The sequence below is a fragment of the Flavobacterium panici genome, assembly GCF_903819335.1.
GTDB lineage: Bacteria > Bacteroidota > Bacteroidia > Flavobacteriales > Flavobacteriaceae > Flavobacterium > Flavobacterium panici.
The window spans coordinates 288,356-401,396 of the sequence record NZ_CAIJDE010000017.1; the positions used below are offsets into that span (position 1 = coordinate 288,356).

Sequence of the window (113,041 nt, forward strand, 5' to 3'; positions counted from 1 at the left end):
TCTAAACAATGCCTTTATAAAAGGCAATTTTGGACATTTTAAAATGACTTGAAGGTCTTCAAATAAATTGGTTTCTTCATCTAAGAATTTAAAAATCAATTGTGGATTTCCTTTTTTGAATAAAGAAGAAAAAATAGACCTTCCTAATTCATTATGGCGATACAGAATATCTAAAAGCAATAAATCATAAAACCAGAATCGGCTTTTTTTATGAAACGCTTTCATACTGAACGATTCCGGGATTTTTGGAGAACTATTATCACTAAGAAACTTTATTAATTCTGAGGATTTTTTATCTGAATTTTTGAAAGTATAACCCGTACTTGCTTTTGTCCATCCGCCGGCAGTTCCAATGTTTAAAACACGTTTAGTGTTTTTCTTCCAAAAAGGATAAGAAGTCATTGGGATGCTTCCCTGCTCCTTTTCGATAATTTCAAATTGGTGTGTTCCGAGTTTCTGCAAATAGATTTGAATTTCATTTTCGTATTCTTCCGTAGGAAGCAGTTTCTCCGAAAACAAAGTATATTCAACCAAAGCTTCAGTTTTAGAAGTTGGCAAGACATACATAAATCTTGTATTTCCTTTTTGTTCTACCGAAAAATCCATGAAAATAACTTCTTCAGGATTGAAAACTTCTGATTCTGATTTTACAAACCAACCCACAAAATGCTGCTGTAAAACCGGATATTTCGTTTGACTTTCGGCGAAAGCCTTTGTATAAATGCTGTTGAATAAATAATTACAGGTATATCTGTTTTGTTCTGTACCAACAAAAACATGCGTTTCGAGTTCGTTGATGTCGGTTACTTTTTCATTTAGAAAAGTAATATTCGGTTGATTTGAAATAGCATCGAAAACGAAATTATAAAAATCTAATCCGTTGATTTTATTATAGGTATAGGGTTTTAATTGAAGATCTCGTTTAAAGTTTTTATTGGCAAATAAAGCCAAATCCCATTTTTTAGAGATAATTGGATTCCAAATTGAATCTTCTTTTTCCCAAAAACACCAGGTTCTGTCATTTGTTTTCTTCGAATCCTGATCTAAAAGCAAAATTGATTTATCAGAGAATTTTCCAGATAAAACCATTTTATAAACTGTCATTAAAGACGCCAGTCCGGTTCCTGTAAAAATGTAATCGAAGTGTTTAATTTGCGAAGAATTCATTCTCAAAAATAAGAAAATTTATTCTTTCAGTTTTTCTAAAAAAAGGTTAAAATCCTTTGGACTCAAATAATTGCTGTACTGCAGTATAATCTCGTTTTTCTCATTCAAGACACATAAAACTGGATATAGAATTTGATTATTAATTGTTCCGAGCTGTAAAGCCAGTTCGTGAATACCCACATTATTTCCCAAAGGTTTGTATTTAAATGTCTGATTATTAAATGCAATATCTCGCTTTTCTTCGGCATTCAAATCAATGAAATAGAAATCTGAGTTCAGTTTTTCGATAATTTTCTGGTTTTTAAATGTCGTTGCTTTCATTCGCTGGCAAAACTGGCACCAATCGGTATGGATGAAAACGATGATTTTTCGTTTTTGAATTTGCTGTAAACTATCTACTTCTTCAAAAGTGTTGCTTTTTAACTGGCAGAATCCTGTTGAGGTTATTCCGAAGAAGAAGATTAGGAAAAATAGCTTTTTCATTTTGTTGTTTTTTAGCCCACAGATTTTACAGATTATTATGTCTTTTCGTACCATTAAACTGGACTGAAGTCCAGCCCTACAACATAGTTCGTTCCGTTGGAACTTCAAGAGCCATAGGCTCGATTCATATTGTAGAGCTGGACTTCAGTCCAGTTTAATTATGAATTGCATTATTGTCGCCCATAAATTTACCTCAAAGTATATCGCAACCCAAAAAAACCACGAATAGTCTGATTTTGCCCATAAACATAAGTTGTATCAAAAGTCAATCCGTATGGGTTATCTGGAGTTCTCAGTACTTTTCCAGCTGCATCGTATTGCACATTTTTATCAAAAGGATCATTTGTTCTCGAAATCAAAAACGGATTATTCTGCTTTGGAGTAAAGTTCAGCAAATTTTTGATACCTCCGTAAAGTTCGAAATTTTTCCAGCCTGTGTATGTAAACTGAATATTCTGAATGCTGTACCAAGGCGAATTTGGATTTCTCGGATCATATTCATTTAACAAAGGCAGTTTCATCGGACTGTAAACATTTCCGGTATAATCCAGCAATAAATTCCATGGCTCAATTTTATAAGACACACTCCATGTTGCTGTAAATTTTTCGGTTAGAAAAGGTCTTTCTGAAATTCCGTTCTGAACATTTTTGTTGTCTAAAACCGTTGCGCCCAGAATAAACTTTAAACCATTGGTAAAATTGACATCGACATTGGTACTGATTCCCTGACTGATAGCATAACCATCAATATTATCATAAATGATTTTATTCGGATCGGTTTCATAATCTGAAATGATTTTATTACTGAAACGGGTATAAAAAGCCGTCGTTTCAATTCCAATAAAAGTTCCGTTATTAAAGTTTATTTTCTGAATATAATTCAAATTTACGTTTACAGATTGTTCCGGTTTTAAATCATTTTTAATTACAACTTCTCTTGAACCTGTAAGTGCCGCATGATCTTCGGTAAATAAATTCACAACCCGAAATCCCGTTCCGGCATTTAATCTGAAAATCGTATTATCATTTGCTTTAAAGCGATACGCAAATCTTGGTGTAAAAATAGAACCGTGAATCGAGTTATAATCATAACGCGCTCCCAATAAAACCTGGCTTTTTGGCGAAAATGTAATTTCATCCTGAACAAAAATCCCCGGTAACCAGGTACTTTCAGCATCTTTTGTTGCCGGAGTATTGTCGTCATAATACGAATATCGATTTGCAATTCCGGCAAGTAAATCATTACGGCCAATCTTTTTATCCCAAGTCAATTGCAGAAAACCAATTTTTTGATTCGCAATGAATGATGTTGTTCCGTAACGACTGTCCTGATAATGCACGTTTCCAGAGAAGGAAAGCATTAGTTTTTCTTCAAACGGCAATTGATAACTTCCAATTAATTCTGCTCTTTTAGTATAAATGCTTTCACCATAAATTTCGTCTCCTCCTCGGTATTTTTTCTCCCAGCGAACATCGCCGCCCCATCGGTCTTCGTACATTCCGCGCGCTGCAATCGTAAAAAGGCGATTATTATTTCTCTGAAAGTTCCATTTATTAAAAACCGAAATTCGATCAGAAAGCGTTACATCTGTAAAATTATCCTTGTCTTTATCAATAACCTGATTATAGCTAAAATAATTAATCCCTAAAAGAGAAGTTGCTTTTTTCCCTACATTAAACTTCATTCCCAAATCAAGATTGTTTTCAAAATAAGAAGTTGTAAAATAATCCGCAGAAAACATTGGAGTATTTATTGGGTTTTTAGTGATAATGTTGATCAAACCTCCAACAGCCTCACTTCCATACAGAGACGAAGCTGGACCTTTTACTATTTCTATTCGTTCCACCAAAGAATTCGGAATTCCGGATAAACCATAAACTGTGGAAAGGCTGCTTACAATTGGCATTCCGTCAATTAAAACCAACGTATACGGACCTTCGAGGCCGTTAATATGAATATCTCCCGTGTTACAAACGCCGCAATTCAACTGCGGCCGAACGCCGTTTATGTTTTGAAGCGCATCATAAATACTTGGCGTTGGATTTTTTTTGAAGAAAACCGGTGAATAAACCTCAACCGGAACGGCACTTTCTAAACGTTTCACTGGTTTTAAGGTTCCCGAAACTACTACTTCGTTAAGCTGGTTTTCATTATCTTCTAAATCAATATCAAGATTGAGGTTTTGTCCTTTTACAATTGAAAATCTTTGAGTCACGGGTTTAAATCCAGTCGAAGTTGCCTGGATTTTTCCTTCTTCAATACTAACATTTTCAAAAACATAATAACCTAAACTATCTGAAACTGTTTTTTGTTTTGTTCCTAATAACTGAACATTCGCGGCTTGTAATTTTTGTCCGTTGCCAGTTATAAAACCAGAGATTTTAGAAGTTTCCTGAGCAAAAGAAAAGTGTAAGTTAAATAATATCAATATCCAAATTGAATTTTTCATCGTGGTAAAATTAATTTTAGACAAAACTAAAAATTAAATTTGACAAATAATCATTTTAAATTTAGAAATTTATAACTTTAGTTATGTCAATATGTTATATTTCTATTTGCTTTAAAATCTAGAGAGAAATAAAACAAGTTCAATAGCGTCCAGCTTTAGCTGGATGAAAATATAAACGAAACCAATAGGCTTTAGCCAAACCGATACGATTTGGCTAAAGCCTGTTTCGATTCAAATCTAATTCCCCTAGCTGAAGCTAGGGGCTATTAAACTTTATAAACTTCAAAATCCTCGTCAATAAGATCTTTATTAATTACAGCTCCGGCGAAAGATCCTATAGAAACCGCAATGGCCACAGATCGCATTTGAGTGGTGCAATCTCCGCTCGCATAAATGCCGGCAACGTTTGTTTTCTGCATAAAATCAACTTTTAGCAAACCTTGTTCGTTTATATCGCAGCCTAAATCCGCCGGCAACGGACAATGCTGTTCAAATGGCGGTCTAGCATAAATGGCTTTTACAGCAACTTTTTCCTGATTTTTGAAAATGATATTTTTGACATATCCTTCTTCGTGTTCGAAGGAATCTATTTCTTCCTCAAAAATTTGAACACCATGTTTCTTAAGTATTTCGGTTTGTTCTAAAGTCAAAGTTGATTTTCCGTTCGTACATAATCTCAAATCTTTTGTCCAGTTCGAAATCAGTTTTGCAAAATCAAATGCCATTTCACCATTGGCAATAATAGCTGTTTTTTCATTTTTAACTTCATAACCATGACAATACGGACAATGTAAAACCGAAATTCCCCAACAGTCAGCAAAACCATTAATTTCGGGAAACAGATCTTTAATTCCGGTTGCAAACAGGATTTTCCTTGAATTGAAAGTTTCACCAGAGTCTGTTGAAACTTCAAATCCGTTTTCTTTCCCGATCGCTTTTACAGCTAGTCCGTTATAAAAATGAACCGTTTTATAGAGATCCACTTGTAATTTGGCTTTCGCCGAAATCACAGCAGGCTTTTCACCATCTTGTGTAATAAAATTATGCGAATGCGGCGTTTGTCTGTTACAAGGCAAACCGCTGTCAATAATCAAAACCTGACGCAGAGAACGTCCTAAACTCATTGCAGCAGATAATCCGCTGTAGCTTCCGCCAATGATAATCACATCAAAATTCTTCTGTTCCATAACTAATACTTTTAATGATTTTGTTTTTTGTGTAATTTGTAATTAATCAAATGCCCGATGATCATCCCGATTCCGCCAAAATAAATGAGATCCAAATGAATCTCTAAGAAGATTTCAGCCAAAATACTAATCCAGATTAAACTCAATGAAACAATCAAAATCGACGAAACCAAAAGACTTGATTTTTTCGTAATTTTGAGAATTGCAAATAAGCCTATCGAAGCAAATACTAAATCGATAATTGGATTGTGACTTATGCCCAAAGGAAGTATTGTTAAAAGTGGAAAAATCAAACAATGAACCAGGCAGATTGTCGCGCTCGAAATTCCTAAAATATCGTAAAAGGATGAGGTAGTTTTCTTCATTTCTTGTACATTTGCTTATTGCAATTTTGTTGCAAATATACACATAAAAATCAATTGCAACATTGTTGCGTTAAATTTTTTAATTCAAAATAAAATGAAATCTACACGTAACACTACAGCAAAGACAGCCGTTTTAGAGGTTTTTGAGAAATCTAAAACAGCATTGTCACACACCGAAATTCAAAAACAATTGAATGATGTCTGCGATCGCGTTACTATTTATAGAATTTTAGATCGTTTGGTTAACGACGATATCATTCATAAAATCTCCAATCTTGACGGCACGGTAAAATATGCAAAATGCAATCATTCACATCAAAGAGTACACATTCATAATCATGCTCATTTTAGCTGTGAGAACTGTCATGAAATTACTTGTCTCGAAACTGTAAAGCCAAGTTATATTATGCCTCATAATTATAAAGTAAACGAAATAAACTTCACACTTTCTGGATTATGTCCAAAATGTTTGAATTCTAACATTTAAGTTTTAGACAAGTCTAAAAATATTGTTGAGCGAATATAATTTTTCTATATATTTGGTAAATCAATATATTAGAAATGACCAAATCATTAGAAGAAGTTAACCAATCGGTTGCTACAGAACATAAAAAAACAGGTTTCAGGAAAATATTAGCCTTTTTAGGCCCGGCATATTTAGTAAGCGTTGGTTACATGGACCCCGGAAACTGGGCCACAGATATTGCCGGCGGAAGCCAGTTTGGCTACACTTTAGTCTGGGTTTTATTAATGAGTAACTTAATGGCTTTGCTTTTGCAGAGTTTAAGTGCAAGACTTGGAATTGTAACGCAGCGCGATTTAGCGCAGGCTTCCAGAGAAACCTATTCAAAATACATCAACTACATTTTATACTTTCTCGCCGAAATTGCGATTGCGGCCTGTGATTTAGCAGAAGTTCTCGGAATGGCGATTGGAATTAATCTTTTATTCGGAATTCCGCTTTTTGAAGGAGTTTTGATTACCGTTTTAGATACTTTCCTTTTACTCTTCTTAATCAATAAAGGAATCCGAAAAATGGAAGCTTTTATTATTGTTTTGGTCGCCATTATTGGATTTTCTTTCATTTTCGAAATGATCTTTGCAGAACCTGAAGTTCCAAAAATCCTTGCCGGGCTTATTCCTTCTATTCCAAATTCGGCTGCTTTATATATCGCAATCGGAATTATTGGGGCAACTGTAATGCCTCACAATCTTTACTTACACTCTTCTTTGGTGCAAACCAGAAAATTTGACAGAAGTCCTGCCGGAATCAAACAGGCTTTAAAATACAATTTTATAGATTCGACAATTGCTTTGAATTTGGCTTTCTTCGTAAATGCTGCCATTTTAATTCTTGCCGCCGCAACTTTCCACAAAAACGGAATGTTTGAAGTTGCCGAAATTCAGGATGCGCATAAATTTCTGGAACCATTATTAGGAACGAAATGGGCTCCAATATTGTTTGCAGTTGCTTTAATCGCCGCGGGACAAAGCTCAACTGTAACCGGAACGCTTGCCGGACAAATTGTGATGGAAGGTTATTTACACTTACGTATCCAACCTTGGGTTCGCCGAATCATAACACGTTTAATTGCGATTGTGCCTGCTTTAATCGTTATTTGGGTTTATGGTGAAAGTGTAACAGGAAAGCTTTTAATTCTAAGTCAGGTGATTTTGAGTTTACAATTAGGTTTTGCGATTATTCCGCTGATTCATTTTGTCAGTGATAAATCAAAAATGAATGGTTTTCATATTTCGAGAACTACTCAGGTTGTTTCCTGGATTATTGCAGCCATTATTGTTTCATTGAATGCAAAGTTGGTTTATGATGAAATTACATCGTGGCTTGCAAGTTCAAGTCATCCAATAATTTTATGGCTTACGGTTGTGCCGCTTGCTTTTGCTTTTTTAGGCTTACTTCTTTACATTGTTTTTAAACCTTTTATTGCTAAAGCCAAATCAAAAACTATAAATCATTCGCCTCATAACCTGAAACTGCATTTCTCTCAAAAGAAAACTCAGGAAGTAAAAAACATCGCTGTTTCTGTCGATTTTTCTCATGCCGATGAAGCTGCACTTAATCATGCTTTCGAATTAGGCGGAATGGATGCAAAATACACTCTTATACATGTTGTCGAAACAGTTGGCGCGTTAATGTATGGAATCCACATTCATGATCACGAAACTACAATTGATGAAAAACTATTATTAGAGTATAAAAAAATGCTTTCAGAAAAAGGATTTAACATTGAAACAGAGCTTGGTTTTGGAAAACCAAACAAAATAATTCCGGAAATCATCAACAGCGGTATTTTCGATATTTTGGTAATGGGAACCCACGGCCACACTGGATTAAAAGATATTCTTTTTGGCACAACGGTAGATAAATTGAGACATAAAATTTCAATACCTTTGCTGATTGTTAAATAAAATAGTTCTTTTTAGAGGGACAAAGGTGCAGAGGTGCAAAGCGACAAAGGTTTCCTCTCAATCCAAAATCTAAAATTAACACTCTAAAATCTAAAATCGAATGACCTTCTCAGAAGAAAATTATCTAAAATCTATATATCACTTAACGGCGGCTTTAGAAACTGAAGTGAGCACGAATGCCATTGCAGAAATCATGGAAACAAAAGCTTCTTCTGTAACGGATATGCTTAAAAAACTGGCTGATAAAGATTTAGTAAATTATAAAAAATACCAGGGTGTTTCGTTAACCGAAAACGGAAAGCTGGCAGCCAAAATGATTGTTAGAAAACATCGTTTGTGGGAAGTTTTTTTGGTAGAGAAATTAAACTTCAGCTGGGATGAAGTTCATGATATTGCAGAACAGTTAGAACACATCAAATCTGAGCAATTAATTAACCGTTTAGATGATTTTCTGGGGAATCCTACTGAAGATCCGCATGGTGATCCGATTCCGGATGCTAATGGCCGAATTATTAAAATTGAGAAACAACTGCTTTCTGAATTATCAGAAAATCAAACCGGAGTTTGTGTCGGCGTAAAAGATACTTCTTCAGAGTTCTTAAAATATCTGGATAAACAAGGAATCGCTTTGGGTTCTAAAATTGAATTTCTTTCTAAAGAATCTTTCGATTTATCAGTAAAAATTAAGGTTGATGGAAAGGAATTATCTATTTCTAATAAAATTGCTTCTAATTTGTTTGTGAAACTGGTTTAGCGAGTTATTTCGCAGAGATTCGCGAAGAAGTTTCGCAGAGATACACTAAGATTTTATCTTTTGTCAGGCTGAGCGAAGTCGAAGCCCGCAAAGTGATTCAGCAAACGAGGCTTCGACTTCGCTCAGCCTGACAACTCAGATATATATTTCTAAAAATTATTATTTAAACAATCCCCTTTTCAATCATCTCCAGCATAACCGGAGAAGCATTTTTAAATGTAGGAGGCTGCTCGATAATACTTCCTGCATTCTTTTTATTTACTTTGAAAGTTACATCGTTATCTGTTGTAAACAAAAGTGCCGTTAGAAATGGTTTTTTGATATAAGAGCCTAAAACCAATAAAGCTTCATCTAAAGTGTGAATGCTTTCGATTTCTTCTGTTTTATAACGTGAAGTTAAGGAAATCGAGAACGTATTATCTTCATTCAAAACCAATCTGAAATAAATATTTTTAATCTCGGTGTCCCCCATCGTTTTAGCCAAAGTCAGTTTTGCGAAAGTTCCGGCTTGAATACTTTCTTTAACTCGTTCACAAAAAAGGGCAAATATCGGTTCGTACATTTTTTTTAAGTTGCTAAGGTTCTGAGATCCTGAGATTCTAAGTTTTTATAATCTTGTCTATTATTTTACGCAAAGTTGCGCAAAGATTTCGCAAAGTTACACAAAGATTATATAAATTTTCTTTGTGTCCCGATAGCTATCGGGACTGTCTTATCTCCGCGCAACTTTGTGGAATAACTTATTTTCCTGTAAATTCAGCTTTACGTTTTTCTAAAAATGCTGAAGTTCCTTCTTTAAAATCCTCCGTTCCAAAACATTTTCCGAACGATTTTATTTCAGTATCGAATCCGTTTTTGCCATCTTCAAAATTAGCATTGATTGCCTTAATTGCCTTAGCAATCGCAAACGGAGCATTTTTAATGATTTTTTGAGCAATTACGTTCGTAAAAGATAAAAGTTCTTCTTGCGGCACTACGTGATTTACTAAACCGTATCGTTTTGCTTCTTCTGCAGAAATCATCGCTGCGGTCATAATCATTTCCATCGCACGGCCTTTCCCCACTAATTGCGGCAAACGCTGTGTTCCTCCGTAGCCCGGAATCAATCCTAAAGTTACTTCTGGCAATCCCATTTTTGCATTGTCTGAAGCTATTCTAAAATGACACGCCATTGCCAGCTCTAATCCTCCGCCTAAAGCGAAACCATTAACAGCTGCAATAACTGGTTTTTTAAGATTTTCGATATAATCAAATAATAATTCCTGACCTTCGGCTGCTAATTGTGCGCCTTCAACAACGGTATAGTTTGCAAATTCCGAAATATCTGCTCCGGCTACAAAAGCTTTTTCTCCGCTTCCGGTTAAAATAATAACGCGGACATCGTCACTTTTCCCTAAAAGCTTAATAGCATTGCTCAAATCGCTAATTGTCGATTTGTTTAAAGCATTCAGTTTTGTAGGTCTGTTTATGGTAATTGTAGCAACTTTTTCCTCAATAGAAATTAATAAATTTTCGTAGTTCATGACGATGAATTTAAGAGTTTGTAATAGGTAAAGAAACCCTAAATGTGGTTCCTTTTCCGTAAGTTGATTCAAAGGTAATTGTTCCTTTGTAATTTTCTATAATGTTTTTGATAATTCCGAGTCCGAGTCCCATACCGCTGGTTTTGGTAGTAAATTTTGGTTCGAAGATTCGGCCGATATCTTGTTTCTGAATTCCTATTCCGTTGTCTTTTACGGCAATTTCGACATTGTTATTTCGTCTTTTTACCGTAACGACTATTGATTTTTGAAACTGACTTTCGGGAATGGCCTGCGTCGCATTTTTAACCAAATTGGTAATCACACGAATCAGTTGCGTACGATCCATTTTGGAAATAATTTCTTCTTCATCGCTTTCAAAAGAAATATATTCTTCGTTGAAAATATCCAAAGCCAATTCGACAACCTCAACCACATTCAAGGTTTCGTTTTGCTGTGCCGGCATAGAAGCAAAGTTTGAAAATGCTGAAGCCACCGCCGTCATTGTATCAATCTGCTGAATTAAGGTTTCAGAGTAATCATTCATTTTCTGCTTTACGTCAGGATCATTCGGATCAAACTTTCTTTGGAAACTCTGAACCGTTAATCGCATTGGCGTAAGCGGATTTTTAATTTCGTGTGCAACCTGTTTCGCCATTTCGCGCCACGCTTCTTCACGTTCGCTTTGTGCTAATTTAATCGCACTGGTTTCCAGTTTATCAACCATTCCGTTATACGCTTTTATCAGAAAGTTGACTTCTTTGCTGTTGGCTTCTAAAACAATTTTTTCGTTTTTCTGATCCAAATTGGTTTCTTCCAAACGATCTGAAATGGTTTTTAATGATTTTGTGATATAGGTCGAAAGGAAATACGCCAAGGCAAAAGCTACAATCAACATAAAAGAATAAACCTGACTTAAGCGAATCAGGAAAGTATTCAATTCATTATCGTAATAACCGTCGTCTTCTAAATACGGAAGATTCAGGATTCCGAGTGGTTTGAATTTTTCGTCTTTTATTAAACTGTATGATGATCTGTTTTTGACTCCGTCGATAGTTTTAATGTCTACAAAACGTTTTTCGATGGAAGAACGAACCAGTTTTAAAATATATTCCGGAATTGGCGGCGCAATTTTATCAACGGCGAAAGATTCTTTGGAAGATTTTAAAAGCTTTCCGTCAAGACTGTAAATGTTGATTTCAATTTTGTGAATCTGTGCTAATTCGTGAATTTTATCTTTAAAGATTAAATCTAAGTTTTGAGTTTTAAGCGGATAAGTCGTTGTAGAAAGCACATAATTGATGTGTTCTTTTACCGCATTTTCTTTTCGTTCTAAACGTTCCTGGTGATATTCTTTAGCCTCGGTTTTAAACTGAATAATAGAAATCGAAGCCAATAAAAAAGATGCCACAACAATCAATACAATCATCGACAGGAAAATCCTGGTACGAAGTGAGAGCATTGTCATTTTGATGTTTAGCATGTTCTTTTTGTTTTTTCACCACGAATTTCACGAATTTACACTAATTCTTTTTTTGCCACAGATTAAAAGGATTAAAAAAAATCATTTAAATCCTTTTAATCTGTGGCAAAAAATTACAAAAATAAATTCGTGCTAATTAGTGGAATTAGTGGCAAACTCTTTTTATTTTTTTTCTCGAATTCGTTTATAGAAACGAAATCCCAGCATTATTAAAACCGAGAATAAAATAATCCCGATTACGCCGAAAATCCAGTTGATGGCACTTTTTAAAACTACTAAAAAGACAACGGCAAATAAAATAATTGTTGCGCCTTCATTCCATAAACGCATAAAATTATTGGAATATTTTACCTCATCGTTTTGCAATTGTTTGAAAATCTGATGGCATTTTCCGTGATATAAATATAGAAGGAAAACGAAACATAATTTTACATGCATCCAAGGTTGTGTGAGCCAAATGTGTCCTGCATCTGTAAAAAACAGCATCCAAAAAGCAAAAATACTCGCCAAAACCGCCGACGGCCATGTAATAATGTACCACAAACGGTAGGCCATTATTTTGTATTGCGCCTGCAGAATTTCTTTTTCGGGAGATGGTTTTTCATTGGCTTCAATTTGATAAACAAACAAACGCACAATATAAAACAAACCTGCAAACCAAGTAATTACAAATATTAAATGCAGGGATTTTAGATAGTTATAATATTCCATTATTATTTGTTTAAAGTTTCAGGTTTAAAGTTTCAAGTTATCAACTTTGAGAAAAACTTTAAACTTTAAACGTGAAACAAATATTATTTAGCCCAATCATTAATCCAGTTACTTACTGTTTCACACCATTCATCATCATCATTTAAACATGGAATTGCAAGGAACTCTTCTCCTCCATTTTTCTCAAAATCTTCTTTGGCGCGCATGGCGATTTCCTCTAAAGTTTCTAAACAATCCGAAACGAAAGCTGGTGTTACAACCGCTAATTTCTTGATTCCTTTTGCCGGCATGTTATCAATTTCAACATCAGTATAAGGTTCTAACCATTTGTCTCCCGCTAAACGCGATTGAAATGTTAGACTATATTTATCTGCGGGAAGTCCTAATAACTTAACGACCTGTCTTGTTGTTTCGTAACATTGATGACGATAACAGAAATCATGCGCCGGAGATGGCGTGTTGCAGCAAGAACCGTCAATTTTACAATGTGATTTTGTAACATCGGTTTTGCGAATGTGACGTTCAGGAATTCCATGATAAGAAAACAATAAGTGATCATATTCAAAACCAACTAAATGTTTTTGAATCGAATCTGCTAAATTCTTGATGTAATCCGGTTTATTGTAAAATGCCGGAACATCTGTAAAAGTCATGTGTGGAAACTTCTTCTTGCGAATTTCCTCTGCTTTCACTAAAATAGTCAAAGTCGAAGCCATTGCATATTGTGGATATAAAGGAAAAAGCATTACATCTGTAACTCCTTTATCGCTTAATTCCTGAAGCCCTTTTTCGATGGTCATACTTCCGTAACGCATTGCTAAAGAAACTGGAACGTTTACAAGAGGCTGCACTTTTTTTTGCATTCTTTCTGAAAGAACAACTAATGGTGAACCTTCTTCCCACCAAATTTTCGCATAAGCATGCGCTGATTCTTCTGGTCTTTTTCTTAAAATAATACCACGAACTAATAATGCTCGCAATAAATACGGAACGTCGATCACGTATTTATCCATTAAAAATTCATCTAAATAAGGTTTTACGTCTTTTGTTGTTGGACTATCCGGAGATCCTAGATTTACTAATAATACGCCTTTCATTATTTTTTTGCTTTAGGCTTTAAGCATTAGGCTTTAAGCTTTTATTTGTTTTTAAAAATTTCGTCAAAAGTAGAACTTGCTGCTTTTTAGGAATATGATAATTATTACTTTTTATTTATTGTTGAATATCGAAAATCAATTTGCTAGATATTGGCACACCGATTTAACGGGTTTAACAGATTTTTGCAGATCATTAATTCGTGTTGATTCGTGAAATTCGTGGCGAAAACTTAAACATTCGCATTAATCGACATTAAATATTTTTTTGGAGTTGTGGCAAACTTTTTCTTGAATGCCGCGATAAAATGACTTCCGGTGCTGTAACCAATTTTAAGTCCAACTTCATTTACATTATAAGAACCGCTGTCCAAAAGTTTTCGGGCGAAATCCATTTTGTAATCAAAAAGGAAACCGTAAACCGTGTCGCCGTAAATTTGTTTGAAACCCATTTTGAGTTTCTTTAAATTTAAACCAATTTCATCTGCCAGTTCTTGCAATCCCGGAGGTTCTGCCATATTGGCGATTATAATTTCTTTGGCTTTTCTGATTTTTAGAACGTTATCTTCATCAATTAAAAACGGACATTGTTCTGCGTTTGGATCTTCGGTTCTGTTAAAATACAAACTCAATAATTCATATCCCTTTCCTTTATAATAAAGGTTTTTTATGGATGGATGAAGGTTGTAATGAAAGAGCTGACTTAACACAATAGCCATAGAAGGACTAATATTTCCTTCATTATAATACTTTTTGTCCTTATTATCAGGACTTAAAAAAGTAATATAATCGGCTTCGGCAGAAAACAACGCGTGAAATTTTTTGATGGAAACAATTACGGAAATCACCCACGAGTTAGGTGCCAATTCTAAATTAAGAGGCAATTCTTTCTGCGGGTTGTATAAAAGCAGCGATTTTTCTTCTTTCAGTTCTAAAGCATAATTGCCCTGATTGAACAAAAATTTAGCATTACCTTTTATCCCGAAGTGAAACTGTATCAGACCTGTACCTATTTCGTGCTGTGCATAAAAAGGCTCCGGACCATCGTTTTGAAAACGGATCAGCGTAAAGTCGTCTTCAATTTTTATAACTTCTTGAGAACTCATAGCGATATTTTTTTGAAACTAAAATCAAAAGAAAAGCAAAATGTTATTTAGAATGACTCTAAACAAATTATTTCAAACAAGTTGATTTTACTACAAAAGTACTTCTTTTTGAATAAAATGAGACGTTTAGAATCAAAAAAACATGCAGCGATACAAAAAGTACTTTCAGCGTTACTTTTATAAACAGTATAGTAATAATTTTGTTGCACTTTATGAAAGTGAATTTATGGAAAACAATAATGTACCGAAACACCTTTATTTTTATTCAGTTGGTCTGAGTTATAAAAAAGCTGATGCAGAGGTCAGAGGTCAATTTAGTTTGGATGCCGTTGCGAAGACTCGCTTATTGGAACAAGCTAAAAACGATGGAATAGAAAGTTTACTAGTTACTTCAACCTGCAACAGAACCGAGATCTACGGTTTTGCAGAACATCCATTTCAATTAATCAAACTTATCTGCGACAACAGCAATGGTTCTGTTGATGCGTTTCAAAAAGTAGGTTTCGTTTACAAAAATCAAGAAGCAATTAATCATTTATTTCGCGTAGGAACTGGTTTAGACAGTCAGATTCTGGGCGATTTCGAAATTATATCTCAAATTAAAACCAGTTTTGCTCATTCAAAATCAATGGGATTGGCCAATACTTTTATGGAAAGATTGGTGAATGCAGTAATTCAGGCAAGTAAAAGAATTAAAAACGAAACGGAGATCAGCTCTGGCGCTACTTCGGTTTCTTTTGCATCGGTACAATACATTCTTAAAAATGTTGAAGACATCAGTAACAAAAACATTTTGCTTTTTGGAACTGGAAAAATTGGAAGAAACACTTGTGAGAATTTAGTAAAACATACTAAAAACGAACACATTACTTTAATCAACAGAACTAAAGATAAAGCTGAGAAACTGGCTGGAAAATTAAATCTGATTGTTAAAGATTATTCTGAATTACACTTAGAACTTCAAAATGCCGATGTTGTGGTTGTAGCAACCGGTGCGCAAAACCCAACGGTTGACAAAGCAATTTTAAATCTTAAAAAACCTTTGTTGATTTTGGATTTGTCGATTCCGAAAAATGTTCATGAAAATGTAGAAGAAATAGAAGGTGTAACTTTAATTCACATGGATTATTTGTCTCAGTTGACAGATGAAACTTTGGAAAACAGAAAATTACACATTCCGGCAGCTGAAGCAATTATTGAAGAAATCAAAGAAGAATTCGTTATCTGGATGAAAGGGCGAAAATTTGCGCCAACAATTAATGCTTTAAAAGAAAAACTAAACGCCATTAAAGTTTCGGAATTAGATTTTCAAAGCAAAAAAATCGCTGATTTTAATGAAGCACAAGCAGAAATCATCAGCAACAGAATCATTCAAAAAATTACTACTCATTTCGCAAATCATTTAAAAGACGACGATACCATGGTTGATGAAAGCATCGAATGGATCGAGAAAGTCTTCAAAATAAAAGCATCTTAAATTTAATTTTACCATTAAGATATTAAGGTAATTAAGATTAAATGCAGAAATAGAAACCATTAAATTTTTAAGATAGATTAAGCTTTGCGTATGTACAAAGCAAAACTTAACTTTCTTAATATATTAGGTCAAAAATAAAAAAGTTCTATGACAAAAAAAGAGGTTACTCAATTAGCTTATGAAATTACAGGTTTTGCTATAAAAGTGCATAAAGCTTTGGGACCTGGACTTTTAGAAAGCATTTATGAACAATGCCTCAAATACGAATTAGAACAAAACGGATATGATGTTAAACAACAATTAGTTGTTAAAATAGATTATTACGACCTTGAATTAGAGTCTGATTTAAGAATTGATTTACTTGTAAATGATTGTGTTGTTGTAGAATTAAAAGCAATAGAAAATTTATTGCCCATTCACGAAGCACAATTATTAACATACATGAAATTATTACAAAGACCTCAAGGACTATTGATAAATTTCAACACAACAAACATTACAAAATCAATGAAACCACTTGTGAATGATCATTTCGCAAGACTAATGGATTAAATAAATTTGACCATTAAGATATTAAAAAAGTTAAGTTTAATGTTCTTTGACAAAGAAAGGCTTAATTACCTTAATATCTTAATGGTAAAAAAATAAAAAATGGCTGAAAAAACAATCAGAATTGGAACGCGCGATAGCGAATTAGCACTTTGGCAGGCACATACTGTCGAGAAAAAACTAAATGATTTAGGTTATAAAACTTCAATTGTTGCCGTTAAATCTCAAGGTGATATTATTTTGGATAAACCGCTTTACGAACTCGGTATTACCGGAATTTTCACTAAAACGCTGGACATTGCTATGATCAATGGTGATATTGATATTGCGGTACATTCTATGAAAGATGTTCCAACGGCTTTGCCTAAAGGAATTGTTCAGGCGGCTGTTTTACCAAGAGCAAATGTTCTGGATATTTTGGTTCATAAAGGAAATCCTGATTTTGACAATAAACCAAGTACAATTGCAACTGGAAGTTTACGTCGTCAGGCGCAATGGTTTAACAAATACCCAAATCATACTGTAGTTGATTTACGTGGAAACGTGAATACGCGCATGCAAAAACTAAAAGACAATGATTGGGATGGAGCTGTTTTTGCCGCTGCAGGTTTAGAGCGAATTAACTTAAAACCAGAAAACTACATTAATTTAGACTGGATGATTCCTGCGCCGGCACAAGGAGCAATGCTTGTTGTAGCAATGGAAAATGACAATTATACGCTTGATGCGCTTTCGCAGTTAAATGATATTGAAACTGAAATCTGCACTTATATCGAACGTCAGTTTTTAAGAACGCTGGAAGGCGGATGTACTGCCCCAATTGGAGCTTTGGTAACATATAATGAAGACGAAGATACTTTACATTTTCAAGGTGTTTTGCTTTCGATTGACGGAAAGCAAAAATTGGAAATTAATAAAACCGTTGATATTTCAGAATGGAAAAAACTAGGTTTTCACTCTGCACAGGAGATTTTAAACAATGGAGGAACAGAATTAATGCAGAAGATTAAAGAATCCCTGAAAAAATAATGGCAAAAGCAACTCAGATATTATCTACAAAAATATTATCTCCTCTTCAAAAACAAGAGTTGACTAAAGCTGGCATCGAAGTAATCGAAGCCGATTTTATCAAAACCGAAAACAAACCTTTCGAACTTAAAAACCTCAACGAAAGTTTAATTTTTACAAGCCAAAATGCTGTTCACAGTGTTTTATCGAATCCAAAATCGGAAGAACTTAAAAGTAAAAATGTTTATTGCGTTGGTTTAAAAACAAAAATCCTTTTATCTGAAAACGGGTTTAATGTTGTGGCTTACACCGGTTATGCTTCGGATTTAGCAGAAATTATCACTTTGATTTACCGTAATGAAAGCTATACTTTTTTCAGTGGAAACCTGAGAAGAGATACTTTGCCAAACGCTTTAAAAGAAGCCGGAATAAAATTGAACGAAATTCAGGTTTACGAAACGTCATTACAGCCTCAAAAAATAAAATCTCCAGTTGACGCCATTTTATTTTTTAGTCCGTCTGGTGTTGAGAGTTATTTAAAGGATAATTCAATTAAAAAAGAAACTTGTTTCTGCATTGGCGAAACCACCGCAGAAGCTTTACATAAAATTACCAAAAACATCATTATTGCAGATCAGCCAACGGTTGAAGATGTTTTAGAAGATGTTTTATCTGAATATAAGTAACAAACGAGATTTCCTGCAAGGTTTCCAAAACCTTGTAGGTATATATTAATCAACAACAATACCTACAAGGTTTTGGAAACCTTGCAGGATAAACAAATAAGAGATGTTAAAAAACGACCTATTTTTAAAAGCATTAAAAGGAGAAACTGTTCAACGTCCGCCAGTATGGATGATGCGTCAAGCCGGAAGATATTTACCGGAATTTATCGAATTGCGTGATAAATATGATTTCTTCACACGTTGTCAAACTCCGGAATTAGCTGCGGAAATCACCGTTCAGCCAATTCGCAGAATTGCTCCGGATGCGGCTATTTTATTCTCGGATATTTTAGTTGTGCCGCAAGCAATGGGAATTGAAGTTTTAATGAAAGAAAATATTGGTCCGTTTGTTCCAAATCCAATTCGTTCTATGGCAGATGTCCATAGAGTTTACGTTCCGGATATTCAGGAAAGTCTTGGTTATGTAATGGATGCCATTAAATTGACTAAAGAAATGCTGAATGACGAAGTACCATTAATTGGTTTCGCTGGTTCGCCTTGGACAATTTTATGTTATGCTGTTGAAGGAAGAGGTTCTAAAAGTTTTGATATGGCAAAAGGATTCTGCTTTTCAAATCCGGCTGCTGCGCATACATTACTACAAAAAATTACAGACACCACGATTTTATACTTAAAAGAAAAAGTAAAAGCTGGAGTTAATGCCGTTCAAATTTTTGATTCTTGGGGAGGAATGCTTTCTCCGGTTGATTATCAGGAATTTTCATGGAAATATATCAACCAAATCGTTGAAGCTTTAGCAGATGTTGCACCGGTTATTGTTTTCGGAAAAGGATGCTGGTTCGCTCTTGGCGAAATGGGAAAAAGCCGTGCTTCTGCTTTAGGAGTTGACTGGACTTGTTCGGCTAGAAATGCTCGTTATTTGTCTGGTGGAAACATTACTTTACAAGGAAATTTTGATCCGTCAAGATTGCTTTCTCCAATTCCGACAATTAAAAAAATGGTTCATGAAATGATCGATGAGTTTGGAAAAGATAAATATATCGTAAATTTAGGTCACGGAATTTTACCAAATATCCCTGTAGATCACGCAAAAGCGTTTATTGACGCGGTTAAGGAATACGGACAATAGTTTTTAGTCACAATTGGCTTTCCTGCAAGGTTTTCAAAACCTTGTAGGTATAAAATAAGAAACTATTGAAATAAGAAAGAACACCTACAAGGTTTTGAAAACCTTGCAGGAGATGAAAATGAGAAAGAATGAAATTGGAAGTTCTGGAAAAAGATCGTTATTATCATATTTATAATCGTGGCATTAACGGAAATAACATTTTTGAAAACGATGCTAACAAGCATTATTTTTTAAAGCAATTAGGTAAATACTCTGAAGATAAAATATCGATTTTCGCTTATTGTTTAATGAATAATCATTTTCATTTAGTAATTCGCCTCAATGTTGAAGAAAAAGAGGTAACTCAGGCTTTTTCAAATTTATTCAATTCTTATGCTAAAGCTTTTAATAAACAAACTCAAAGAACAGGAAGTTTATTCGAAAAGCATTTTAAAAGAATAATGCTAAAAGACGAAAATTATCTAAAACAGCTGATTATTTATGTTCATTTAAATCCGAAACATCATTTTGATTTAGATTTTAAAGATTTCAAATTTTCATCATATCAGGCTTTCTTATCTGATAAGGAAACAAAAATAGAGCGAGACGAAGTTTTAACCTTATTTGGTGATTTAGAAAATTTCATTTTTTGCCATAATCAAAAGAATAATCTTTTAAATGAAACTTATACTTTTGAATGATTCAGGTCTGTCCTGCAAGGTTTCCAAAACCTTGTAGGTCTATTTAGATAATTTTTACATATCATATGTCCAATTAATACCTACAAGGTTTTGGAAACCTTGCAGGAAACGTACAAATAATGCTAAACAAAGGTTTAAGAGACGAAGAAAGTATCAGAATTGACAATGTCCTAAAAACATTGCGTTCTCTAGACTTTGTGCCTAAAACTTTAAATGATACCGAAAAATTCGAAGTTGAAAATCAGTTAAAAGAATTTGGACTAAACCTTCAAACTTTAGTTGATTATAAAAATGAAGCACTGATAACCTTATTAATTCGCTGTCATTTAGATTTTAATCAATTAGAACAATTTGCTGATTTTTTAATTGATTTTTCGAAAGTTGAAAACTATGATTTTAAAGGTAAAGCTTTGTCTCTTTATCAATATATTCAACAGGAAAGCAAGGTTTTTTCATTTGGAATAAATGCTAAAATTGCTTCGTTAAAAAATAGATAAAGATGAGTTTTACAGATTGGAAAATAGACCGAATTGAAAACATTCTTCCTGAAGAGTTCTATAAACTAATTGACAAGAATAAAAATCACATTGGACAAACTTTTCCTGTAACTCTAATTAATTCTGATTCTCTAGAAAAAGCAGAAAATTTTATATCTGTTAGTAAAGACAAAGAAAAAAATAACGAAGGATATTATTTCTACGCGCGGGATATAAAAACTAATAAACTAATTGGTTATTTATGTGTAAAAACAATTGATTACCGCATTTTAAAATGTGAATTGGGTTATTTTATTGATGAAGATTTTCAAGGAAAAGGAATCACATCCAAAATGGTTTCTGATGCACTTGCCTTTTGTTTCAATGAATTGAAAATCAATAAAGTTTTTATCTGTACATCAGAAATCAATCTGGCGAGTCAGCGAATTGCATTAAAACATAATTTTAAACAAGAAGGAATTTTAAGGGACGAGTTTAGAAACGGAGATGGCGAATTGCAAAACACCGTTTATTTCGGATTACTTAAAGCAGAATACAATCAAACATGAAAGATAAATTTTACGCATACATACAAAAATTACAAGATCAAATCTGCGCCGGATTAGAAGCTGTTGACGGAACTGCAAAATTCCGTGAAGATCTTTGGAAGCGTCCTGAAGGCGGAGGCGGAAGAACGCGTGTTATTGAAAACGGTGCTGTTTTTGAAAAAGGCGGTGTAAACATTTCAGCCGTTCACGGAAAACTTCCTGAAACCATGCAAAAGATGTTTGGCGTAGGCGAAGCCGATTTTTTTGCCTGCGGATTGAGTTTAGTTATTCATCCCCAAAACCCGATGACGCCAACCGTACATGCTAATTGGCGTTATTTTGAAATGTACGATGAATCAGGAAATGTAATTGAACAATGGTTTGGCGGCGGACAGGATTTAACTCCTTATTATTTGTTTGAAGAAGATGCAAAACACTTTCATCAAACTTGTAAAACGGCTTGTGACAAACATAATCCGGAGTTTTATCCGAAATATAAAAAACAATGCGATTCTTATTTCTGGAATGCACACCGAAATGAAGCCCGCGGAATTGGCGGTTTATTCTTTGATTATTGCAAAGCAAATGAACAAATGTCGATGGAAAACTGGTACAACTTTGTAACCGAAGTCGGAAATAGTTTTCTTGAAGCTTATGTGCCAATTGTAGAAAGAAGAAAGAATTTAGAATATACTCCAGAAAACAAAACCTGGCAGGAAATACGCCGAGGCCGTTATGTCGAGTTCAATTTGGTTCATGATAAAGGAACTTTATTCGGCTTAAAAACAAACGGAAGAATTGAAAGTATTTTGATGAGTCTTCCTCCTCATGTACAATGGGTTTATGATCATCATGCAGAAGCCGGAAGCGAAGAAGAGAAATTGGTAAATGTTTTAGAAAATCAGCGAGAATGGATCTAAAAATGATTTATATAACGTTTTTTGTCAGCATTTTTGGGTGCTTTGCTCAGAATGATTCGCTGCGAAATCCGTATTTTAAATCATATAATGATAAAATTACCACCAGTATTTATTATTTAGATACTTCTAATAGTTTTCAAATTGCTTCAGATGCTCAGGAGCCTAAAACCTATCTTAATCTTATTCCGAATCGAAGAGAACAAATTGGTTTAAGTTTAAATTATAAGATCATTGATATTTCAGTTGGTTTTGCGCCCAAATTTCTTTCTGGCAATAAAGGCGATTCTCATTCCAAGCATTTTAATTTTAATACCCGTTTTTACTATAAAAAATGGATGCAGTCGTTTACTTTCATTAATCAAAAAGGATTTTATGTTAGTGATGATAATGTAACGGCACAACTCCCAAGAATGCGTACTACGAAAATTGGCGGGACGACATCTTATGTTTTTAATGATAAATTCTCTTTTAAAACATTAATAAGCCAAAATGAATGGCAGACTAAAAGTTCCGGAAGTTTTATCCCGACTTTCTCATTTTATTACACCAACATTGACTTAAATACTCCCGACACAACTCCGGGTGACATTTATGTCTTTACACTGGCACCATCCTATTTTTATAATTTTGTAATTAGTGATCGTATTTTGATTGGTGCAGGAGTCGCTTTGGGGGCGGGAATTAATGATGTTGACGGAGATACCTCAGCTTTATATCAGGCAGATTTAAATTTAAAACTGGCTTATAATAATGACCGTTTCTTTGGTTATGCAACCCTTAATTCGGTAAGTTTTTCTCAGGATGATAAAGTCGATCCGCGACTGAACGATAATATTGCCACTTTAAAACTTTCTTTGGGTTATCGATTTGATCCTCCAAAAGAAGTGAAAAAGGTTTATGATAAAGTAAATGATAAAATAGGTTTGTAATGTTTAATCTAAAATAAGAAATTATGGAAAAGGTAAACGTAGAACAGTTAAACCGCATGAATTCCGGAAAGGGATTTATTGCAGCACTAGATCAAAGCGGTGGCAGCACACCAAAGGCATTATCGCAATATGGTGTTGAAGAAAGCAGTTACACAAATGATGAAGAAATGTACACGCTTGTACATGAAATGAGAACCAGAATTATTAAAAGTCCGGCTTTTGACAGCCAATATATTCTGGGTGCCATTTTGTTTGAAAACACAATGGATCGCAAAATAGACGGAGAATGGACTTCGGATTATTTGTGGAAGACAAAAAACATAGTTCCGTTTTTAAAAGTCGATAAAGGACTTGCTGATCTTGCAAACGGAGTTCAGTTAATGAAACCAATTTCAAATCTGGATGAATTATTGGATCGAGCTGTAGAAAGAAATGTTTTTGGTACTAAAATGCGTTCTGTTATTAAAGAAGCAAACGCCGTTGGAATCCGCGAAATCGTGGAACAGCAATTTGAAGTAGGGAAACAAATTTTTGCAAAAGGACTTATCCCAATTATTGAACCTGAAGTCGATATTTACAGTACAGACAAAGAAAAGTCAGAACAGATTCTTAAAGAAGAAATTCAAAAACAACTTAATGCATTAGACAAAGATGCAAAAGTGATGCTGAAATTATCTATTCCAACTGTGAATGACTTTTACAAAGAACTAATATCTGATTCGCATGTAGTGCGAGTTGTCGCTCTTTCTGGAGGATATGGTCAGGAAGAAGCCAATGAAAAGCTTTCACAAAACCACGGATTAATTGCAAGTTTCTCCCGCGCATTGTCTGAAGGGCTTTTTGCCAATCAATCTGATGATGTTTTTAATACCAAATTAGAGAAGACCATTAAAGGAATTTATGAAGCTTCGATAACATAAATTAAGTCAAAAGTTTAAAGTCATAAAGTCAAAAGTATTGACATCAATTAATAAAAATCAAAAAATAAGATTGCAGAAAAATCTAAAATCTGCATTCTAAAATCTAAAATTCAAAAACAATGTTCCCATTACAAAGAAACCGTCGTTTAAGAACCAACGAATCAATTCGTTCTTTAGTTCGTGAAACCAGCTTAAGTCCACAGGATTTTATGCTTCCAATGTTTGTTGCCGAAGGAAAAGACATCAAATCTGCTATTCCTTCAATGCCAGGAATTTATCGCCATTCATTAGACAATACGATTAAAGAAGTAAAAGAGGCTTGGGATTTAGGAATTAAAGCGGTAAACATCTACGTAAAAGTAAGCGATAACTTAAAAGACAACAAAGGTACAGAAGCTTGGAATAAAGACGGTTTAATGCAGCAAACTATCCGCGCGATAAAAGATGCTGTTCCTGAAATGATTGTAATGCCAGATGTAGCTTTAGATCCATATTCTATTTATGGTCATGACGGAATTATCGAAAATGGTCAATTAATTAACGATGCAACAGTTGATGCTTTAACTCGTATGAGTTTAAGTCATGCAGATGCTGGTGCAGATTTCGTGGCGCCAAGTGACATGATGGATGGACGTGTTTTGGCGATAAGAAAAGCATTGGAACAAAACGGACATCATAATGTTGGAATCATGAGTTACAGTGCTAAATATGCTTCGGCATTTTACGGTCCATTTCGTGATGCTTTAGATTCTGCTCCGGTTGATTCGCAAAATATTCCAAAAGATAAAAAGACCTATCAAATGGATTATGCTAACCGAATTGAAGGAATTCGTGAAGCTTTATTGGATGTTGAAGAAGGTGCAGATATCGTAATGGTAAAACCGGGAATTGCGTATTTGGACATTGTTCGTGAGGTAAAAAATGCCGTTCATGTGCCCGTTGCAGTTTACCAAGTATCTGGTGAGTACGCGATGGTAAAGGCCGCAGCGGAAAGAGGATGGTTAGATCACGACAAAATTATGATAGAGCAACTTTATTGCATTAAGCGTGCGGGTGCGAGTATTATCTCGACTTATTTTGCAAAAGAAGCTTCAATACTTTTAAATAAATAAAATGAAAAAAGTATTATTCTTATCTGCCGTTTTAGCATTTGCTTCATGTAAAAAAGAAGTTTCAGAAAGTACAGATCAAGCTACAGAAGCATATTCTGAAGGAGAATCGGCGAAAGCCACAACACCTGAAGCTTTAGGAAAAGAAATTTTTGAAGGAAGAGGAAATTGTACTTCATGTCATCAGCTGGATCAAAAAGTCATTGGGCCGAGTATTAAGGAAATTGCCAAAATCTATAAAGACAAAAAAGGTGATATTCCAACTTTCTTGAAAGGAAATGCAGATCCAATTGTTGATCCAAGTCAGTTTTCGGTAATGCAGACTAATTTTGGAGTAACCAAAGCAATGTCTGACGAAGAGTTAAAAGCGATTGAAACTTACATTTACAGTCATTTGCAATAATTGACTTATTATAAAACAAAAAAACGGCGCTGAAATCAGCGCCGTTTTCTATTTATGAGATTACCAGATTTTTACTCGTTTCTCTGGGCTTACAAACATTTTGTCTCCATTTTTAATACCGAAAGCTTCATAAAAAGCATCAACATTTTGAATTGGAACATAAGCTCTGTACATTCCCGGCGAATGCGGATCTGTTTTTACTTGATTTTTAATCGCTTCGTCTCTAGACTTGGTTCTCCAAACGGTTGCCCAGGAAATAAAGAAACGCTGCTCTGGAGTAAATCCGTCAATTAATCCTGGATTTCCGTGCGCTTTCAAATACAATTGCAAACCATCGTAAGCTGCGTTGATTCCACCTAAATCTCCAATATTTTCACCTAAAGTAAATTTACCGTCCACATGAATTCCCGGTAACGGCTCTAAAGCACTGTATTGATCTGCCAATTCAGAACCTAATTTTGTAAATTGCTCTAAATCCTGAGGCGTCCACCAGTCAACAAGATTTCCTTCTGCATTGTAACGTGCACCAGAATCATCAAAACCATGAGAAATTTCATGACCAATTACCGCTCCAATTCCACCATAATTTACAGCTTCATCAGCTTGGTAATTGTAAAATGGCGGCTGTAAGATCGCAGCTGGAAATACAATTTCATTATAAGATGGATTGTAATAAGCATTTACCGTTTGCGGAGACATTCCCCACTCAGTTTTATCAACCGGTTTGTTCAATTTTGCAATACCTTTCTTGAAATTCCAAATGGCTAAACTTTTTGAATTCTCAAAATAACTTCCGCCATCAACAACATTTTTAATTTGAAGTGCCGAATAATCTTTCCACTTATCAGGATAACCAACTTTTATGGTTATTTTGTTTAGTTTTTCAATAGCTTTTGCCTTTGTGTCTTTAGACATCCAGCTTAAGTTGTTAATACGGTTTTGGTAAGCCGTAATAACATTATGAATCATATCGACCGCTTTGGCTTTTGCTTCAGCAGGAAATACTTTTTCTACATACAATTTACCAAGTGCTTCACCAATTCCGCGGTTTACAACTTGTAACGCTTTTTCTTCTCTCGGTAATTGTTTTACAGCTCCTCTTAACGTTTTACTGTAAAAATCAAAGTTAGCCGTTTCAATATCCGTTGATAATTTTGTAGAAGAAGAATTTAATAAATCCCATTTCAGGTACTCTTTCCACTGTGCTACTTTATTTTCAGTAAATACAGTTTGCAACGCTTTCATATACTTTGGCTCAATAACAACAACAGTATCTAATTTCGCCAAACCAATTCCTGCAAAATAAGCATCCCATTTTATAGCCGGAGTTAATTTTTGAAGTTCAGCAACCGTCATCGGGTTGTACTGCAAACGACTGTCTCTGCTTTCAACGCGATTTAATCTTGGTTTTGACAATTCAGTTTCAAAAGCCAGAATTTCTTTAGCGCTTTGTTTTGCTTTTTCCGGAGTTTCTCCAATAAACTGAAGCATTCTCGCTACGTGAAGTTCGTATTTAGCACGTTTTTCTTTAGAATCTTTATCTTCAGAAGTGTAATAATCTTTATCAGGAAGTCCTAATTGACTTACTGCAAGACTTACTGAATTTTTAGAACTGTTTTTTTCATCGGCTCCAATATAAATTCCGAAGAATCCAGAACCTCCTTCAGGTTCCATTTCAACCAAAAACTTTTGAAGATCGGCTACATTTTTAATGGCATCAATCTTTTTCAAATACGGTTTCAAAGGATTAATTCCTGCTTTGTTTCTTCCAACAGTATCTAAAACGGTCAGGAATAAGTTAACAGCTTTTCCCTGATCAGTATCTGATTTATACTTTGGATTTTTTGATGCATCTTTTAAAATAGACATTACATCTTTGTCTGTCTTTTTAATCAATTCATTAAAACTTCCCCAAGTGGTACGATCGCTTGGAATTTCTGTCTGGCTTAACCAAGTTCCGTTTACATATTGGAAAAAATCCTGGCTCGGACTAATTTTGGTATTCATGTATGATACATTGATACCAGGTTCTTTTGCTGCAGTGGTTTGCGCTTCGATCGCTGTAAAAGAAAGCATTGCAGAAAAAGCACAAAACAAAGGTTTAGTAAGTTGTTTTTTCATTTATAAATGTGTTTCGAGTGTATACACAAACATATCGTTAAAATTTGTAACTCTATGTTAAAATTTATGCAATAATAATGTGTAAGTATTCTTCCATAACATTTTAATGGAAACCATCGATTATTTTCATGAATTAAAACCTTGTTTTTCACGGATTATTGAAATTGTTTTTGGAATATTTGTTTAAAGATTTAAAGTCAAAATGAGAGCAAAAATTCAGAATGCCGTTTCAGGAAAAATTGAAGCAATTGGTTTACCAATTATGGCTTTATGCTGGGTAAGTTTTTTTTGGGGAACAACGTGGTTAGCTTCAAAAGAAGGTGTTAAGCATATGCCGGCATTGCAATTGGCAACAATTCGCCAGTTTTTAGGAGGACTAATTTATGTGGGCTATTTTTTGTTGAAAAAACAGCCTTGGCCAAAAGGAAAGCAATGGCGTACAATTCTTGTTTTGAGTTTTTTAAATTTTGTTTGCAGCAACGGTTTAAGTACTTGGGGCGTGAAATATATGACAAGCGGATTGGGTGCGATCATTAGTGCTCTTTTCCCAATTTGGATTATTATCATTAATTTTTTTAATGGGGAACGAATTGCAAAAATGGCTTTGTTTGGAATTCTAATCAGCTTTGGGGGAATCTGTATTATTTTCATCGATTATATTGCGGATTTCTTAAGACCTGATTTTCAATTCGGAATTATTTTAATGACGGCTTCAACAATTACGTGGGCTTTTGGAATTTTACAAACCAAGAAAAAAGCATCCAGTTTTAATCCGTATTTTAGTTTGGGACTGCAGATGTTGATTTCAAGTGTGTTTCTTTTTGGAATTACAGAAGCAACGGGAGTTAATATTCCGCTGAGCGAAATTCCTTCAGAGTCCTGGTGGGCAATTGGATATCTGGTGATTATTGGTTCTGTTTTAACTTTCATTGCTTTTATTTATACGCTGCAGCATCTTCCAACAGAAATCAGCAGTATTTATGTTTACATCAATCCAATTGTTGCGATGATTTTGGGATCGATTATTTTTGGCGAAACGCTTACACAGGCTATTGCCATTGGTTCGGCCGTAACTTTAACGGGATTGTATATGGTGAATAAATCTATTCGAAAGCCAAAAATTTAATCTCGCAAAGTCGCAGAGTCGCAAAGTTTTTGTTTAAGTTTAAAGATCGTTGATCTTTAATACTTTTGATAAACTTAAAACGCAAAGCTTAGAAAATTTAGACTCTGCGACTCTGCGCCTTTGCGAGATTAAAAAAACCTGTTAAAAAGCGTCATAATTCTCCCTTTTAAAATGCTCTTTTCGTATTTTTGCGCCAAATTATTTTTATGAAATCGCTTCTTTATAAATACCGCAAATTCTTCATTGTATTAATTGTATTTTCTGTAGTCACTATATCTTTATTTTATTCGGCTTTAAAGCCACAAAAAACACTTCCAATTTATAATCCTGCCGATGTAAATCCGGAATTGGTAGACAGTACGATTCAATACAAAAGTAAATACCACACGATTGCCGATTTTTCATTCATAAACCAAAACGGAGATACAATTACCCAAAAAAATTACGAAGGAAAAATTTATGTTGCCGATTTCTTCTTTACAACCTGCGGATCAATCTGCCCAAAAATGTCAACCAATCTTGTTGAAGTTCAAAAAGCGGTTTTGAATAATCCAAAAGTAATGCTGCTTTCTCACACTGTTTTCCCGGAAGTTGACAGTGTTTCGGTTTTAAAAGCTTATGCAGTAAAATACGGAGTTGTAGACAGCAAGTGGAATTTGGTGACTGGAGATAAAAAAGAGATTTACACTATGGCCAGAAAATCTTACCTCGCTGTAAAACTGGGTCGCCCAGATCAGTTGTATGATATGGTTCATACCGAGAATTTTGTTTTGGTGGATCAAAAAAGACGCGTTCGCGGATTTTATGACGGAACAAAAAAGGAAGATATCACAAGATTACTGGAAGACATAGATTTCTTATCAAAAGAGTAAAATTCCTTATTTTTAGAAAGATTTAGCATTTTCAAACCTTATTATTACCATGGGGTAAAGATTTATTGCCTATTTTTGCAATCTAAATTCAATCTAAATAAGCTTTGCAAAATACTATCCATACCTTGAAAAAAGGCGATAAAGCCATTATCAAAGATTTTGATATCGATTTGATTCCTTTAAAATTACTAGAGATGGGTTGTTTGCCGGGCAGCATGGTCGAATTACTTCAAATTGCTCCTTTTGGAGATCCTTTATATTTAGATATTAATGGTTCGCATGTTGCTATTCGTGTTGAAACTGCTCGTGAAATTGAAGTTGAACTTTTACAAAACAATTTATAATGAGCGTTCAGAATATCAATGTTGCCCTTATTGGAAATCCTAACGTAGGTAAAACTTCTGTTTTTAATCAGCTTACGGGTTTAAATCAACAAGTTGGGAATTATCCCGGAATCACGGTTGAGAAAAAAATCGGATTTTGTAAATTACCTCATAACGTAAAAGCCAACATTTTGGATTTACCCGGAACGTATAGTCTGAACGCAAGTTCGATGGACGAGAGCGTGGTAATTGAACTTTTGCTAAACAAAAACGACAAATTATATCCTGATGTTGCTGTTGTAGTAACCGATGTTGAAAATCTGAAAAGAAACTTACTGATTTTTACGCAGATAAAAGATCTTGAAATTCCAACTATCTTGGTTATCAATATGTCTGACCGTATGGCAAGCAAAGGAATTTCTTTGGATATTCCGCTTTTAGAAGAAAAACTAAAAACCAAAATTGCTTTAGTCAGTTCCCGTAAAGGTTTAGGAATTGAGGAATTAAAAGAATTAATTGTTTCTTATAAAACCGTTCCGCATGAACCTTGTTTAAATGCATCAGTAATTGATCCTGACTATTTTCAAAAACTGCAGCATGCATTTCCGAATCAATTGATGTACAAATTGTGGCTTGTAATTACACAGGATGTCAATTTTTCGAATTTAGACCGAAATGAAATCCGAAATACCTTTACCAAATCGCATTCAGAATTAAAACGCTTGCAGCAAAAAGAAACCATCAAAAGATATCAGTTTATAAATGATGTTTTAAAAGAAGGTTTAAAAATTGATACTGAAGCGGCGACAGATTTCAGGGCCAGACTTGATCGTGTTTTAACGCACAAGTTTTGGGGTTATGCAATTTTCCTTGGAATTTTATTTATCATTTTCCAGTCTATTTTCAGCTGGTCAACCATTCCTATGGATTTTATTGATGCGACTTTTGCTTCGTTTAGCAGCTGGACGGCAAAAGAATTACCAAGCGGTATTTTAACCGATTTACTTTCGCAGGGAATTATTCCGGGAATTGGCGGTGTTATTATTTTTATTCCGCAGATTGCTTTCTTGTTTTTGTTCATTTCTATTCTTGAAGAAAGCGGTTATATGAGCCGTGTTGTTTTCCTGATGGATAAAATCATGCGCAAATTCGGGCTTTCGGGAAAAAGCGTTGTGCCTTTAATTTCAGGAACTGCGTGCGCGATTCCGGCGATTATGGCGACGCGAAATATCGAAAACTGGAAAGAACGCCTTATTACGATCTTGGTAACGCCATTCACGACTTGTTCTGCAAGATTACCAGTTTATGCGATTATGATTTCGTTAGTGATTCCGAATAAACGAGTTCTGGGATTTTTAAATCTGCAAGGACTTTCGTTGATGTTATTGTATTTACTGGGATTTGTAACGGCAATAATCTCGGCCTATATTTTAAATAAAGTTTTAAAACTGGATTCAAAAACGTATTTCGTTGTTGAAATGCCAAGTTATAAATTACCGCTTTTCAAGAATGTTGGAATCAACGTTGTCGAAAAAACCAAAGCTTTTGTTTTGGGCGCGGGTAAAATCATCTTAGCGATATCGGTTATTTTATGGTTTTTGGCTTCTTTCGGACCTGGAAAAGAATTTAACGATGCAGAAAACATCGTAAAAGAAAGATTTGCCAATACAACTTTAAATCAAGTTCAGTTTGAAAATGAAGTGGCTTCTCAAAAAATAGAGAATTCTTATATCGGGATTATGGGTAAAACTATTGAGCCTATAATTTCTCCACTTGGTTACGATTGGAAAATCGGGATTGCGATTATCAGTTCGTTTGCCGCCCGTGAAGTTTTAGTGGGAACACTGGCTACTATTTACAGTGTTGGGGACAGCGATAACGAATCGACAATTAAGAGTAAAATGCAGAAAGAGGTAAATCCAGAAACGGGAGAAAAAATCTTTAATTTTGCTTCTGGAATTTCATTGTTATTGTTTTATGCTTTTGCAATGCAGTGTGCCAGTACATTAGCGATTACAAAAAAAGAAACAAATTCATGGAAGTGGCCCGTAATGCAGCTTTTCTTTATGACCGGGCTTGCTTATATTACCGCGCTTTTAGCGTATCAATTTTTAAAGTAAAATGTTATGATCCAAGAAATTATAGCTTTTGTCATATTATTTATCGCCGTTGGCTTTTTGATTAGAAAATTCTTTTGGAAATCTAAAAAGAAAAAAGACTGTGGTGATGGCAATTGCGGATGTTCGTGATTTAAGTTACTAAGGTGCTGAGATTCTAAGATGCTAAGTTTTTTAGGCTCTAAGTTACTGAGATACTAAGCTTCTAAGTTTTCTTATTTTTTCCTCAGAGTTCACCTAAATAAATACAAGCTTCACAGAGATTTAAAATTCTTTGTGAAGCTTTTTTTATGCTCTACAAGTCTTCTGACAAGGAAAATACCCTTTTTTGATGTTTAAAAAACTTTTATGGCTTAGCTAACGATACAGCACAAATTAATTTTGCACAATAAAATTCAAATAAAATGACAAAGTTCGAAAAAAATGAAATCGTAAGAGATAATAGAGTTACCAGATTATTATGGTTTTCTTTTGGATTCCTGTGTGCTTTCGGAATAATGTGCCTTTTAAAATCTAAAATCTAAAACAGTATAAAGTTTTCAGTATTCAGTCACAGTTTTCAGTTTATATGAATGTAAACTGCGACTGAGAACTGTAAACTCACTTAATCCCCTCCCATTCTGCATAAAACTGCGACAGGAATAATTCCATGAAGCGATGTCTTTCGGCAGCGATTTGTTTTCCTTTTTCGGTATTCATTTTGTCTTTTAAGAGCAAAAGCTTTTCGTAAAAGTGATTGATCGTTGGCGCATTGTTCTTTTTATATTCTTCTTTTGTCATGTTCGTTACCGGAGCAATTTCAGGATCATATAAGGCTCTGTTTTTAAATCCGCCATAATTGAACGCTCTTGCTACTCCAATTGCGCCAATTGCATCTAACCTATCTGCATCCTGAACGATATCTAATTCTATAGAGGAAAACTTCTTTTCAAAATTTCCGCCTTTATAAGAGATGTTTTCGATGATGTTTACCACATGCTGAATAATATCCTCTGAAACGTTATGTGATTCTAAAAACAAACGGGCTGTTTTTGGTCCAATTGTTTCGTCTCCGTCATGAAATTTACTATCGGCAATATCATGAAGCAGTGCTCCTAATTCTACAATTGTTTTATCACAGTCGGTATCTTTTGCAATTAAAAGTGCATTTTTATAAACTCGTTCGATGTGAAACCAGTCGTGTCCGCCTTCGGCATCGTTTAGTTTCTCTTTTACAAATGCGATGGTTTTATTTATAAGTTCAGGATTACTCATGTTGTATTTTGGTTTGTGGTGAAATGGCCCGCGGATTTTACTGATTCAACGGATTTGCGCTGGTGTTTTTTATAGTTTAAATAAAAAATGTTGATTGTTAAAGGTTTTAAACTCTAACAATCAACAATATATTTTAAATGTCAATGTCAAAAATCAATTGCAATTACAATATCAATCTAAAATCTACATTCTTAAATCTAAAATTTTTTACAATCTCGCTGGTTCAACCCATTTAAAGATATGTGATTCTTGTGGAATTACTATTCTTTCAGAGATTCTAGCCATACGAGCTGGTAATTTCATTAAGTAATCACGTGCTTTTTCAGCTTCGTCTGTTAAGTTCGTGATTTTATCGATTTCCCATTTGTTGATTAACTTCTGCATAATATCAACATAGTCATTTGCTGTGTAAACTCCAATACGTTGTGCAGAATCAGAAAACTGTTCGAAAGCAGTACTAATCTTTTGCCCCGATTCTCTAAGGAAATGAGCCGGCATAACGATTTTTTGTTTCATCATGTATTGAAACGCCAACATCATTTCGCTTGGATCAACCTGAAAAATTCTGGTTACAAATTCGCTGTATGCATGGTGATGACGCATTTCGTCACCCGCAATCATTTTACACATTTTAGACAATTTATTATCACCAAATTTTTTCGCAATCTGTGCTACTCTATTGTGAGAAACATAAGTTGCTAATTCCTGAAAACTAGTGTATACAAAGTTTTTGTACGGATCAGTTCCAGTTCCAATATCAAAACCGTCGTTGATTAAATGCTGTGTTGTCATTTCTATTTCACGCATATTAACACGACCAGACAAATACAAGTATTTATTTAAAAGATCTCCGTGACGGTTTTCTTCTCCGGTCCATTGTCTGATCCATTTTGACCAGCCATTACCGCCATTCTCAACCTGATCTACTCCTTCTACATCCATTAACCAGGACTCATATGTTGGAAGCGCCTCTTCGGTAATAGTATCACCAACAAGCGTTACCCAAAAATCGTATGGTAATTCTTTAGCAATTTCACGTAGTTCCTTTACCTCCTCAAAGAAATTTTCTCCTTCAGAATTAGGCAGGAAATCTGACGGCTGCCAAATTTTTTCCACCGGAATTAAATACTGTTCAACGAAGCTGTCAACGTTTTTTTCCAAAAACTGCATCACTTCTAATCTAATGTTTTTTATAGACATTACTTATTTTAAATTTGGGATTTATATTTTAGCTCGGACTAAAACTTAATCCTGTTTATACTCGTTTACTCCTTCAACAACCGCTTTTTCTGTTAATGCCATTAATTCGGCAAAATCATAATCTTTTACTGCCATCGCTTTGTGTGCCGTAAAAGTTAAGTGGTTTCCTAAACCAACCGGAAACATACCGTAACGAACCATCTTCCATGAATTATTAATACTTACCGGAACAACGTATGCAGATGGTGCATATTTGCATAGAATTTTTAAACCGCTTTGGGCAAATTCTTTAGGTTTTCCCGTTTTACTGCGGGTTCCTTCCGGGAAGATTACAGCAGATCTAGTGTTTTTTTCTATATATTCAGACAAGCCTTTGATTACTGGAATCGCTTGTTTAGGGTCTTTACGGTCAATTAAAACAGAACCTCCGTGTCGTAAATTAAAAGACACACTCGGAATTCCACTTCCTAACTCCTTCTTACTTACAAATTTACAATGAAAACGTCTAAAGTACCAAATCATTGTCACGATATCGTACATACTTTGGTGATTCGCCACAAAAATGATTGGAACTCCTTTCGGAATTGTATCAACGCCTGTAACTTTATAAGTTGTACCCACTAAACGTGTACAGCTTAAAAGACAAAAATTTAAATAATCAACACTTTTTTTGTGAGCCTGATAACCAAAAAGATTAAGGCAGATCCATTGTATTGGGTGAAAAACAGCCAAACACAATCCAAAACATAAATAAAAAATTACGGAGATTGGATATGAGATTATCTTTTGCATGCTTGAAAAAATTTGAGGTCAAAAGTAGTAAATATATTTTTAGCGTTAGAAAATTTGAAAACAATAACCGATTTTATGGTTTAATTGTACCTTTGCCCATAAAATTGCAAATTTTTTCTGAATTAAATGAACTTTACAGTCATCAAATGAATGTATCAAATCAGATAAAATCGTAAATTTGGCAATATATTCTTTATAAGAAAGTCATGAAAAATAAGATCGCACGTTTTATTATAAAACAACATAAAGAAAAATTAAGTGCTAATGAAACAGATATTTTAATTAAATCTGCTTCAAGGAGTTCTAATTATGCCATTAGAGAATCTAAAGCTTTAGGGCTGACTATAAAATCTATATCAGGAAAAAAATTAATTGAAAAACATCCAAACGGAGAAATTATAGTACTTCGAAATCTGCAAGATAAATCCATTTCAGAGAATGGTTTGAAAAAAGGAATGATACTATGCAGGAAATAAAAAAGAGACTCCGAGTATTTGCCGGACCAAACGGTTCGGGAAAAAGCACTCTTTTTGAAGAATTCTCTAAAAATTACAATACCGGATATTTTATAAATGCAGATTATCTAGAAAAGATTTTAAAAACTAAAGGTTTAATCGATTTAGATTTTTACGATATTAAAGCTTCAAAAGAAGAATTAGAAAATTTCTTTAAAAAACCCAATACAAAAACTTTAATAGAAACTGCCCAAGAAAAAGGATTTCAAATATCTTTAGAGATAAAAGAAAACTTTATAATATCACTTTCAAAAAACCCTAACAGTTACGAAGGATCTTTAATTTCCTCATTTTTAAGAGAAAAACTCATCAAGGAAAACAAAAGCTTTTGTTTTGAAACCGTTATGAGCCATATCTCAAAATTAGAAGATATTAAAGAAGCAAATTCTTTAGGCTATACTTCGTATCTATATTTTGTTTGTATAGATGATCCTGAAATTAATATTTCACGGGTTGAAAACAGAGTGCAGAAAGGCGGACATTATGTTGACAGCGAAATTATAAAAAACAGATACAATCGAACTTTAAATAATTTATTTCCTGCAATAGAAATTTCAAACAAGGCCTATCTTTTTGATAATTCTACTGAGAAACTTACTTTAATAGCTGAAATAAATGAGGGTAAATCATTAAAACTTCATATCAATGAAGAGGATTTCCCAAATTGGTTTAGAGAATTTGTATTAAATCACTTCATATAAAAATGAACTTTACATACCCTAAAAATGAACGCTTAAAGAGCAAAACCACGATTGGATTACTTTTTTCTGAAGGGAAATCAGTTTCAAAATATCCGCTTCGTTTGGTTTACCGTCAAGCGGAAGCTGCATATCAGGGTAATACAAAAGTGGGTGTTTCGGTTTCTAAGAAATACTTTAAAAAAGCCGTTGACAGAAATTATTTCAAAAGAGTGTTGAGAGAAACTTACAGACTCAACAAACATTTGCTGCTGGATCATTTAAATCAGCCGTATTCTTTCATGCTTTTTTACCAGACAAAAGACAGATTATCTTACGAAGAAATCAATTCCAAAACGATTCAGTTGTTTGAGAAATTTGTACAGCAGTTAAACAAAACTCCCGAATCTGAAATCAAAAAGGATTTATAAAGCTTCAAAGTCAACTTTGTACTCTAAATCAGATAAAAAATTATAAAAAAATTGTAGTTTTAGCACTAAATTGAAATTTTATGCGATACATTTTCTTTTTATCTGTAATTTTTTGTGTTCTTTCGGGATGCAGCAAAAGTGAAGTTGCTAATGAAGAACAAGTAGCTTCGATTAGTGCTATAAAATTAGCTCCAAAAAAATATGAATCAGGCGGTGCAGATAAAAATCTAGATGGTTCTTCAACTCAAATTGAACAAAAAATCATCAAACAAGCATCGCTTCGATTTGAAACCAATGATTTAGAAGAAACGTACAAACAGATTCAAACAGCGGTTAAACAAAGTCAGGGAAAAGTTCAAAGTGATTCTGAAGGTAAAGACTACGGCACGCTTTATCGAAATATAACGATTAGAGTTCCAAGTCAGAATTTTGACAATCTTATCAATACAATTTCAAAAGGCGTTGCTTATTTTGAGAGAAAAGAGATTACTGCCGAAGATGTTACCGAACAATATATCGACTTAACGACAAGATTAAAAAATAAAAGAAAACTCGAAGAACGTTATCTTGAAATATTACAGAAAGCCACAAAAATTAGTGAAATTTTAGAAATCGAAAAACAGATTTCGATTATCCGCGAAGAAATTGAAGCGAAAGAAGGCCAGTTAAAATATTTAGAAAGCAGAGTTTCTGAAAGTACGGTTACAATTGAGTTTTTTAAAAACCTGCCGGAACAAGAAGCTGTGCAATTATCATACGGATCAAAAGTCTGGACCGCTATCAAATCAGGATTTTTTAGTTTGTCAAGTTTCTTTATATCAATTATCAGCATTTGGCCGTTTATAATTATAATTTGTGTATTAGCCTATTTTATTAGAAAGAGAATTAAAAGAAAAAAACCATAGTCATGTATCCTTATTTCAAGAAGAGATTTATTATACCAACTGTTGCGGCAGGATTATTATTTATTGGAACCAGTTTTAAAGAGGACTTTTTTGAAATTGCCAAACAAATTGAAATCTTCACAACGTTGTTTAAAGCCGTAAACACAAATTATGTAGACGAAACAAATCCGGGTGATTTAATGGATAAGGCCATTAAAAGCATGTTGGGAAGTTTAGATCCTTACACAGTTTACTTTAACGAGCAGGATGTAGTTAATTTCAAAATCAACAATACGGGAGAATATACCGGAATTGGTGCTATGATTGCACGCAAAAAAGACCGTTTGATTGTGCGCGAACCGTATAAAAATTATCCTGCAGATAAAGCGGGACTAAAAGCGGGTGACGAAATTATCCAGATTGGCGACGTTTTGATTGCTGATTTTAAAGATGATGCTTCGCAATTATTGAAAGGAACTAAAAACACTAAAATTGCTATAAAATATCTTCGTCAGGGAAAAACTTTTACAACTGAATTGGTTTTGGATGAAGTGGATATTAAATCGGTTCCGTTTTATGGAAAAATCGATGAGAAAACGGGTTATATCGTTTTGGCGCATTTTAGCAGAAAGGCTTCCGCCGAAGTTAAAGATGCTTTGGAAAAATTAAAAGCTGACGGTGTAAAGCAGATTGTTTTAGATTTAAGAGGAAATCCCGGCGGACTTTTGAATGAGGCAATTGATATCTGTAATTTATTTGTTCCAAAGAATGAAGTTATTGTAACGACTAAATCAAGAATCGAAAAACACAACAATACGTATAAAACGACTAAAGAACCGATTGATACAGAGATTCCGCTTGCTATTTTGGTTAACGGAAGAAGTGCTTCGGCATCTGAAATTGTTTCCGGAGCTTTGCAGGATTTAGATCGCGCTGTGATTTTAGGAAGCCGTAGTTTTGGAAAAGGTTTGGTGCAGCGTTCTGTTGACCTGACTTACGGAACGCAGTTAAAAGTTACCATTTCGCGTTACTACACGCCATCAGGACGTTGTATACAAGCGCTTGATTATGCACATAAAGATAAAAATGGTGTTGCCCAAAAAACAGATTCTAAAAATTTCAATGCTTTTAAAACCCGAAAAGGAAGAACAGTTTATGATGGCGGCGGGGTTTTACCAGACATTGAATTAGAAGAAGCCAAAATGAGCCCTATTACAAGCGCTCTTTTGAAAAATGATGGAATATTTGATTACGCCACTACTTACTATTATAAAAACCCAAATTTGGGCGATAAAATCCCTGTCGTTTCAGATACTGATTATAGTGCTTTCAAACAATATTTGAAAACAAACAAAATTAGTTTTGATACGGAAACAGAGGTTGCCCTGAAAAATACTTTGGCTGCAGCCAAAACTGAAAAAATTGACGAAACGATTGCTCCGGAATATCAACAATTATTAGCCGCATTAGAAAGAAGTGAAAATACTTTACTTGATAAAAACCAAAAAGAAATTAGAGGTTTGATTCAGGAAGAGCTTATCAAAAGATACCAATATCAAGAAGGTTTGTATCAGTTTTATATTAAGAACAATTCAGAGATTAAAAGAGCAGTAAACGTATTAAATAATCAGACTGAATATAAAACGATTTTAAAAATGTAGAAAATGAAACTTTCCCGGGTCCTGTTTTTGTTTATTATTTACAATCTATCGGCACAGCAGAAACCAATCGAAACAGTTTATTTTGATTTCGACAAGTATGATCTTACTGAACCGCAAAGCAGAGTTGTAAATAATTTTATCAAATCAATAGACACCGCGAAAGTTGAATCGATACAAATCTACGGTTACTGCGACGATCGCGGCACAGACGACTACAATTTTAAACTGTCTCACGACAGGGTTAATACTATTCAAAACTTATTGCTTTCTTTTGGTTTTAAAGAAAGTAAAATTGTTATTCTTGAAGGAAAAGGCCGTGTTGTAGTTCGGCCTGATACTGTTGAGAATTTATACGAAACACGTTTACGCAATCGGCGGGTTGATTTGATTGTGGTAAAACGAAACAGTTTTAATAAAGAAGGTTATTCTTCTTTTAAAGACAAATTAAAGGTTGGCGATAAAATATATCTTGAAAATATATTGTTTGATATGGGAAGTGCCAGACTGACTAATAATTCAAAAAAGGAATTGGATAAGATTTCTGTTATACTTCAAAAACAAAAAAACATACAGTTCGAAATTAGAGGTCACGTTTGCTGTACACCACAAATTTATAGTGACGCAATTGACAAAGACACTAAAGAAAGAAAACTTTCCTGGAACCGGGCCAAAACAGTTTTTTACTATTTAAGTTCTAAGAAAGTTTCAAAAAACAGAATGCGTTATCAAGGCTGTGGCAACAAATTTCCTTTAAAAAGAGGCGATATTTATGATCGCCGCGTTGAATTTTTGATTACTAAAATTTAAGTTTTTTTGCCACGAAGGTGCTAAGGCGCAAAGTTTTTTACTTAAAGTTTTACTCTAAAATATGTTGTTAATTATTTCTTTTAAAGACAATTATAAATTCATTAAAACATTAAAAACTAATATTGCAACATTGTAGCGTTATTCTTTTATGCTTATCCACGAATCATTTCGATATGTTCAATGTCATCTTCAAGATACATTTCACTTGACTGAACAAAACCATGACTTTCGTAAAATTTCTTTAAGTATAATTGTGCACCGATTGTAATTTGGTGTTTTCCAAAATTAGATTTTATTGCAGCAATTGCTTCACGCATTAAATCGTGTCCCCACTTTTTATCACGATAATTGGCATCAACAATTACTCTTCCTATTGAGGCATTGTCGAAACTAATTCCGGCATCGAATAAACGAGAATAGGCTACAACTTTACCATCATATTCTCCAATTAGGTGCAACGCTTTCTTGTCTTTGCCGTCAATGTCTAAATAAACGCAGTTTTGCTCTACTACAAAGATTTCACTTCTTAGTTTAAGTAAATCGTATAGTTCATTTACAGTTAATGCCTCAAATGGCTTAATTTTCCATTTTAATTCCATTTTGTATCTCTCTTTTAATTTTAATAATCCTAAAAACAAAATTACGTCAAATATTATCAAATAGAAATCCCGATTATAAAACTATAATCGGGATTTACTAAAAAGATACTTTGCTATTCCTGCAAGGTTTCCAAAACCTTGTAGGTATTTGATCTTTGTTATCTATTTTATTGCTTTGTCAATTACACCTATAAGGTTTTGGAAACCTTGCAGGAGTGCAAACTGCTTTACTTTATTTTTTCTTCATGACAATTTCCATGCTTTTGTATTCAGCACCGTCTTTGACATCAAACATTTCCATTTTACGGGTTGTAGCATCTACAATAGTATAAATTTCTCTGTAAGGTGCTTTCTTTCCTGTTACCGGATTTACTACTTCCCCTTTAAATTCCATACTTTTTTTCCCTTCATCATATTTTCCCGTGGCAACCATCATTCCGGTTCCCATATTGTCGATAAAAGTTGTGGTGTATTCTTTACTAGCGTTGTTATAGGCTAATGTACTTTTTCCTTCAAATGGTGCGCCCATAATTTTTCCGACATAGTTACCTTCCTGATAACGTCCGCCCAGAATCATTTTGATAGTGGCAACTGAAGTTGATTTTTCTGGTTTTCCGTTTGGTTCGTGCCAAAAAGTCATTTCACAATTCCACGTTCCAACTTCGTCTGTCATTAATTTGTGCGGTGCGCCCGGAGTTGCATACGCCTGCCAGGCTTTCATTTGTGCCGCAGAATCAACTGGTGCTTCGGCTGCTGGTTCTTCAGTTTTAATACTGTCCAAATCTTTTGGTGTATCAACTTCGGTTTTTACTTCTTTTTTACAAGAGATAAAACATAATGCAATAATTACTAATGTTGTGGTTACCTTTTTCATAAGTATTTGTTTTTATGTTTGTTATAAAACAAAAGTAAGAAAAATAATAACTAGAGTTGTTTCAGGTTTGAAGTTTCAGGTTTCAGGTTATGCTGGGCGTATTTAACCGCAAAGTTCGCAAAGGTTACGCAAAGAAACGCAAAGTTATTTTTCAAGCGCTTGACTTAAATTATCTTATATAACTTATATGGTTTAATATTCGTTTAGAAAACTTGAAACCTGAAACTTAAAACTTGAAACAAACTTTTTAACGTTTATCTATTTTTACAGATTTAATTATGGCTTCGAGATCGAACATTAAGTCGCGTTCTTGGTTTGAGGGTGAATAGCAAAATCCTTCGATAACCAGGATTCGGTTATAAACAGGATCTACGATTGCGTAGTTAATAAAAGGTCCAGCCATGAAGTCATTTTTCAGTTCCCATGTTCCTTTGGTTTCAAAAGCTTCTTTTCCGTCTAATGAAGTATTCGAAAAATACGGTGCATACGCTTCTCCGGTAATCATTCGGGTTTTTGGTTCTCTTCCTTTGATGTAGTAACCAATTGAGTCGCGCATTTTAATGATATTTCCCACTACATTTCCACGGCTTTTGAAGTTGTGCAGCGGAATTTGATATATTAATAAACTGGTGTTTCCACTAATAATATCTTTTTTGAGCCAGATAAAATTCTTTTTGTGAAGCATATATTCATATCCGGTTGGAATCTGGATATCTATATGGAATTTGTTTTTGATAACAGCCGGATTTAAAAGTGAAGCACTGTTGTCTTCCTGAATTTTCTCGATTTCGGCATCGCGAATCATTTTGATGATTTGTGCCGAATTTAATTCGATACTGCAAATAATGTCATCAACAGATTTTCCGTAAATACGAAAAGTGTTGTGCGGCAGTGATTTATTGTGGGTTATTTCAAACTTATCTACAGCTGATTTTTTAACAACGATAATGCTTCGGCTGTCGGTTACAAATCCTTCGAGAAGTTTGGCAGGATATTGATTGATTGTAAACAGAGGTTCTTCCTGAGTTAAGCCCAGAACTGGCGATGCAAATTTATTTCGGATACTGTCGCCAACTTCTCCATACCACAACTGATCGTCGATGATGATGGAAATTGTATTTGTTTTTCCGGAAACAGGTTCTTCTTGTTTATCTGTTTTTAAACAAGAAATCAATAGAAACGGAAGTATTATAAATAAAAAATGGGTTTTATTCATTTTCTTAATTTATGAAATAAAACCCAAATTTAAATAAGATTTTTTATTATCCGTTTATTTTAAGTTTCATTCCGGGTTTTATATCTTCATCTTTAATACCATTCCATTTTTTAATATCTGAAATTGTTACTCCAGGATATTTTTTAGAAATACTGTATAAAGAATCACCTTTTTTAACGTAATAATCTTCCGCTGCAGTTTTTGTTGAAGGCGCTTTCTTTTTGAAAGAGTCAACAGAAGTAGAAGCAATAGCAGTAGAAACCGGTTCGTGGATCTCTGTAACTATTTTAGAAACTACTAATGTTTTTCCTAAACCAATATTATTAGAGCTAAGATCATTTAACTCTTTTAAGTCCGCAATAGTCGTACCGAATTTTTTAGCAATGCTTCCTAAATTGTCTCCGGCCAATACAACGTACTCTACAGTTTGTATTGAAATTTTATCATTATCTTCTGCAGAAGCAACTGCTTCTTCTGTATTTTTCTCTACAGCAGGTAATACTTTAGGCTCTTTAATAACTTTGGCAGAAGTATCAATATCTGATTTAATTTTTAAAGATTTACCTAACGCAATTGCATTTGATTTAAGGTTATTCCATTTTTTTAGATCTGAAATATTCACATTATACTTATCTGCAATACTGCCTAAGTTATCTCCTTTTTGAACTTTATAGAACTGAATATCTTTAATCTCTTTATCTTTAGATACTTCCAGAGATTTAGTATCTCTAACCGGTTTTCCTTTTGGAGCAATTTTCATTGCTAAACGAGTTGGAATAGTTCTGTTTTCTGATTCGTGTTTTACGTAAGCGTAAATCTTGTCTTCATTTGAAACAAAGGTTGCGATTTTATCTTTTGGTAACCGAAGGAAATTTTGTTCCCCTTGATAAGCCGGTACAACATTTAATTTATAAGATGGATTTAAAAGCTGTAACTGTGATTGCGGCATATCTAACAAATCAGCAATTTGTTTAAAAGACATTTGATTTTTAACCGCTACAGTATCTGTTTCAAAGTTTTTAATAACCGCTCTTTCAGGGTTGATTCCGTGTTCTTTGTGATATTCAAAAAGATACATTGTAGCATAAAATGCCGGAACATAACCTTGAGTTTCTTTTGGAAGGTAATTACGAATATCCCAGTAACCTGTTTTTCCGCCAGAACGACGAATTGCTTTTGTTACATTTCCAGGACCTGAATTATAAGAAGCTAAAACAAGTTCCCAGTCATTAAAGACATTGAACATTTTTGTCATGTAGTTTGAACAAGCAGCTGTAGCTTTAAGAGGGTCACTTCTTTCATCGATATAAGAATCGATTTTTAAAGCGTATTGTTTTCCGGTTCCGTACATAAACTGCCAAAGTCCGGTAGCGCCCATTTGAGAAACTGCTTTAGGGTTTAAAGCAGATTCTACAACGGCCAAATATTTTATTTCCAACGGGATTTTTTCTTTAGCGAAAGTTTCCTCGAATATTGGAAAGTAGTATTCTGATAAAGCCATTAATCGAGAAAACGATTTTTTTCGATTCTTAAGAAATGACTTTATTATATTTTCTAATCCTTGATTGTATTCAATTTCAAAAGGCGATTTTGCATTCATTGCTGCCAAACGCTGCTTAAGCAGTTCTGTTGGCAATTCTTCATCAACCGTAACATCCTTGTTAATGGTTTGAATATCTTTTGTCAAATCATCGTAGATGTCTAAACTTACTAACTCATTCATCCAAAGGCTGTCAACTTTTGTTGCCAGATCATCTTTCTTGAATGTGCTTTTGATAGAATCTAAATAAGACAGCTTTACTTCGGGCTTAATTTCTCTTGATACTTCTGCAGTTTCCTGCGAGAACATCGATAGAGAAAACAATACGGTTACCGCTAATGATATTTTCTTTACAATCATATAACATTTTTTTAAAATTCTATAAATCAACTCATTATAGAATCATTATTTTTGCAAACTTAAAAAGTTTAAGGCTTAAATATACGCAAAAAAATGTTAATTGTGATTTTTTAGTCTAAAATTGCAGCAATTCCAGGTAAAACTTTGCCTTCTAACATTTCTAACATTGCGCCTCCACCAGTAGAAACATAGCTCATTTTCTCTTCAAAACCGAATTGTTTTACTGCTGCAACAGAATCCCCTCCTCCAACTAAAGAAAATGCTCCTTTTTCAGTTGCTTCTGCAATATAATCTCCTAATGCAATTGTTCCTTTAGAGAATGTTTCCATTTCAAAAACTCCTAATGGACCGTTCCATAAAATAGTTTTTGATTCTAAAATTACTTTTTTGAAGTTCTCTAATGATTTTGGACCTGCGTCAAGACCTTGCCATCCATCAGGAATTGCTGTTACGTCTACAACTTGTGTATTTGCTGAATTTGAGAAATCATCTGCAGCAATTACATCAACAGGAATATGAATTTGAACATTTTTTTCTTTTGCTAATCTTAAGATTTCAAGTGCTAAATCTAGTTTATCATCTTCGCAGATTGAATCTCCTACTTTTCCGCCTTGAGCTTTAACAAATGTAAAAGTCATACCGCCGCCAATAATCATGTGGTCAACCTTATCCAAGATATTTTCGATAACGGTAATTTTAGAAGAAACTTTAGAACCTCCTAAAACTGCTGTTACTGGCTTTTCGCTATTTTTAAGTACTTTATTTAAACTGTCTATTTCTTTTGCCAATAAAGTTCCGAATGTTTTATCGTTTGGAAAAAACTGTGCAATAATTGTTGTTGAAGCGTGCGCTCTGTGTGCAGTTCCAAAAGCGTCGTTTACATAAATATCACCAAGTGAAGCTAATTCTTTTGCGAAAGCAACATCTCCAGCTTCTTCTTCTGCGTGAAAACGTAAATTTTCAAGTAATAAAACTTCTCCAGGCTGTAAGTTTTTAGCAGCTGTTTGAGCTGGTTCCCCAACGCAGTTTTCAGCAAACTTAACTTGTACTCCTAAAATTTCTGAAGCTGTTTTTAAAATATGTTTTAAAGAGTATTTTTCTTCAGCTCCTTTTGGTCTTCCTAAATGCGACATTAAGATTACACTTCCGCCTTGAGCTAAAATAGTATCGATAGTTGGTTTTGCAGCTTCAATACGTGTCGTATCAGTTACATTAAAATTCTCATCCAAAGGCACGTTAAAGTCTACACGGATAATTGCTTTTTTATTTTTAAAGTCGAAATCGTTTAAAGTTTTCATTTGATATTTTTTTTAGTTTTTTTAGAAAGAAAAACAAATATAGGACTTTTAAAGTACTAATAAATTCGGATAAACTAAAAAAGAGACAACAAAAAGAACGAAAACGTTATAAATTCACAAATAAATTGGTTTATTAAGGATTAAAAACAATTATCGATAGTAATTTGATACCTGATGAAATGAAAAAAACCTTTTCTGTTAACAGAAAAGGTTAATCTATTTGGATTAAAAAGTCGCTTATTTCTAAATCGTTTTTAAAGTCGGAGAGATAAGGTTTATTTAATTAATTTTTCAAGCCTCAACATCATTTCATCTTTCTCTTTCAACATACGCTCATATAACGCAATTTTTTCTTCATGAAGTGAAATCAATTTTTCAATTGGATGAATATTAATTGTTCCGTAATTAAATGAATTACTAAAAGCGTGCTCTCCAAAAGTATTAGAAATAATATTCACCGCTTGCTCTTCATCAAAATTTTTAAAAGCCTCAACAGGAATATTCAGAACTGCAGAAATCTGTTTAAGCAGGTTGTCTTCAATTACATCTTTTTGTTCTAACAAAGAAATCTTCTTTTGATTCCAGTCTTCTCCCAGATCATAAGCTAATCCTTCCTGTTTTATATTAAGCATTTCTCTGAAACGTTTTACATTTCTTCCCTGATGAATTTTCTGTTCCATAATGAGTGTCATTTTTCTGAAGGCTCAAATATAAAGCCATTTGGATTAAAAGCCCGAATTTCAAAGATAAAAAATATCCTGCAAAAATCCATTTTATAAAAAAACCTTTTCTGTTAACAGAAAAACAGAAAAGGTAAAAAATGAATTAGATTATTTTTTTGTTTTTGGATCTTGAATTAGTCTTCTGTTTGAATGTAACAAATAGACAAATTATGCTGAACGGGAAACATAATAGTTTCATATTCGTTTGAGTTTTCGGTATTTTTTGAAATGAGATAATTGCCTTCAATGATTCCGAAGTAATTTAATAAAGGCGAATAAAATGTGATTCCGATTTTATGTTTTGATGGATCTGTAATGTCTGTATTGATAATATCTAACTGATAATTGATAAAGGGAAAATAGTTGTTTCCCAAAACATCTGTTACACGATGGAAATTTCCTTTTAACTGCTCAACATAACCGCTGGCAGCGATTCCGGTTAAGAAATGCAGTTGATTTGCTTTTTCGTTTTCACTTAATAATTCTCTAAATGTGTTTTTTGGATTTGATTCTGAATTAAACTGCTGAGACTGCATTTGGTATTCTTTGAAAGTATCTTCAAAAACATATTTATCCCAAAGTAAAGCCGATGAATTGTCAATTACTATACGATAGGCTAGTTTTATTTTCGTAATTTTCATTTAATTTGAATTTAGAGGAATTTCAATTACAAGCAATGTGGCATTTTGCGACAACGATTCCCATTTTATCGTTTCAGTTTTGGAGATTGCTAAACCATCTTTTGCTTCCAGAAGTCGGTTTTCGATTTCAAAAGCTCCGTTAATTACGAAGACAAAAAAACCGTTATTAGTATTCTTTAAAGTAAAGGTTCCTTCTTTTCTTCCGTCATAAATGCCAATAAATCCAAAAGCATTTTCAATTTCAAATAATGAATTCAATTTGTTGTGTGAACTTAAATCGAATTTATATTGCTGAAAATCGTTTTTAAAATGCTGTTTTTCCATTTGAAATTCGAATTCTAAATAACTCACATTTTCCTTTTCGTATGGATTATGGATTTCAATAGTTAATTCTTCAAATGCTTTCAGAATCCCAATTTGCTCTACATGCAAAAATTCCTCATTACCAATATTATCTTTATATTCAATTCCGCCAAATATGGGCAGAATGATCACATTTGTGTTTAGGTTTATAAATCGAGTGATACTTTGTTGGGGTGCTAATATTACTTCATTTAAAACTTTTAAGGTTCCAAATGCATTTCGGGATAAATCTTGGTAATGTTCAAAATTAAAAGTTGAGAAGCAGTTGTGTTTTCTGAATTAGAAAACCCTCTGGAATCTGACTTGTAAATTTGTGCCGGAATTTGAGCTATCATAAATTATTATTTGAAATTAACCAGCAACGTTTATAGTGTGAGTTAAAACAAAACCTTCACTAACACTTCCTGTTATTGTTCCTAATTCATTTGTAACAGAATCTGAAAAGACATTATCTGACGAATTATAGGTGTAACCGGACATTCCTTTTGTATAACCGTTGGCACTTGAAGCGTTAACTAATGCAACGGCGCTGTTTGTTCCTTCGGGAAAAGCAATTTGTGTTACGAGTAATGAAGTTCCGCTGGCGTTATAAATATGAACGTGAATGTGAGTTGCTCTTCCTGAATACCAGCCTGGAAATATTGAGGTAAAAGTTACCAAACCATTTGCATCTGTAGTTTGTCTTCCTCTTAAAAAGTGAACGGTTGTATAGTTTACAGACTGCATTGAAGTTCCTCCATATTCTGAATAATAACCGTCTTTGTCGCAGTGACAAATATCGACAATGGCATCTTTTAATACGGCACAGCTTGCGTTTGTATTTTTTATGGTGATTTTTATGCTGAAAGCTACGCCTGTTCTATCCATTGTAATGTCTGATTTTACTAAAGAAGATGGTGTAATGGTTGGAAATGGCCCTGCAGTTTCTGATGCTGTTACCGAACAATCGCCTGAAGATGAACCAGAACCAGAAGGTGAATCTGTATTCGTTGAAGAATTTGATGATCCATCATCATTATCCTGACTACATGAGTTTATAATTGGAATTGCTAATGAACCAATTCCTATTAAACCCAAACCTCTTAAAAACTCTTTTCTTTTCATTGCTTTTTCGTTTAAATGTTATTTTAATTGAATGAATAACAGTTGTTTTCAAGTAAAATTATTCGAAATTAAAGCGTTGTAAAAAGTTTGAGGTAAAGTTTATAATTTATGAGGTGAACGAATGAATATTTATTTTTTGTAGTAAAAATCTTTAGCGCAGAAGTGTATTACTTTTGGTCAAAAAGTTTAGAAAAAGCTTCTTCGTAACTGACACTGATTGGAATTTCGGCTTGACCGATGAAAATTATCTTATTTCTTATTTTAGAGATTTTAGAAATAGGAATAATAAAGGAACGATGAACTCTTATGAATTCGGTTTCAGGCAATTTTTGGAGAATTGCTTTTAAGGTCATTCGCGCAACAACTGTTTTCTGGTTTTGGATGTGGATTTTTAAATAATCGTCTAAACCTTCGATATATAAAATATCCGAAAACAGAATTTTAATCAAACTATAATCGGCACGAATAAAAACATACTGCTGTTCGATGTTTTGGTTTTGCTGTTTCCATTTTGAAAAAGCTTTTTCGGCCGCTTGTTGAAATCGGGAAAGGGAAATTGGTTTTAACAGATAATCGGTTGCGCTGAGCGTAAAGCCTTCAACGGCAAATTCAGAATATGCTGTTGTAAAGATTACCATTGTTTTGTGTGGAAGTTTTTTGTAGAATTCTAAACCTGAAATGGACGGCATATTGATATCAAGAAACAATAAATCGACTGGATATTTTTTAAGATATTTGAATGCTTCATCAGATTTCGTGAAAGTCTTGTTCAGTTCTATGTAATCAATTGTATCACATAAACTCTGAAGAATTTCTAATGCCAATGGCTCGTCATCTAATGCTATTGCTTTTATCATCGTATTTTAACGCTCAAGTTTACAATGTATTTTTCTGCTGAATCTTCGATTTTTAATTGGTGCTTATTAGGATATACTAACTTCAATCTTTCGATTGTATTGTGAAGTCCAATTCCTGAATCTGATTGTATCGAAAATGTCTTTTTATTAGAAACGTATAAAGTTAGTGTTTCATCATCGATATCGATTTTGATACAAATCTCGGAAGTCTGATCTGGATTTACTCCATATTTGAAGGCATTTTCAATAAATGAAATCAAGATGAGCGGTGTTATTACTTTTCCAAAAGTGTTTCCGGTTACCTTATAATCTACGTTTACAGTGTTTCCTAAACGTGTTTTTTGAAGGGAAATGAAATTATTGATGTAATTGATTTCCTTGTTTAATTCAATAACCTCATCGTTTGAATTGGTCATGATATATCGCATTAACTCCGATAGTTGGACTACAGCGTCTGCCGTTTTATCGTCTTTTTTTAAAGCCAAAGCGTAAATGCTGTTTAGTGTATTGAATAAAAAATGCGGGTTTATCTGGGCTTTCAAAAATGCCAGTTCTGATTTTACTTTTTCTTTTTCGACACTTTGTAATCTTCCGGAAATGGCAAAAAGCAAACTTGAAACTACTCCAATTAAATAAACAAGTGTTGTGTGTCCGTATTGTGTTGGCGGACCTCCAGTGAATCCAAAAGACATTGGTTCGTTTCTATGCGGCGGCGGGAATCTCCCTTCAAATGGTTTGGGATGATTTAATAGATTTTCGGAATGATCTCTAAAATCTAAAAAGTTTCGGCTTGGATGATCTAAAACGGTAGATATCCAAAGAAAGAATAAAAGGAAAATGACTATTATGAAATAGTATAGCAATTTTTTCTCTGAAAAATATAATCTTGGAATTAGATAATAGTAGTTGAAGTAAAAAAAACAAAGAAGTGTAAAATAGATAAACAGGTAAATGCGATCATGAGGATTTGTGTACAAATGTGGTAATGAGAAAACGGTATTTGTAGACGTAAACGCATACGGGATAAATAAAAAAGCGAGGCACAGAACTACATGTTTCGCATAAAGTGAAAATTTTGCTTTCATGAATCAAATTTGATTTATACCGTTTTGACAACCAAAATGATATATTCAAATTTAATGTTATTGCATGTTTATTTCAAATTATTGCGGTAAAAACACATAATGTTGCGACTCGCTTTATAATTTTTGGCTTTTCAGCCTATTTTAAAATAATCGTCTTTTGGCGATTAATCGTGTACCGGACTTTGTGTACAAGGACAGTTACTGATAGCTTGTAAGAAATCGAATCCTATTGTTACTACGTGTGTTCCTGTATTGTAATTTCCTAAATCGTTGAACATAACCTGGTATGAATATCCGAAGTAAAACTTAGATTTCATGAAACCTGCCATTGGCCCAACTGATAATGGTTTTGGAAACTGGTCGTTTAGGAAACGGTATGAAACTCCAATCCAATAGTAATCTTCGTAACGATTGTATCTTCTGTACTTGAAGTTAATATCGGTTGTTGAACGTTTATCACTTGCAAAGTACTGATAGAAAACAGATGGTTCGTATTCGATACGGCTGTTTTCTGCATCACGAAAAACATAACCAGTATAAACCTGATAGTTTGAAAGCAGGTTTGGTTCTACTCCACGATATTTATCGGTATTTTTCTTTAAAACGTTGTTGGCATTAAAACTTATATAAAAATCTTTATTACGGTATAAAGCACTAATGTCAAAGTTGTTGTTTGCATTGTAACGATTGTCTGTAACTGTTGGATCTATAACAGGATGTTCTATCGTGGTATTGAATTCATCCGTATCAATTCTAAATGTATTGAAGTTGTATGAAATACCAAAAGATAAATACTGTTTTGAGTAATAGTCTAAGATAAGGTGGTGCGCAAAGGATACTTTAGCACCGGTTTGTCTTGTATATCCGTTTTTATCGTTATAAAGCGATATTCCCACACCAGAACGATCTAAGATTCTAAAATCGGCATAAAGCGACTGGTTTTGAGGTGCATCTTTAATTCCAACCCATTGTGTTAAACCATTGGCTCTAATTCTAAGGTTGTCACCAATACCTGCATAGGCAGGAGAAAGCACGAACGGGTTATCAGCCAGATACTGAGTAAAAACTGGTAGGTTTAACTCTTGGCTGTAACTTGTTGTTACAGCCATGAGTACTAAGGATAAAATAAACTTTTTCATTGTAATAATTTTTTTAGATAACATCATAAGGGGCTATATTTTGTTATCTGTATAAAGTGAAATGTCCAACAAACTCTCTTGCATCATTCACGTCATTAAGTTTAAGAACATACCAGTAATCACCTGTTGGTAATTCCTCGCCATTGTATCTACCATCCCATTTTTGACCATAATGATATTTAGCAATCTGACGTCCGTATCTATCGAAGATCGCAAACTCAAGATTAGTATAAATATTTGTACATCCAGGTCCCCAACCACTGTGAGTTCCGTTTGGTGTAAAGTAATTATCAAGACAAACATCAATGTATGTCAATGGTATTGTAATTGTGTCAATACATCCGTTTTGATCTCTTACCTTAATTACATAATCTCTAGACTCATAATATTTAAATTTAGTCTCAGATGTAAATGGACCTCCGTCAAAACTGTATTCATAAGCAGGTCTTCCGCCAATTGCAGTTAAAGAAACTATGTTCATTTCTTGTTGTCCTCCAGCTAATTGAATATGTAATTTATCAAATGCCTGGATTGTGAAACTTGCTGTTGGCTGGATACATCCGTTTGTATGTCTTGCGTAAATTACGTGATCACCAGGTAATACATCTTTAAATTCATTAGATAATTGATATGGACCAGCTATAACATCTAAAGAGTAATCAACATCAGCAGGATCTACAGAAGGATCTATAGTTACTGTCACTGTATTAGTTTCACAACCGTAAACAACTTCTGCTGTTGGATTGATGTCAACTGCCAATGGCACAAGAACCTCAATTTCAAAATTACAACCATTTGCATCTTTAACATAAGCGGTATGATTACCTCCTGCAAGACCATCAAATGTATGCTGAGTTCCAGTAATTGGATCAAAAGGACCATTTGGTAAATCAATACTTACTGTGTAAGGAGCAGTTCCACCAGTGATATCAATTGTAAATTCTCCATTTAAGTCGCCTTTACATTGTTCTCCTAATATTGAGCCTGCTGTAACTATAAGCGGTGCAGCTGGCTGCGTGATTGTGATATCTGTCATTACATAACATCCGTTTTCATCTTGCGCAATTACAGTATACAATCCTGGAGCAAGTTTATCAAACACACTGATTGTATCAAACTGATTTAAATCTGGTGAGATTGCGTATTTAATAACCCCTGTTCCTCCTGTTGCAGTTACTACAATTTTACCATTGTTTTCACCGAAACATGTAACATTAGTTGGCGTAAACACAGCTTGTAAAGCAACTGGCGGCTCGTTGATTGTAATTACAGCAGATGCATCATCACAATCTCCACTTTCTACTTTTACAATGTAATCTCCAATTACTAAGTCTTCGAAGATTCCCGTAGCCTGAGGACCTTGGATAATAGTTCCAGCAGTATTCTCTAATGTATAGATATAGTTTCCTAAACCTCCTTTAGCTTCTGCTACGATAACTCCTGTAGCTTCACCTGTACATTTTACAACTGCATTTGTTACATCAACCTCAATGTTAAGCGGTTCAAGAGGATCAATTGTGATCTCATTAGAAACATAACCTACACATCCTGCAGCATCTTTTACATAGTAGCTGTATTTACCAACAGCAACCGGGAACGTAACTGATGCATTGAATGAACCAATAGTTGTTGCAAAATTAGCATCAGTACTATAAGTGTAAGGAGCTGTTCCGCCCACTGCGCTTAATGTAAGTGTTGCCTGAGTTAAACATGTTTGTGAACTAGCTTCAACTAAAGTTGGAATAACTTCTGTTGGCTCATTGATCACAATGTTTGCTGAAGTTGCAGAACAACTAAATCCGTCAGTAACTGTAATACTATAAGTTCCAGCACCTAAACCTGTGAATATTGGGCTAAGTTGTGGTCCAGAACTAATAACTGGATTTGCTGAAAGAATATTTAAAGTATACTGATAGTTACTTCCTTGTCCACCTGTTGGAGGGTCTACTGTAATTATTGCAGTTTTATCTCCAAAACATGTTAGTGTTGTAGCACTTGCTGATGCAGTAACCACGATTGGTGCCGGAACAACTAATACTTCTGTTGCTGTAGCGATACAACCTACATTATCTCTAACGTTAATTGTATAGTTACCTGCTGATAATCCTGACCATACGAATTGATCAGAGTAGTCAACTAATGTTGTACCATTCAATATCAATTGGTATTCGTATTTATTATCCCATCCACCTGCTGCTGAAGCAGTGATTTCTCCGTCGTTATTTCCTGTTACACAAGTAATATCAGATTTCGCTGTTGTTACTGTAAGAGCTGCTGTTGGCTGCTCTATTGTGAACAATGTAGAAACTGTACAGAATGGGTTATTTACTAGTGTTGCAACAACTGTGTATTGACCAGCAGTTAAGTTAGAAATTCTAACCGGACCTGCATTTGTTGTTGTTCCGTTGCTAGGAACTGGTCCTGTAATTACATAGTTGAATGCACCTGCATCATTTGTTGGATTTAACTGATTATCTACAAAAGTTAAATCAACACTTCCGTTTGCAGTACCATAACAGATTTGTCCGTTAACTGGTGTTACATTTATGTCGAAAGTATTTGGATCATTAACATAATGTGCTTGTACAATTGAACATCCTGTTGCAAGGTTTGTAACGGTAATTAAATAATTTCCGATAGTTAATCCTGTGAATACTCCAGTTGTATTTGACTGATTGTATGTATTTCCATCAGTTCCGGCAACATTGTAATTCAATATCGCTGGTGTTCCTCCAATAGATGTTACCGTTACAGTAATATCTTCATTAGAAATACAAGTTACAGCAGTATTTACAGCAACATTTATTTGATCTAAACGAATGAAAGGATTTACTCTAATTATTCCTGTACTAGATCCCATACATCCTTTATCATCGTAAACATTTACTGTATAGTCACCACCTGTGAAGTCTGACTCGCTGTAAGCATTTGATGGACCTCTTTGAACTACAACTCCACCTTTAATGAACTCATAGATTGTATAAACTCCAGAACCACCAACAACGTTATTTACTGTAATAACTGCATAGTTTGAAACGTTTGTTCCAGTTGTACAATTGTATTGTGTGATAACTGGTGCGTTAACTGTAATCACGTTTGGTTCGCTGATTCTAATATCTTCAGAATCCACACAACCTCTTCCAGAAGTTACTGTTACCGTATAATCTCCAGCCTGAAGGTTATCAAAAATGTTTTGAGTCTGAGCTGGTCTGTTAACCGCTACTCCTAAAGCTGTAGTTCCTGTTAATGTATACGTATAAACTGGGTTATCGTTTACGCCTGGTGCACTTGGAGCTAAATTAGCCGTGATTGAACCATCTGAATTACCTCTACAAGAAACATTTGTTCCGTTTAAAGTAAATCCTGTAATAACTGTTGCCGGAGCAATTTCAATTGTAACGTTAAAGTCACAAGTTGTTAATACATCTCTCACTCTGATAACGTGTGTACCCGGAGCAACGTTGTTAAATACAGCCGGTGTAGTATTTATGCTTACACCTCCGTCTAAAGTATATCTATAATTAGCTGTTCCTGAACCTCCTGTTGCAGTAGCAGTAATTACACCATTATTAAATGTACAACTTGGTAATGTTGTAACTGTAGTATCTAACTGTAATCCCGGAGTGATCGTTACTGCAGCAGTTGCTGTAGCTGTACATCCGTTTGCATCTCTTACTGTTACGTCGTATGTTCCTGCAGCGTTTACAGTAAATGTTGGGCTTGTTTGGAAACCTGCTCCAATACTGTATTCGTAAGGTGCAACACCAGAACCAACAGTAACTGTAAATGTATATTCACCTGCTGCCGTAGGACATTGGCTAGTAACATTAGCTGTTATTGCAGTTGGTAATGGATCTACCGCAATTGTTATTGGGATAAATGTTTCACAACCTTTAGAATCTAATACGTATGCTCTCCAGTTTAAGCTTACAGCCGGATCTAAAACAGCATTATTACTGTTTGTATAATCTGCAGCTGTTGGAGTTCCTGCACCTGCAATGAAAGCATATTTATAATCTGGTGTTCCTCCTGCAGCCGTTACACTAACCTGAGCACCTGAATTACAATTAGCATTTATATTTGAAGCGACAGTCAATGTTAATACTGAAGGCTGACCAACAGTTACTGAAGCCGAAGCTGTACATCCTGTTGTTGTGTCAGTAACTTCTACTGTATACGTACCGATTGGTAAGTTTGTCAGCGTTACTACTTTTCCAACTTGTGTTAGAGTTCCTGTAGTTGGTCCTCCAATTAAAGCTGCTGTGTAAGCCCCGTCAAAATTGTCAACATCAAATTTCACTGATCCGTTTGAACCTCCGTTACAGCTTACGTCATTTACTAACTGACCTGCTGCTGTAATGTTTACTAATGGATCAACAGTGTAATAGATATCATCTTTACATCCGTTAGCGTCTGTTACCTGGAATAAGTAAGTATCTGCTGTTAGACCTGTAAAGATTCCGTTTGCTGCACCAGAAACATTTGTAACGGCGCTAGCTGGAGAAAGAATCTCGTAGTGTAATGCACCAACACCATGTGAAACAGTTACAGTAACTGTACTTGTTGTGTTAGCAGCTGGTGTACACCAAATATCTGTTCCTGTTACAGAATCGATTACTGGAGCATCTAGTGCCGGAATTGTAACACTTACCGGTACTGCAATTGTACAATTATTAGCATCTTTTACCGAAGCTGTAATTGTTCCTGCATTATACGTAGTGAATGTATTCGTTGCACTATAATTTATTCCGTTGAAACTATATTGGTAAGGTGCTGTTCCTGTTCCAGCAGTTACATTGATTGTAACAATTGCCGGTTGAGTAGCATTACCTGTTCCACAAGTTAAACTTTGAGTTAATACCGCAGTTGCAGCAAGAGCCGTCGGCTCCGTAATTGTAGCTTGTACGATTACTGAAGAACATTGTTTAGCATCACGAACAACGATGTCATAAGTTCCTGCGATTAATCCTGTGAAAACATTTGAAGCTTGGAAGGCTCCTCCATTGATACTGTACTCATATGGTACAACACCATTAGCAGCAGTAACAATGATACTTCCGTTATTTCCTCCTACACAGCTTACGTTTGTTTGTGTAAATGTTGCTGATGGAGTTGTTGTTGGTGTTACTATTACCGGAATAGAAACTGCCTGACATCCCTGACTGTCTGTTACTCTGAAAGTATAAGTTCCAGCAGCTGTAGCCGTGTAAGGTGATGTTGCAGGGAAGTATCCTCCTGCATTAAAGTCAACTTCGAATCCTGTGTAAGTAAGAGTACCCTGAGTTGCCAATAGTGTAATAACAGCTGATCCTGCACAAGTTAAATCTTGTGTTAAACTAGCTTGTAATAATAATTCCTGATTTAATTTATAAGGGCTTGAAACGATACAACCGTTACCATCTTTAATATAGAATGTGTAGTTTCCTGGCGCATTCAATACAAAGTTAGGGCTAGATTGGTATCCGTTACCAATGCTGTATGTTGGTGTTCCAACATAAGTTCCTGTAATTGTAATTGGCACCGGACCTCCTGTGTAGCAATATAATCCAGCTGATGAATTGATTGTTGGCAATGCATCTGTAGCAATTGTTACATCTATTTTAGTTGTACATCCGTTTGCATCCATTGCATAAACATCCCATTGTGTATTTACAGTTGGATCTAATACAGCGTTTGCAACAGTATCGTAATCTAAAACATTTGGAGTAACTCCGTCTTCAACGAATACATATTTATAAACCGGAGTACCGCCCGAAGCAAGAACTTCAACTTTAGCACCGAAATTACAATTTGCATTTATGTTGCTTACTACGTTAAGAGCTATAGCTGTTGGCTGAGCCACAACTACTGAAGCAGTAGCTGTACATCCAGTAATTGCATCAGTAATAAGAACTGTATAAGTTCCCGGAACTAATCCTGTCACATTTACAGTATTTCCTGTTATAGCTAATGTACCAGTACCTGCAGTTAATACTGCTGTGTAAGTTCCTGTGTAATTTGCAACTGTAAATTTAACCGCTCCATTTGATTGTCCGTTACAAACCACATTACTTACTAATTGACCTGCAACTGTAATATTTGTTACCGGATTAATAGTATATGATTCTTGGTAAGTACAACCATTAGCATCTGTCACTTGGAATAAGTAAGTGTCTGGAGTTAATCCTGCAAATACCGCTGAAGTTTGTTTTGCTACAGCGATTGGAGAAAGAATCTCATATTGAAGTGTTCCTACACCATTAACTACGTTACTAATCGTAACTGTACTTGTTGTACTTGCGGCTGGAGCACAATAAATTGGTGTTCCGTTAATATCCATATTTGTCGGCGCATTTAACGCTGGAATAGTGATAGTAACTGGCGTAGAAATGATACAGTTATTAGCATCTTTTACATACGCTGTAATTGTACCTGAATTATAAGTAGTCAACGTATTTGTTGTACTGTAATTTATTCCTCCGTTAAAACTGTATTGGTAAGGTGCTGTTCCTGTTCCTGCAGTTACATTGATAGTAACAATCGCAGGTTGAGTTGAATTACCTGTACCACAAGTTAATCCTTGTGTCAACGTAGCTGTTGCAGCAAGAGCTGTCGGCTCAGTAATTGTAGCTTGTACGATTACTGAAGAACATTGTTTAGCATCACGAACAACAATGTTGTAAGTTCCTGCAACTAATCCTGTGAATATATTTGAAGCCTGGAAAGCTCCTCCGTTGATACTGTACTCATATGGTACAATACCATTTGCAGCAGTAACAATAATACTTCCGTTATTTCCTCCTATACAGCTTACGTTTGTCTGTGTAAATGTAGCCGTTGGAGTTGTTGTTGGAGTTACTACTACCGGAATAGAAACTGCCTGACATCCCTGACTGTCTGTTACTCTGAAAGTATAAGTTCCAGCAGCTGTAGCCGTGTAAGGTGATGTTACAGCAGCATATGCACCCGCGTTAAACGATACTTCGAATGTTGTGTAAGTAAGAGTACCCTGAGTTGCCAATAATGTGATACTCGCTGATCCTGCACAAGTTAAATCTTGTGTTAAAGTAGCTTTTAACAACAATTCCTGACGTAATGTATAAGGGCTTGAAACTATACAACCGTTAGCATCTTTAATATAGAATACATAGTTTCCTGGTGCATTCAATACAAAGTTAGGGCTAGATTGGTATCCATTACCAATGCTGTATGTTAAAGGTGCAACACCTGTTCCTGTTATAGTAATTGGCACTGGACCACCTGTGTAGCAATATAATCCAACTGATGAATTGATTGTTGGCAATGCATCTGTACCAATTGTTACATCAAGTTTTACTGTACATCCGTTTGCATCCTTAGCATAAACATCCCAAAGAGTATTTACTGTTGGTGCTAATACTGCATTTGCACTATTTGTGTAATCTCCTGCAACTGGTGTAACACCATCCTGAACAAATGCGTATGTATAATTTGGTGTTCCTCCGTTTGCTAAAACAGTCACTTTTGCACCGAAATTACAATTTGCATTTACGTTGCTTACTAAGTTAAGACCTAGAACTGTTGGCTGAGCCACAACTACTGAAGCAGTTGCTGTACATCCTGTCGTTCCATCAACAACCTGAACCGTGTAAGTTCCAGGAACTAATCCTGTAACGTTTACAGTATTTCCTGTCTGAACTAATGTACCTGTTCCTGCAGTTAATGTTGCAGTATAAGAAGTTCCATAATTAGCAACAGTAAATCTAACTGCTCCATTTGCACTTCCGTTACAAGTAACGTTACTTATTAATTGACCTGCAACTGTAATGTTAGTTACCGGTAAAACAGTATATGATTCTTGGTAAATACAACCATTAGCATCAGTCACCTGGAATAAGTAAGTATCTGGAGTTAATCCTGCAAATACCGTTGAAGTTTGTTTCGCCACAACAATTGGAGAAAGAATCTCATATTGAAGTGTTCCAACTCCGTTAATTACGTTACTAATTGTAACTGTACTTGTTGTACTTGCCGCTGGAGCACAATAAATTGGTGTTCCGTTAATATCCATATTTGTCGGCGCATTCAACGCTGGAATAGTGATAGTAACTGGCACTGCAATGATACAGTTATTAGCATCTTTTACGTAAGCTGTAACTAATCCTGCATTATAAGTAGTCAACGTATTTGTTGTACTATAATTTGTTCCTCCGTTGAAGCTGTATTGGTAAGGAGCTGTTCCTGTTCCTGCAGTTACATTGATTGTAACAACTGCTGGTTGAGTAGCATTTCCTGTACCACAAGTTAATCCTTGCGTTAACACAGCTGTTGCAGCTAAAGCTGTCGGTTGAGTAATTGTAGCTGGTACGCTTACTGAAGAACATTGTTTAGCGTCACGAACAACGATGTTGTAAGTTCCTGCAATTAATCCTGTGAATATGTTTGATGTTTGGAAAGCTCCTCCATTAATGCTGTACTGATATGGAGTAATTCCATTTGCAGCAGTAACAGTAATACTTCCGTCATTTCCTCCAATACAGCTTACGTTTGTTTGTGCTAATGTTGCTGTTGGAGTTGTTGTTGGAGTTACTACTACCGGAATAGAAAGTGCCTGACATCCTTGGCTGTCTGTTACTCTGAAAGTGTAAGTTCCAGCAGCAGTAGCCGTGTAAGGTGATGTTGCAGCAACATATCCACCTCCGTTAAAGTCAACTTCAAATCCTGTGTAAGTTGTAGTTCCCTGAGTTGCCAATAATGTAATACTAGCTGATCCTGCACAAGTTAAATCTTGCGTTAAAGTAGCATTTAATAATAATTGTTGGTTTAATGTATAAGGAACTGAAACAATACAGCCATTAACATCTTTAATAGAGAATGTATAAGTTCCCGGCGCATTCAATACAAAGTTAGGACTAGATTGGAATCCGTTACCAATACTGTATTCAGCTGTAGCTCCTACAAAAGTTCCAGTAATTGTAATTGGTACTGGACCTCCTGTATAACAATATACTGAAGCAGTTAAGTCAATTGTTGGTAATGCGTCTGTACCAATTGTTACGTCTAATTTAACTGTACATCCATTTGCATCTTTTGCATAAACATCCCATAATGTGTTTGTAGCCGGAGCTAATACAGCGCTTGCACTATTTGTGTAATCTGCAGCTACCGGAGTAACACCATCCTGAACGAATGCATAAGTATAGTTAGGTGTTGCACCTGAAGCAATAACTTCAACTTTTGCACCAGAATTACAATTTGCATTTACGTTGCTAACCAAGTTGATGCTTAGAGCTGTTGGCTGAGTAACTACAACTGAAGCAGTTGCAATACATCCTGTAATATCATCAGTAACCTGAAGAGTGTATGTTGCCGGAACTAATCCTGTAACGTCAACAGTATTTCCTGTTTGTGTTACCGTACCTGTTCCTGCTGTTAATGTTGCAGTATATGTTCCTCCAAAGTTTGCAACTGTGAATTTAACGGCACCATTTGCTTGTCCGTTACAAATTACATTACTTACTAATTGACCTGCAACTGTAATATTAGTTACCGGAGCAACTGTGTATGATTTTTGATCTTTACATCCGTTAGCATCAGTTACTTCAAATAAGTAAGTATCCGGAGCTAATAATGTGAATATTCCGCTAGCAGCACCTGAAACATTTGAAGTTGCACTAGCTGGTGATAAAATTGCGTAAGCTAAAGTACCAACACCATTTGTTGTAGTGATAGTAACTGTACTTGTAGTACTAGCCGCCGGAGCACAATAAATTGGTGTTCCAGTAATGTTTGTAATTGTTGGCGGATTTAACGCTGGAATATTAACTCCATTTGTTAAAGTGAATATACATCCTTTAGCATCTTTAACTAAAACATTGAATGTTGTTCCAGCAAAAGCTTCGTATGTATTTGTACTTGTATAAGTTACACCGTTATCAAAACTATATAAGTAAGGAGCAGTACCATCTGCAGCTGTTACAGTAACTACTGCTTTTGTTGGTACATTTCCTGCAGCACATGTCAATGCTGTTGTTAAAGCAGACGTTGCTGTTAATGCTGCCGGCTGAGTTATTGTGATTGGTGTACCTGGATAAAGACAAGATTTAGCATCTCTTACCGTAATAGTATATGCAGTACCTGCCGCTAATCCTGTAAATACATTTGATGTTTGGAAAGCTCCACCATCTAATTGATATTGATAAGGACCAACTCCTGAAGTAACATTTACCGTAATTGTTCCATCTGTACCTCCATTACAACTTACATGTGTTTCAACAGTAGTAAATAATGTAGGCTGGATAGGATCTAATGTTAAAGTAGTAGTTGCCTCACATGCTGTTGGCAATTTAGCATCATTTACTTTGAACATATAGTTAGCTAAAACACTAGTTGTTAGAACATTTGATGGCATCAAGGTATAGTTAAGACCTCCATCAGTAGAATAATAATAAGTGTATGCTGTGTTGTAACCTCCTGTAGCTGTTAATGTAATTTGAGCGTCTGGAGTTATAGTACAATCTAGTTCTTTTGTTAATGCTGCACTTAAGTGTAGCTGTGGTTTAACTTCATAAGTTGTAGTTGCTGTACAACCATTTCCATCTTTAATTACTAAAGTATAAGTACCTGAAGCATTAAACGTAAAGCTTGGACTTGTTTGGAAAGTACTTCCGTTTACGCTGTAAGTAGCTCCTCCAACTGCTGGATCAACTGTTCCAGAAATTGCAAATGTGAATGGATTACCGTCATAACAAATTCCAGCTGGTGCTGTAATTGTTGGATCGACATCTTTATTTAATGTAATAGCTGCGAATTTGATACAGCCATAAGCATCTTTTGCGTAAGCAATGTAGTTTCCTGCATTTCTGTTAAATGTATTTACAGAAGCCCAACCTGCAGAAGCTGCTGTTGGTGCAGGATCTGTAGACAATAATAATTGATATGTATATGGACCTGTTCCGTCTTTTGCAACAGCTGTAATTACACCAGAGTTTGGATTACAATTTGCATTTTTAGTAACTGAAGCCGTAACTGATAAATCAATAGCAGATTCAGTAATGTTAAACGTATTACTAGCAATACTACATCCTGCATTAGTTCCACCTGCAGTTTCTTTAATTACAACAACATAATTTCCAAAACCTAATGCACCAATGTTGTTAATTGGAAGTGAACCATTAGCAGGTACTGTACCTGTTCCGGTAACACCTGTAGTAACCATAGTGAAAGAATTGAATATCTCATAACTAATAGGCGTTGGTGTTGGATATGTACTATTTACTGTCAATGAAACATTTCCATTATTGCTTCCTTTACAAGTAACATTGTTAGCTGTTAATCCAGTTACAGTTAAAGTAGAGTTAGTTGGAATAGGGAATTGAGCTGTTTCATAGTAGTAACAACCTGTTCCGGCATCGTGTACGATAAAAGTATATTTAACACCTGGTAATAAGTTTGGTATGCTTGTTTTTTTACTTCCTGGGTTTACTCCTGCAGGAACTCCTAAAACGTCTTCATCATACCATGGTAAAGTAGTTGGAGAAGTATAAGTCATTCCAGGACCTGTGTAAACAGCGAAGTGGAATGGCCCATTACCTGTAATATTAGTAGATGCAGCACCAATAGCTACAACTGCTGAACCCAAAGAAGAACAATCAGCTGGCGGCGGTGTTACTGTAATATCAAGATCATTTGGCGGTGAAGCAACAAATATATTTTGCTCAATATTAGTACAACCATTTGCATCTGTAATGATAATTTGGTATAAACCAAAGTCAACTACTTCGAAAACAACTGAAGCTCCAGTTTGACCTGTAATTTGTTTGTTATATCCATTTACTCCGGTTACATGATAGGTATAATTAGGAGTTCCTCCTGTAACAGAAGTAATTGTAATAGCTCCTAATGAAACACCTAATGCACCACAAGTAATAGGCGTAATTGTTCTGTTTACTACGATTGGTGTTGGCTGAGCAATATTAATATTATCTGTATCTGTACATCCTTTTGCATCAGTTACAGTAATTACATAATTACCAGCGGCTAAACCTGAAGTTTGTGAACCGTAATTAACTCCTGTAGTTGTATTTAAAACAGTATATACAAATGGTGCCTGACCTTTTGTATTATCAATTGTAATAGCAATTGCTGCTGTAGCATCACCATTACAGTTTATACTTTGAGTTTGTGAAACTCCAGTAATATCTGGATTAACTGGTGTCGTAACGATAACCGCAGAAGACGTAGCTGTACAACCTCTAGAATCAGTTACTGTGAAAGTGTATGATCCTGCTGTGTTAGTTGTAAATACATTTCCAGCGAATGTTCCTGTGTTAGGAGAAGCAGTGTAAGTAAATGGTCCGCTTCCTCCTGCTGGTGTCAAAGTAATTTGAGCATCAGTTGGAACTGAACATGTAATGTCCTTGTCTAATGTCGCATTTAGTGTTAATGCGTTATTTACTAAAACAACATTACTATCTGCTGTACATCCGTTACCATCTTTAATTCTGATAGTATAACTTCCAGGTGTAGTAACAACAAACGTGTTACCTGCCTGATATGAAGCTCCTCCATTAATACTGTAGCTCAATGGTGCTACTAGTCCAACTCCCGGAGTTGCTGTAATAGTATAGCTTCCTACACCAAAACACTGACCCGCTGCAGAAGCTGTAACAGTTGGAACAACATCTTTAGCTATAGTAATATCTAATTTAAATGTACATCCGTTTGCATCTATAACGTGAACGTCCCAGTTTAAGTTAACAGCTGGGTCTAAGTTTGCTTTGTTATTGTTTGAATAAGCTCCTACCGCAGCACCATCCTGAACAAATGAGTATCTGTATATAGGCGTTCCTCCAGTTGCAGTAACTGTAACTGCTGAAGTACTAACAAAACAGTTAGCATTTACCGCAGCATAAGTTGCAGATAAAGCAGCAGCCGGTTGATTAATAGTAATCGAAGCATTAGCTGTACAACCTGTTACTTCATCTGTAATAACAATTGCGTAAGTATTTGCTGTTAAATTTGGTAAAGTTACAGTTCCAGTATTAACTCCTGTTACTGCCGTACCTCCATTAACTGTATAAGAATATGTAGAACCGAAACCTGAAACAGTTAATCTTATAGATCCTGTATTTCCTCCGTTACATAATACATCACTTAATTTACTAGCTAAAACAGTAATTGGAGTTACCGGATTAACTGTATATGATTCTGTATAATAACATCCGTTAGCATCGGTAACTTTAAACATATAAGTACCTGGTGCAAGATTTGCAAAAGCATTAGATGTTTGTTTAGGAATGATAACCGGAGATGGAGCAATTGTTTCGTATTGTAAAGTTCCAACACCATTTGTCGCTGTTAAAGTAACAGTAGTTGTTGTAGCCGTACAAGTAACTGCCGGAGCAGCAAATGTTAAATCTGTTGGAGAGTTTAATCTCAATAAAGTTCCATTACCTGTTACCGGACATCCTTTTGCATCTCTTACTGAGTAAGTATAAGCTTGGTTAGTTCCGTTATCATTTAATGTTAAAACATTATTTGAGCTGTACCCGCTTCCGTTGAAGCTGTATTCGTAAGGAGCAGTTCCTGTTCCTGCTGTAACATTAATTGTAACTGTTCCTGCTACTTTAGCATTTGAAGTGTTACATGAGAAAGGAACTTCAACTACTGTAGCAGCTAATGTTAAAGGCTGCGTAATTGTAACTGCTACTGATCCAGTACAGTTTTTACTGTCTTTTACGTAGAAAGTATAAGAACCTGCAGCTAATCCTGTAAATACCGGATTTGCAGCAAATGGTCCTGCAACATTGTTGCTATATGTAAATCCGCCTGATCCTCCAGCACCTGTTAAAGTAACTGAACCATTTGAACTTCCATTACAGCTTGCATTTACCTGAACAGCTGTAACTGTTGGGTTTGTAATAGGAGCAACTGTAACAACTGCAGTTTTTGTACAGTTGTTAGAATCTGTAATTACAAATGTATAAGTATCTGCATTTGCAGGTGTTACTGTGTATGTAAATGTTGGTCCCGAAATAGGTGCACTTGCTGCACTTGGAGCACCAGCACCTTTTTGTACTGTATAAGTATATGTAGATCTACCGCCGCCTATTGTAACTGTAATTGTTGCATTTGGAGTAGCTGTACAATCTAATGTTTTTGTAACTGTACCAGCAGCTGTTAATTGCGGGTAAACCACTGTTGCAGCCGGAGCCGCAGCAATACATCCGTTTTTATCTTTTACATAAACGGTATAAGTTCCTGCAGCTACTGAGAAAGTATTACTTGTTTGGAACGCTCCGGTTGGACCATTAATTCCGTAAGTTAATGGTGCTAAACCTGTAGCAGTCGCAGTAATAGTGAATCCGCTTCCAGAAGCTGTACATTGATTGTTAACCGTTACGTTAGTAATCGCTGGCATTGCATCCAAAATAACTGTAGCTGTTGATTTAGCAATACAGCCATTTGCATCTTTCACGTAAACATCCCAAACTAAATCAGCTCCAGAATTAGTGTCTACTGTTAAAACAGCACTATTTCCGTAAGTTGAAGTTGGAACTGTTGACGGGCTTTTCGCGAAAGCGTAAGTATAATTTGGTGTACCGCCTGTAGCTGTAACCGTAATTTGTGAATTATCGTTATTACAATTAACATTAGTTCCTACAGCTGTAGTAATTGCTAAAGCAGCCGCTGGCTGACCAATAACAATGCTTGCAGAATTAGTACATCCTGTTGCAGTATCTGTTACCTGAACAGTATAAGTTCCTGCAGCAACATTTGATAATGTTAATGTATTTCCTGATTGTGTTAATGTTCCTGATCCTAAAGTTCCTGCTGTTAAAGTAAATGTATAAGCACCTACTACAGCATTACCAGAAACTGTATAAGTACCAGATCCTGTTGAACCTCCTCTACATAAAACATCACTTGTTTTATTTCCAGTAATTGCAATTGGAGTAACTGGATTTACAATGTAAGGTTCTGTATAATAACATCCGTTTGCATCTGTAACTCTAAAAGTATAAGATCCAGGTGGAAGATTTGCGAATGAATTTGATGTTTGTTTAGCAATGATTACTGTCGATGGAGCGATTGTTTCGTATTGCAAAGCTCCAACTCCATTTACTGCTGTCAAAGTAACAGTTGTTGTTGTAGCTGTACAAGTAACAGCCGGATTAGCAAAAGTTAAGTCTGTTGGTGGGTTTAGTCTCAATAAAGTTCCATTACCTGTAACCGGACAGCCTTTTGCATCTCTTACTGAGTAAGTATAAGCTTGATTCGCTCCGTTGTCATTTAATGTTAATACATTATTTGAGCTGTATCCGCTTCCGTTGAAGCTGTATTCGTAAGGAGCTGTTCCTGTTCCTGCAGTAACATTAATTGTAACTGTTCCTGCAACTTTAGCATTTGAAGTGTTACATGTAAATGGAACTACTGCAACTGTTGCAGCTAATGTTATAGGCTGCGTAATTGTAACAGCTACTGATCCAGAACAATTTTTGCTGTCTTTTACGTAGAAAGTATAAGAACCTGCAGCTAATCCTGTAAATACCGGATTAGTTGTAAATCCTGTTGTTGGATTATTACTGTATGTGAAACTACCTGATCCTCCGGCACCTGTTAAAGTAACTGAACCATCTGCAGCGCCATTACAGCTTGCATTTACCTGAACAGCCGTAACCGTTGGATTTGCAATTGGGGCAACTGTAACAACTGCTGTTCTCGTACAGCTGTTAGAATCTGTAATTACAAATGTATAAGTATCTGCATTTGCAGGTGTTACTGTATAAGTAAATGTTGGCCCTGTAATAGGTGCACTTGCTGCACTTGGAGCACCAGCACCTTTTTGTACTGTATAAGTATATGTAGATCTACCACCTCCAATTGTAACTGTAATAGTTGCGTTTGGAGTAGCTGTACAATCTAATTCTTTTGTAACTGTACCAGCTGCTGTTAATTGTGGGTAAACTACTGTTGCAGCCGGAGCTGAAGCAGTACAGCCGTTTTTATCTTTTACACTTACTGTGTAAGTTCCCGCAGCAACTGTAAATGTATTTGAAGTTTGGAAAGAAGTTCCATCAATACTATATGTCAATGGAGCTAAACCTGTAGCAGTTGCAGTAATCGTGAATCCGCTTCCAGAAGCTGTACATTGATTGTTAACCGTTACATTAGTTATAGCCGGCATTCCATCCAAAATAACTGTAGCTGTTGATTTAGCAATACAGCCATTTGCATCTTTCACGTAAACATCCCAAACTAAATCAGCTCCTGAGTTAGTGTCTACTGTTAAAACATTACTAGCGCCATAAGTCGATGATGGTACTGTTGATGGGCTTTTCGCGAAAGCGTAAGTATAATTTGGAGTACCTCCTGTTGCTGTAACTGTAATATTTGAATTATCATTATTACAATTTACGTTTGTAGCAACTGCTGTCGTAATTGCCAATGCAGCCGCTGGCTGACCAATAACAATACTTGCAGAATTAGTACATCCTGTTGCAGTATCTGTTACCTGAACAGTATAAGTTCCTGCTGCAACATTTGATAATGTTAATGTATCTCCTGATTTTGTTAGTGTTCCTGATCCTAAAGTTCCTGCTGTTAAAGTAAATGTATAAGCACCGGGTGTAGCATTACCAGAAACTGTGTAAGTTCCAGATCCTGTTGAACCTCCTCTACATAAAACATCACTTGTTTTATTTCCAGTAATTGCAATTGGAGTAACTGGATTTACAATGTAAGGTTCTGTATAATAACATCCGTTTGTATCTGTAACTCTGAAAGTATAAGATCCAGGTGCAAGGTTTGTGAATGCATTTGATGTTTGTTTTGCTCTAATTACTGTCGATGGAGCAATTGTTTCGTATTGTAAAGTTCCTACTCCATTTACTGCTGTTAAAGTAACAGTTGTACTTGTAGCTGTACAAGTAACCGCTGGAGAAGCAAAAGTTAAATCTGTTGGAGGGTTTAGTCTCAATAAAGTTCCATTACCTGTAACCGGACATCCTTTTGCATCTCTTACTGAGTAAGTATATGGCTGATCTGCACCGTTGTCATTTAATGTTAATACATTATTTGAGCTGTATCCGCTTCCATTGAAGCTGTATTCGTAAGGAGCTGTTCCTGTTCCTGCTGTAACATTAATAGTAACTGTTCCTGCTACTTTAGCATTTGAAGTGTTACATGTAAATCCTACAACGGCAACTGTAGCTGCTAAAGTACTTGGCTGCGTAATTGTAACTGCTACTGATCCTGTACAACCTTTACTGTCTTTTACATAGAAAGTATAAGAACCTGCCGTTAATCCGTTAAATACTGGATTAGTAGTAAATCCTGTTGTTGCATTATTACTGTATGTGAAACTACCTGATCCTCCAGCACCTGTTAAAGTAACTGAACCATCTGCAGCTCCATTACAGCTTGAATTTGTCTGAGCAGCTGTAACCGTTGGGTTTGAAATTGGGTCTACTGTAGTTACTGCTGTAGCCTGACATCCATTAGCATCTGTAATTACAAATGTATAAGTGTCTGCATTTCCAGGAGTAACTGAGAAAGTAAATGTTGGTCCTGCAATAGAAGCGCTTGGTGCACTTGGAGTACCTGAACCTTTTCTAGATGTATATGTAAATGGAGTTCTTCCCCCGCCAATTGTAACTGTAATTGTTGCGTTTGGAGTAACTGTACAATCTAATTCTTTTGTAACAGCACCTACAGCTGTTAACTGTGGATAAACTACTGTTGCAGCCGGAGCTGAAGCAATACAGCCGTTTTTATCTTTTACACTTACAGTATAAGTTCCCGCAGCAACGTTAAAAATATTTGAAGTTTGGAAAGAAGTTCCATCTATACTATATGTCAACGGAGCTAAACCTGTTCCTGTTGCAGTAATAGTAAACGAATTACCTGAACCTGTACATTGGTTATTGATTGCTGCAGTTACGCTTGGTAAATTATCTGTAGCAATAGTAACTGTATTTTTTGTTGTACAGCCATTTGCGTCTTTTACATAAACATCCCAAACTAAATCAGCTCCAGAATTAGTATCTACAGTTAAAGTGGCACTATTGCCATAAGTCGATGATGGTACTGTTGATGGGCTTTTCGCGAAAGCGTAAGTATAATTTGGCGTACCGCCTGCAGCCGTAACTGTAATTTGTGAATTATCGTTATTACAATTTACATTAGTAGATGCTGCTGTAAATGTTAATGCATTTGCAGGCTCAGCAATAATAATACTTGCTGTATTTGTACAACCTGTTGCATTGTCTCTTACTTGTACAGAATATGTTCCTGCAGCAACGTTTGCTAATGTTAATGTATTTCCTGATTTTGTTATTGAGGCAGCCGCCGCAGGAGGTGTTACTGTATAAGTATAAGCACCAATTGTTGCATTACCAGAAACTGTAAAAGTTCCAGATCCTGTTGCTCCTCCTTTACAAAGAGCATCACTTGTTTTATTACCAGCAACTGAAATTGGACTTACAGCATTGATAATATATGGTTCTTCATAATAACATCCGTTAGCATCGGTAACTTTAAAGTTATAAGTTCCCGCTGCTAATCCAGCAAATACTCCTGTAGTATTTGTTGCTACAGATGCTGCTGGTGATGTAATTGCATACGTTAAAGTCCCTACTCCATTTGTGGCAGTAGCAGTAACTGTAGTTGTAGTTGCTGTACAAGTAACCGCAGCATTACTAAATGCTAAATCTGTTGGAGGGTTTAATCTGTTAATTGTAACTGTTTGAACTGGAGTTTTACAACCTTGTGCATCACTAACTACATAAGAAATAGTTTGGTTTGTTCCATTATCTGTTACAGATAATGTACGCGTACTTGTAAAAGTTGTCCCTCCGTCAAAACTATATTGATAAGGAGCTGTACCTGTTGTTGGAACAGCAATTGTTACAGTAGCCGCTTGTTTAACATTTGAAGCATTACATGAAAATGCAGTTGCACTTGCAGTAGCTGTTAATGTTGTTGGCTGCGTAATAGTAATATTTCCAACTGCAGATTTACAACCTTTACTATCCATTACCTGGAATGTATAAGTTCCTGCAGCTAATCCTGTGTAATCTGATTGAGCAATAAATGTTGCACTTCCGTTGAAACTGTAAGTATATCCTCCAGATCCACCTGCTCCGACTAATTGAATAGAACCTGTTGAAGCTCCATTACATGTTGCATTTACTTTCGTAGCTGTAACTGTTGGATTTGAAATTGGATTTACAACTGCGCTAGTTGTAGTAATACAACCTTTTGAATCTGTAATTTCAAAAGTATAAGTATTTGCAGTTGTTGCAGTATATACAAATGAATTACCTGTTACATTGTTACTACCACTGTAAGTTCCTGAACCTATTTTAACTTTATATTTAAATGCACTTGTACCTCCCGTAATAGAAACTGTGATAGTAGCATTTGGAGAAGTAGTACAATCTAACGTTTTAGAGATTGTTGCGCTTCCTTCTAATTCAGGTGCAATTACAATGTTGCTAACTGTAGCTGTACAGTTATTACTGTCTGTTACAACAACATTATGTGTACCAGGACCTACATTCGTAAATGTATTTGAAGTTTGTGCAGCTCCGCCGTCTAAACTATAAGTTAAAGTTCCTGTTCCTGTAGCTGTTACTACAAGTGTTGCCTGATTAGTAGAATCATAACATAAATCTGAACTCGCAGCTAATGAAGCTGTTGGAGCTGTTGGATTATTAATATTTACAGTAGCTGAAGCTGGAGAAGTACAAGCGTTTACATCTCTAACCACTATTCTATATGTTCCTGAAGCAACGTTTGTAAATATATTCGAAGTTTGGAATGGTACTACAACTGTAGTTCCATTAGATTGTCTTAACTCATATTGGTAAGCCGGTGTCCCTCCTGTTACTGTTGCGGTAATGGAAGCGCCAGTTGTACAAGTAGGCTGAGCCGTAACCTGAGCTGTAACTGCTAATGCTGCTGGTGCAGTAATAGGTTGAGAGAATGGGAAGCTACAAGTCGATGCACTATTGTTGAAACGAACTTGAATTGAATAGGTTTGGCTTGTTAAACCTGTTACAGTTACAGGAGATACTTTAGAATTTACCCAGGTAGTTCCATTATTCATAGAATAATCGAATCCGTATGGAAGATTAAAGTTTTCTGCTGCTAATGTAATTTCTCCGTTATTTCCTCCATTACAAGTAACATTTTTAACTCCTGTTATAGAAGCTGTAAATGCTTTATTACTGTCGATAACAATAGGGAAATCTTTTTGAGTAATACATGATTTTGGAATCTGACGTACCCAGATATCATCGATAACTAAGTCATTACCTCCATATTCAGTACTTCCTGAACGAATTCTGAAAGTAAGGTTTGTGTTATTTCCTGGATTTAACGAGATATTTATTGGAACCCATTTTGTTCTGTTAGCATCATTTGCTGCTTCAGCAATTTTACCTGTATCTTCAGTAGCAACAACATTACCAGAACCATCAACCAATTCGAATCTTACAATTGGAGCTGCTCCGGTTACACCTGTATTTAATAAGTTACCTACATATAAGGAAACCATTACAGGCTGATTTGGGATAACATCAATAATTGGTTTGCTATATAAAACTCCATAAGGTCCTGCTGCACCACCAATATTTACTAATAAATATCTTCCGTTTGCATCTGTTCCATTTGTTGTATGGTCTTTAAAGTGGTACCAAGCTGTATCACCTCTCCAGAAGAAACTTGTAACTGAGTATTGGTTATCTTCAACAGAACGAGTTGGAGTTCCGTTTAAAGAACAAGTATATGGAGGGTTAACTCTTTGGTCGTTGAAACAGTAAGCCGATGCAATACCAGGAGTTGTTGTAGTTCCTCCAGAACCAAAATCTTCTTGTAATAAATTACTATAAGTTGGTACTGAAACTAAATTGTATTTTACACTTACTGTGTGAGATCCTGATGGAACATTTACAAAAACGTTCGAAGGAGTATTTGTGTTTAAAACATTATCTAAATAATATTCATAGCTGTAATTTGCCCCACCACCATTTGTTACCGTTACAGTACTTGTTGCAGTTCCATTACAATTAAATACTGGTGCTCCAACTGCAATTGTAGGGTCTGCAGGTTTTGGATCTAATATAACTCCAGGCATTGCGAACGTACAGCCTTTTGAATCTCTAACATAAAGTGTATAAGTTCCCGGTGCTACGTAAGCTTCATTTGATGTTCCGTAAGTTGTTCCTCCGTTAAAGCTATATGTGTAAGGAGGAGTTCCACCTTGAGGGTTTGTAATACGTACTTTACCAAAACCATTACCTGATGGATCACAACCTGCTAATTCAGAAACACCCGCAGAAGCACTTAATGCATTTGCAGGAGCTGTAATTGTAATAGTAGTTGCAGGATCAGTACATGTAGTTCCTGATAAAGTATATTTAACTACAACATTGTAAGTTCCGCCTGTTAAATTAGAGAAAACAGGAGTAGTGCTAAATGTCGCACCATTGTCAATACTGTATTGTAAAGTATATCCGTTTGCGTTTGTAACGTTAATATTAATTTGAGCTGTACCGCCGTTACAATTAATTTCTGTATTTGTTATATTGTAAACAGGCTTAGGATTTCCTGTAACTGTAATTGATGTTGTTGCCTCACAGTTATTAGAATCAACTAAACGAATATTATATGTTCCAGCTGTTGTAAAAGTAATTTCGTTTGAAGTAAGGAAAGTAGTCGATCCATTTACAAAGAAGAAATATGGTGCTGTACCTCCAGAACCTGATAATGTAATTTTACCATCGCTACATGCTGTAAGAGGTGTTGTCAAGGCTGCAGTTGCTACTAGAGGAGCTGCAATGTTATTTATAGAAATAACACTTGACACATTACAAGTTGGAGCTGGTGTACCGCCAATTGGTGCATTTGTAACTCTTACCCTGTAAGTGGTTCCAGGATTTAAATTAGCAAAAGTATAATCTGAAGCTGCAATAGGCCCAACACTATTTACAAGTGCATTTGTAGCATTATTATATAAGTAATAATAATATTGCGGGTCTATATTTAAAGCACCTACTTTTATACTTCCTTTATCTCCGTAACAAGTTGGTTGAGTTACTGCTGTAGTAATCTGTAAGTCTCTGCTTCTAATAAGAATACCCGGAACAGAAAAAATACATGGATTAGTAGCAACACCAATTTGTCTGATATAAACAGTATAAGAGTTAGGAGTTGTAATATTGAAAGTATTACTTGTTTGATATGCTCCTACTGCACCACTAGGATCAGTTCTGATAGCATATTCATAACCTGCAGGCACGCCGCCAATTGTAATACTTCCAGGAACACCACAAATAATATCTTTATGTGTTTCTGTTGGAGTTAACAAATTCGTATAAACATTAAAGTAGAAACGGTTGAAACATCCTCCCGCATAATTTAATGTTACTCGAAATTGTCCTGCCTGGTTTGCCGTATAATTTGGCCCTGAACCAACACTAGCCCATGTACAGGCAGCATTTTCATTGGCACAATTTTGATTTGTAACAGCAGTACAACTTCCTTCATTTAATTTCTCCCAAACAATACTTGTTGCGTCAGAAATACTTGTAGTAATTTGTCTGACAGCATTTGAACCACACAAGAAAATATTTGGTAATTTTTTTCCATCATTAGAACAAGTTACTACCTGATCTGCGAAAGGAATTACCGGATTTTCTACTGTTGCTCCAAATCTTGTTACAACAAATGACTGATAGATTGATCTACAAGGTGCAGCAGCGAGATTATAAACATAATAAGTTCCAGGATCTTTTACATTAAATACTTGTCCTTTTCCTATTTCAATAGTTCTTGCTTCATCACTATACCAAGTATAATCTGAATAACCATTAGCAGCTGTTAAGTTAATATTTGCTCCACAAAGTGTAACGTTCGTGGTGTATTTACAACCATCTACTCCAACTAAAAAGTTTGTCGCTTTTGGAACTAAAATACATCCTGTATTGGTATTAACACTCGGGTCATCAGAAATTGTAAAACTTGTATTTTGCTGTCCTTTGTACGTTGCATAAGCAGAGTTGTCAATACTATTAGAACAAGCCTCACTTAAACTTTGACAATCAGGAACAACCTTAACCTTAAAGCTTATAATTTTTTCAGGGTCACCAACTTTAACAATGTTGTTGTTTATTGCAAAAACAATATTTCTTGTCGTTGCATTATAACTTTGAACCGTTACCCCAGTTGGTAACGAAACAATATCAGCCGGATAATTGAAAATAATATTAATAGGCAGCTGATCTCGAATTGTAAATGAGGTAGCATTATCATTACCTGTATTTTTAAAACCAATTTCGTAGTTTAACTGCTGTCCTAAAGTAACATTTTGCCCGCCAATATTTGCTCCTAAATTATTTTTTACAATTTTAGTTAAAACAATTTTCGGTTCAATAATCTCAACGTTAAAAGCATTGAAAAAGAGTCCATAACCGTCTCCTCCCGTACTAAGCTTTAATTGTGCCGAGGTATCGTTGTTTTTAATAATTGCATTTGCGGCATTATTAAGATTTATAATCCCCGCTTCAAACCCCAGGGTATTACCACTACTTGGTGTTCGGTCTGTATAAGGACCATTAACATCATTAAACGTACTATTAAAGAAGTTATTTACCGAACGCTCAGTAGTAAAAATATCAGTATTATTAATAGAATATTTATCGCCAGTAAGGTTAACGTCTCCCTCTAAAGCGGCAAAAGCTAATTTTGCTTTTACAACTCCTGTTGGAATTGTTTTGAAACCTGTTAAGTCATAAGTTACAGGTCCACTAGATGCTTGTATCCAACGAAGACCGTCGAAAGAAGTAATATACTTTGCAGATGATTTTGGATCTTCATAAACAACAAATAAATTCCACCCTGCAGAAAAACCTCCATTGATTCCACCTCTTCCAGAAATAATATTAGCAACTGTATAAGTTCCTTCAGGATTTGCTAATCCTTGTACCATCGTTGTTAGATCATAATAGTATGCATAAGGCATCTGATCACCATTTGACGTCGTTGGATAGTAATCATAAATTAATGATCCTGAAATATTAGTATAAGCTGTTTGATTTGGAAGTTTAATCTTAATTGAACCTAGATTGGCACGCGTAACTGTACCATTGTCAACAGTACCTTTACTGTAAATACCAGCCCAATAAAGACCTGCATATACGATTTTATAACATTCTCTACTAGATTGCGGAACAGTTAAATTAGCCGAACTAGAACTAAACGTAGTATTGTCACTATCAATATCGATATATTGCATAGTAAGGTCGTTGTTGTTCTGGCTCGTTGAATTGAACGCATTATTTGGCCGCTCACCATTCTTGTTGTTATCTCTATTCAAAATATTATTACCTATCAAGAGCATATCACCTTTTAAACTTTGGTCAAAGCGAGGGGTGAAATCCTTTTGAGAGAACATAATAAAACTCTGTATAAAAAATAATACAGTTAAAACTAATTTTAAAGTAGTAGGTTTCTTCATGTTACTATGGTTTCAGTTTAACTGTTGTTCTTTGAAGGGGCATTCAAAGAACAACATTCAATCTTAATTTAAATTTATGTTTTTACTTTCCTTCTTCTTTCGAAGAAGCCGCCGTCTATATCCTATTATTAATTTTCGACTTTTACGATAGCCATTTTCCCGTTGTATGGTGATTTACCTTTAGCTTCTAATGCCTTAGTTGCTTCTTGCAGACCATCGAATTTCTCGTAATAGATATAATATTTACTTGTTGTTATATTGTAAAAGAAATTAATATTTGAAAGCCCTGATGCTACAGCTTTAGTTAAGAACTCATCTCGTTTTTCAACACTGCTGTGTACTGCAAGAATCATATAATAACCACTTTCAGAATTTTTAATATTCTTAATAATCTGCATGTTTGACTGATCTTCACCAAAATCAAAATCAGCTGCCGTGAGCGGTGTACTGCTTACTTTCGTTGTTTCTTTAATACGTTTAAGAGCAGCTACATCCTGAGCATATCTTCCCTGATCATTTTCGTATGCCGCACGCTTAATTCTACGTTTTTTCTCAATTTCAGTTTCAGCTTTAATACGCTCTAAGTCGGCAAGTAATGCTGCACCTTCAAGTTCCATTTTTAACTGTGCTGCTTTCAATTCGTTTATCTTCTCAAGATAAGCTTTGTTTAAAGCATCATTTTTATTAGGAACTTTTTTAAGTCTTTCGTTATATAAATTTGTCAGCTTAGCAATCTCATCTTTCTGTGCTTTACTAGCATCTGCAAGTTGTGATTTTAAAGCTTCTATCTGACTGTTTTCTGCAGCTACACTTTTGAAAGGTTTTGGTTCTTTGTAAATACCTTTTTCACTTAAATCATTCTCTTCTTTTAAATCATTCAAGTCTTTTTGTTTATTAGCTACTGTTGATTTAAACTGATCTAATAAATCATTTTGTGTTTTACCTGAACTTTCAATTGACTGAGTTAAGCTTTCAATCGCTTTTGCTGTTTCATCTTTTGCTGCCGCTGCTGCTCTGGCTGCTGCTGCTTCTGCATCAGCTTTTGCTTTCTCCGCTGCTAATCTTGCCTGACGTTCTTCTTCTTCTTTTAATTTTCTTGTTTCTTCGTCAGCTTTTTGTTTTTCTGAAGCTTCTGCATCTGCCTTAGCTTTTGCATCTGCAGCAAGTTTAGCTTGTAATGCTTCTGCATCTGCCTTAGCTTTTGCATCCGCTGCTAACTTAGCTTGTAATGCTTCTGCATCTGCGTTAGCTTTTGCATCTGCAGCAAATTTAGCTTGTAATGCTTCTGCATCTGCATTAGCTTTTGCATCTGCTGCTAATTTAGCTTGTAATGCTTCTGCATCTGCCTTAGCTTTTGCATCTGCAGCTAATTTAGCTTGTAATGCTTCTGCATCTGCCTTAGCTTTTGCATCGGCTGCTAACTTAGCTTGAAGTGCTTCTGCATCTGCTTTAGCTTTTGCATCTGCTGCTAAGTTAGCTTGTAATGCTTCTGCATCTGCTTTTGCTTTTGCCTCTGCTGCTAATTTAGCTTGTAATGCTTCTGCGTCGGCTTTTGCTTTTGCGTCTGCTGCTAATTTAGCTTGTAATGCTTCTGCATCTGCTTTAGCTTTTGCATCTGCTGCTAATTTAGCTTGTAATGCTTCTGCATCTGCCTTAGCTTTTGCTTCTGCTGCTAATTTAGCTTGTAATGCTTCTGCATCTGCTTTTGCTTTTGCATCCGCTGCTAATTTAGCTTGTAATGCTTCTGCATCTGCTTTCGCTTTTGCGTCTGCTGCTAATTTCGCTTGTAATGCTTCTGCGTCAGCTTTTGCTTTTGCATCTGCAGCCAATTTAGCTTGTAGTGCTTCTGCATCTGCCTTAGCTTTTGCATCTGCTGCTAGTTTCGCCTGTAATGCTTCTGCATCAGCTTTTGCTTTTGCGTCTGCAGCCAATTTAGCCTGACGTGCTTCTTCAGCTTCTCTTAATTGTTTTTCTTCTGCTTCCGCTTTTGCTTTTGCAGTTGCTTCCGCATCGGCCTTAACTCTTGCATCGGCAATTAATTTAGCTTGTAAAGCTTCCATATCTGCTTTTGCTTTCGCTTCTGCAGCTAATCTTGTTTTTTCTGCTTCTGCATCCGCTTTTGCTTTTGCATCTGCTGCTAACTTAGCTTGTAATGCTTCTGCGTCAGCCTTAGCTTTTGCGTCTGCTGCTAATTTAGCCTGACGTGCTTCTTCATCTGCTTTCGCTTTAGCATCTGCCGCTTGTTTTGCTTGTAATGCTTCTGCATCTGCCTTAGCTTTTGCGTCTGCAGCTAGTTTAGCTTTTAATGCTTCAGCGTCGGCTTTAGCTTTTGCATCAGCTACTAATTTTGCTTGTAATGCTTCTGCATCTGCTTTAGCTTTTGCTTCTGCATCAAGTTTTGCCTGAGCCTCAGCGTCGGCTTTTGCTTTTGCATCCGCTGCTAATTTTGCCTGAAGTGCTTCTGCATCAGCTTTCGCTTTTGCTTCCGCATCTAATTTAGCCTGAGCTTCTGCGTCAGCTTTTGCTTTTGCATCGGCTGCTAATTTTATTTTTAATGCTTCTGCATCCGCTTTTGCTTTTGCTTCTGCAGCTATAATTGCTTGTCTGGCTTCTGCATCCGCTTTTGCTTTTGCATCAGCTGCTAATTTTTCTTTTAGAGCAGCTCCTTCTGCGGCTTTTGCTTTTGCGTCAGCGGCTGCTTTTGCTCTGTTTGCAGCATCAATCGAAGCTTTTGTTTTTGCTTCAGCAGCGGCTTTTGCTTTTGCTTCTGCAGCTAATCTTGCCTGAAGTGCATCTGAGTCAGCTTTTGCTTTAGCATCTGCAGCCAGGATTGATTGTAAATCTGCTTCTTCAGCTTTTGCCTTAGCATCTGCTTTACGTTTTGCTTCTGCAGCATCTGCTTTCGCTTTCGCATCTGCAGCTAGTTTTATTTTAAGTGCTTCTGCGTCGGCTTTTGCTTTTTCAGCAGTTAATTGCGCTTGTGTTTTTTGCGGAGCCGGAGCTGGCGTTGTTGGCGCTGCAGCAGCTGTTTGTTTCGCTTTTGCTTCTGCATCTGCCTTAGCTTTAGCATCGGCTGCAAGCTTAATTTTTAATGCTTCAGCATCTGCTTTCGATTTATCTGCAGCTAATTGTGCGGCTGTTTTTTGTGCAGCTGTTGCAGATGGTTTGTTTGCTTGTGCTTGTGCTCTCGCAGCAGCGGCAGCATCAACTCTTGCTTTATTATCGGCAGCTAATTTTATTCTTCTTGCCTCAGCATCAGCTCTTGCTTTATCTGCAGCTAATTGTGCGGCTGTTTTTTGTTCTGCTGCAACGGCTCTGTTTGCTGTTGCTGTCTGCGCTCTTGCTGCAGCTGCGGCATCTGCCTTAGCTTTAGCATCGGCGGCTAATTTTATCTTAAGAGCTTCTGCATCTGCTTTAGCTTTATTGTCTGCGTCTAATTTTGCTTTTGCTGCAGCATCGGCATCAGCCTTAACTTTTTCTGCAGCAGCAAGTCTTGCTTGTTTTGCTTCGGCATCAGCTTTTGCTTTTGCTTCAGCAGCTAATCTTGCTTTCTCAGCTCCATCTACTCTTGTTACAGGAGCTGCATTTGTTTTTGGTTTAGCAATTACTGGTTTAGATGTCGTTCTCGAAGGGTCTATTAATGATCCTTCTTCATCATCTCCGTAATAGTAATTTCTGTTTTTGAATTTATAAGCAATAGCAAATTCATGAGAACCTCCCATATTTGTAAAATTGCCCATTCCTCTTTCGTAGTTATATTCGATTGCAATGCTAGGTGAAATGTTAACCCCTAAACCTGCAGAAACTCCATATAATGTATTGTAACCTGCCTGTGCCCAAACTCCTTGTTTCAACGAAAGCATGGCAAGTCCTGAAAGAACTGTTTTATCTTTTTTAATTTCTGTTTTTACGATTCCTGAGAATTTACTTTGCTCAAAAAAACCATAACTGTCAATGTAACCTGTATACATTGCGTGTAATTCAATTGCTCTTTCCGGATCTTCTTTTACAACGCCAGAACCAAAATTGTAAAGAATTAAGTTGTTTACCGATAATCCGAAATCAAGAAAAGCGGTTCCATAATTAATCCCTGGATTTACAGTAAGCATTGTGTTTGAAGGATAGTCTCCATTTAAAATATCCGGATCATCAGATATAATTTTTCCTTTGTCTAAACCGCTTTGGTAAGCGCCTACGTTTAAACCAAAAGTAAGGTTACTGTCTTCCTGCAAAACGATATTGTGAGCGAAATTAACAACTCCGCCAAACACGGTCATTAAACCATAATTTTGTTGAAACAAACCAATAGCAAAGGCTTCATTTTCTCTAAATCGGCCAGAATAATTAGCTAAATAAGTTTGCGGTGCATTGTCAAACTGCACCCATTGTCTTTTGTTGTAAAAGCTTGCATAAGCGTTTGATTCGCGAACAAAGCTAAATGCAGGGTTTATTAAATATCTATTAAACTTTAATGAATTTCTGATAGGTAATGAAAACGAAACAACTCCATTCTCAACTTTGTCCTGAGAATAGAGTACATTAGAAAAACCGTAAAATAAAGTTATGAATAGTAAAATTTTCTTCATTATTTAATCACAGTTATTGATCCTTTTTTTTCACCTGTGTCTGATTGAATGACATAGTAATAAACTGGATTTACATTTTTAAAATCTTTTATAAAAGAGTTAAGTTCTGGATCGTAATTGCTGCCGACATCATCATACATTACCTCTCCATTTGAACTTAAAATTATTAGCTTCGTCGACGGCGTTTTATACGCATCTGGAATATTCCAGTAAGGATAAGCACCGCTCAGTTTAACAATATTTGGAATTACACTAGTAACAGCATCTGTTGCTGATGTAACTCTAAATGTAAATTCTCTTGAAGCTATACAACCTGATTCCTGTGATATTTTAACTTTATATAAACCTCTTACGGCTACCAGATAACTTGCACCGTTAGCACCATTTATTGGTATATTATTTAAAAACCATTCGAATTTTGGAGTCCCTGCATCTGTCGTTACAGATACGTTTAATGTTTCTCCTTCTTGAAGCTCATAAGTTTCCGGAACATCTATGCTGGCCGTGAAACTATTGCTTTTTAAATCGATGCTTCCTGTAGCTTTACAACCGCCAAAATCAACCTCAACAGAATAAAGACCAGATTCACTTGTAGTAATACTGCGAGATGTTTGCGCGATTACAACACCATCTTTTTTCCAAACATAACTGTTACCTGATGTTGCTGTTAAAATAGTTCCTGAACCGTTTGAACAGAAAGGGTTTCCTAAGCTTGAATCAACTGTTACTGCAGATCCTCCGCCAGAAGATACTACTGTAACACGATTAGAACTAAAGTTATCATCATCACAACCGCCGTAATCGATTTGAGCATAATAAACACCTGGACTATTTGCTACTAACGTTGTACCGCTTTGTCCTGCTATTAATACGTCATCTTTGTACCATTTATACTTTAAATTTGGATAATTGGCAGGAGATGATGGTGTGTCTGCTGGAGTTGGATTGTCAACAGAAAGACTTAAATTTCCGCCTGAACAAATAGTTGCATTGGCTTCGTTATTATTGATAAAAAATTTCTCTGCAAAGATTCTGTAATAAGCCGGAAACGAAGTCTGGTTCTGGAAATTCTTAACCCTCTGGCTGTAAACGGGCGTGGCCGTATTACTTTTAATACGAAGGCTGTATGTATTTGATCCTTTTAAATCCGTAGGAATAGCAAACTTAATCGTTTGCTGCTGCGCCACAGGATCATCTACAAACGAAATTTTTGTTGTAGCAGTAGGAGTTGTGAAACTTCCTAAATCATCTGAAAGTTCTACTTCAAAAGTAGTCCCTGCCGGAAAGTTTAAATAGCTGAATGTTGCGAAGTATTCATTAAATGGCGTTCCATTTACTTCTAAGCCGGCACAAATTCTGTCAAAAGGAAGCTGCTGTCCAACTATTGCTGGTGTTTGAGCATAGGTATGCGATTTAGTAAACAGAATTATACTAAATAAAATGAAAACTTTAAAAAAAGATAAAGTAGTTTTTTGAATCATATAGTACGTGTTCTTGCTAAGTCTATACGCTCAAAAAACAAGATATCAATGAATGTTTCAGAAAAATCATATTTGTAGTTCTCAATAATATCTTTTGCAAGAATTGAAGTAGAACCAATCAATGAGTTTTCTTCACAATCTGAAGATTGATCTTTCAAATCAGCCGGCATAGTAAGGCTGTCCTTGGGGGTGGACAGCCCTACTATTAACTGATTAGAATTATCTAATTTGCTGATAGATTTATCAGCTGATTCGTTATTTTGATTTATCTCAATTGAAGCTAATTTGCAGTCAGAAACAGCAGAAACCGTAGGCTTTTCTATTGCTGAACTTTGTGCATACAGACTTAACGAAATAGGAGAAACCAAAAAGAATATATATAAATACTTTTTTGTAGATAGAGCCATTATGTTTTGATCTTTATTTGGTCCTTTTAAGACGATACATAAATTGTGTCTGGGGACTTTATTAATAAAATTTACGCTTTGAAATAAAAATCGAAATCTATTTATCTATTGCCGCTTGAAGCTGTAATTTTTCCTAATTGTAATCTAAAGTCTGGCTTTTTAGGGTTGAAGATATCAATAAATGTTTCTTTGTTATCACTTTGAGAGTAAACATTAAAGAACACACTGTTTCCATACCAGCTCTCTAAATCTTCGTTATTTGAGTTGTATTCAGTAAAGATGTTTCCTTTACATAAGTTGAAATACATTTCCTCAAATTTGATTTTTTTAAGGTTGGCATCATTGATTTCAGTTTTGCTGTCTAATAACACTGCAGGGTTAAATCCAGAGATCACACTTCTTTTCATTTCAAGAGAAGCAGTTTCGGCTACGTAAACAGCCTCTTTTACTAAACCTGATTGAATGTCAGCATTGATGTTTTCACTGTCATTAAGCATTGTAATGTTAGTCGCAACAACTAAAGTAGTTTTTTTAGTAAAATCTGTTTCGCTTTTCTTTTCGAATGATTTTACCTCCATACAACGAGATCCGTCTTTGTTACTAGATAAGTAAGAAGATCTAACTGCTAAAGAGTTATATAAACGACATTGTACACCTTGTGTAAATTTGTAATCGTCGTTGATTGATTTATAAGAAACAAATTTTGTAGCGTTAACGTCTCCACCGAAGAAAGCAAATGAATCTCCTCCAGAGTAGCTAACCATAACGTTTTCCATAATTGTTTTGTTACCAACACCTGCAATAGTTAAACCGTTGAAAGTATCAACCCCTTTCACTTTTTTACCTGCAAATTCGATTCTAACATATCTTAAAATTCCAGAGTTTGAAGCAACATTGTCACCACCATAAGTAGTTAAAGTTGGATCAAGATCCATATTGTAAGATCCTACGTTACCGAATTTGTTGATTGGAGCGTCACCAAGAATTACAACTCCACCCCAGTCTCCAGCTTTTTTCTGGCTGCGGTTAGATGTAAATACGATTGGATCAGTTTCTAAACCATCAGCAACAAGTTGTGCACCTTTTGTAACTACCAATGTTCCTTTTGTTTCGAAATCACCAATAATTAAAGTTCCAGGTTCGATTGTTAAAACCGCATTGTTTGTAACGTAAACGTTACCTTGCAAAACATAGATATTCCTTTTAAGCAATTTAGTATTAACAGAAATGTTTCCTGCTAAAATTTGATTTGCTTCTCCATACTCTACTTTGTTAGGCTTAAATTCAGTCCAGTTATTTAACCAGTTAGTGTAGCCCATAATTCCTTTCTCTTGTTGAGCACTCATACTCGTAACTGTCAAAAGAACGCAGATCATTTGAGTAATTTTTTTCATGATAAAGGTGTGTATTAGGTTAATAATAAATTTGGGTATGCTTTAAATAATTTGGGTATGCGTAAATGAAAAAAACTGTTCTCGGTTTTTCTAAGTATTATTCAGAGTAAATCGAGAACGAGTTGTTTTGTTTTACTTTTTCAAAATAACGCAGAAACTAAATCCATCTACGTAAACATTCCAAAAAAGGTTTTAAAATATTTTTTTAAATTTTACATTTCGTTCAATTCGTTGAACTCGTGTAAAGATTTTAATGTGTTTTCGTAAAATAAAATTGCCGCGATAAGGTTTCCTTTATCTGAGTAAGGCATCATTTTTCTTTGAAACTCAACTGTAGTATCTAAGAAAGTTGTTGTTCCAAGTGCCTGAGCATCCAAAACTTTTTTGTGTTCACTATCGTCTGGAATACCTAAGTCTGCCATAGTAACACCCGGTTTTGTAACCAACGCAATGTAAGGGAGAGTTTTTACTAATACTTTAATTCGCTCAATATACAATTCCAAAAGTTCTCCTTTTTGCATACCACTCAATTCTTTTTGATCATGGTATTTACGAATAAGAGCTGTTGTACTAATAATACTTCTTGGAGCGTTTTTTGCCTGTGCAGAAACAGCTGCAGTAGTCATGATAAAAAATGCACTAAATAAAATAATTTTCCCTTTCATAAATTCTTATTTATATTGGTTGTTGATGCAAACAAAAATATAGAAATTAACTTAAATTGCAACTTTATTGAATTCTTTTTTCAAAAAAAAAGCTTAAAAAAACCTTAAAACCCCGCTCTATGTCGAGAAAATGTGCGTTTTAACGGGCTTTTTGTTAAATTTGTTAAAACAGGAAACGTAAGAGATTATCTATAAAATTGGAATAAAATTTTACTATAAATAGCCAAAAAAAGCATACGTTTATCGTTTTGAACAAAAAAATATTAACAAAAAAGTCTTGATATCTGCTCGCGTGAAGTAATTTATTAACAAAACTTAGCAGCAACAGAACAAAAAATTTAGCAAAAAACAATCATATTCTCATTAATGAAATCCCGCACAATAATCTTTAATCTAAAATTTTTGACTACATCATTTTCTGCTATCTTTGCTTCATGCAATTTTCTCAAATTTTAGGTCAGGATTACATCAAAAGTCACTTGATAAAAAGTGCATCTTCCGGGCGAATTCCTCATGCACAATTATTTATTGGGCCTGAAGGAAGCGGTACATTATCTACAGCAATTGCTTATGCACAATACATTTTGTGCAGTAATACGGGAAATGAAAACGAAAACGGAAATGATTCGTGTAATTTGAAATTTCAAAATATTTCGCATCCCGATCTGCATTTTATTTACCCAACTGTTACGACAGAAGATGTCAAAACAAAACCCAAAAGTTTAGACTTTATTCAGGACTGGCGAAACTTTATTCAGGAAATGCCTTACGGCGGATTATTTGACTGGTATAAACTCCTTGGTGTTCAAAACAAGCAAGGCGAAATCAGGGTCGAGGATGCTCAGGAAGTTTTAAAATCGCTTGCGCTGAAATCCTACGAAGGCGGTTATAAAATCATGATTATCTGGATGGCAGATAAGATGAATATTGCAGCTTCAAATAAACTTTTGAAACTGCTCGAAGAACCTTCAGATAAAACAATTTTTATTCTGATTTCTGAAAACGAAGAAGACATTATTCAAACCATACGTTCTCGCTGTCAGGTGATTCACTTTAACGGACTTCCCGAAAAAGTAATTGCCGAAGCATTGGTTTCCAAAGAAAATATAGATCCAAATTTAGCCAAAAAAATTGCCCATCAAGCACAGGGAAATTTTAATAAAGCACTGCATTTATTGAAAGAAGATGACTCTGAATATCCTTTTGAGCAATGGTTTGTAAACTGGGTTCGTGCTGCTTTTAGGGCAAAAGGAAATGCCGCAGCGATTCAGGATTTAATTTCCTGGAGCGAAGAAATTGCAGGACTTGGCCGCGAAAGCCAGAAAAAATTTATTCAGTTTTGTATCGAAATGTTCAGACAAGCTTTATTACTGAATTATCAAACGCCAAGTTTAGTTTACATTGAGCCAAAAGTCGACAAGTTTAAACTTGAAAATTTTGCGCCTTTTGTAAACGGAAATAATATTCACGAAATTTTCAAAGAGCTTTCTGATGCGATGTATCACATTGAAAGAAACGGAAATGCGAAAATAATCTTAACTGATTTATCTATAAAACTGACTCGTTTAATTCATAAAAAATAGTCCTCAAATGAACAATGTTGCCTCTATTTTAATATTAGCATTTTTAGCCTTAACATTTTTACAATCCGGCTATGAAAAAATTTTTTACTGGAAAGATAATGTTGCCTGGCTTAAAGAACATTTTGCCAAAACGCCATTAAAAAATCAGGTGCCGCTTGCTCTTTTACACTTGTTAATTTTAGAATTAATTTCCGGAATTTTAAGTGTTGTGGGCGCGATTCAATTACTAACAAACAGCGGTCGTGACTATGGTTTTTATGCCGGAATTTTTTCATGTATCTGTTTGTTAATGATGCTTTTCGGACAACGATTAGCCAAAGATTACGATGGCGCAAGAACCATTGTTATTTATTTAATTCCTGCCGTTATGTTAGTGAACTGGATGAATTAATTTATAGAAACCTATTTGTTTCTAAAGTACTAAAGCATTTTAAAATCAATATTTCTAAAAACACTAATATGTCAAAACACATAAAATTAATAGTACAGGATCACGAAATATCTATGCTAAATATTAACAAAAGCGATTATATCTGTTTAACTGATATGATAAAAGCTAATGATGGTGATTTTTTTATAAGTGACTGGTTAAGAAATAGAAATACTTTAGAATATTTAGCTGCTTGGGAAAGTTTAAACAATCCAAATTTTAATTATGGCGAATTCGCCATAATTAAAGAAGGTGCTGGATTAAATACTTTTAAAGTAAGCGTTAAGGAATGGTGTGAAAAAACAAATGCAATAGGCATCACTGCAACAACAGGCAGATATGGTGGTACTTATGCTCACAAAGATATTGCCTTTAACTTTGGAATGTGGATAAGCCCTGTTTTTCAATTGTACATTGTTACAGAGTACCAAAGATTAAAAGAAATTGAAACAAATCAATATAACTTAGAGTGGGATGTAAGAAGAATTTTGAGTAAAGCAAATTATTCAATACATACAGATGCTGTTCAAAAATTTATAATCCCAAAAAGTTCTCTTCCACTAGATAAAAGAGGAATTGAGTATGCAAATGAAGCAGAAATATTAAATCTTGCCCTTTATGGTTATACGTCTAAAGAATGGAAAGAAGCAAATCCAGATTTATCAAAAACAAAAAACATGAGGGATTTTTCTAGCATAAATGAACTTCTAGTTATGTCTAACTTAGAAGTAATGAATGCTGAAATGATAAAATTAAATACTGAAAAAAAAATAAGATTTACTCTACTTCAAAAAATGGCTAAAGAACACTTAGAGCAACTTTCAAAAGTAGATATAATAAAATCTGTTAGGAAAAAAGACGAAACTACATATCTTCAGGCGAAAGATAAAACAGGTGAAGAGTTAGAAGGCGAATCTAAAAAATCCATACTTGAAATTAACAAAGAAAATCTCTTAAAATTTAAAAAAGACAAAGAATCAAATCAAAAAAAGAAAGATTAAATCCTTTCATATATACTTTATCAAAAAAATGAATCCAAAACACCCTTCAGAATCGCTGACAATATTAACTGATTTAGTTTTACCGAGTGAAACAAATCCTTTAAACAATCTTTTTGGCGGCGAATTATTAGCCCGAATGGATCGTGCAGCAAGTATTGCAGCGCGCAGACATTCACGCCGAATTGTAGTTACAGCATCTGTAAATCACGTTGCTTTTAACAGAGCAATTTCCCTTGGAAGCGTTGTTACTGTAGAAGCAAAAGTTTCAAGATCATTCAAAAGTTCTATGGAAGTTTTTATAGACGTTTGGGTAGAAGACCGCGAATCTGGAAACAGAACCAAAGCAAACGAAGCTATTTATACTTTTGTCGCTGTTGACGATACGGGAAGACCTGTTGAAGTACCGGCAATTGTTCCTGAAACAGAGTTAGAAATACAACGTTTTGAAGCTGCTTTACGCCGTAAACAGTTAAGTTTAGTACTTGCAGGAAAATTAAAACCTTCTGACGCTACAGAATTAAAGGCTTTATTTTTGTAATACAAATTGTTACAATTTGAAACAATTTGAAGCAATCAAACTTCAAAAAAAGAAGTATTTTTACACATTCTAATTCGCCAAATAAAATCAGGAAGTTATTTCCATTATTTGGTTTTGAAAGGCAAAAAATAACAATTTTAGATATTTAAGAAAAGATGAGTTCAGACAAAGAAGCCAAATTAAAAGCGCTGCAGTTAACGCTTGATAAACTTGACAAAACCTACGGAAAAGGAACCGTAATGAAAATGGGCGACAGAGCCATTGTAGAGGTAGAAACGATTTCTTCTGGTTCTCTTGGCGTTGATTTAGCTCTTGGAGTAAATGGATATCCAAAAGGAAGAATTATTGAAATATACGGACCAGAATCATCTGGTAAAACCACATTGACATTGCATGCAATTGCCGAAGCTCAAAAAGCGGGCGGAATTGCAGCGTTTATTGATGCGGAACACGCTTTTGACAGAAATTATGCTGAAAAATTAGGCGTTGATATCGAAAACTTAATTATCTCTCAGCCAGATAATGGTGAGCAGGCATTAGAAATTGCCGAAAACCTGATTCGTTCCGGAGCTATCGACATTGTTGTAATTGACTCTGTTGCGGCTTTAACTCCAAAAAGTGAGATCGAAGGTGAAATGGGAGATTCTAAAATGGGTCTTCATGCGCGTTTAATGTCTCAGGCTTTAAGAAAATTAACGGGAACAATCAGCAAAACAAATTGTACTGTTTTCTTTATCAACCAGCTGCGTGAAAAAATTGGTGTTATGTTCGGAAATCCTGAAACAACAACCGGTGGTAACGCATTAAAATTCTACGCTTCTGTACGTTTAGATATTCGTCGTTCTTCTCAAATTAAAGACGGTGAAAACGTGATTGGTAACAGAACTAAAGTTAAAATCGTTAAAAACAAAGTGGCACCGCCGTTTAAAACTGCCGAATTCGACATTATGTACGGAGAAGGTGTTTCTAAAACAGGTGAAATTCTTGACTTAGCGGTTGAATTTGAAATCGTTAAAAAAGCAGGATCTTGGTTTAGCTACGGAGACACTAAATTAGGTCAGGGACGTGATGCTGTAAAAGCTTTAATTAAAGACAATCCAGAATTGGCTGATGAATTAGAAGTTAAAATTAAAGCTCACATCAAAGAATTAGCTGATGCTTAAAACCTATAAAAGTATTTAAAAATCAATACTTTACACTCTAAACCCGAAAGATTTAAAACCTTTCGGGTTTTTTATTTGAAAAAAAATAAAAAAAAGACGCAACCTTTTTGCACCTCTTTCATCTATACAAATAGACATAATGTTTAATTGGTATTGGCCATAAATACACAGTTCAACATTTTTTTATAATAAATTTGGTTGGTTGATTCATTAAAAGTCCGTTAGTTTCTCTCATGGTTCTAACGGGTTTTTACTGCTTTTTGAAAAAAAATTTAGCAGCTCATACAACCTTTTTACTTTTTTGCGATCTAATATATTATGCCGTTAACTTGAGTTTACCCAAACTCCTTATTATCAAGCCATAAATATTTAACCATGAAAGAAAAAAGAGAAGTGCTGAGGAGTAGAAAACGAAAAAAAACCAAATTAAAAATTAAAAAAATATTGCGTTTTATCTCTGAGAAAATAATTCATCGATAAGCTTTTTGAATATAAACGGGGGTTTTTATTTCGAAAGAAAACCCGGCAAGTGTAAAATCCTGCCGGGTTTGTTATTTTAATTACTTTTTTAAATCTTTCTTTTGAAATTCGAGTAAACCATTATAAATCAATTGTCTTATCTGATCTCTTAACTCTTTTCTGTGATCCAGTGTTATACCGCTTGTTTCTACAAAAGGGAGGATTTTCCCTCTCATTTTCCCGGGACTTCCGCTTAAAAAAGTATACGAGAAACGTTGTTTATTATCGGCAAAAACAATGGGCACAATAGGAATTTGATGTTCAATTGCCAGTCTAAAAGCGCCGTCTTTAAACTCATCCAGTAAAATAGATTCATCGTCTGGAACTCCGCCTTCAGGGAAAATACAAATACTTAAACCTTGATTTAAACGGTCTTGTGCACGTTTAAAAACTTCATTTTTGCTTTTTGAAGAATTTCTGTCTACCAAAATACAGGTTCTTTTGTAGAAAAATCCAAATAGCGGAATCTTCACAAGTTCTTTCTTTCCAACAAAAACAAACGGGTTTTTTATAATGGCAAGCATTAACATAATATCTGTCATTGAAGTATGATTTGCCACGATCATATAACTCTTGTTTTTAATAAGCTTTTGTTCGCGTTTTACTTTGTAATAAAAACCCATCCCGAAAAGGATGAATTTAGCCCAAATGCGGGCCATTTTAAAAAAATAAGGGTATCCTCTCTCCGAGATAATAGAAATCAGTAAAAACGGCAGCATAATCAATATTGGAATCGCCATTAAAACGTAAAACCAAATGCGCCAGATAATCCAAAAAACAATCTTTAATCCTTTCATGGTTTCAAATGTAAGAAAACAGACGAGAATGTTTCGTATTTTTTTTACTGTAAAGCGCACAAAGGCTTTTCGGAAGCATTTTAAAGTTTCTGTGCGGTTTTTTAACGCAAAGAGCGCAAAGGATTTTCGCAAAGGAATGAAGCTAAAATATTTTGAAGAGTTGCTTTGCAATGAGTTCGCAAAGGCTGAATGTAGATTGAATGGTTAAATTATTTTCCGTTGGGCGACTAATTATTTATAAGAAATTAATTATTAAATTTTATGTATTTTTGCGAAAGTTAAAATGAAATTTATGACAGAAAATGAAATCTCAAATATTATAATTGGGCTTGCAATTGAAATTCACAGAAAACTCGGACCTGGTTTGTTAGAGAATGTCTATAAAGAATGTTTGTTTTACAAAATTACGCAACGTGGATTTCTAGTCGACAAGGAAAAATCAATGCCTTTAACTTTTGAAGAAGTTCAATTAGATTGTGGATATCGAATTGATTTGCTTGTCGAAAACAAATTCATAATCGAAATAAAAAGCGTAGAATCTCTCAGCGTAAATCACTTAGCACAAACATTAACTTATTTAAGACTTGGGAATTACAAATTAGGTTTACTCATAAATTTTAATGAAACACTCTTAAAAAATGGAATCCGAAGGGTCGTAAACAACTTATAGACAAAGCTTAGCGAACTCATTGCAAAGCAATTCTTAAAAAAAACTTCTTTCCTTTGCGAAAATCCTTTGCGCTCTTTGCGTTAAAAACCACATAACAAACTTTCCAAACTTTGCGGTTAAAAAAAACATCACGACCTTTGTCGTTAAAGAATAAGAAAAAACGAGAATGGCAAAAATACTTACTGGTGTTCAGAGTACTGGAACGCCACACTTAGGCAATCTATTGGGAGCTATTATCCCTGCAATTGAATTATCGAATAATCCAGCAAATGAATCATTTTTGTTTATTGCTGATTTACACTCGATTACACAAATTAAAGATGGTAAAACATTAAGAGAAAACACGTATAGTACTGCTGCGGCGTGGCTTGCCTGTGGTTTAAATCCAGATAAAGTTACCTTCTACAGACAATCTGATGTGACTCAAACTGCTGAATTGACCTGGTATTTAAGCTGTTTTTTTCCTTACCAAAGATTGACTTTGGCACATTCTTTCAAAGATAAATCTGATCGTTTAGCAGATGTAAATGCTGGACTTTTCACTTATCCGATGTTAATGGCTGCCGATATTTTATTGTATGATGCAGAGTTTGTTCCGGTTGGAAAAGATCAAGAGCAGCATTTAGAAATTACACGTGATGTCGCTTCAAGATTTAATCACCAAATGGGAGAAACATTTGTACTTCCAGAAGCCAAAATTCAGGAAGAAGGCAAATTAATTCCCGGAACAAATGGCGGAAAAATGAGTAAATCTGCCAATAATATTATCAATATTTTCCTTGATGATAAAGTGTTACGCAAACAAATTATGAGCATTGAAACGGACAGCACACCGCTGGAAGAACCAAAAAATCCTGATACCTGCAACGCTTTCGCAATATATGCTTTGTTAGCAAATGAAACTCAAATTGCCGAAATGAGAGGGAATTATCTTGGTGGAAATTACGGTTACGGGCATGCAAAACAAGCTCTTTTTGAACTGATTACAGAGAAATTCAAAACCGAAAGAGAAAAATATAATTATTATATAAACAACCTTGAAGAAGTTGATGCCTTGTTGAAAAAAGGCGCTGCAAAAGCTTCTGTCATTGCTGATGGTGTTTTAGCAAAGGTTCGAAATGTTCTTGGATTTGAGAATTAAATTTTTCTTATTTGACATTAATTTATGACGAAGGAAGAAGCAATAGAAGAACTAATGTACCAAAGCGCTCACCATGAAAACATAGAAAGTGAACGCTGGGAAAATGGTTTTCTTGGTCAATTACGCCCGTTTAGAAGAGTTTTACACGAGGAAAATTATCATCTAATTATGCAGGCTTTAAAAGTCCTTGGGCCAGAATTAGAAAAGGATTTTGTAGATAAAAGAATAATCTCTTGTGTTTGGGGAATCTGTCATTATGGTAGAATGTGGGCACTTTATCCGCAAGGAATGCTGCAAGGTAATAATTTGATTACCAAAGAACAAGTAGAACAAATTGATCAGTGGTTAATTGATATTTCATATGCTGCTTCCTGCCTTCTTGAAGGTGCTGTAGAAGAAGCCTTTTGGAATTATAATGGAGAAAACAAACAGTAGAGTAAAATCTAAAAATAAAAAAGCCTGCCAATTGATTTTAGCAGGCTTTTTTATGTAAATTTCTTTAGGCTCTTCCCAATCTGGCCAATAATAAAATCAATCGTAATACAACGATGATAATAACAATTATGGACCAAGTAGACATTCCTCCAGATGAACTGCTGCTGCTATATTCTCTATCCTTTGCAGCGTCGATTCGGTCTTTGTGAGATCGTATTGTATTACTCAATTCGTAATCTATTGGTTTATAATTAACCATTGAAGATACCATTGGTTCTAAAAACTCATTTCGTACGCCTGCACTAACAATTGAACCAGACATTTTACTGTAAATTGCCCTGATTTTCTTGTCATTTTCTGCAGATCTGAAATGTGAAAGCAAGGTATAAAAGCTTCTGTATTTAATAAATTCAATTGTTTCGGCACCCGATGATAAAGAAGGATTTTCATCAAATTTATTTACAACAAAACCAAGTTTTGTGCTTACCTTTTGGCTCAGATTGTCTAATGAATTTTGAGGCAGATATTCTTTAACATTCAAAAGATCATCAATAATATCAAATTTATTCTGTGCTATATTATGATCGAAAAATGAATCTAAATCTTTAGATAAAAACCTGTCTATAAATGATTTAATATTTTCTTCATTAACAGAAACAGAATAATCTGTAATGAATCTGTTTCGGGAGTAATTTTTTCTGGCAAAGAAATTATACAGAATCCGATTATTCGAAATAAACAAAATCTCTTTTGGAAATTCGTTAAATGCAGTAATCAAATTATCTGCAAGATTTGGATCTAAATTTGGGTTTTGTGATCGCTCAATTTCAAATTGCTTCCTGACTTTTTCAGAGTCTTCAGTGCTGAAAGCGCTTCGGTTTTCTTTATAAATCCCAGCGTTTTCAATTAGTTCTATTATATTCATTTTTAAGGTTTTTGGTAGAGCAAAAATATACTTTTATTACACTTTGCCTAATTTATTTTAGCATAAATGTTAAATAATTAAATATCCTTTAAATTCAATTAATATTTAAGAAATCTGGAATTTAAATATGAAATATCTTTAGTGAGAATACACATTAAATCGCTTCAAATAATTTCCCAGGCAAAGGCCTGATAACGCCTTTAAGTTCCATATTTAAAAGAATTCCGGAAATTTTGAAAACAGGAAAATCACATTCGAGCGCAATAGTGTCAAGCAATTCTTTCCCGTTTTTTAAGAGGAAATCGTAAATCTTTTGTTCATCGGGTTCCAGATCAATAAATAACTGTTTTTGAATGGCTTTTGGTTTCTTTTCAATATCCCAATTAAGAACATAAATCAAGTCGGCTGCACTTGTCAGCAAATTCGCTTTTTGAGTTTTAATTAAATCATTACATCCTTGACTGTATCTGTCTGTTACTCTTCCCGGAACGGCAAAAACATCGCGATTATAATCATTGGCTAAATTGGCAGTAATAAGCGATCCGCCTTTATCTGAAGATTCAATGACAATTGTGGCTTCGCTAATTCCCGCAACAATACGATTTCGGCGGACAAAATTCTCTTTATCCGGATTAGAAGTACTCCAAAATTCGGTAATAAAACCTCCATTTTCTTCCATTTTTGCCATGTACTTTTTGTGTGCTTTTGGATAAACCTGATTTAATCCATGAGCTAAAACCCCAATAGTCTGCAATTTATAATCCATTGCAAATTGATGTGCCACGATATCAACACCGTAAGCAAAACCACTTACAATTACAGGATCCAGCGGTGCAAGATCTTCAATAAGTTTTCTGCAAAATTCAGTTCCGTAAGATGTAATTTGACGTGTGCCGACAATACTAATAATCTTCTTGTTTTTTAAATCTATATTTCCCCCGGTAAAAATCAAAACAGGAGAATCTATACAATGTTTTAAACGATCCGGATATGTTTCGTCCTGAAAGAAAGAAATCTTGATATCATTTTTTCTGATAAATTCAAGTTCCTGATTGGCCTTTTCAAAAATAGCTTTGTCTTTTATGTTTTTCAGCATAACAGAACCAACTCCATCAATTGCAGCAATTTGATTGGTTTTCGATTTAAAAATTGCTTCTGCATTTCCGCAATGATTTAATAATTTTTTTGCCATAATATCTCCCACTCCATCCACTTTCATTAAGGCTAATAAATAAAATAAATCCTGATCTGACATTTGCAAAAAATATTATGTAAAATAGAAATAAAAACTGTACTCAAATAATAGTGCAAATATGCTAAAAACAAAGTAATTTCTTAATAAAAAATAAAATTTATACAGAAACAAAATAAGCGATGCTAATAAAGTTTTAATTAAAATACTGATAATTAATTGTATATAAAAATCTTGCAATTGTTAATAAAAATTGTGAATAAAATTTTGATAACTATATTCATTACTTAACTTTGTTGCTATGAAAATCGAAACTTATATCGCGCAATTATTATATCGTTATCAGTGTGTAACGGTTCCCGGATTTGGGGCATTTTTAACCGAAATTCAATCAGCACAGCTGAATGAAAGTACTAATTCGTTTTTTCCACCGAAGAAAACGGTTTTTTTCAACAGCCGCTTAAAAAATAATGACGGACTGCTGGCCAATCATGTTGCCCAAGCAGAAAATATATCTTACGGAACTGCCGTAAATGGTATCGCTTTTGAGGTTCAAAAATGGAGACAGACACTTGAAGAAAATGGCGTTATCAGCCTGAAAAATATTGGAGATCTTCGTTTAAATTCTGAGAACAATATCATTTTTTCACCAAACGATCAAATTAACTATTTGTCAACTTCTTTCGGATTGAGTCCATTCGTTTCTCCAATGGTGAAAAGAGAAATTTTCGAGAAGAAAATCGAGCAAATTTCAGAGAGAGAAACTGTCGAATTGTATGAAGATGAAGAAGTAAGATCGTCAAGATCTTATTTAAGATATGCTGCTATTTTTGTTCTTGGTCTAGGCGTTACCGGAATTATTGGTTATCCTTTGTACCAAAATCAAATTGCTGCACAAACGCTTGTTGTAGAAGGTAATGTTCAGAAAAAAGTTCAGAACAAAATACAGGAAGCAACATTCGTGATTCAAAATCCGCTGCCTGCTGTAACTTTAGCTGTTGATTCTGCAAAAGTAGAAACTGCAGAAGTCAAACTTATGCCTTATCATATCATGGCAGGTGCTTTTAGAAGCGAAGCAAATGCAAAAAAAGCGTACAACCAATTAATCAAAGACGGTTATAACGCCAGAATGCTTGGCGAAAACAAGCATGGTTTATTCCCCGTTTTATATGGAAGTTACGCCACAATGGGAGAAGCTGAAAAAGCACAGAAAGAAATTCAAAAAGGCGAAAATCCAGATGCCTGGATTCTGGTCGAAAACTTATAAAATCCTCAAAAATCCTATTCTTACCGAATAGGATTTTTTTTGCTTATTTTATCATTTTTAAATAGTTATCTGGTAATCTTAAAATTAATCATCATTTAATTTCGTCGCCAATAAAATTTAAAAATGATGAATAAAATTCTTAAAACATTTGCAGTTGTGCTGTTTATAATGAACTCACAATATTTTATGGCACAGCAAACAATTCAGGATCAAAAAGCTTACGAAATGGAATTGCAAAAAGCTGAAAACGACGCCAGAAAAGCTTCTGTTGAAAATCACAAAAGACTTGACGATAAAATTTCGGAATTACAAAAGCAGCAAAAGGAAATTGAAAAGCAAAGAAAAGAGGTTGAATCAAAGAAAAAAGCATTGGTTAAATCTGAAGATAATTTAAAATCAACAAAAGAAAAGATCAACAAACTGGAGCTTGCCAATCAAAAAATTGAGAACAAAATAACAACATCTTCGATCTCTGATGAAGAAATTCAAAAACAGAGGCTAAAAACCAAAGAAAACGAGGTTAGTATTCAAAAACTCAAATTAACGCAAATAACGCAGCAAAAAGAGCTTGAAAAAGCCATTTCCTCTCTATAACTGAAAACAAAAAACCCGATTCTGTTCGAATCGGGTTTTTTGTTTATCGTGAAACAATTTTGGCGTTTTGTGAAAGGATTTCTTTTCCATCTTGTGTAATTACTAATCTTGCTGGCGGAGATCCTTTTTCTCCCAAAACTATAATATCGCAAGTATAAACATAATTTCCTTTTTTAAATTCATAACTGTGGTTTCCTCCCGTACCATCAGCAATAAATTTACCATTTTGAATAATTAAATCTGGTTTCTCACTCATCTTCTGCTTTACAGACCAAGATGCATAACGGTAATTATTATTTCCTAAATCATCAATTCTAATTCTGAATTTTGAAGTTTCTAAAACACAAACCGGACTTTTAAACTTTGCTATACTGGAATGAACGTTTTGCCTTTGAGAAGAAACAAGTTTTGTTTTCAAGTCTTTCTCAAATTTCGACTGATAATTAATTGATGTCAATTTTCCATCGGTATCAATCCAGATCGTCCCGTTGTTGAGCATAATGCCGCGCCATCCCACTTCTGACCAGTTTTTATCGGGTTTTGACGATGTTATTTCTTCTTTTAAAACGGCATCAAAAATCTCCGAATAACGTTTTATAAATTCCGTTTTATTTTTAATTGCGGGAATTGGATTTTCTCTTTTTAGCGGATAAAAAATCATTTTTGCAATTTCCTCTTTCTTATCCCCTTTTACGTTGTCAATAAAAGTTTGAATGAATTTTTGATATTCTTTTTTGAGCTCCTGACCCGAGGCATTGGTGAAGGAAAAAATAATTAATGCGATGCATATAAGCTTTTTCATGGTTTTCTATTTTACATAATGTTTTTTTTAGAAATTACTTAAAATTTCAGTCTATTAAACCCTAAGTTACAAAATCAAAATTTAATCTGAAACTCCGCCCTAAAAATCTAAAATCTAAAATCAATTTATACTAGCTTTGAACATCTTAAGTTCATCCCAAGTAAATTCATCTCCGTATTTTTCTTTCAGCGGACTTAAAGATTCTTCTCCGTAAAATTCAAATGCTTCACGCAGCGCGAGGATTTTATCGTACGGAAGAACATCCGTGATCTCCACTTTCTTGGCCTGAATTAATTTTATTAAATGCGATTCAACCGTTTGAACGGTCAGCTTTCTCATTCGGGCAATATCTTCAACAGAGTTTTTTGCCAGCCATAGTTCGTGCGTCTCTTCAACAGTAGTCTTTTTTTCGGCTTTTTCTTCCGTTTTATCGGCTTTTTTATACGAATAACGAGTAACTGGCTCATCAACCTGAAACATGTCAGTATTCGTCATTTTGAACTCTTCTTTCGTTCTCGAAATCTTTTCGGTTTTGTATTTTTTTATTGCGGGAGAAGTCAGGCTTTCTTTGCTGATTGTTTCACGGGAAACGACTATTTCAACAAGCAGTTTGGCTTTCATTAAACGTAAAACTGCTTTTGTCTGTAAATCATCCAAAAAAGCTAATTCTTCATAAAACTCTTTTACTTTTTTAAATTTCTGAATTTCAGCCATTTTACTCAAAAGATCCGTAACCAGTTTGTCCATTGGTTTAAAAAAGTAATCATAAGCCGCCTCTACTCTTTCCTTGACAAATAACAAATCGACTGTTTCTTTATTGAAAATTTTATTAAGCTGCTGCACGAATTTCTGCGAAGGATCTGTTAGTCCGTCGATAATTTCGAGACGTTTATGTGCCCATGCAGAATGTTTAGATTTTTCTGATGCTACGGCATTTTCGTTATAACTAAAACGATGATTTCGCCATTCCTGCGCTAAATCTGTCCAGTTGAAACTGTTAATCAAATAGTTATGAATAAAGTTTTTGGTTTCAAAATGAAGCGAATTTTTCAAGTCGTCTTCGGTTGCTTTGTTTAAAGCATAATCCATCACATCCTGATCGTTAGACAGCCCGTTCATTTGTATCGGAGAAAGCAAAATAAGCCCGTTTAAGGACGTTAAACGAGAAAGTGCTACATAGGCCTGTCCGGGCAAAAAAACTTGCGATACATCGAGCGCAGCTTTTTCAAAAGTTAATCCCTGACTTTTGTGCACAGTAATCGCCCACGCCAATTTGATTGGATAATGCGCAAATGTGCCTAAAACTTCTTCTTCAATCTCTTTTGTGAGTTCGTTTACTTTGTAGCGAATGTTTTTCCACTCGTATTTTTCGACTTCAATTGTTTTGTTTTCTTCCGGAAAATGAACGAAGATTTCTTCTGGTGAAAGTGATTTGATAACGCCCATTTTTCCGTTGAAATATCTTTTATCAAAAGACAAATCGTTTTTGACAAACATAACCTGAGCGCCTACTTTTAGTTTTAAATTTTCTTCTACGGGAAAAATCTTCTCAGGAAAATCATGAACTACAAATGGCCGATAAGAAAATTCATTTCCAGGCAAATCATTGATTGCCTGTTCGTTGATTGTATCTGCTTTTGCGTTATGCGTGGTTAAAGTTATAAAACCGGGATTCATTTTTAGATCGAAATCTGGTTTTACATATTGGTTTAAAATCTGAACATCTTCTTTTGTAATCTTGTTATTTCGAAGATTGTTTAAAACCGAAATAAATTTGTCATCGCTCTGGCGGTAAATCTTAGATAATTCAATGTACAGCGGCGGATTATGCTGCATTACATGCGAGTGAAAAAAGAATTTTCCTTTGTAATAATTACGCAAAGTTCGCCATTCTTCATCCCGAATTACGGGTGGAAGCTGCAATAAATCGCCAATAAAAAGTACCTGAACGCCTCCAAAAGCTTTGGTATTTCTTCGTACTGTCTGCATCATAAAGTCGATAGCGTCCAGCAAATCAGCGCGAAGCATGCTGACTTCATCGATAATCAGCAGTTCCATATTCCGAATCACATTTCGCTTGACATTGTTCATTTTGAAATGTCGGCGAAGTGATTCTTTATTCTCAAATTTTACGGTTTCTGTAAACTGAGAACTCTCTTCATAAGTGGGTAAAAATGCCGAAAATGGCAGCTGAAACATCGAATGAATTGTTACACCGCCTGCATTAAGAGCCGCAATACCTGTTGGTGCCACTACAACTGTATTTTTGTGCGTTGTGGCAATGATTTCACGCAATAAAGTGGTTTTTCCTGTACCGGCTTTGCCTGTAAGAAATATCGATTTTTGCGTTTGATTGATGAATTGTAAGGTGTAAGCTGCAGCTTCTGAAACGTTTTGCATTAGGCAGGTATTAATCGTCAAAAATATCGCATTTTTATAAAAGAAAAAAACCTAAATCCGATATGGATTTAGGTTTTTCATTAGTTTTAGTTAGTTTGGCAGTTTATTATTTTTTAGCCTCTTCTTTTGTAGCTGGTTTATCTTCTGCTTTTGGAGATGCTTTGTACTTATCGTTCAACTCTTTAATAATAACTTTAGTGATATCGTACTTGTCTTCAGCGTATAAAACTGTAGCCGCATCACCTGTCCCGTAGATATAAGAATATCCGTTTTTCTTTCCGTAATCTTTGATGAATTTTTTAACTCCGCTTACAAGAGAATCCATTTCAACACCACTTTCTTGCTGTAATTGCTGCGATAAAGCTTGTTGAGCATAACCCAATTGCTGCTCTCTTTTTTGCAATTCAGCCCCTCTTTGTTGTGCCCAAGCTTGTCCATTTGCTTGTGCCTGACTTTGAAAATTAGCAGCGTCTTGTTTAAAACGAGTAATCTCAGCTTGCAGTTGTCTTCCTTTTTCTTCTGCCTGAGCTTTGTATTTAGCTTCAAGGTCTTTTGCCTCAGTGTACTCTTTCATCAAAACTGAAGTATCCACGTAAGCTGTTTTTACTTCTTTAGCTTCTGTCGCTTTATTACACGAAACAACCAAAATTGAAAGTGCGGTAATTACTAATGCTTTTTTCATTTTTTAAATTTCTAATTTTTTTATTGTATTGAAGACAAAAATATAAAAAAATAAATAGCATCGACATAAAGTTTAAAAAATGCTATAATTTTATGATATTGGTTTTATTTATGGACTAAAATACTACTATAAAATATCACTATTAAAAATGGCTTTCATAGCTTTTGCTACAGCAATTTTCTCAAAAAAGACAGCACAAAGTCTCAATTTACCAAAGAAAACGCTTTAAATACGCTTATTTTACGTTTTTACCCTTTTTAAGTGCTTAATCTGTGTCTAAAACTTTTTTGAAATTTCCGTTTTTCAATTTGATGAAAAATGAGTGAAAAAATGTTCATTTTAAAATTTTTGCTTTTTTTGAAAAATTGACTGGAAAATTTTTCTTGAAGGTTTTTTAAAATTTTCATTTTTGAAAAATAAAAAAACAGGAAGCGCAAAAAACAAAATTTTCGTAATGTTTTGTTCGACGAAATTCAAAAATCAAAAATCGGAAAAAACAAGAAAAAAAGCCAAAAACTGTAGTCTTTTTGAGGTATTAGTTTTCTTTATGGATGCAAAAAAAGCTATAAAATATCACTATTAAAAGTGACTTTCATAGCTTTTATTAGAGCCGTTTTCTCGGAAAAGACGACACAAAGCCTCGTCTAGTCAAAGAAAGCGTCTTAAATGCGTTTATTTTGCGTTTTAGTTGTTTTTTAGCACGTAAATGTGAGATGAATACTCTTTTGTACTCGACGCTTTTAAATTTGATTTTAAACCGATGAAAAATGCTTTGATAAAATTCATTTTTCCGGTTTTGTATTTTTCAGAAAGCAGACTCACATAAAATGAATCAAATTTCATTGGAAGTACTTTTTCCAATTTCATGTCGACTTTTTCGAAAAGTGATTTTATCGCTTTTTTTGAAAAATGCCAAAAATGAATTGGCACATCAAAAGCTGCCCAAAATTCTCCGTAATGTTCTGCGTCGAACGATTTGAAATTTGGAACCGCAACAATTAATGTTCCAGTTGGTTTTAATAATCGCTTCAATTCCTGAATTTGAAGTTCCAAATTTGGAACGTGTTCTAAAACGTGCCACATTGTAATTACGTCAAAGGAATTATTTTTGAGTTCGCTGATTTCTTCAACAAATGAAATTCCTTTTTGCTTGGCAATATTTTTTGCCCGCTCGCTTGGTTCAACTCCAATTACATTCCACCCGTCATTTTTTGCTGTTAACAAAAAATCTCCGGTTCCGGCACCGATGTCTAAAATTTTTCCTTTTTGAGATTGTTCTGAATTAATTAAATTCAGTTTATTTTTTAAAGCAATACTTTTTACAAAATGATATGCTTTTTCAAAAACAGAACGTTTGTTATCTGTGTGCGAAATATAATCTTCGCTTTCGTAATATCTTCCTAAATTTTCTAAATCCGGCTGCGGAGAAGTTATCAGCATATCCAGATTTTCATCATAGTACAAATCGAAAATTTCTTTCGAAACAGAATGGTCTTTTACAGTAAGAAAATGTTTTTTGTTTAAAACGTCCATTTTTTAATTATAGGTATTTTGGTTGAATTTCATAGCAAACCCTAAAAGTAAAATTTTCACTTTTAGGGCTTCCTGATTTTATATTTTATTTATCGTTTCCAATTAATTTTTACTCCCGACATTTTTTCGTTTTCAATTCTGATTTCTGTCAAAATTGTAAAATCATTTTTAATGTAAAATGGCATTGGAGATTTATAATGAGCAGCGTTTTGTTTTACTTCATTTTCATGATCCACAACCCAGCCATTCAAAGTTGTATTATTCTTTTTTAATTCGTTCATCAAAAGTGTTCCATTTCCTTTTCCCTGAATTTGATGATTCAAAATTATAGCAAACCAATTTTCATCTTCTCTCAAAAAAGTAAATGCCCAGCCGCTAATTTTATCTAACGCATCAAACAGCAAATAATGTTTTGTATTTGAAAGACCGTTTAAGTAAAATTCAAAATCCTGCATTGTTTTGCAATTTAATCTTGCCGGATATTCCTCGTTCCAAAGTTCTCTCAAACTTCTTTTTCTTCTTCAGATAAAATTTCTTTTTCAACAATCTTCATAAATGAAATTTAAACTTTAACCACCTATTCGATTAACAGAATCAAATAAGTTTCACGTGGAACAAATTCTATTTTAGATTTCTGACTTTAGATTTTAGATTGCTTTATTAGAATCTAAAATTTCAATTCACTTCAATTTGTTTCACGTGAAACAAATCAAATACTTTCTAATATGCAATTCTAGAAAAATCTAAAATCTAAACTCAGAAATCTAAAATTTAAAATCCTTACCTTCCCATATAAATCAAAAGCACGGAAATATCACTTGGTGATACGCCGCTGATTCTTGATGCCTGAGAAATTGTAACTGGTCGAATTTTGCTTAATTTCTGTTTCGCTTCAATCGACATTGATTTGATTTTATTGTAATCGAAATTCTCCGGAATTTTCACTTCTTCTAAACGAGTAAGTTTATCGGCGTTGTTTCTTTCCTTTTCGATATACCCGGAATATTTAACCTGGATTTCTGCTTGTTCTAAAATTTCTTTGTCCAAATCATTTTCTTCAACATATGCTTTTACTTTTTCAAATTTCAGCATATCCTCTAAATCAATTTGCGGACGTGAGAATACTTTAAACATTTTATCACCTTGCGTAATTAGAGCCGTTTCTTTTGCTTCTAAAATTGGATTTGTTTCAGCAACCGAAACACTTGTTTCTTTGAAGAATGCAACCATCTTTTCAGACTCATTTAATTTCTTTTCCATTCTTCGCAAACGAGCTTCAGAAGCAAGACCAATTTCATGTGACATTGGTGTCAATCTAAAGTCGGCATTATCTTGTCGCAACAATGTTCTATATTCTGCTCTTGACGTAAACATACGATAAGGTTCTTCTGTTCCTTTCGTAATTAAGTCGTCGATCAAAACTCCAATATATGCTTCGTCACGTTTTAAAATTAATGGCGCTTTTTCATGCACTTTTAAATGCGCATTTATTCCGGCCATCAAACCTTGCGAAGCTGCTTCTTCATATCCTGTCGTTCCATTAATTTGTCCGGCAAAATATAATCCTTCAACTAACTTAGTTTCCAAAGTATGTTTCAATTGTGTTGGCGGGAAATAATCATATTCGATTGCATAACCCGGACGGAAGAATTTCACTTTCTCAAAACCGGCAACAGAACTCAAAGCTTTAAATTGAATATCCTCCGGAAGCGAAGTTGAAAATCCGTTTACATAAACTTCACAAGTATTCCATCCTTCTGGTTCAACAAAAAGTTGGTGGCGTTCTTTATCTGCAAAACGATTAATCTTATCTTCGATTGAAGGGCAATATCTTGGACCAAGACTTTTAATTCTTCCGTTGAACATTGGCGAACGATCAAAACCTTCTCTCAAAATATCATGAACTTCAAGCGAAGTGTATGTCATGTGACAAGATCTTTGATGCGTTAACGGAACGGTTAAATCCGAATAAGAAAACTTATCCGGAACTGCATCTCCTTTTTCTTCGTTCATTTTAGAATAATCTAAAGAACGTCCATCAACTCGTGGCGGCGTTCCTGTTTTCATTCTTCCAGCTTCAAATCCTGCTTTGATCAAATCTTCGGTAATTCCGGTTGCGGCACTTTCGCCTGCTCTTCCTCCACCAAATTGTTTTTCTCCAATATGAATTAATCCGTTCAAAAAAGTTCCGTTTGTCAACACAACCGATTTGGAACGAATCTCAACTCCAAGCGAAGTTCTAATTCCTTTTATCTTTCCGTTTTCGATAATCAGACCTTTTACCATTTCCTGGTAAAAATCTAAATTTGGAGTTCCCTCCAACATCATTCTCCATTCTTCTGCAAAACGCATTCGATCACTTTGAACTCTCGGGGACCACATTGCTGGTCCTTTTGATTTGTTCAACATCTTAAACTGAATTGCAGTTCGATCTGAAACAATTCCGGAGTAACCTCCAAGTGCATCGATCTCACGAACAATTTGTCCTTTTGCAATTCCCCCCATTGCAGGATTGCAAGACATCTGGGCTATGTTCTGCAAACTCATTGTAACCAACAAAGTTTTGGATCCTAAATTTGCGGCCGCTGCCGCGGCTTCAGATCCTGCATGTCCAGCACCAACTACAATAACATCGTATTCTTCTAAAAACATTTTGTTTTATTATTCTCTGCAAACCGTTTAAGGTGGTTCTCAGAATTAACTTTATTTTCTTTTGTTCCACGTGGAACTGTGCTAAAGCACAAATAACACTTTCAAAAATTCCAAATTCCAACTTCGTTGCGTTCCACGTGGAACGTTTGTTTTGAATCAGAAATAACCAAATCTAAAAAACACAAGCTTCTTGATTTCTTGTTCCACGTGAAACATTATAAATCACGAGTCCAAAAAAACAGATTCGTGTTCCACGTGAAACACTTTGTAGATTTTAAAAACCTAAAATCCTTATTTAAACTCGATACGGTTAAAAAAAACGAAACGCTTTCACCAGTGTTTCACGTGGAACGTTTATTATAAATTCAATCAAAAAACAGAAATGTTTCACGTGGAACGTTATGTATAAATATTAAAATCTCCTTTGAAACCGAAACAAGATTTAATATGTTTCACGTGGAACAGTTGGAATTTAAAATTTTAAAACTTTGGAATTTATTTCCTTGTTACTGTTCCACGTGAAACATCGCGATCTTTTCGTCTTCTTTAGAACGCATAAGTTCTACATCAGCATCACTTTTGTCTTTATAACCACAGTAGTGTAATATACCGTGAGCCAATACGCGTTTCAATTCTTCATCGAAAGAAACATTAAAATCTTTCGCATTGTCTTCTACTCTTTCAACAGAAATAAAAATATCTCCGTTTAGTTCGTTACCAACTGTATAATCAAAACTGATAATATCAGTTAATGTGTCGTGGTTTAAATATTCTACATTTATTTTATGCAGGTATTCATCATCACAAAAAATATAATTTATTTCTCCCTCGTTCTTCTTTTCAGAAACAATAACTGCGCTTAACCAATCTGTAAAAGCTTGTTCGTTATCTAAAGAAAATTCGGTTTCGTAATTAAAGTTTATCATTTTGTATTAAAATATTCTTGAACCTTTTGATTAAAATTCGAGCGCAAAGGTAGCGATTGTCTATTTAAAATTTCTACACTATTTAAATAATCAGTTAATGAGCTTGGCAACGCATTTGAACGATTAGAAAATTCAGCCTTGTTTGTTTCAGATTGACGCTTCGTATCCTGACCTTGTTGCTGAACTGCGTTGTTTAATTTTAATAACTCTTGCTGAATATTTAAAATTCTTTGCAGGTTCTCATTCTTAAATCCTTTATTTAAAATCTGTTTTTCTGATGCTTTCATTTGTTCGATTGCAGATCTACCTTGCATGTCTAATCCTTTTTTGGCTAACTCTTTTTGTAAAGCTTCACGAAGTTTAACCTGCTCTTTGTAAATCTCCATTATCTTTTCAGCGTCACCTTCTCCATCTTCACCATCATTTCCTTCGTTACCTTTTCCTCCTTCTTTTCCTCCTTGTCCATTTTTACCCTGACCATTTTTACCGTCTTTGCCTTGTCCATCTTTTCCTTGTCCGCTTTCTTTACCCTGTCCTTGGCCTTGTTTTCCTTCTCCACTTTTTCCTTGCTGACCACTTCCCGGTTTATCTCCCGGCTTCATTCCTTCTTTCATTTTATCAGCCAAGCCTTTTTGTTTTTGAATAATATCTGGTAATTGCATTCCTTGTCCGTCTCCAGGTTTTGGTTTACCCGTTCCCGGTTTAGACATTTGCATCTGCATATTATTTAAAAGATCACTTAAAAAATCGGCTAATTTGTTTGCAGATGAAACAGCATATTGTTGATGCGAAACTCCTTTTGGGATTTGAACATCGGTTAAAACTTCAATCGCTTTGTCCATATTATATTGTACGTTACCAATTTCCTTCGTAACATCTTCTGCTATTTTTGGATTTCTAAGAGACATTGCAAACAAACTGTCATCGACATGACGGAACTGTTGTTTTAAATTCTGCTGAATTTTTATGTTCTTCGTATATGCAGAAGAACCTAATTTCATCGATTTAAATTGTTTCATTACATCTTCCTGAGATAATGAAAATGCTAAAAGGTTATCCAGAATTTGACGAAGCATGGCAACATCTTCTTCTAATTGATCTTGTTCTCCACCTTCCATACTTGAACTCATTTGCTCTGCCATTGACTTCATTTTCTTCGAAGCACTTTTTTGTTTTGGCTTAGCCGAAGAAGTATTCTTTTTATTTAATTCTTCTGATGCTTTGTTCAAATCATTCTCTACATCTTTTTCTTTTGAAGCATCTTTCGGAATATCCAAAGGAGATTTTAAACTATTGTTTTCATCTTTTAAATCTTTAAGGTCTTCTTGAATTTTATCAAATGATTTATTGATATCGTCTTGTTTTTCTTTTGTATTTTCAGCATCTTTATTAGAAAGCTGTTCTTGTTTTTCTGCTAACTTATTTAACTTCTCTGCAACCTGCTCTGCTTTCTTTTCAACATAAAAACGCTTCGTTAATTCAACTAATTGTTCTAAATTACGAGATTGATTTTTGCTGATTTGTTTGAACTTTTCCATTTTATCAAACAACTCTTCGCTGTTTAATTTGTCGTTTAGGTTCTTTAACTCATCCATCAATTTCTGATTTTTCTCTAAATCTTTCTCGGCATTATCTAAACGCTTTTGTAAATCTTCGGCAGTTTTATCTTTCTTGTCTGTATTATATTTATCTAAATTCTTGTTCATTTTTTCAGCAAACTGCTTCATCATTTCATCTTGTTGCTTTTGACGTTTGATAAAATCATTTACTTTTTGCTGATCTTTAAACTCTAAATTATCTTTTTCTTTTCCTGTATTTTTAAGTTTATCCATTTCAGAAAATTGCTTTTCCTGATTCTTTAATGATTTAGATAAACTATTAATATTGGCATTTTGCTGCTGCAATTCTGCATCTTGAATTTCATCTGTAGTAGAAACACGATCTGAAAATGTAGAAGATTTTGTGCTCTTAAATCCGTGCAATGCATCGTTATCAAAAACCTCAAAATAGTATTCATACGATACTCCTTCTTCAACTGCAAGATTACTTGGAAAGTTAAAAACGAACTGATCGAACACTCCTTGCTTTACAGGAATGGTTCCGCGTTTAGCAGCTTGTGGTTTTCCATGTTCGTAATAAACAACCTGTAATTTTGATAAACCATAGTCATCTCCCAATCTTCCTAAAACATAATTCTTATCTAATTTTAAACTATCCGGAGCTGGCGAAACAGTAATTGTTGGATGCTGATCTTTGATAACTGACAGCTGATAGTCTAATTTCTCGTAGTTTTTAACCTTATTATTGGAAGTAAGAATTTGATATTCTGTATTTTGATTAATATTTTTAGCTAATTTAAACTCGTTTTCGGCCTTATTAAACTTCAAAACTGAGTTTTCATCTTTCCAAACTACCTCTTGAGTTGACTGCGTTTTCATTTTCCAGGTTACAATTGTTCCTTCTGGTACGATTGCATTTCCTGTTCCCTGAATCGTTTCTGATTTCTTTTTTAGGTAAGATGGAAAATTCAAAACCATTTCGAAGTTGGCAATTGATGGAACTGTAATAACTTTTAATTCATATTCATTTGATGAAACTGAATTTCCTTCAAATGAAAATTGAACATCTGATGTTGGTTTTTCAATCTTAAATTCAAACTTTCCGGTTTGAGAAGATTCCATAAAATAGCTTTCGTTACCTATATGAATCATCACATTTTCCGGAACAACGTTTCCTTCTGTTTCTACTTTTACAATAAAATCTTTGTTTTGTTCTGTTTGAAGTTTATCATTTAAAACCACAAATTTAAAAGGTGCCGGCGGTAAAAATGCAGAATTAAAATGTACTACTCTATTAAAACTTTGAGAAATAATATTGCTATTTCCCGAAACAAAAAACACTGCAAATAACAAAACCGGAATTAAAGCTAATGGCAAATATTTTTTATTTGATTTATAATTGATGGCATTTCCAAACGGAATTGGCTGTAATGAATTTGCTTTTTGTTCGATCGAAGCCAACATTAATTCTGAACTTTCAGCAGAATTCTCGTTTGAAGAAAGCTGTAAAAAGTTTGTTAGTTTATCACTTACTTCTGTAAAATGATTTCCAATAATAGCCGAAGCCTGATTATAATCGATTCCTTTTTGAAGTTTGAACAACTTAAAAATTGGAAATAAGATAAAACGAAACAACAGAAAAACTTCTACTGCGATAAATATCCAGAATAAAAGTGTTCTTCCTAATGGTTTAAGCCAAAGAAAATACTCTATAAAAAGTGTAAATAAGAAATACAAAAGTCCAAAACCAATAAAAAGAAGTGCTCCTTTTATCAATTCATTCATGTAATATTTCTTTATAAATCCTTCTAACTTCTGATATATTGCAGATGATGTTTTCAAAATAAAATATCTTTTAATTATAACCCATAAAAGTAGTAATTATAAAGATTCAAATTCCAAAAAATAAATTCCAAATTCCAACCTGAAATACACATTAGAATTTGGAATTTTAAAAAATTGGGATTTATCTAAAGTTGTATCTTTGCAGCAAAATTATAAACAAATGTCAAAGCAAGTTCGAGTGCGTTTTGCACCAAGTCCGACTGGACCATTACATATTGGCGGAGTTCGTACTGCCCTATTTAATTATTTATTTGCAAAAAAACATAACGGTGTTTTTTATCTGAGAATTGAAGATACAGATCAGACTCGTTTTGTTCCTGGTGCCGAAGCTTATATTATGGAAGCGCTGGAATGGTTAGGAATTTCTCCTGAAGAAACGGTTGGAAAAAATGAAAAATTTGGTCCGTACAGACAAAGTGATCGTAAAGAAATATACCAAAAATATGCAGATCAACTGATCAATTCGGGCTGGGCTTATTACGCTTTTGATACTCCTGAAGCTCTTGATGCACATAGAAAACAACACGAAGCTGAAGGAAAAACTTTTATATACAATCATCACAACCGTGAAAAATTAGATACTTCGTTAGTAATTTCTGCTGAAGAAACTGCTAAAAGAATTGCAAATGGAGAGCATTATGTGATTCGTTTTAAAACTCCGGTTAACGAAACTTTACATTTAAAAGATATCATTCGTGGAGATGTTAAGTTTGAAACGAATCTTCTTGACGATAAAGTTTTGTTTAAAAGTGACGGAATACCAACCTACCATTTAGCGAATATTGTTGATGATCATTTAATGGAAACTTCACATGTAATTCGTGGTGAAGAATGGTTGCCATCGATGCCACTTCACGTTTTATTATACAGAGCTTTTGGTTGGGATGCTCCAGAGTTTGCACATTTACCTTTGATTTTAAAACCGGTTGGAAACGGAAAATTATCTAAAAGAGATGGTGATAAATTAGGATTTCCTGTGTTTCCACTAGAATGGAAAACCGAAGAAGGGATTTCATCTGGTTACAGAGAGAAAGGATTTTTCCCAGAAGCAGTTGTAAACTTCCTTGCTTTGTTAGGTTGGAATGATGGAACAGAGAAAGAATTATATTCTTTAGAAGAATTAGTAGAAGCTTTTGACTTAAACCGAGTGCATAAAGCGGGAGCAAAATTTGATCCTGAGAAAAACAAATGGTTCAATCACCAATATTTAATCAAACAAAATGATGCCGATTTAGCGAAGAGCTTCTCTCCTATTTTGGTTGAAAAAGGCTTCTCGACTCCCCTCGAAGTGACAACTCGTATAGTTTCACTTATTAAAGAAAGAGCACATTTTGTTTCTGAATTTTGGGATTTAACTGATTTCTTTTTCCAGGCTCCAACATCTTATGATGAAAAAGCAAGTAAAAACTGGAAGGAAGAAACTCCGGCTTTGATGCAGGAATTGATTTCAACACTAGAATATATTGATGGTTTTGATTCAGCAAATATCGAAGCAATCGTAAAAGACTGGTTGACGAAAAATGAAATTGGAATGGGTAAAGTTATGCAGCCTTTCCGTTTAAGTTTAGTTGGAGCTCTTAAAGGTCCTCACCTATTTGACATTGTTGAAATCATTGGAAAAGAAGAAACTATTGCCAGAATTCAGAAAGCGATAGCAACTTTATAAAAATTTTACCATTAAGATATTAAGTTTATAAAGCTTACTAAATGGTAAAATTATAAATATTTAAGTTCATAAAGCTTAGCTTAATTAACTTGACAAAGCTTGACTTAATTTACTTAATGGTAAAAAACTTTAAACGCTAAGAAACATCTAACAAATGTTCTTAGCGTTTTTTTAATGTTTAAAAAATTTAATTTAGAAGAATTTTCGTAATTTACCAAGATCAAAAATATAAAATATATCACCATGAGTACAGCATTTATTATCTTATCAGTACTAGCATTCTTTATTTTCATGTCTTCTTTCTTTACAGTAAAACAGCAAAGTTCTGTAATTATTGAAAGATTTGGAAAATTTCATAGTGTTAGAAATTCAGGATTACAGTTAAAAATTCCATTGGTTGACAGATTGGCCGGACGTGTAAATCTTAAAATTCAACAGCTTGATGTTATCATTGAAACCAAAACAAGAGACAACGTTTTTATCAAAATGAAAGTTTCTGTTCAGTTTAAAGTTATTCAGGATAAAGTATATGATGCATTTTATAAACTAGAATATCCACACGATCAGATTACTGCTTATGTATTTGACGTAGTTCGTGCCGAGGTTCCGAAACTAAAATTGGATGATGTTTTTGAAAGAAAAGACGATATCGCAATTGCAGTAAAAAGAGAATTGAACGAAGCGATGACAACTTACGGATACGATATCATCAATACTTTGGTTACAGATATTGACCCGGACATTCAGGTTAAAAATGCAATGAACAGAATCAACGCTGCTGACAGAGAAAAAACGGCTGCAGAATTTGAAGCTGAAAGTTCAAGAATTAGAATTGTTGCAAAAGCAAAAGCCGAAGCTGAAAGTAAACGTTTACAAGGTCAAGGTATTGCAGATCAACGTCGTGAAATTGCAAGAGGTCTTGTAGAAAGTGTTGAAGTTTTAAATAATGTTGGTATTAATTCTCAAGAAGCTTCTGCCCTAATTGTCGTTACACAGCATTACGATACTTTACAAGCAATTGGAGCTGATGCAAATTCAAATTTAATTTTGTTACCTAATTCTCCACAAGCCGGAAGTGATATGTTGAATAATATGGTTGCTTCATTTTCAGCATCAAACCAGGTTGGTGAAATGATGAAAAAACACAATAAAAAAGTGGAGAAACCAAAACCAATTCAACCACAATCTGGCTATGAAGATGACATTCAACCAGAAGTTCAATCATAATTAGAAAATAAAAAAGAGGCTTAATGAACTGCCCCCAAAAAGTTAGACACTATTTGGGGGCATTTTTATGGAAAGAAAAGTCAAGTACAATTGTGAATTTAAACTTCGTTGTGTAGAAGAAGTTTTAAAAAGACACAACTCGGTTAAAGGCACAGCCAGAGCAAACAAGATAGCCGAAAGCAACCTTACATGCTGGATTAGCCGTTATAATGAATTTGGAATAGAAGGTCTTTTACCAAGACAAAAAAATAAAATTTACACTGCAGACTTTAAATTGAAAGTGATACAAACCATTCAAAATAAGTCTATATCTTTGGA

85 protein-coding genes (1 of these 85 only partly in view) are annotated in these 113,041 nt (G+C 34.7%); 40 read left to right on the forward strand and 45 right to left on the reverse strand.

The features are described 5' to 3' along the window. The 5 genes from FLAPXU55_RS01280 to FLAPXU55_RS01300 all read right to left on the reverse strand — a co-directional run. On the reverse strand, positions 1–1,167 hold the 5' portion of the coding sequence (locus tag FLAPXU55_RS01280) for a lycopene cyclase family protein (RefSeq protein WP_180856169.1). Its footprint begins 15 nt before the window's first position; the window shows 1,167 of its 1,182 coding nt (coding positions 1–1,167); it begins with the start codon at positions 1,165–1,167; the stop codon falls past the left edge of the window. An 18-nt stretch (positions 1,168–1,185) separates the two neighbouring features. After that, positions 1,186–1,650 carry a thioredoxin family protein gene (locus FLAPXU55_RS01285; protein ID WP_180856171.1) on the reverse strand — a complete coding sequence of 155 codons (465 nt, stop codon included), beginning with the start codon at positions 1,648–1,650 and terminating at the stop codon, positions 1,186–1,188. A 188-nt stretch (positions 1,651–1,838) separates the two neighbouring features. Further along, the gene (locus FLAPXU55_RS01290) at positions 1,839–4,100 is read right to left on the reverse strand and encodes a TonB-dependent receptor (protein WP_180856173.1); all 2,262 of its coding nucleotides are present in this window, start codon (positions 4,098–4,100) and stop codon (positions 1,839–1,841) included. A 266-nt stretch (positions 4,101–4,366) separates the two neighbouring features. Beyond that, positions 4,367–5,287: an NAD(P)/FAD-dependent oxidoreductase gene (locus FLAPXU55_RS01295; RefSeq protein WP_180856175.1), complete on the reverse strand. Its 921-nt coding sequence runs from the start codon at positions 5,285–5,287 to the stop codon at positions 4,367–4,369. A gap of 11 nt (positions 5,288–5,298) precedes the next feature. Then, positions 5,299–5,652 (reverse strand): MerC domain-containing protein, encoded by a 354-nt coding sequence (locus tag FLAPXU55_RS01300; protein WP_180856176.1) that lies wholly within the window; start codon positions 5,650–5,652, stop codon positions 5,299–5,301. Positions 5,653–5,746: 94 nt separating this feature from the next. On the opposite strand from FLAPXU55_RS01300, the gene FLAPXU55_RS01305 reads away from it, so the two are divergent. From FLAPXU55_RS01305 to FLAPXU55_RS01315, 3 genes are all read left to right on the forward strand, one after another. Then, complete coding sequence (locus tag FLAPXU55_RS01305; RefSeq protein WP_180856178.1) at positions 5,747–6,139, forward strand: Fur family transcriptional regulator; 393 nt, start codon at positions 5,747–5,749, stop codon at positions 6,137–6,139. A 74-nt stretch (positions 6,140–6,213) separates the two neighbouring features. Further along, positions 6,214–8,082 carry an Nramp family divalent metal transporter gene (locus FLAPXU55_RS01310; RefSeq protein WP_180856180.1) on the forward strand — a complete coding sequence of 623 codons (1,869 nt, stop codon included), beginning with the start codon at positions 6,214–6,216 and terminating at the stop codon, positions 8,080–8,082. Positions 8,083–8,182: 100 nt separating this feature from the next. Then, positions 8,183–8,836 carry a metal-dependent transcriptional regulator gene (locus tag FLAPXU55_RS01315; protein ID WP_053473135.1) on the forward strand — a complete coding sequence of 218 codons (654 nt, stop codon included), beginning with the start codon at positions 8,183–8,185 and terminating at the stop codon, positions 8,834–8,836. A gap of 163 nt (positions 8,837–8,999) precedes the next feature. On the opposite strand, the gene FLAPXU55_RS01320 is transcribed toward FLAPXU55_RS01315, so the two are convergent. The 6 genes from FLAPXU55_RS01320 to FLAPXU55_RS01345 form a co-directional block, all read right to left on the reverse strand. Next, positions 9,000–9,398 (reverse strand): hypothetical protein, encoded by a 399-nt coding sequence (locus tag FLAPXU55_RS01320; protein ID WP_180856182.1) that lies wholly within the window; start codon positions 9,396–9,398, stop codon positions 9,000–9,002. A gap of 178 nt (positions 9,399–9,576) precedes the next feature. Next, positions 9,577–10,359, reverse strand: a complete 783-nt coding sequence (locus tag FLAPXU55_RS01325; RefSeq protein WP_180856183.1) for an enoyl-CoA hydratase/isomerase family protein — start codon at positions 10,357–10,359, stop codon at positions 9,577–9,579. A 10-nt stretch (positions 10,360–10,369) separates the two neighbouring features. After that, positions 10,370–11,785, reverse strand: coding sequence for a sensor histidine kinase (locus FLAPXU55_RS01330; RefSeq protein WP_053473138.1), 1,416 nt, complete (start codon positions 11,783–11,785; stop codon positions 10,370–10,372). A gap of 216 nt (positions 11,786–12,001) precedes the next feature. Beyond that, the gene (locus FLAPXU55_RS01335; protein ID WP_053473139.1) at positions 12,002–12,550 is read right to left on the reverse strand and encodes a CopD family protein; all 549 of its coding nucleotides are present in this window, start codon (positions 12,548–12,550) and stop codon (positions 12,002–12,004) included. A gap of 83 nt (positions 12,551–12,633) precedes the next feature. Further along, on the reverse strand, positions 12,634–13,647 hold the full coding sequence (gene hemH / locus FLAPXU55_RS01340; RefSeq protein WP_180856185.1) for a ferrochelatase: 1,014 nt from the start codon (positions 13,645–13,647) through the stop codon (positions 12,634–12,636). Between the two features lie 230 nt (positions 13,648–13,877). After that, entirely contained in the window at positions 13,878–14,750 is an 873-nt protein-coding gene (locus FLAPXU55_RS01345; RefSeq protein WP_053473141.1) for a helix-turn-helix domain-containing protein, read from the reverse strand. Between the two features lie 226 nt (positions 14,751–14,976). Between FLAPXU55_RS01345 and hemA the strand changes: the two genes are divergently transcribed. The 13 genes from hemA to FLAPXU55_RS01410 all read left to right on the forward strand — a co-directional run bounded on the left by hemA (position 14,977) and on the right by FLAPXU55_RS01410 (position 25,584). Next, positions 14,977–16,227 carry a glutamyl-tRNA reductase gene (gene hemA, locus FLAPXU55_RS01350; RefSeq protein WP_180856295.1) on the forward strand — a complete coding sequence of 417 codons (1,251 nt, stop codon included), beginning with the start codon at positions 14,977–14,979 and terminating at the stop codon, positions 16,225–16,227. A gap of 147 nt (positions 16,228–16,374) precedes the next feature. Beyond that, on the forward strand, positions 16,375–16,779 hold the full coding sequence (locus FLAPXU55_RS01355) for a GxxExxY protein (protein ID WP_053473142.1): 405 nt from the start codon (positions 16,375–16,377) through the stop codon (positions 16,777–16,779). Positions 16,780–16,878: 99 nt separating this feature from the next. Further along, a complete protein-coding gene (hemC, locus tag FLAPXU55_RS01360) occupies positions 16,879–17,805 on the forward strand; it encodes a hydroxymethylbilane synthase (protein ID WP_180856187.1) in 927 nt (308 codons plus the stop codon). Then, positions 17,805–18,470 (forward strand): uroporphyrinogen-III synthase, encoded by a 666-nt coding sequence (locus FLAPXU55_RS01365; protein WP_180856189.1) that lies wholly within the window; start codon positions 17,805–17,807, stop codon positions 18,468–18,470. The genes hemC and FLAPXU55_RS01365 overlap by 1 nt, the downstream gene beginning before the upstream one ends. Before the next feature lie 103 nt (positions 18,471–18,573). Beyond that, the gene (gene hemE / locus FLAPXU55_RS01370) at positions 18,574–19,599 is read left to right on the forward strand and encodes a uroporphyrinogen decarboxylase (protein WP_053473145.1); all 1,026 of its coding nucleotides are present in this window, start codon (positions 18,574–18,576) and stop codon (positions 19,597–19,599) included. 128 nt (positions 19,600–19,727) lie between these two features. After that, the gene (locus tag FLAPXU55_RS01375; protein ID WP_180856191.1) at positions 19,728–20,279 is read left to right on the forward strand and encodes a transposase; all 552 of its coding nucleotides are present in this window, start codon (positions 19,728–19,730) and stop codon (positions 20,277–20,279) included. A gap of 119 nt (positions 20,280–20,398) precedes the next feature. Continuing rightward, on the forward strand, positions 20,399–20,776 hold the full coding sequence (locus FLAPXU55_RS01380; protein ID WP_180856193.1) for a hypothetical protein: 378 nt from the start codon (positions 20,399–20,401) through the stop codon (positions 20,774–20,776). 2 nt (positions 20,777–20,778) lie between these two features. After that, the gene (locus FLAPXU55_RS01385) at positions 20,779–21,324 is read left to right on the forward strand and encodes a GNAT family N-acetyltransferase (protein ID WP_180856195.1); all 546 of its coding nucleotides are present in this window, start codon (positions 20,779–20,781) and stop codon (positions 21,322–21,324) included. Further along, entirely contained in the window at positions 21,321–22,223 is a 903-nt protein-coding gene (hemF, locus tag FLAPXU55_RS01390) for an oxygen-dependent coproporphyrinogen oxidase (protein WP_180856197.1), read from the forward strand. The genes FLAPXU55_RS01385 and hemF overlap by 4 nt, the downstream gene beginning before the upstream one ends. A 2-nt stretch (positions 22,224–22,225) precedes the next feature. Continuing rightward, the gene (locus tag FLAPXU55_RS01395) at positions 22,226–23,152 is read left to right on the forward strand and encodes a DUF4421 family protein (RefSeq protein WP_235991977.1); all 927 of its coding nucleotides are present in this window, start codon (positions 22,226–22,228) and stop codon (positions 23,150–23,152) included. A 23-nt stretch (positions 23,153–23,175) separates the two neighbouring features. Continuing rightward, positions 23,176–24,072 (forward strand): fructose bisphosphate aldolase, encoded by an 897-nt coding sequence (locus FLAPXU55_RS01400; RefSeq protein ID WP_180856201.1) that lies wholly within the window; start codon positions 23,176–23,178, stop codon positions 24,070–24,072. Between the two features lie 119 nt (positions 24,073–24,191). Further along, on the forward strand, positions 24,192–25,184 hold the full coding sequence (gene hemB, locus FLAPXU55_RS01405) for a porphobilinogen synthase (RefSeq protein WP_180856203.1): 993 nt from the start codon (positions 24,192–24,194) through the stop codon (positions 25,182–25,184). 1 nt (position 25,185) lies between these two features. Next, on the forward strand, positions 25,186–25,584 hold the full coding sequence (locus FLAPXU55_RS01410) for a c-type cytochrome (RefSeq protein ID WP_180856205.1): 399 nt from the start codon (positions 25,186–25,188) through the stop codon (positions 25,582–25,584). A gap of 60 nt (positions 25,585–25,644) precedes the next feature. Here FLAPXU55_RS01410 and FLAPXU55_RS01415 read toward each other — a convergent pair whose 3' ends face one another. Beyond that, positions 25,645–27,705, reverse strand: a complete 2,061-nt coding sequence (locus FLAPXU55_RS01415; protein ID WP_180856207.1) for a M13 family metallopeptidase — start codon at positions 27,703–27,705, stop codon at positions 25,645–25,647. A gap of 202 nt (positions 27,706–27,907) precedes the next feature. On the opposite strand from FLAPXU55_RS01415, the gene FLAPXU55_RS01420 reads away from it, so the two are divergent. The 5 genes from FLAPXU55_RS01420 to FLAPXU55_RS01440 all read left to right on the forward strand — a co-directional run bounded on the left by FLAPXU55_RS01420 (position 27,908) and on the right by FLAPXU55_RS01440 (position 32,275). After that, positions 27,908–28,831: a DMT family transporter gene (locus FLAPXU55_RS01420; protein WP_180856209.1), complete on the forward strand. Its 924-nt coding sequence runs from the start codon at positions 27,908–27,910 to the stop codon at positions 28,829–28,831. 206 nt (positions 28,832–29,037) lie between these two features. Next, positions 29,038–29,703 (forward strand): SCO family protein, encoded by a 666-nt coding sequence (locus FLAPXU55_RS01425; protein WP_053473156.1) that lies wholly within the window; start codon positions 29,038–29,040, stop codon positions 29,701–29,703. 104 nt (positions 29,704–29,807) lie between these two features. Then, entirely contained in the window at positions 29,808–30,047 is a 240-nt protein-coding gene (locus FLAPXU55_RS01430) for a FeoA family protein (protein ID WP_053473157.1), read from the forward strand. Beyond that, positions 30,047–32,146, forward strand: coding sequence for a ferrous iron transport protein B (gene feoB, locus FLAPXU55_RS01435; protein ID WP_180856211.1), 2,100 nt, complete (start codon positions 30,047–30,049; stop codon positions 32,144–32,146). Before FLAPXU55_RS01430 ends, feoB begins: the two co-directional genes overlap by 1 nt. Before the next feature lie 6 nt (positions 32,147–32,152). After that, the gene (locus FLAPXU55_RS01440) at positions 32,153–32,275 is read left to right on the forward strand and encodes a FeoB-associated Cys-rich membrane protein (RefSeq protein WP_073486019.1); all 123 of its coding nucleotides are present in this window, start codon (positions 32,153–32,155) and stop codon (positions 32,273–32,275) included. Positions 32,276–32,743: 468 nt separating this feature from the next. Here the strand turns inward: FLAPXU55_RS01440 and FLAPXU55_RS01445 are convergent, their stop codons facing one another. The 3 genes from FLAPXU55_RS01445 to FLAPXU55_RS01455 all read right to left on the reverse strand — a co-directional run bounded on the left by FLAPXU55_RS01445 (position 32,744) and on the right by FLAPXU55_RS01455 (position 35,389). Then, a complete protein-coding gene (locus tag FLAPXU55_RS01445) occupies positions 32,744–33,397 on the reverse strand; it encodes an HD domain-containing protein (protein ID WP_180856212.1) in 654 nt (217 codons plus the stop codon). Between the two features lie 207 nt (positions 33,398–33,604). Further along, the gene (locus tag FLAPXU55_RS01450) at positions 33,605–34,597 is read right to left on the reverse strand and encodes an acyl-ACP desaturase (protein WP_180856214.1); all 993 of its coding nucleotides are present in this window, start codon (positions 34,595–34,597) and stop codon (positions 33,605–33,607) included. A gap of 45 nt (positions 34,598–34,642) precedes the next feature. Continuing rightward, complete coding sequence (locus tag FLAPXU55_RS01455; protein WP_053473161.1) at positions 34,643–35,389, reverse strand: lysophospholipid acyltransferase family protein; 747 nt, start codon at positions 35,387–35,389, stop codon at positions 34,643–34,645. Between the two features lie 206 nt (positions 35,390–35,595). Here FLAPXU55_RS01455 and FLAPXU55_RS01460 point away from each other — a divergent pair, with 206 nt between their 5' ends. The 6 genes from FLAPXU55_RS01460 to FLAPXU55_RS01485 all read left to right on the forward strand — a co-directional run bounded on the left by FLAPXU55_RS01460 (position 35,596) and on the right by FLAPXU55_RS01485 (position 40,364). Beyond that, the gene (locus tag FLAPXU55_RS01460; RefSeq protein WP_180856216.1) at positions 35,596–35,865 is read left to right on the forward strand and encodes a hypothetical protein; all 270 of its coding nucleotides are present in this window, start codon (positions 35,596–35,598) and stop codon (positions 35,863–35,865) included. Beyond that, the gene (locus FLAPXU55_RS01465) at positions 35,853–36,605 is read left to right on the forward strand and encodes a zeta toxin family protein (protein WP_180856218.1); all 753 of its coding nucleotides are present in this window, start codon (positions 35,853–35,855) and stop codon (positions 36,603–36,605) included. The genes FLAPXU55_RS01460 and FLAPXU55_RS01465 overlap by 13 nt, the downstream gene beginning before the upstream one ends. Positions 36,606–36,607: 2 nt before the next feature. Next, on the forward strand, positions 36,608–37,012 hold the full coding sequence (gene rnpA, locus FLAPXU55_RS01470; protein ID WP_180856220.1) for a ribonuclease P protein component: 405 nt from the start codon (positions 36,608–36,610) through the stop codon (positions 37,010–37,012). Between the two features lie 80 nt (positions 37,013–37,092). Beyond that, positions 37,093–37,917, forward strand: coding sequence for a DUF4349 domain-containing protein (locus FLAPXU55_RS01475; RefSeq protein WP_180856222.1), 825 nt, complete (start codon positions 37,093–37,095; stop codon positions 37,915–37,917). A gap of 2 nt (positions 37,918–37,919) precedes the next feature. Then, positions 37,920–39,557, forward strand: a complete 1,638-nt coding sequence (locus FLAPXU55_RS01480) for a S41 family peptidase (protein ID WP_180856224.1) — start codon at positions 37,920–37,922, stop codon at positions 39,555–39,557. 3 nt (positions 39,558–39,560) lie between these two features. After that, positions 39,561–40,364 (forward strand): OmpA family protein, encoded by an 804-nt coding sequence (locus FLAPXU55_RS01485; RefSeq protein WP_180856226.1) that lies wholly within the window; start codon positions 39,561–39,563, stop codon positions 40,362–40,364. Positions 40,365–40,516: 152 nt separating this feature from the next. Here FLAPXU55_RS01485 and FLAPXU55_RS01490 read toward each other — a convergent pair whose 3' ends face one another. The 19 genes from FLAPXU55_RS01490 to FLAPXU55_RS01575 form a co-directional block, all read right to left on the reverse strand. After that, positions 40,517–40,963 (reverse strand): GNAT family N-acetyltransferase, encoded by a 447-nt coding sequence (locus FLAPXU55_RS01490; RefSeq protein WP_180856228.1) that lies wholly within the window; start codon positions 40,961–40,963, stop codon positions 40,517–40,519. A gap of 232 nt (positions 40,964–41,195) precedes the next feature. Then, positions 41,196–41,837 carry a DUF1579 domain-containing protein gene (locus FLAPXU55_RS01495; RefSeq protein WP_180856230.1) on the reverse strand — a complete coding sequence of 214 codons (642 nt, stop codon included), beginning with the start codon at positions 41,835–41,837 and terminating at the stop codon, positions 41,196–41,198. Positions 41,838–42,084: 247 nt separating this feature from the next. Beyond that, positions 42,085–43,053 carry a DUF4837 family protein gene (locus FLAPXU55_RS01500; protein ID WP_180856232.1) on the reverse strand — a complete coding sequence of 323 codons (969 nt, stop codon included), beginning with the start codon at positions 43,051–43,053 and terminating at the stop codon, positions 42,085–42,087. Positions 43,054–43,099: 46 nt separating this feature from the next. After that, positions 43,100–44,953, reverse strand: a complete 1,854-nt coding sequence (locus tag FLAPXU55_RS01505) for a LysM peptidoglycan-binding domain-containing protein (RefSeq protein ID WP_180856234.1) — start codon at positions 44,951–44,953, stop codon at positions 43,100–43,102. A gap of 110 nt (positions 44,954–45,063) precedes the next feature. After that, positions 45,064–46,251, reverse strand: a complete 1,188-nt coding sequence (locus tag FLAPXU55_RS01510; RefSeq protein WP_180856235.1) for a phosphoglycerate kinase — start codon at positions 46,249–46,251, stop codon at positions 45,064–45,066. A 275-nt stretch (positions 46,252–46,526) separates the two neighbouring features. Next, positions 46,527–46,931 carry a helix-turn-helix domain-containing protein gene (locus FLAPXU55_RS01515; RefSeq protein ID WP_053474371.1) on the reverse strand — a complete coding sequence of 135 codons (405 nt, stop codon included), beginning with the start codon at positions 46,929–46,931 and terminating at the stop codon, positions 46,527–46,529. A gap of 176 nt (positions 46,932–47,107) precedes the next feature. Then, complete coding sequence (locus FLAPXU55_RS01520; RefSeq protein ID WP_180856236.1) at positions 47,108–47,614, reverse strand: hypothetical protein; 507 nt, start codon at positions 47,612–47,614, stop codon at positions 47,108–47,110. Beyond that, positions 47,615–48,109 carry a pirin family protein gene (locus FLAPXU55_RS01525; protein ID WP_180856237.1) on the reverse strand — a complete coding sequence of 165 codons (495 nt, stop codon included), beginning with the start codon at positions 48,107–48,109 and terminating at the stop codon, positions 47,615–47,617. Positions 48,110–48,177: 68 nt separating this feature from the next. Continuing rightward, positions 48,178–48,312 carry a hypothetical protein gene (locus FLAPXU55_RS24160; protein ID WP_262890988.1) on the reverse strand — a complete coding sequence of 45 codons (135 nt, stop codon included), beginning with the start codon at positions 48,310–48,312 and terminating at the stop codon, positions 48,178–48,180. 16 nt (positions 48,313–48,328) lie between these two features. Next, the gene (locus FLAPXU55_RS01530; protein ID WP_180856238.1) at positions 48,329–49,081 is read right to left on the reverse strand and encodes a peptidase associated/transthyretin-like domain-containing protein; all 753 of its coding nucleotides are present in this window, start codon (positions 49,079–49,081) and stop codon (positions 48,329–48,331) included. 167 nt (positions 49,082–49,248) lie between these two features. After that, the gene (locus tag FLAPXU55_RS01535; RefSeq protein WP_180856239.1) at positions 49,249–49,938 is read right to left on the reverse strand and encodes a LytR/AlgR family response regulator transcription factor; all 690 of its coding nucleotides are present in this window, start codon (positions 49,936–49,938) and stop codon (positions 49,249–49,251) included. Further along, complete coding sequence (locus FLAPXU55_RS01540) at positions 49,935–50,801, reverse strand: sensor histidine kinase (protein WP_180856240.1); 867 nt, start codon at positions 50,799–50,801, stop codon at positions 49,935–49,937. Before FLAPXU55_RS01540 ends, FLAPXU55_RS01535 begins: the two co-directional genes overlap by 4 nt. A 386-nt stretch (positions 50,802–51,187) precedes the next feature. Then, positions 51,188–52,162 carry a PorP/SprF family type IX secretion system membrane protein gene (locus FLAPXU55_RS01545; RefSeq protein ID WP_053474376.1) on the reverse strand — a complete coding sequence of 325 codons (975 nt, stop codon included), beginning with the start codon at positions 52,160–52,162 and terminating at the stop codon, positions 51,188–51,190. Positions 52,163–52,205: 43 nt separating this feature from the next. Continuing rightward, positions 52,206–76,643 (reverse strand): T9SS type B sorting domain-containing protein, encoded by a 24,438-nt coding sequence (locus tag FLAPXU55_RS01550; protein ID WP_180856242.1) that lies wholly within the window; start codon positions 76,641–76,643, stop codon positions 52,206–52,208. A gap of 128 nt (positions 76,644–76,771) precedes the next feature. Then, positions 76,772–81,229 (reverse strand): PorP/SprF family type IX secretion system membrane protein, encoded by a 4,458-nt coding sequence (locus FLAPXU55_RS01555; RefSeq protein ID WP_180856244.1) that lies wholly within the window; start codon positions 81,227–81,229, stop codon positions 76,772–76,774. Beyond that, on the reverse strand, positions 81,229–82,710 hold the full coding sequence (gene sprC, locus FLAPXU55_RS01560; RefSeq protein WP_180856246.1) for a gliding motility protein SprC: 1,482 nt from the start codon (positions 82,708–82,710) through the stop codon (positions 81,229–81,231). The genes FLAPXU55_RS01555 and sprC overlap by 1 nt, the downstream gene beginning before the upstream one ends. Further along, positions 82,707–83,117 (reverse strand): hypothetical protein, encoded by a 411-nt coding sequence (locus tag FLAPXU55_RS01565; protein ID WP_053474362.1) that lies wholly within the window; start codon positions 83,115–83,117, stop codon positions 82,707–82,709. The genes sprC and FLAPXU55_RS01565 overlap by 4 nt, the downstream gene beginning before the upstream one ends. Before the next feature lie 101 nt (positions 83,118–83,218). Continuing rightward, positions 83,219–84,511, reverse strand: coding sequence for a hypothetical protein (locus FLAPXU55_RS01570; protein ID WP_180856248.1), 1,293 nt, complete (start codon positions 84,509–84,511; stop codon positions 83,219–83,221). A 212-nt stretch (positions 84,512–84,723) separates the two neighbouring features. Continuing rightward, on the reverse strand, positions 84,724–85,176 hold the full coding sequence (locus FLAPXU55_RS01575; RefSeq protein WP_180856249.1) for a hypothetical protein: 453 nt from the start codon (positions 85,174–85,176) through the stop codon (positions 84,724–84,726). A gap of 434 nt (positions 85,177–85,610) precedes the next feature. Here FLAPXU55_RS01575 and FLAPXU55_RS01580 point away from each other — a divergent pair, with 434 nt between their 5' ends. The 5 genes from FLAPXU55_RS01580 to recA all read left to right on the forward strand — a co-directional run bounded on the left by FLAPXU55_RS01580 (position 85,611) and on the right by recA (position 89,891). Continuing rightward, entirely contained in the window at positions 85,611–86,759 is a 1,149-nt protein-coding gene (locus FLAPXU55_RS01580) for a DNA polymerase III subunit (RefSeq protein ID WP_180856251.1), read from the forward strand. Between the two features lie 7 nt (positions 86,760–86,766). Beyond that, complete coding sequence (locus tag FLAPXU55_RS01585; RefSeq protein ID WP_180856253.1) at positions 86,767–87,150, forward strand: DoxX family protein; 384 nt, start codon at positions 86,767–86,769, stop codon at positions 87,148–87,150. Between the two features lie 68 nt (positions 87,151–87,218). Next, on the forward strand, positions 87,219–88,190 hold the full coding sequence (locus FLAPXU55_RS01590; protein ID WP_082356489.1) for a KilA-N domain-containing protein: 972 nt from the start codon (positions 87,219–87,221) through the stop codon (positions 88,188–88,190). 28 nt (positions 88,191–88,218) lie between these two features. Beyond that, the gene (locus FLAPXU55_RS01595) at positions 88,219–88,728 is read left to right on the forward strand and encodes an acyl-CoA thioesterase (RefSeq protein ID WP_073486072.1); all 510 of its coding nucleotides are present in this window, start codon (positions 88,219–88,221) and stop codon (positions 88,726–88,728) included. Between the two features lie 155 nt (positions 88,729–88,883). Next, positions 88,884–89,891: a recombinase RecA gene (gene recA, locus FLAPXU55_RS01600; protein WP_053474356.1), complete on the forward strand. Its 1,008-nt coding sequence runs from the start codon at positions 88,884–88,886 to the stop codon at positions 89,889–89,891. 560 nt (positions 89,892–90,451) lie between these two features. On the opposite strand, the gene FLAPXU55_RS01605 is transcribed toward recA, so the two are convergent. Continuing rightward, complete coding sequence (locus FLAPXU55_RS01605; RefSeq protein WP_180856255.1) at positions 90,452–91,207, reverse strand: lysophospholipid acyltransferase family protein; 756 nt, start codon at positions 91,205–91,207, stop codon at positions 90,452–90,454. Between the two features lie 292 nt (positions 91,208–91,499). Here FLAPXU55_RS01605 and FLAPXU55_RS01610 point away from each other — a divergent pair, with 292 nt between their 5' ends. The 3 genes from FLAPXU55_RS01610 (at position 91,500) to FLAPXU55_RS01620 (ending at position 93,453) form a co-directional block, all read left to right on the forward strand. Then, entirely contained in the window at positions 91,500–91,877 is a 378-nt protein-coding gene (locus FLAPXU55_RS01610) for a GxxExxY protein (RefSeq protein WP_180856257.1), read from the forward strand. A gap of 166 nt (positions 91,878–92,043) precedes the next feature. Beyond that, complete coding sequence (gene trpS / locus FLAPXU55_RS01615; protein WP_180856259.1) at positions 92,044–93,018, forward strand: tryptophan--tRNA ligase; 975 nt, start codon at positions 92,044–92,046, stop codon at positions 93,016–93,018. 24 nt (positions 93,019–93,042) lie between these two features. Continuing rightward, entirely contained in the window at positions 93,043–93,453 is a 411-nt protein-coding gene (locus FLAPXU55_RS01620) for a hypothetical protein (protein WP_180856261.1), read from the forward strand. A 64-nt stretch (positions 93,454–93,517) separates the two neighbouring features. Here FLAPXU55_RS01620 and FLAPXU55_RS01625 read toward each other — a convergent pair whose 3' ends face one another. Further along, positions 93,518–94,378: a hypothetical protein gene (locus tag FLAPXU55_RS01625; protein WP_180856263.1), complete on the reverse strand. Its 861-nt coding sequence runs from the start codon at positions 94,376–94,378 to the stop codon at positions 93,518–93,520. 154 nt (positions 94,379–94,532) lie between these two features. Continuing rightward, positions 94,533–95,633, reverse strand: a complete 1,101-nt coding sequence (gene dprA / locus FLAPXU55_RS01630; protein WP_180856264.1) for a DNA-processing protein DprA — start codon at positions 95,631–95,633, stop codon at positions 94,533–94,535. A gap of 238 nt (positions 95,634–95,871) precedes the next feature. Between dprA and FLAPXU55_RS01635 the strand changes: the two genes are divergently transcribed. Together FLAPXU55_RS01635 and FLAPXU55_RS01640 are read left to right on the forward strand one after the other, a co-directional pair. Beyond that, the gene (locus tag FLAPXU55_RS01635) at positions 95,872–96,837 is read left to right on the forward strand and encodes an HU domain-containing protein (protein WP_180856266.1); all 966 of its coding nucleotides are present in this window, start codon (positions 95,872–95,874) and stop codon (positions 96,835–96,837) included. Positions 96,838–96,960: 123 nt separating this feature from the next. After that, a complete protein-coding gene (locus tag FLAPXU55_RS01640; RefSeq protein WP_180856268.1) occupies positions 96,961–97,431 on the forward strand; it encodes a hypothetical protein in 471 nt (156 codons plus the stop codon). Between the two features lie 43 nt (positions 97,432–97,474). Here FLAPXU55_RS01640 and FLAPXU55_RS01645 read toward each other — a convergent pair whose 3' ends face one another. The 8 genes from FLAPXU55_RS01645 to FLAPXU55_RS01680 form a co-directional block, all read right to left on the reverse strand. After that, complete coding sequence (locus FLAPXU55_RS01645; protein WP_180856270.1) at positions 97,475–98,233, reverse strand: hypothetical protein; 759 nt, start codon at positions 98,231–98,233, stop codon at positions 97,475–97,477. Positions 98,234–98,353: 120 nt separating this feature from the next. After that, on the reverse strand, positions 98,354–100,633 hold the full coding sequence (locus FLAPXU55_RS01650) for a helix-turn-helix domain-containing protein (protein WP_180856272.1): 2,280 nt from the start codon (positions 100,631–100,633) through the stop codon (positions 98,354–98,356). Between the two features lie 106 nt (positions 100,634–100,739). Next, on the reverse strand, positions 100,740–101,315 hold the full coding sequence (locus FLAPXU55_RS01655) for an OmpH family outer membrane protein (RefSeq protein ID WP_180856274.1): 576 nt from the start codon (positions 101,313–101,315) through the stop codon (positions 100,740–100,742). A 684-nt stretch (positions 101,316–101,999) separates the two neighbouring features. Then, positions 102,000–102,848 (reverse strand): class I SAM-dependent methyltransferase, encoded by an 849-nt coding sequence (locus tag FLAPXU55_RS01660; RefSeq protein ID WP_180856276.1) that lies wholly within the window; start codon positions 102,846–102,848, stop codon positions 102,000–102,002. An 89-nt stretch (positions 102,849–102,937) separates the two neighbouring features. After that, on the reverse strand, positions 102,938–103,303 hold the full coding sequence (locus FLAPXU55_RS01665) for a hypothetical protein (RefSeq protein WP_235991978.1): 366 nt from the start codon (positions 103,301–103,303) through the stop codon (positions 102,938–102,940). Positions 103,304–103,628: 325 nt separating this feature from the next. Next, positions 103,629–105,500 (reverse strand): tRNA uridine-5-carboxymethylaminomethyl(34) synthesis enzyme MnmG, encoded by a 1,872-nt coding sequence (gene mnmG / locus FLAPXU55_RS01670; RefSeq protein ID WP_180856277.1) that lies wholly within the window; start codon positions 105,498–105,500, stop codon positions 103,629–103,631. Positions 105,501–106,006: 506 nt separating this feature from the next. Beyond that, positions 106,007–106,426, reverse strand: a complete 420-nt coding sequence (ybeY, locus tag FLAPXU55_RS01675) for an rRNA maturation RNase YbeY (RefSeq protein ID WP_180856279.1) — start codon at positions 106,424–106,426, stop codon at positions 106,007–106,009. Beyond that, the gene (locus tag FLAPXU55_RS01680; protein WP_180856281.1) at positions 106,423–109,827 is read right to left on the reverse strand and encodes a coiled-coil domain-containing protein; all 3,405 of its coding nucleotides are present in this window, start codon (positions 109,825–109,827) and stop codon (positions 106,423–106,425) included. Before FLAPXU55_RS01680 ends, ybeY begins: the two co-directional genes overlap by 4 nt. Before the next feature lie 163 nt (positions 109,828–109,990). Between FLAPXU55_RS01680 and gltX the strand changes: the two genes are divergently transcribed. The 3 genes from gltX to FLAPXU55_RS01695 form a co-directional block, all read left to right on the forward strand. Beyond that, positions 109,991–111,496 (forward strand): glutamate--tRNA ligase, encoded by a 1,506-nt coding sequence (gene gltX, locus FLAPXU55_RS01685; RefSeq protein WP_180856290.1) that lies wholly within the window; start codon positions 109,991–109,993, stop codon positions 111,494–111,496. A 243-nt stretch (positions 111,497–111,739) separates the two neighbouring features. Next, entirely contained in the window at positions 111,740–112,723 is a 984-nt protein-coding gene (locus FLAPXU55_RS01690) for an SPFH domain-containing protein (RefSeq protein ID WP_180856291.1), read from the forward strand. Between the two features lie 67 nt (positions 112,724–112,790). Beyond that, a partial coding sequence (locus tag FLAPXU55_RS01695) for a helix-turn-helix domain-containing protein (protein WP_180856293.1) occupies positions 112,791–113,041 on the forward strand: 251 nt, incomplete at its 3' end.

Bases quoted from the DNA above. Each gene is read 5' to 3' on its own strand.
- ybeY (WP_180856279.1), bottom strand. From the start codon at position 106,426: ATGATAAACTTTAATTACGAAACCGAATTTTCTTTAGATAACGAACAA.
- rnpA (WP_180856220.1), top strand. From the start codon at position 36,608: ATGAACTTTACATACCCTAAAAATGAACGCTTAAAGAGCAAAACCACG.
- feoB (WP_180856211.1), top strand. From the start codon at position 30,047: ATGAGCGTTCAGAATATCAATGTTGCCCTTATTGGAAATCCTAACGTA.
- FLAPXU55_RS01640 (WP_180856268.1), top strand. From the start codon at position 96,961: ATGATGAATAAAATTCTTAAAACATTTGCAGTTGTGCTGTTTATAATG.
- FLAPXU55_RS01420 (WP_180856209.1), top strand. From the start codon at position 27,908: ATGAGAGCAAAAATTCAGAATGCCGTTTCAGGAAAAATTGAAGCAATT.
- FLAPXU55_RS01400 (WP_180856201.1), top strand. From the start codon at position 23,176: ATGGAAAAGGTAAACGTAGAACAGTTAAACCGCATGAATTCCGGAAAG.
- FLAPXU55_RS01380 (WP_180856193.1), top strand. From the start codon at position 20,399: ATGCTAAACAAAGGTTTAAGAGACGAAGAAAGTATCAGAATTGACAAT.
- hemB (WP_180856203.1), top strand. From the start codon at position 24,192: ATGTTCCCATTACAAAGAAACCGTCGTTTAAGAACCAACGAATCAATT.
- FLAPXU55_RS24160 (WP_262890988.1), bottom strand. From the start codon at position 48,312: ATGATAGCTCAAATTCCGGCACAAATTTACAAGTCAGATTCCAGAGGG.
- recA (WP_053474356.1), top strand. From the start codon at position 88,884: ATGAGTTCAGACAAAGAAGCCAAATTAAAAGCGCTGCAGTTAACGCTT.
- FLAPXU55_RS01475 (WP_180856222.1), top strand. From the start codon at position 37,093: ATGCGATACATTTTCTTTTTATCTGTAATTTTTTGTGTTCTTTCGGGA.
- FLAPXU55_RS01625 (WP_180856263.1), bottom strand. From the start codon at position 94,378: ATGAATATAATAGAACTAATTGAAAACGCTGGGATTTATAAAGAAAAC.
- FLAPXU55_RS01660 (WP_180856276.1), bottom strand. From the start codon at position 102,848: ATGGACGTTTTAAACAAAAAACATTTTCTTACTGTAAAAGACCATTCT.
- FLAPXU55_RS01495 (WP_180856230.1), bottom strand. From the start codon at position 41,837: ATGAAAAAGGTAACCACAACATTAGTAATTATTGCATTATGTTTTATC.
- FLAPXU55_RS01300 (WP_180856176.1), bottom strand. From the start codon at position 5,652: ATGAAGAAAACTACCTCATCCTTTTACGATATTTTAGGAATTTCGAGC.
- FLAPXU55_RS01520 (WP_180856236.1), bottom strand. From the start codon at position 47,614: ATGAAAATTACGAAAATAAAACTAGCCTATCGTATAGTAATTGACAAT.
- FLAPXU55_RS01580 (WP_180856251.1), top strand. From the start codon at position 85,611: ATGCAATTTTCTCAAATTTTAGGTCAGGATTACATCAAAAGTCACTTG.
- FLAPXU55_RS01510 (WP_180856235.1), bottom strand. From the start codon at position 46,251: ATGAAAACTTTAAACGATTTCGACTTTAAAAATAAAAAAGCAATTATC.
- FLAPXU55_RS01610 (WP_180856257.1), top strand. From the start codon at position 91,500: ATGACAGAAAATGAAATCTCAAATATTATAATTGGGCTTGCAATTGAA.
- FLAPXU55_RS01315 (WP_053473135.1), top strand. From the start codon at position 8,183: ATGACCTTCTCAGAAGAAAATTATCTAAAATCTATATATCACTTAACG.
- FLAPXU55_RS01490 (WP_180856228.1), bottom strand. From the start codon at position 40,963: ATGGAATTAAAATGGAAAATTAAGCCATTTGAGGCATTAACTGTAAAT.
- FLAPXU55_RS01345 (WP_053473141.1), bottom strand. From the start codon at position 14,750: ATGAGTTCTCAAGAAGTTATAAAAATTGAAGACGACTTTACGCTGATC.
- FLAPXU55_RS01285 (WP_180856171.1), bottom strand. From the start codon at position 1,650: ATGAAAAAGCTATTTTTCCTAATCTTCTTCTTCGGAATAACCTCAACA.
- FLAPXU55_RS01290 (WP_180856173.1), bottom strand. From the start codon at position 4,100: ATGAAAAATTCAATTTGGATATTGATATTATTTAACTTACACTTTTCT.
- FLAPXU55_RS01655 (WP_180856274.1), bottom strand. From the start codon at position 101,315: ATGAAAAAAGCATTAGTAATTACCGCACTTTCAATTTTGGTTGTTTCG.
- FLAPXU55_RS01595 (WP_073486072.1), top strand. From the start codon at position 88,219: ATGAATCCAAAACACCCTTCAGAATCGCTGACAATATTAACTGATTTA.
- FLAPXU55_RS01305 (WP_180856178.1), top strand. From the start codon at position 5,747: ATGAAATCTACACGTAACACTACAGCAAAGACAGCCGTTTTAGAGGTT.
- FLAPXU55_RS01550 (WP_180856242.1), bottom strand. From the start codon at position 76,643: ATGAAGAAACCTACTACTTTAAAATTAGTTTTAACTGTATTATTTTTT.
- FLAPXU55_RS01335 (WP_053473139.1), bottom strand. From the start codon at position 12,550: ATGGAATATTATAACTATCTAAAATCCCTGCATTTAATATTTGTAATT.
- FLAPXU55_RS01545 (WP_053474376.1), bottom strand. From the start codon at position 52,162: ATGAAAAAGTTTATTTTATCCTTAGTACTCATGGCTGTAACAACAAGT.
- FLAPXU55_RS01575 (WP_180856249.1), bottom strand. From the start codon at position 85,176: ATGAAAGGGAAAATTATTTTATTTAGTGCATTTTTTATCATGACTACT.
- FLAPXU55_RS01385 (WP_180856195.1), top strand. From the start codon at position 20,779: ATGAGTTTTACAGATTGGAAAATAGACCGAATTGAAAACATTCTTCCT.
- FLAPXU55_RS01295 (WP_180856175.1), bottom strand. From the start codon at position 5,287: ATGGAACAGAAGAATTTTGATGTGATTATCATTGGCGGAAGCTACAGC.
- FLAPXU55_RS01465 (WP_180856218.1), top strand. From the start codon at position 35,853: ATGCAGGAAATAAAAAAGAGACTCCGAGTATTTGCCGGACCAAACGGT.
- hemE (WP_053473145.1), top strand. From the start codon at position 18,574: ATGTTAAAAAACGACCTATTTTTAAAAGCATTAAAAGGAGAAACTGTT.
- FLAPXU55_RS01450 (WP_180856214.1), bottom strand. From the start codon at position 34,597: ATGTCTATAAAAAACATTAGATTAGAAGTGATGCAGTTTTTGGAAAAA.
- hemC (WP_180856187.1), top strand. From the start codon at position 16,879: ATGGCTGAAAAAACAATCAGAATTGGAACGCGCGATAGCGAATTAGCA.
- FLAPXU55_RS01570 (WP_180856248.1), bottom strand. From the start codon at position 84,511: ATGAAAAAAATTACTCAAATGATCTGCGTTCTTTTGACAGTTACGAGT.
- FLAPXU55_RS01555 (WP_180856244.1), bottom strand. From the start codon at position 81,229: ATGAAGAAAATTTTACTATTCATAACTTTATTTTACGGTTTTTCTAAT.
- gltX (WP_180856290.1), top strand. From the start codon at position 109,991: ATGTCAAAGCAAGTTCGAGTGCGTTTTGCACCAAGTCCGACTGGACCA.
- FLAPXU55_RS01485 (WP_180856226.1), top strand. From the start codon at position 39,561: ATGAAACTTTCCCGGGTCCTGTTTTTGTTTATTATTTACAATCTATCG.
- FLAPXU55_RS01415 (WP_180856207.1), bottom strand. From the start codon at position 27,705: ATGAAAAAACAACTTACTAAACCTTTGTTTTGTGCTTTTTCTGCAATG.
- FLAPXU55_RS01320 (WP_180856182.1), bottom strand. From the start codon at position 9,398: ATGTACGAACCGATATTTGCCCTTTTTTGTGAACGAGTTAAAGAAAGT.
- FLAPXU55_RS01365 (WP_180856189.1), top strand. From the start codon at position 17,805: ATGGCAAAAGCAACTCAGATATTATCTACAAAAATATTATCTCCTCTT.
- FLAPXU55_RS01330 (WP_053473138.1), bottom strand. From the start codon at position 11,785: ATGATTGTATTGATTGTTGTGGCATCTTTTTTATTGGCTTCGATTTCT.
- hemA (WP_180856295.1), top strand. From the start codon at position 14,977: ATGGAAAACAATAATGTACCGAAACACCTTTATTTTTATTCAGTTGGT.
- FLAPXU55_RS01535 (WP_180856239.1), bottom strand. From the start codon at position 49,938: ATGATAAAAGCAATAGCATTAGATGACGAGCCATTGGCATTAGAAATT.
- FLAPXU55_RS01690 (WP_180856291.1), top strand. From the start codon at position 111,740: ATGAGTACAGCATTTATTATCTTATCAGTACTAGCATTCTTTATTTTC.
- hemF (WP_180856197.1), top strand. From the start codon at position 21,321: ATGAAAGATAAATTTTACGCATACATACAAAAATTACAAGATCAAATC.
- FLAPXU55_RS01585 (WP_180856253.1), top strand. From the start codon at position 86,767: ATGAACAATGTTGCCTCTATTTTAATATTAGCATTTTTAGCCTTAACA.
- FLAPXU55_RS01425 (WP_053473156.1), top strand. From the start codon at position 29,038: ATGAAATCGCTTCTTTATAAATACCGCAAATTCTTCATTGTATTAATT.
- FLAPXU55_RS01515 (WP_053474371.1), bottom strand. From the start codon at position 46,931: ATGGAACAGAAAATTCATCAGGGAAGAAATGTAAAACGTTTCAGAGAA.
- hemH (WP_180856185.1), bottom strand. From the start codon at position 13,647: ATGAAAGGCGTATTATTAGTAAATCTAGGATCTCCGGATAGTCCAACA.
- FLAPXU55_RS01565 (WP_053474362.1), bottom strand. From the start codon at position 83,117: ATGGCTCTATCTACAAAAAAGTATTTATATATATTCTTTTTGGTTTCT.
- FLAPXU55_RS01310 (WP_180856180.1), top strand. From the start codon at position 6,214: ATGACCAAATCATTAGAAGAAGTTAACCAATCGGTTGCTACAGAACAT.
- FLAPXU55_RS01445 (WP_180856212.1), bottom strand. From the start codon at position 33,397: ATGAGTAATCCTGAACTTATAAATAAAACCATCGCATTTGTAAAAGAG.
- FLAPXU55_RS01325 (WP_180856183.1), bottom strand. From the start codon at position 10,359: ATGAACTACGAAAATTTATTAATTTCTATTGAGGAAAAAGTTGCTACA.
- FLAPXU55_RS01645 (WP_180856270.1), bottom strand. From the start codon at position 98,233: ATGAAAAAGCTTATATGCATCGCATTAATTATTTTTTCCTTCACCAAT.
- FLAPXU55_RS01500 (WP_180856232.1), bottom strand. From the start codon at position 43,053: ATGAATAAAACCCATTTTTTATTTATAATACTTCCGTTTCTATTGATT.
- FLAPXU55_RS01355 (WP_053473142.1), top strand. From the start codon at position 16,375: ATGACAAAAAAAGAGGTTACTCAATTAGCTTATGAAATTACAGGTTTT.
- trpS (WP_180856259.1), top strand. From the start codon at position 92,044: ATGGCAAAAATACTTACTGGTGTTCAGAGTACTGGAACGCCACACTTA.
- FLAPXU55_RS01590 (WP_082356489.1), top strand. From the start codon at position 87,219: ATGTCAAAACACATAAAATTAATAGTACAGGATCACGAAATATCTATG.
- FLAPXU55_RS01460 (WP_180856216.1), top strand. From the start codon at position 35,596: ATGAAAAATAAGATCGCACGTTTTATTATAAAACAACATAAAGAAAAA.
- FLAPXU55_RS01530 (WP_180856238.1), bottom strand. From the start codon at position 49,081: ATGAAAAGAAAAGAGTTTTTAAGAGGTTTGGGTTTAATAGGAATTGGT.
- dprA (WP_180856264.1), bottom strand. From the start codon at position 95,633: ATGTCAGATCAGGATTTATTTTATTTATTAGCCTTAATGAAAGTGGAT.
- FLAPXU55_RS01480 (WP_180856224.1), top strand. From the start codon at position 37,920: ATGTATCCTTATTTCAAGAAGAGATTTATTATACCAACTGTTGCGGCA.
- FLAPXU55_RS01635 (WP_180856266.1), top strand. From the start codon at position 95,872: ATGAAAATCGAAACTTATATCGCGCAATTATTATATCGTTATCAGTGT.
- FLAPXU55_RS01375 (WP_180856191.1), top strand. From the start codon at position 19,728: ATGAAATTGGAAGTTCTGGAAAAAGATCGTTATTATCATATTTATAAT.
- FLAPXU55_RS01665 (WP_235991978.1), bottom strand. From the start codon at position 103,303: ATGCAGGATTTTGAATTTTACTTAAACGGTCTTTCAAATACAAAACAT.
- sprC (WP_180856246.1), bottom strand. From the start codon at position 82,710: ATGATTCAAAAAACTACTTTATCTTTTTTTAAAGTTTTCATTTTATTT.
- FLAPXU55_RS01620 (WP_180856261.1), top strand. From the start codon at position 93,043: ATGACGAAGGAAGAAGCAATAGAAGAACTAATGTACCAAAGCGCTCAC.
- FLAPXU55_RS01410 (WP_180856205.1), top strand. From the start codon at position 25,186: ATGAAAAAAGTATTATTCTTATCTGCCGTTTTAGCATTTGCTTCATGT.
- FLAPXU55_RS01455 (WP_053473161.1), bottom strand. From the start codon at position 35,389: ATGCAAAAGATAATCTCATATCCAATCTCCGTAATTTTTTATTTATGT.
- mnmG (WP_180856277.1), bottom strand. From the start codon at position 105,500: ATGTTTTTAGAAGAATACGATGTTATTGTAGTTGGTGCTGGACATGCA.
- FLAPXU55_RS01395 (WP_235991977.1), top strand. From the start codon at position 22,226: ATGATTTATATAACGTTTTTTGTCAGCATTTTTGGGTGCTTTGCTCAG.
- FLAPXU55_RS01440 (WP_073486019.1), top strand. From the start codon at position 32,153: ATGATCCAAGAAATTATAGCTTTTGTCATATTATTTATCGCCGTTGGC.
- FLAPXU55_RS01650 (WP_180856272.1), bottom strand. From the start codon at position 100,633: ATGCAAAACGTTTCAGAAGCTGCAGCTTACACCTTACAATTCATCAAT.
- FLAPXU55_RS01505 (WP_180856234.1), bottom strand. From the start codon at position 44,953: ATGATTGTAAAGAAAATATCATTAGCGGTAACCGTATTGTTTTCTCTA.
- FLAPXU55_RS01605 (WP_180856255.1), bottom strand. From the start codon at position 91,207: ATGAAAGGATTAAAGATTGTTTTTTGGATTATCTGGCGCATTTGGTTT.